Origin of the sequence: Streptomyces sp. NPDC101234, from assembly GCF_044767525.1 — a bacterium.
In the GTDB taxonomy this organism is placed as follows: Bacteria; Actinomycetota; Actinomycetes; order Streptomycetales; family Streptomycetaceae; genus Streptomyces; species Streptomyces sasae.
The window spans coordinates 113922-227653 of the sequence record NZ_JBIWOA010000004.1 but is presented as its reverse complement, the minus strand read 5'-3'; the positions used below and the strand labels follow the sequence as shown (position 1 = coordinate 227653).

Annotated in this window: 100 protein-coding genes, 4 pseudogenes and 2 riboswitches (1 of these 106 only partly in view); of the genes and pseudogenes, 35 read left to right on the top strand and 69 right to left on the bottom strand. The window is 70.9% G+C overall.

Features of this window, described 5'->3' with window-relative positions:
• Positions 1-368, top strand: the 3' end of a protein-coding gene (gene ileS, locus ACIRR9_RS09585) for an isoleucine--tRNA ligase (protein ID WP_403749335.1). The gene continues 2770 nt to the left of window position 1, outside the view; only the last 368 of its 3138 coding nucleotides appear in the window; its start codon lies beyond the left edge, outside the window; the stop codon is at positions 366-368.
• Here the strand turns inward: ileS and ACIRR9_RS09580 are convergent.
• The 17 genes from ACIRR9_RS09580 to rsmH all read right to left on the bottom strand — a co-directional run bounded on the left by ACIRR9_RS09580 (position 308) and on the right by rsmH (position 19068).
• On the bottom strand, positions 308-760 hold the full coding sequence (locus tag ACIRR9_RS09580; RefSeq protein ID WP_403749333.1) for a hypothetical protein: 453 nt from the start codon (positions 758-760) through the stop codon (positions 308-310). The two genes, ileS and ACIRR9_RS09580, sit on opposite strands and share 61 nt — an antisense overlap.
• 297 nt (positions 761-1057) lie before the next feature.
• Complete coding sequence (locus ACIRR9_RS09575; protein ID WP_403749330.1) at positions 1058-2380, bottom strand: DivIVA domain-containing protein; 1323 nt, start codon at positions 2378-2380, stop codon at positions 1058-1060.
• Positions 2381-2436: 56 nt separating this feature from the next.
• On the bottom strand, positions 2437-2721 hold the full coding sequence (locus ACIRR9_RS09570) for a YggT family protein (RefSeq protein WP_046729537.1): 285 nt from the start codon (positions 2719-2721) through the stop codon (positions 2437-2439).
• Between the two features lie 50 nt (positions 2722-2771).
• Positions 2772-3413 (bottom strand): cell division protein SepF, encoded by a 642-nt coding sequence (locus ACIRR9_RS09565; protein WP_123977897.1) that lies wholly within the window; start codon positions 3411-3413, stop codon positions 2772-2774.
• A gap of 126 nt (positions 3414-3539) precedes the next feature.
• Positions 3540-4259, bottom strand: a complete 720-nt coding sequence (locus ACIRR9_RS09560; RefSeq protein WP_403749326.1) for a YggS family pyridoxal phosphate-dependent enzyme — start codon at positions 4257-4259, stop codon at positions 3540-3542.
• 6 nt (positions 4260-4265) lie between these two features.
• Positions 4266-4994 (bottom strand): peptidoglycan editing factor PgeF, encoded by a 729-nt coding sequence (gene pgeF / locus ACIRR9_RS09555; protein ID WP_403749324.1) that lies wholly within the window; start codon positions 4992-4994, stop codon positions 4266-4268.
• Between the two features lie 10 nt (positions 4995-5004).
• Complete coding sequence (gene ftsZ / locus ACIRR9_RS09550) at positions 5005-6201, bottom strand: cell division protein FtsZ (RefSeq protein WP_365336005.1); 1197 nt, start codon at positions 6199-6201, stop codon at positions 5005-5007.
• A gap of 279 nt (positions 6202-6480) precedes the next feature.
• The gene (locus tag ACIRR9_RS09545) at positions 6481-7275 is read right to left on the bottom strand and encodes a cell division protein FtsQ/DivIB (RefSeq protein ID WP_403749707.1); all 795 of its coding nucleotides are present in this window, start codon (positions 7273-7275) and stop codon (positions 6481-6483) included.
• A 29-nt stretch (positions 7276-7304) separates the two neighbouring features.
• The gene (murG, locus tag ACIRR9_RS09540; protein WP_123977893.1) at positions 7305-8393 is read right to left on the bottom strand and encodes an undecaprenyldiphospho-muramoylpentapeptide beta-N-acetylglucosaminyltransferase; all 1089 of its coding nucleotides are present in this window, start codon (positions 8391-8393) and stop codon (positions 7305-7307) included.
• A gap of 6 nt (positions 8394-8399) precedes the next feature.
• Positions 8400-9755, bottom strand: coding sequence for a putative lipid II flippase FtsW (gene ftsW, locus ACIRR9_RS09535; RefSeq protein ID WP_384574342.1), 1356 nt, complete (start codon positions 9753-9755; stop codon positions 8400-8402).
• Positions 9756-9821: 66 nt separating this feature from the next.
• The gene (gene murD, locus ACIRR9_RS09530) at positions 9822-11240 is read right to left on the bottom strand and encodes a UDP-N-acetylmuramoyl-L-alanine--D-glutamate ligase (protein WP_365336007.1); all 1419 of its coding nucleotides are present in this window, start codon (positions 11238-11240) and stop codon (positions 9822-9824) included.
• Positions 11222-12292: a phospho-N-acetylmuramoyl-pentapeptide-transferase gene (gene mraY / locus ACIRR9_RS09525; protein WP_365336111.1), complete on the bottom strand. Its 1071-nt coding sequence runs from the start codon at positions 12290-12292 to the stop codon at positions 11222-11224. The genes murD and mraY overlap by 19 nt, the downstream gene beginning before the upstream one ends.
• Positions 12292-13719: a UDP-N-acetylmuramoyl-tripeptide--D-alanyl-D-alanine ligase gene (murF, locus tag ACIRR9_RS09520; protein ID WP_403749320.1), complete on the bottom strand. Its 1428-nt coding sequence runs from the start codon at positions 13717-13719 to the stop codon at positions 12292-12294. Before murF ends, mraY begins: the two co-directional genes overlap by 1 nt.
• A 4-nt stretch (positions 13720-13723) precedes the next feature.
• Positions 13724-15253 carry a UDP-N-acetylmuramoyl-L-alanyl-D-glutamate--2,6-diaminopimelate ligase gene (locus ACIRR9_RS09515; RefSeq protein ID WP_403749318.1) on the bottom strand — a complete coding sequence of 510 codons (1530 nt, stop codon included), beginning with the start codon at positions 15251-15253 and terminating at the stop codon, positions 13724-13726.
• Positions 15254-15484: 231 nt separating this feature from the next.
• The gene (locus tag ACIRR9_RS09510) at positions 15485-17329 is read right to left on the bottom strand and encodes a peptidoglycan D,D-transpeptidase FtsI family protein (protein WP_403749316.1); all 1845 of its coding nucleotides are present in this window, start codon (positions 17327-17329) and stop codon (positions 15485-15487) included.
• A 146-nt stretch (positions 17330-17475) separates the two neighbouring features.
• Positions 17476-18069, bottom strand: a complete 594-nt coding sequence (locus tag ACIRR9_RS09505) for a septum formation initiator family protein (RefSeq protein WP_403749314.1) — start codon at positions 18067-18069, stop codon at positions 17476-17478.
• Between the two features lie 42 nt (positions 18070-18111).
• Positions 18112-19068, bottom strand: coding sequence for a 16S rRNA (cytosine(1402)-N(4))-methyltransferase RsmH (gene rsmH, locus ACIRR9_RS09500; protein ID WP_384574326.1), 957 nt, complete (start codon positions 19066-19068; stop codon positions 18112-18114).
• Between the two features lie 354 nt (positions 19069-19422).
• On the opposite strand from rsmH, the gene ACIRR9_RS09495 reads away from it, so the two are divergent.
• From ACIRR9_RS09495 to ACIRR9_RS09480, 4 genes are all read left to right on the top strand, one after another.
• Positions 19423-19971, top strand: a complete 549-nt coding sequence (locus ACIRR9_RS09495; protein ID WP_403749311.1) for a beta-class carbonic anhydrase — start codon at positions 19423-19425, stop codon at positions 19969-19971.
• A 262-nt stretch (positions 19972-20233) separates the two neighbouring features.
• Complete coding sequence (locus ACIRR9_RS09490; RefSeq protein WP_123977884.1) at positions 20234-21274, top strand: MoxR family ATPase; 1041 nt, start codon at positions 20234-20236, stop codon at positions 21272-21274.
• Positions 21274-22620 (top strand): DUF58 domain-containing protein, encoded by a 1347-nt coding sequence (locus ACIRR9_RS09485; protein ID WP_384574321.1) that lies wholly within the window; start codon positions 21274-21276, stop codon positions 22618-22620. Before ACIRR9_RS09490 ends, ACIRR9_RS09485 begins: the two co-directional genes overlap by 1 nt.
• Positions 22620-25004 (top strand): DUF3488 and DUF4129 domain-containing transglutaminase family protein, encoded by a 2385-nt coding sequence (locus ACIRR9_RS09480; protein WP_403749309.1) that lies wholly within the window; start codon positions 22620-22622, stop codon positions 25002-25004. Before ACIRR9_RS09485 ends, ACIRR9_RS09480 begins: the two co-directional genes overlap by 1 nt.
• Positions 25005-25172: 168 nt before the next feature.
• Here ACIRR9_RS09480 and ACIRR9_RS09475 read toward each other — a convergent pair whose 3' ends face one another.
• The 3 genes from ACIRR9_RS09475 to ACIRR9_RS09465 form a co-directional block, all read right to left on the bottom strand.
• Positions 25173-25562, bottom strand: coding sequence for a DUF3040 domain-containing protein (locus ACIRR9_RS09475; RefSeq protein ID WP_123977881.1), 390 nt, complete (start codon positions 25560-25562; stop codon positions 25173-25175).
• Between the two features lie 277 nt (positions 25563-25839).
• Positions 25840-26610 carry a methyltransferase gene (locus ACIRR9_RS09470; protein ID WP_123977880.1) on the bottom strand — a complete coding sequence of 257 codons (771 nt, stop codon included), beginning with the start codon at positions 26608-26610 and terminating at the stop codon, positions 25840-25842.
• A gap of 131 nt (positions 26611-26741) precedes the next feature.
• Positions 26742-27314, bottom strand: coding sequence for an SAV_6107 family HEPN domain-containing protein (locus ACIRR9_RS09465; RefSeq protein WP_384576145.1), 573 nt, complete (start codon positions 27312-27314; stop codon positions 26742-26744).
• 183 nt (positions 27315-27497) lie between these two features.
• Here ACIRR9_RS09465 and ACIRR9_RS09460 point away from each other — a divergent pair, with 183 nt between their 5' ends.
• The 5 genes from ACIRR9_RS09460 to ACIRR9_RS09440 all read left to right on the top strand — a co-directional run bounded on the left by ACIRR9_RS09460 (position 27498) and on the right by ACIRR9_RS09440 (position 33632).
• A complete protein-coding gene (locus tag ACIRR9_RS09460; RefSeq protein ID WP_403749307.1) occupies positions 27498-28325 on the top strand; it encodes an ATP-binding cassette domain-containing protein in 828 nt (275 codons plus the stop codon).
• A complete protein-coding gene (locus ACIRR9_RS09455) occupies positions 28297-30381 on the top strand; it encodes a YhgE/Pip family protein (RefSeq protein ID WP_403749305.1) in 2085 nt (694 codons plus the stop codon). The genes ACIRR9_RS09460 and ACIRR9_RS09455 overlap by 29 nt, the downstream gene beginning before the upstream one ends.
• 62 nt (positions 30382-30443) lie before the next feature.
• Positions 30444-31070, top strand: a complete 627-nt coding sequence (locus tag ACIRR9_RS09450) for a TetR/AcrR family transcriptional regulator (RefSeq protein WP_123977876.1) — start codon at positions 30444-30446, stop codon at positions 31068-31070.
• Between the two features lie 385 nt (positions 31071-31455).
• Positions 31456-32070: a DUF4126 domain-containing protein gene (locus ACIRR9_RS09445; protein WP_123977875.1), complete on the top strand. Its 615-nt coding sequence runs from the start codon at positions 31456-31458 to the stop codon at positions 32068-32070.
• 47 nt (positions 32071-32117) lie between these two features.
• A complete protein-coding gene (locus tag ACIRR9_RS09440) occupies positions 32118-33632 on the top strand; it encodes a phytoene desaturase family protein (RefSeq protein WP_403749303.1) in 1515 nt (504 codons plus the stop codon).
• A 14-nt stretch (positions 33633-33646) separates the two neighbouring features.
• Here ACIRR9_RS09440 and ACIRR9_RS09435 read toward each other — a convergent pair whose 3' ends face one another.
• The 5 genes from ACIRR9_RS09435 to ACIRR9_RS09415 all read right to left on the bottom strand — a co-directional run bounded on the left by ACIRR9_RS09435 (position 33647) and on the right by ACIRR9_RS09415 (position 37876).
• Positions 33647-34639 carry a hypothetical protein gene (locus tag ACIRR9_RS09435; RefSeq protein WP_403749301.1) on the bottom strand — a complete coding sequence of 331 codons (993 nt, stop codon included), beginning with the start codon at positions 34637-34639 and terminating at the stop codon, positions 33647-33649.
• 57 nt (positions 34640-34696) lie between these two features.
• On the bottom strand, positions 34697-35620 hold the full coding sequence (gene metF, locus ACIRR9_RS09430; RefSeq protein WP_403749300.1) for a methylenetetrahydrofolate reductase [NAD(P)H]: 924 nt from the start codon (positions 35618-35620) through the stop codon (positions 34697-34699).
• A 131-nt stretch (positions 35621-35751) separates the two neighbouring features.
• Entirely contained in the window at positions 35752-36399 is a 648-nt protein-coding gene (gene thiE / locus ACIRR9_RS09425) for a thiamine phosphate synthase (protein WP_403749298.1), read from the bottom strand.
• 35 nt (positions 36400-36434) lie between these two features.
• Complete coding sequence (locus ACIRR9_RS09420; RefSeq protein ID WP_123977871.1) at positions 36435-36800, bottom strand: Rv2175c family DNA-binding protein; 366 nt, start codon at positions 36798-36800, stop codon at positions 36435-36437.
• 86 nt (positions 36801-36886) lie between these two features.
• Complete coding sequence (locus ACIRR9_RS09415) at positions 36887-37876, bottom strand: YafY family protein (RefSeq protein WP_365336024.1); 990 nt, start codon at positions 37874-37876, stop codon at positions 36887-36889.
• Positions 37877-37969: 93 nt separating this feature from the next.
• Here ACIRR9_RS09415 and ACIRR9_RS09410 point away from each other — a divergent pair, with 93 nt between their 5' ends.
• Positions 37970-38368: a VOC family protein gene (locus tag ACIRR9_RS09410; protein WP_365336025.1), complete on the top strand. Its 399-nt coding sequence runs from the start codon at positions 37970-37972 to the stop codon at positions 38366-38368.
• Positions 38369-38493: 125 nt separating this feature from the next.
• Here ACIRR9_RS09410 and ACIRR9_RS09405 read toward each other — a convergent pair whose 3' ends face one another.
• Positions 38494-39729, bottom strand: a complete 1236-nt coding sequence (locus ACIRR9_RS09405; RefSeq protein WP_403749296.1) for an NAD(P)/FAD-dependent oxidoreductase — start codon at positions 39727-39729, stop codon at positions 38494-38496.
• Between the two features lie 129 nt (positions 39730-39858).
• Positions 39859-39970, top strand: a riboswitch (TPP riboswitch).
• Here ACIRR9_RS09405 and thiO point away from each other — a divergent pair.
• The 3 genes from thiO (at position 39968) to ACIRR9_RS09390 (ending at position 42141) form a co-directional block, all read left to right on the top strand.
• Positions 39968-41128 carry a glycine oxidase ThiO gene (thiO, locus tag ACIRR9_RS09400; protein ID WP_403749293.1) on the top strand — a complete coding sequence of 387 codons (1161 nt, stop codon included), beginning with the start codon at positions 39968-39970 and terminating at the stop codon, positions 41126-41128. (Overlaps the previous riboswitch by 3 nt.)
• Positions 41125-41343: a sulfur carrier protein ThiS gene (gene thiS, locus ACIRR9_RS09395; RefSeq protein ID WP_123977866.1), complete on the top strand. Its 219-nt coding sequence runs from the start codon at positions 41125-41127 to the stop codon at positions 41341-41343. Before thiO ends, thiS begins: the two co-directional genes overlap by 4 nt.
• Positions 41344-41346: 3 nt before the next feature.
• Positions 41347-42141, top strand: coding sequence for a thiazole synthase (locus ACIRR9_RS09390; protein WP_403749290.1), 795 nt, complete (start codon positions 41347-41349; stop codon positions 42139-42141).
• Positions 42142-42421: 280 nt separating this feature from the next.
• On the opposite strand, the gene ACIRR9_RS09385 is transcribed toward ACIRR9_RS09390, so the two are convergent.
• Both ACIRR9_RS09385 and ACIRR9_RS09380 read right to left on the bottom strand, forming a co-directional pair.
• Positions 42422-42865: a MarR family transcriptional regulator gene (locus ACIRR9_RS09385; protein WP_403749288.1), complete on the bottom strand. Its 444-nt coding sequence runs from the start codon at positions 42863-42865 to the stop codon at positions 42422-42424.
• Positions 42862-43350: a MarR family winged helix-turn-helix transcriptional regulator gene (locus ACIRR9_RS09380; RefSeq protein WP_403749285.1), complete on the bottom strand. Its 489-nt coding sequence runs from the start codon at positions 43348-43350 to the stop codon at positions 42862-42864. Before ACIRR9_RS09380 ends, ACIRR9_RS09385 begins: the two co-directional genes overlap by 4 nt.
• 134 nt (positions 43351-43484) lie before the next feature.
• On the opposite strand from ACIRR9_RS09380, the gene pknB reads away from it, so the two are divergent.
• Entirely contained in the window at positions 43485-45404 is a 1920-nt protein-coding gene (pknB, locus tag ACIRR9_RS09375) for a Stk1 family PASTA domain-containing Ser/Thr kinase (RefSeq protein WP_403749705.1), read from the top strand.
• Between the two features lie 34 nt (positions 45405-45438).
• Complete coding sequence (locus ACIRR9_RS09370; RefSeq protein WP_403749282.1) at positions 45439-46317, top strand: deoxyribonuclease IV; 879 nt, start codon at positions 45439-45441, stop codon at positions 46315-46317.
• A gap of 18 nt (positions 46318-46335) precedes the next feature.
• Here the strand turns inward: ACIRR9_RS09370 and ACIRR9_RS09365 are convergent, their stop codons facing one another.
• The 5 genes from ACIRR9_RS09365 to ACIRR9_RS09345 all read right to left on the bottom strand — a co-directional run bounded on the left by ACIRR9_RS09365 (position 46336) and on the right by ACIRR9_RS09345 (position 51946).
• Positions 46336-46767: a Pycsar system effector family protein gene (locus ACIRR9_RS09365; RefSeq protein ID WP_403254014.1), complete on the bottom strand. Its 432-nt coding sequence runs from the start codon at positions 46765-46767 to the stop codon at positions 46336-46338.
• 170 nt (positions 46768-46937) lie between these two features.
• Positions 46938-48023, bottom strand: a complete 1086-nt coding sequence (locus tag ACIRR9_RS09360; RefSeq protein WP_365336034.1) for a hypothetical protein — start codon at positions 48021-48023, stop codon at positions 46938-46940.
• The gene (locus ACIRR9_RS09355) at positions 48020-50227 is read right to left on the bottom strand and encodes a hypothetical protein (protein ID WP_403749279.1); all 2208 of its coding nucleotides are present in this window, start codon (positions 50225-50227) and stop codon (positions 48020-48022) included. The genes ACIRR9_RS09360 and ACIRR9_RS09355 overlap by 4 nt, the downstream gene beginning before the upstream one ends.
• Positions 50224-51171 (bottom strand): hypothetical protein, encoded by a 948-nt coding sequence (locus ACIRR9_RS09350; RefSeq protein ID WP_403749276.1) that lies wholly within the window; start codon positions 51169-51171, stop codon positions 50224-50226. The genes ACIRR9_RS09355 and ACIRR9_RS09350 overlap by 4 nt, the downstream gene beginning before the upstream one ends.
• A gap of 112 nt (positions 51172-51283) precedes the next feature.
• Positions 51284-51946, bottom strand: a complete 663-nt coding sequence (locus ACIRR9_RS09345) for a Crp/Fnr family transcriptional regulator (RefSeq protein WP_403749274.1) — start codon at positions 51944-51946, stop codon at positions 51284-51286.
• A gap of 265 nt (positions 51947-52211) precedes the next feature.
• Here ACIRR9_RS09345 and ACIRR9_RS09340 point away from each other — a divergent pair, with 265 nt between their 5' ends.
• Positions 52212-52766 (top strand): DUF4396 domain-containing protein, encoded by a 555-nt coding sequence (locus ACIRR9_RS09340; protein WP_403749272.1) that lies wholly within the window; start codon positions 52212-52214, stop codon positions 52764-52766.
• Between the two features lie 18 nt (positions 52767-52784).
• On the opposite strand, the gene ACIRR9_RS09335 is transcribed toward ACIRR9_RS09340, so the two are convergent.
• Positions 52785-53417 (bottom strand): sulfite oxidase-like oxidoreductase, encoded by a 633-nt coding sequence (locus ACIRR9_RS09335; protein ID WP_403749269.1) that lies wholly within the window; start codon positions 53415-53417, stop codon positions 52785-52787.
• 182 nt (positions 53418-53599) lie between these two features.
• On the opposite strand from ACIRR9_RS09335, the gene bfr reads away from it, so the two are divergent.
• Positions 53600-54082, top strand: coding sequence for a bacterioferritin (bfr, locus tag ACIRR9_RS09330; RefSeq protein WP_123977855.1), 483 nt, complete (start codon positions 53600-53602; stop codon positions 54080-54082).
• Positions 54083-54204: 122 nt separating this feature from the next.
• On the opposite strand, the pseudogene ACIRR9_RS09325 reads toward bfr, so the two are convergent.
• Positions 54205-54417: pseudogene (locus tag ACIRR9_RS09325) on the bottom strand (bacterioferritin-associated ferredoxin); the annotation flags it as partial.
• A 147-nt stretch (positions 54418-54564) separates the two neighbouring features.
• Positions 54565-55917 carry a class II 3-deoxy-7-phosphoheptulonate synthase gene (locus ACIRR9_RS09320; protein ID WP_403749267.1) on the bottom strand — a complete coding sequence of 451 codons (1353 nt, stop codon included), beginning with the start codon at positions 55915-55917 and terminating at the stop codon, positions 54565-54567.
• Positions 55918-56023: 106 nt separating this feature from the next.
• Between ACIRR9_RS09320 and ACIRR9_RS09315 the strand changes: the two genes are divergently transcribed.
• Positions 56024-56092 (top strand): trp operon leader peptide, encoded by a 69-nt coding sequence (locus ACIRR9_RS09315; RefSeq protein WP_384576151.1) that lies wholly within the window; start codon positions 56024-56026, stop codon positions 56090-56092.
• A 99-nt stretch (positions 56093-56191) separates the two neighbouring features.
• Positions 56192-58057, top strand: coding sequence for an anthranilate synthase family protein (locus tag ACIRR9_RS09310; protein ID WP_403749265.1), 1866 nt, complete (start codon positions 56192-56194; stop codon positions 58055-58057).
• A gap of 197 nt (positions 58058-58254) precedes the next feature.
• On the opposite strand, the gene ACIRR9_RS09305 is transcribed toward ACIRR9_RS09310, so the two are convergent.
• The 4 genes from ACIRR9_RS09305 to ACIRR9_RS09290 all read right to left on the bottom strand — a co-directional run bounded on the left by ACIRR9_RS09305 (position 58255) and on the right by ACIRR9_RS09290 (position 62053).
• Positions 58255-59283 carry a 6-phosphofructokinase gene (locus ACIRR9_RS09305; protein WP_365336042.1) on the bottom strand — a complete coding sequence of 343 codons (1029 nt, stop codon included), beginning with the start codon at positions 59281-59283 and terminating at the stop codon, positions 58255-58257.
• 148 nt (positions 59284-59431) lie between these two features.
• Positions 59432-60094, bottom strand: coding sequence for a response regulator transcription factor (locus tag ACIRR9_RS09300; protein WP_123977849.1), 663 nt, complete (start codon positions 60092-60094; stop codon positions 59432-59434).
• Positions 60091-61308: a MacS family sensor histidine kinase gene (gene macS, locus ACIRR9_RS09295; protein ID WP_403749262.1), complete on the bottom strand. Its 1218-nt coding sequence runs from the start codon at positions 61306-61308 to the stop codon at positions 60091-60093. Before macS ends, ACIRR9_RS09300 begins: the two co-directional genes overlap by 4 nt.
• A 34-nt stretch (positions 61309-61342) precedes the next feature.
• Entirely contained in the window at positions 61343-62053 is a 711-nt protein-coding gene (locus ACIRR9_RS09290; protein WP_365336044.1) for a lysophospholipid acyltransferase family protein, read from the bottom strand.
• A 178-nt stretch (positions 62054-62231) separates the two neighbouring features.
• Between ACIRR9_RS09290 and ACIRR9_RS09285 the strand changes: the two genes are divergently transcribed.
• From ACIRR9_RS09285 to ACIRR9_RS09270, 4 genes and pseudogenes are all read left to right on the top strand, one after another.
• A complete protein-coding gene (locus ACIRR9_RS09285) occupies positions 62232-63011 on the top strand; it encodes an alpha/beta fold hydrolase (RefSeq protein WP_365336045.1) in 780 nt (259 codons plus the stop codon).
• Positions 63004-63576 carry a hypothetical protein gene (locus ACIRR9_RS09280; RefSeq protein ID WP_403749260.1) on the top strand — a complete coding sequence of 191 codons (573 nt, stop codon included), beginning with the start codon at positions 63004-63006 and terminating at the stop codon, positions 63574-63576. Before ACIRR9_RS09285 ends, ACIRR9_RS09280 begins: the two co-directional genes overlap by 8 nt.
• A 169-nt stretch (positions 63577-63745) precedes the next feature.
• Complete coding sequence (locus ACIRR9_RS09275; protein WP_403749258.1) at positions 63746-64366, top strand: RNA polymerase sigma factor; 621 nt, start codon at positions 63746-63748, stop codon at positions 64364-64366.
• 107 nt (positions 64367-64473) lie between these two features.
• Positions 64474-65361 (top strand): annotated as a pseudogene (locus tag ACIRR9_RS09270) (CU044_5270 family protein); the annotation flags it as partial.
• Positions 65362-65365: 4 nt separating this feature from the next.
• Here the strand turns inward: ACIRR9_RS09270 and ACIRR9_RS09265 are convergent.
• The 6 genes from ACIRR9_RS09265 to ACIRR9_RS09240 form a co-directional block, all read right to left on the bottom strand.
• On the bottom strand, positions 65366-66115 hold the full coding sequence (locus ACIRR9_RS09265) for an endonuclease/exonuclease/phosphatase family protein (protein ID WP_403749256.1): 750 nt from the start codon (positions 66113-66115) through the stop codon (positions 65366-65368).
• 170 nt (positions 66116-66285) lie between these two features.
• Entirely contained in the window at positions 66286-67239 is a 954-nt protein-coding gene (locus tag ACIRR9_RS09260) for an ROK family glucokinase (RefSeq protein ID WP_365336050.1), read from the bottom strand.
• A 326-nt stretch (positions 67240-67565) separates the two neighbouring features.
• A complete protein-coding gene (locus tag ACIRR9_RS09255; protein ID WP_384560377.1) occupies positions 67566-68027 on the bottom strand; it encodes a DUF5304 domain-containing protein in 462 nt (153 codons plus the stop codon).
• Between the two features lie 63 nt (positions 68028-68090).
• Complete coding sequence (locus ACIRR9_RS09250; protein ID WP_403749253.1) at positions 68091-69245, bottom strand: ArsA family ATPase; 1155 nt, start codon at positions 69243-69245, stop codon at positions 68091-68093.
• 267 nt (positions 69246-69512) lie between these two features.
• Positions 69513-69953, bottom strand: coding sequence for an SRPBCC family protein (locus ACIRR9_RS09245; protein WP_123977838.1), 441 nt, complete (start codon positions 69951-69953; stop codon positions 69513-69515).
• Positions 69954-70081: 128 nt separating this feature from the next.
• Complete coding sequence (locus tag ACIRR9_RS09240) at positions 70082-70879, bottom strand: metallophosphoesterase (RefSeq protein ID WP_403749251.1); 798 nt, start codon at positions 70877-70879, stop codon at positions 70082-70084.
• 317 nt (positions 70880-71196) lie between these two features.
• On the opposite strand from ACIRR9_RS09240, the gene ACIRR9_RS09235 reads away from it, so the two are divergent.
• Complete coding sequence (locus tag ACIRR9_RS09235; RefSeq protein WP_403749248.1) at positions 71197-72993, top strand: AMP-dependent synthetase/ligase; 1797 nt, start codon at positions 71197-71199, stop codon at positions 72991-72993.
• 13 nt (positions 72994-73006) lie between these two features.
• Here the strand turns inward: ACIRR9_RS09235 and ACIRR9_RS09230 are convergent, their stop codons facing one another.
• Positions 73007-74590: a GMC oxidoreductase gene (locus ACIRR9_RS09230; RefSeq protein WP_403749703.1), complete on the bottom strand. Its 1584-nt coding sequence runs from the start codon at positions 74588-74590 to the stop codon at positions 73007-73009.
• Positions 74591-74773: 183 nt separating this feature from the next.
• Positions 74774-75916 (bottom strand): glycosyltransferase family 4 protein, encoded by a 1143-nt coding sequence (locus ACIRR9_RS09225; RefSeq protein ID WP_403749247.1) that lies wholly within the window; start codon positions 75914-75916, stop codon positions 74774-74776.
• Between the two features lie 128 nt (positions 75917-76044).
• On the opposite strand from ACIRR9_RS09225, the gene ACIRR9_RS09220 reads away from it, so the two are divergent.
• Positions 76045-77265, top strand: a complete 1221-nt coding sequence (locus ACIRR9_RS09220; protein WP_403749245.1) for a glycosyltransferase 87 family protein — start codon at positions 76045-76047, stop codon at positions 77263-77265.
• On the opposite strand, the pseudogene ACIRR9_RS09215 reads toward ACIRR9_RS09220, so the two are convergent.
• Positions 77226-78414, bottom strand: a pseudogene (locus ACIRR9_RS09215) (MATE family efflux transporter); the annotation flags it as partial. The gene ACIRR9_RS09220 and the pseudogene ACIRR9_RS09215 overlap by 40 nt on opposite strands.
• Between ACIRR9_RS09215 and ACIRR9_RS09210 the strand changes: the two are divergent.
• Positions 78409-78839: pseudogene (locus ACIRR9_RS09210) on the top strand (PadR family transcriptional regulator); the annotation flags it as partial. The pseudogenes ACIRR9_RS09215 and ACIRR9_RS09210 sit on opposite strands and share 6 nt — an antisense overlap.
• On the opposite strand, the gene ACIRR9_RS09205 reads toward ACIRR9_RS09210, so the two are convergent.
• The 5 genes from ACIRR9_RS09205 to ACIRR9_RS09185 form a co-directional block, all read right to left on the bottom strand.
• Positions 78824-80020, bottom strand: a complete 1197-nt coding sequence (locus ACIRR9_RS09205; protein ID WP_403749242.1) for a hypothetical protein — start codon at positions 80018-80020, stop codon at positions 78824-78826. The pseudogene ACIRR9_RS09210 and the gene ACIRR9_RS09205 sit on opposite strands and share 16 nt — an antisense overlap.
• Before the next feature lie 30 nt (positions 80021-80050).
• A complete protein-coding gene (locus ACIRR9_RS09200; RefSeq protein WP_403749240.1) occupies positions 80051-81067 on the bottom strand; it encodes an NlpC/P60 family protein in 1017 nt (338 codons plus the stop codon).
• 424 nt (positions 81068-81491) lie between these two features.
• A complete protein-coding gene (locus tag ACIRR9_RS09195; RefSeq protein ID WP_403749238.1) occupies positions 81492-82526 on the bottom strand; it encodes an NlpC/P60 family protein in 1035 nt (344 codons plus the stop codon).
• Between the two features lie 211 nt (positions 82527-82737).
• On the bottom strand, positions 82738-84081 hold the full coding sequence (locus tag ACIRR9_RS09190) for an NYN domain-containing protein (protein WP_365336062.1): 1344 nt from the start codon (positions 84079-84081) through the stop codon (positions 82738-82740).
• Positions 84082-84121: 40 nt separating this feature from the next.
• Positions 84122-84361 (bottom strand): hypothetical protein, encoded by a 240-nt coding sequence (locus ACIRR9_RS09185; RefSeq protein WP_123977830.1) that lies wholly within the window; start codon positions 84359-84361, stop codon positions 84122-84124.
• Positions 84362-84513: 152 nt separating this feature from the next.
• Between ACIRR9_RS09185 and ACIRR9_RS09180 the strand changes: the two genes are divergently transcribed.
• Positions 84514-85257, top strand: coding sequence for a rhomboid family intramembrane serine protease (locus tag ACIRR9_RS09180; RefSeq protein ID WP_403749237.1), 744 nt, complete (start codon positions 84514-84516; stop codon positions 85255-85257).
• Positions 85254-85535, top strand: a complete 282-nt coding sequence (locus tag ACIRR9_RS09175; RefSeq protein WP_123977828.1) for an Lrp/AsnC family transcriptional regulator — start codon at positions 85254-85256, stop codon at positions 85533-85535. Before ACIRR9_RS09180 ends, ACIRR9_RS09175 begins: the two co-directional genes overlap by 4 nt.
• A gap of 22 nt (positions 85536-85557) precedes the next feature.
• Here ACIRR9_RS09175 and ACIRR9_RS09170 read toward each other — a convergent pair whose 3' ends face one another.
• The 7 genes from ACIRR9_RS09170 to ACIRR9_RS09140 all read right to left on the bottom strand — a co-directional run bounded on the left by ACIRR9_RS09170 (position 85558) and on the right by ACIRR9_RS09140 (position 94982).
• Complete coding sequence (locus ACIRR9_RS09170; RefSeq protein WP_403749235.1) at positions 85558-87714, bottom strand: PQQ-binding-like beta-propeller repeat protein; 2157 nt, start codon at positions 87712-87714, stop codon at positions 85558-85560.
• Positions 87715-87782: 68 nt separating this feature from the next.
• Positions 87783-89144 carry an aminotransferase class V-fold PLP-dependent enzyme gene (locus tag ACIRR9_RS09165; protein WP_403749233.1) on the bottom strand — a complete coding sequence of 454 codons (1362 nt, stop codon included), beginning with the start codon at positions 89142-89144 and terminating at the stop codon, positions 87783-87785.
• Positions 89145-89310: 166 nt separating this feature from the next.
• Positions 89311-89427, bottom strand: a riboswitch (SAM riboswitch).
• 153 nt (positions 89428-89580) lie between these two features.
• Entirely contained in the window at positions 89581-90645 is a 1065-nt protein-coding gene (gene trpD / locus ACIRR9_RS09160; RefSeq protein ID WP_403749231.1) for an anthranilate phosphoribosyltransferase, read from the bottom strand.
• A 132-nt stretch (positions 90646-90777) separates the two neighbouring features.
• The gene (locus tag ACIRR9_RS09155) at positions 90778-92418 is read right to left on the bottom strand and encodes a cytochrome bc complex cytochrome b subunit (protein ID WP_403749228.1); all 1641 of its coding nucleotides are present in this window, start codon (positions 92416-92418) and stop codon (positions 90778-90780) included.
• Positions 92415-93476: a Rieske 2Fe-2S domain-containing protein gene (locus ACIRR9_RS09150; RefSeq protein WP_403749226.1), complete on the bottom strand. Its 1062-nt coding sequence runs from the start codon at positions 93474-93476 to the stop codon at positions 92415-92417. The genes ACIRR9_RS09155 and ACIRR9_RS09150 overlap by 4 nt, the downstream gene beginning before the upstream one ends.
• Positions 93473-94285: a c-type cytochrome gene (locus ACIRR9_RS09145; protein WP_403749223.1), complete on the bottom strand. Its 813-nt coding sequence runs from the start codon at positions 94283-94285 to the stop codon at positions 93473-93475. Before ACIRR9_RS09145 ends, ACIRR9_RS09150 begins: the two co-directional genes overlap by 4 nt.
• A gap of 76 nt (positions 94286-94361) precedes the next feature.
• Positions 94362-94982, bottom strand: coding sequence for a heme-copper oxidase subunit III (locus ACIRR9_RS09140; protein ID WP_123977821.1), 621 nt, complete (start codon positions 94980-94982; stop codon positions 94362-94364).
• 178 nt (positions 94983-95160) lie between these two features.
• Here ACIRR9_RS09140 and ACIRR9_RS09135 point away from each other — a divergent pair, with 178 nt between their 5' ends.
• Positions 95161-95562, top strand: coding sequence for a hypothetical protein (locus ACIRR9_RS09135; RefSeq protein WP_403749221.1), 402 nt, complete (start codon positions 95161-95163; stop codon positions 95560-95562).
• 104 nt (positions 95563-95666) lie between these two features.
• Here ACIRR9_RS09135 and ACIRR9_RS09130 read toward each other — a convergent pair whose 3' ends face one another.
• From ACIRR9_RS09130 to coxB, 4 genes are all read right to left on the bottom strand, one after another.
• On the bottom strand, positions 95667-96929 hold the full coding sequence (locus tag ACIRR9_RS09130; protein WP_403749219.1) for an Ig-like domain-containing protein: 1263 nt from the start codon (positions 96927-96929) through the stop codon (positions 95667-95669).
• A gap of 151 nt (positions 96930-97080) precedes the next feature.
• On the bottom strand, positions 97081-97479 hold the full coding sequence (locus tag ACIRR9_RS09125) for a cytochrome c oxidase subunit 4 (RefSeq protein ID WP_123977818.1): 399 nt from the start codon (positions 97477-97479) through the stop codon (positions 97081-97083).
• Complete coding sequence (gene ctaD / locus ACIRR9_RS09120) at positions 97476-99209, bottom strand: cytochrome c oxidase subunit I (RefSeq protein ID WP_316782447.1); 1734 nt, start codon at positions 99207-99209, stop codon at positions 97476-97478. The genes ACIRR9_RS09125 and ctaD overlap by 4 nt, the downstream gene beginning before the upstream one ends.
• Positions 99206-100168, bottom strand: a complete 963-nt coding sequence (coxB, locus tag ACIRR9_RS09115) for a cytochrome c oxidase subunit II (protein ID WP_403749216.1) — start codon at positions 100166-100168, stop codon at positions 99206-99208. Before coxB ends, ctaD begins: the two co-directional genes overlap by 4 nt.
• A 300-nt stretch (positions 100169-100468) precedes the next feature.
• Between coxB and ACIRR9_RS09110 the strand changes: the two genes are divergently transcribed.
• Positions 100469-101848, top strand: coding sequence for a cysteine desulfurase/sulfurtransferase TusA family protein (locus ACIRR9_RS09110; RefSeq protein WP_403749214.1), 1380 nt, complete (start codon positions 100469-100471; stop codon positions 101846-101848).
• An 86-nt stretch (positions 101849-101934) separates the two neighbouring features.
• On the opposite strand, the gene ACIRR9_RS09105 is transcribed toward ACIRR9_RS09110, so the two are convergent.
• A complete protein-coding gene (locus ACIRR9_RS09105) occupies positions 101935-102909 on the bottom strand; it encodes a carbohydrate kinase family protein (RefSeq protein WP_362314009.1) in 975 nt (324 codons plus the stop codon).
• A 132-nt stretch (positions 102910-103041) separates the two neighbouring features.
• On the opposite strand from ACIRR9_RS09105, the gene ACIRR9_RS09100 reads away from it, so the two are divergent.
• Together ACIRR9_RS09100 and ACIRR9_RS09095 are read left to right on the top strand one after the other, a co-directional pair.
• Positions 103042-103251 carry a hypothetical protein gene (locus ACIRR9_RS09100; RefSeq protein ID WP_365336071.1) on the top strand — a complete coding sequence of 70 codons (210 nt, stop codon included), beginning with the start codon at positions 103042-103044 and terminating at the stop codon, positions 103249-103251.
• 105 nt (positions 103252-103356) lie between these two features.
• Positions 103357-105480 (top strand): hypothetical protein, encoded by a 2124-nt coding sequence (locus tag ACIRR9_RS09095; protein WP_403749211.1) that lies wholly within the window; start codon positions 103357-103359, stop codon positions 105478-105480.
• Positions 105481-105551: 71 nt separating this feature from the next.
• Here the strand turns inward: ACIRR9_RS09095 and ACIRR9_RS09090 are convergent, their stop codons facing one another.
• The gene (locus ACIRR9_RS09090) at positions 105552-105908 is read right to left on the bottom strand and encodes an iron-sulfur cluster assembly accessory protein (RefSeq protein ID WP_030951236.1); all 357 of its coding nucleotides are present in this window, start codon (positions 105906-105908) and stop codon (positions 105552-105554) included.
• Positions 105909-106214: 306 nt separating this feature from the next.
• Here ACIRR9_RS09090 and nadA point away from each other — a divergent pair, with 306 nt between their 5' ends.
• Both nadA and ACIRR9_RS09080 read left to right on the top strand, forming a co-directional pair.
• The gene (gene nadA / locus ACIRR9_RS09085) at positions 106215-107399 is read left to right on the top strand and encodes a quinolinate synthase NadA (RefSeq protein ID WP_403749210.1); all 1185 of its coding nucleotides are present in this window, start codon (positions 106215-106217) and stop codon (positions 107397-107399) included.
• 162 nt (positions 107400-107561) lie between these two features.
• On the top strand, positions 107562-108140 hold the full coding sequence (locus tag ACIRR9_RS09080) for a Uma2 family endonuclease (RefSeq protein WP_403749208.1): 579 nt from the start codon (positions 107562-107564) through the stop codon (positions 108138-108140).
• Positions 108141-108168: 28 nt separating this feature from the next.
• Here ACIRR9_RS09080 and ACIRR9_RS09075 read toward each other — a convergent pair whose 3' ends face one another.
• Positions 108169-110430: a PQQ-binding-like beta-propeller repeat protein gene (locus ACIRR9_RS09075; RefSeq protein WP_403749206.1), complete on the bottom strand. Its 2262-nt coding sequence runs from the start codon at positions 110428-110430 to the stop codon at positions 108169-108171.
• A gap of 115 nt (positions 110431-110545) precedes the next feature.
• Entirely contained in the window at positions 110546-113659 is a 3114-nt protein-coding gene (locus ACIRR9_RS09070) for an efflux RND transporter permease subunit (protein WP_403749204.1), read from the bottom strand.
• Between the last annotated feature and the right edge of the window lie 73 nt (positions 113660-113732).

The following is a 113732-nucleotide window of genomic DNA, read 5'->3' as shown; positions in this document are numbered from 1 at the left end:
TCGCGCCGGACGAGGTGATCATCACGGAGACGCCTCGCGAGGGCTGGTCGGTGGCGTCGGACTCCGGTGCGACCGTCGCGCTCGACCTGGAGATCACCGAGGAGCTGCGGCAGGCGGGCCTCGCCCGGGACGCGATCCGGCTGATCCAGGAGGCGCGCAAGAACAGCGGGCTGGACGTGGCCGATCGGATCGCGCTGCGGTGGGTGTCGACGGACCCGGCGGTGATCGCGGCGCTCGCGGAGCACACGGAGCTGATCGCCGACGAGGTGCTGGCGACCGACTTCGCACAGGGTGAAGGCGACGGCGCCTACGGCGAGCCGTTCACCGACGAGGGCCTGTCCCTCACCTTCCGTCTCCGCAAGGCGTAGGCGCGGCGTCCGAGGGCCCGGTCTCCCCATTCCCGGGGGGCCGGGCCCTCGTTGTCGCCCCAGTCGGTCGGCGGCAGTGTCCGGGCCGCCCGCGCGGTGTCCAGGCCCAGCGCCTCCAGCAGTGGTCTGCGTGGGCCCTTGACGATGAACAGCGGCCGGAGCACGTCCTTCCTGGGGCGGTCCGCGAAGGTGAACCCGCCGGCCGTGAGGATCGCCGTGATCGCCTGCCGCATCGCCTCATGGACGGCGATCATGTGATGCAGGATCCGGGTGTTCTGCTCGGCGTCGACGTCGCCCCGGTGGAATCCGATCCGGATCACCGGCCCGGGATTCCACCCCACGTGGACACCGCCCTCCGGGTCGTCCCCGTAGTCGACGTCGACTACGGACACCCGTGCCGACCTCGACGGGCAGGTACTCGGCCTGCACCGGCAGTCCGGCCGCCGTCAGCCGGGTACGGATCCCGACGGCCGGCTCGTCACGGAACAGCTGTGTCTCCAGGTCGACCACCCGGCGCCCCGCGTCCCCCTGCTCGCCCATGCCGCGCGCGCTACAGCGGCCCGCGCCGGCACTGTCAAGACCGCCAAAGCCGTCAACACGCATAAACAGGGCGGGGCCCCGGATCGAAATCCGGGGCCCCGCCCTGTTGAACGCTGCCGACGACTACGGCGTACTACTCTGCGCGGCCGTCAGTTGTCGTCCTCGTCGATGAGGAAGCCGCGCATCGGGGACGGCGCCTGGCCCATCGGAGAGGGGCCCTGCGGGCGTACCGGTGCCATCGGCTGGGTCATCGCCGGCGTCATCTGCTGCTGGCCGCCGTAGGACGGGGCAGCGGGGGACGGGCCGCCCATGGACGGACCGCCCATCGACGGGTTGCCTCCGTAGGACGGGGCGCTCGCGCCGGCCGGTGCCATGGAGGGCGCCGGGGACGGCGGGAGGGACGCGGCGACCGGGGTGCGCGGCGGCGCCAGGGAGTCGTCGGCCTGGGTCTCCAGCTGACGCAGCTGGGACTCGAGGTACGACTTCAGACGCGTGCGGTACTCGCGCTCGAAGCCGCGCAGGTCCTCGACCTTGCGCTCCAGCGTGGCGCGCGCGGACTCCAGGGAGCCCATGGCGACGCGGTGCTTCTCCTGCGCGTCCCGCTCCAGCGCGTCGGCCTTGGCACGGGCGTCACGCTCCAGACCCTCGGCGCGGCTGCGGGCCTCGCCGACGATCTTGTTGGCCTCGGAGCGGGCCTCGGCGATCGCCTGGTCGGCGGTCTGCTGGGCCAGCGAGAGGACACGCGCGGCGCTGTCGCCACCGGGACCCTGACCGGGGCCGCCCATGGGACCGCCCATCGGACCACCCATGGGGCCGCCCATCGGGCCACCCATCTGCTGCTGCATGGGGGGCTGACCGCCCATGGTGCCCGGACCCATGCCCTGACCCATCGGACCGGGACCCTGGCCCATGCCCTGCATCGGACCCTGGCCCATCGGACCCTGGCCCATCGGACCGGGACCCATCGGACCCTGGCCCATCGGACCCTGGCCCATCGGGCCGGGACCCTGCGGACCGCCCTGGCCACTGGGACCGGCCGGCAGCTGCGGGGCGCCGCTCGGCAGCTGCGGGGGACCACCCATGGGGCCACCCATCTGCTGCTGCGGCGGGCCCGATATGCCGGCGGGCACCGGAGCGCCGGGACCTCGCATGCCCTGCTGAGGCATACCGCCTTGCTGCGGCATACCACCCTGCTGCGGCATTCCCCCTTGCTGCGGCATGCCGCCCTGCTGAGGCATGCCGCCCTGCTGGTCCTGCGGCTCCGGAGGCTTGCGCATGTTCTGCTGGTTCTGGGCAGCAGCACGCGTGGCCGCGGCCAGCTTGGCGCGCAGGTCCTCGTTCTCGCGGAGCAGGCGGGTCAGCTCGGCTTCGACCTCATCGAGGAAGGCATCGACCTCGTCCTCGTCATAGCCTTCTCGGAGGCGGACGGTCGTGAACTGCTTGTTCCGCACGTCCTCGGGGGTCAACGGCATCTCTTCACCTCAACGTAGTCGTCGGCGTTCGGCAAGACGGTAGGTCACATCGCTCATCACAGCCGACCAACGATCGCGATCAGGATGTAGACGATGATCATCAGTACGAAGAAGGACAGGTCGAGCGCCACGCCCCCGAGACGCAGCGGCGGAATGAACCGCCGCAGAAGCTTGAGCGGTGGATCGGTGACAGTGTAGGTGGCCTCAAGTACGACCACCATCGCCTTGCCGGGTTGCCATGAGCGGGCGAACTGGAACACGTAGTCCATGACCAACCGGAAGATGAGCACGATGAGGAAGCACATCAGCGCGATGTAGATCACATCCAGGAACACGCTCATGATCCGTGCTTCCCTCTCCCCTGTTCCGTGCCTGGTACCGGTGTTGCGTCTCAGCTCTGGTTGAAGAACCCGCCCTCTGCGATGCGGGCCTTGTCCTCCGCCGTGACATCGACGTTAGCAGGCGACAACAGGAACACCTTCTGCGTCACCCGCTCGATGCTGCCGTGAAGACCAAACACCAAACCGGCCGCAAAGTCGACAAGTCGCTTCGCGTCTGTGTCATCCATCTCAGTCAGATTCATGATCACCGGGGTGCCCTCACGGAAGTGTTCCCCGATGGTACGGGCCTCGTTGTAGGTCCGGGGGTGAAGCGTGGTGATCCGGTAAGGCTCTCGTTCCGACACGACCTTGGGCATGATCACCGGTGCGTTCTTCTCCAGGCTTGCGCGTTCTTGTGTGATGGACGCCACGGGAGCGATGCGCGCCGGGCGTCCCGATTCCGCCGGTAGCGCCGCGGAATGCGACACCGGTTCGCGAGGTGTAGACGGCTGCACCACTCGTACCGAATCGTCCCTTTGGGACTGGTGTGCACCGTGGGACTGGTGGGACGGCTCGTGCCGTCGGTGGTCCCGTTCGGGCTCCGGGTCCAGTTCGGGCTCGAAGTCGTCGTCGGGATCGAATCCGCGGCCGTCGTACCCATCGTCCTCCACGAGGCCGAGGTAGACCGCCATCTTGCGCATCGCGCCGGCCATGCTCTGAGTCCTCCGCTCTGTGGTGGATCCGTGACGACTGCCAAGTCCCGCGATCCACGTGGCCGTTGCGCCCACCCTGGGCCGCATTGACCATATTTTCTGCTGTGGTCCGACTTCCTGGCGACGTTACCCGAGCCTGGGGCGGACTCCGAGTACCGCGGTGCCGACGCGTACATGTGTCGCCCCGGCCGCCACTGCCTCCTCGAGGTCCGCACTCATCCCTGCGGAGACCATGTTCGCAGCCGGATGAGCTCGGCGCAGGCCGGTCGACAAATCCATCAACCGCCCGAACGCCGCACGTTGGCGCCCTGCGTACTCCCCGGTGAGCGGAGCGACGGTCATCAGTCCGTCGAGCCGGAGCCCCGGCGATCCGGCGACGAGGTCGGCCAACTCTTCGATTCCGCCCGGTGCCACACCGCCGCGCTCCCCTCTTCCGCTCGCACCCGCGTCGAGCGCCACCTGAAGGAGGCACCCCACCTCACGCCCGGCCCGCACCGCCTCCTTCGACAGCGCCTCGACGAGCTTGGAACGGTCGACGGACTGCACGAGATCCGCATAACCCACCACGGATCGGACTTTGTTGGTCTGCAATTGACCGACAAAATGCCAACTGAGGGGCAGATCCACACATTCGGCAGCCTTGGGGGCCGCGTCCTGGTCCCGGTTCTCGGCGACATGGCGCACACCGAGCCCCGAAAGGATCCGCACATCGCTCGCCGGGTAGGTCTTGGTGACCACGATCAGGGTCACCTCCTCCCGCTTGCGCCCGGCCGCCGCACACGCGGCGGCGATGCGCTCCTCCACTTTCGCCAGGTTTGCGGCGAGTTCGGTCCTACGGTCCGTCATGCCCTATCAGTCCAGCCACACATAGCCCGCGAGCCGCCCGGTGGTGCGGTCGCGACGGTACGAGAAGTGATCATTCGACTCCAGCGTGCACACCGGCGACTGCGCCCGGTCATGCACCCCGGCGCGCGCCAGCTGTGCGTGCACTCCGGCGCCGACGTCGACCGCCGGAGTGCCCCAGCTGGTCTCGGCGTGCGCCGCCGGCTCGACGGCGGCCACCTCGGTGCGCATCGCCTCCGGCACCTCGTAGCACCGCCCGCAGACGGCCGGTCCGGTACGGGCGACGATCCTGGCCGGGTCGGCGCCGAGTTCCGTCATGGCGCGTACGGCGGCGGGAACGACCCCGGCGATCATGCCGGGCCGGCCCGCGTGGGCGGCGGCCACGACCCCGGCGACCGGGTCGGCGAGCAGGACCGGCGTGCAGTCGGCGGTGAGGACGGCGAGGGCGAGCCCCTGACGCGCGGTGACGACCGCGTCGACCTCGGGAACCGGCCGGTCCCCCCACGGCTCGTCCACGACGACCACGTCGGCGGAGTGGACCTGGTTCATCCAGACCACCCTGCCGGGGTCCAGGCCGAGCGACTCGGCGGCGATCTCCCGGTTGGTCCGTACCACGCCGGGGTCGTCGCCGACCGCCCCGCCCAGGTTGAGCTCCTCGTACGGAGCGGCGCTCACCCCGCCCCACCTGTCGGTGAAGGCGAAGTGCGCGCCGCTCACGGTTTCGCGCTGTCCTATCACGTCTGAAGGATCACTTGAGGAAGTCCGGTACGTCCAGTTCCTCGGCCGCGCTGTCCGTGTAGGTGCGCGACGGCGGGACCGGCGGGGCGACCGGGATGTCGGCGACCGGCTCGGGGGCCGGCTCCGGGTCCTCCTTGGGGGTCACGCTGCCGAGCGAGCCGAAGGAGGGGCGCTCGGGCTGCTGCCGCACCGGAGCGGGCTCGTCCCGACGGGAAGGGGACGAGGACGCGCCGAGGACGTTGTCCCGGCGGGCCGGGGGCTGGCCCCCGTCGAAGCCGGCCGCGATGACCGTGACGCGGACCTCGTCGCCGAGGGCGTCGTCGATGACCGCGCCGAAGATGATGTTGGCCTCGGGGTGGGCGGCCTCGCTGACCAGCTGGGCGGCCTCGTTGATCTCGAACAGGCCGAGGTCGGAGCCGCCGGAGATGGAGAGCAGCACGCCCCGGGCGCCGTCGATGGAGGCCTCCAGGAGCGGCGAGGAGATCGCCATCTCGGCGGCGGCCACCGCGCGGTCGTCGCCGCGGGCCGAGCCGATGCCCATGAGGGCCGAACCGGCCTCGGACATGACCGACTTGACGTCGGCGAAGTCGAGGTTGATGAGGCCGGGCGTGGTGATGAGGTCGGTGATGCCCTGGACACCGGAGAGCAGGACCTGGTCGGCCGACTTGAAGGCGTCGAGCACCGAGACCTGGCGGTCCGAGATGGACAGCAGCCGGTCGTTCGGGATGACGATGAGGGTGTCGACCTCTTCGCGGAGTTCGGCGATGCCGTCCTCGGCCTGGTTGGCGCGGCGCCGGCCCTCGAAGGTGAAGGGGCGGGTGACCACGCCGATGGTGAGGGCGCCGAGGGAGCGCGCGATGTTGGCCACGACGGGCGCGCCGCCGGTGCCGGTGCCGCCACCCTCGCCGGCCGTCACGAAGACCATGTCGGCCCCCTTGAGGACCTCCTCGATCTCCTCGCGGTGGTCCTCGGCGGCCTTGCGGCCGACGGCCGGGTTGGCGCCGGCGCCGAGTCCGCGGGTGAGTTCACGGCCGACGTCGAGCTTGACGTCGGCGTCGCTCATCAACAGCGCCTGCGCGTCGGTGTTGATGGCGATGAACTCGACGCCCTTGAGGCCGACCTCGATCATCCGGTTGATGGCATTGACACCACCGCCGCCGACACCGATGACCTTGATGACTGCGAGGTAGTTCTGCGGTGCTGCCACGTCGAAGGCCTCTCGCCTCGAATTACGTTGCCGTCCACGTGCGGTGCCCCGCGCGGGGACGGCGGATGCCGAATGGGACGGTCCGTAGCGCCGACCCGAACCCTAACCCTGAAGTTTAGGGTTACCAGTGTGTCTGTTCCCTGGAGTCTTCTGAACAGGACACTAAGTCGACAAGTGGCGCCCGTTCAACGAACACGCCGAACCTCCCGTTTTTCTTTTCACCCTATGTGATCAGCCGTAGCAGTGCCCAACCAGGGTGCTGGCCTGCGCTGATGTGCGTCAACTCGCCGATGACGCAGGGGCGGTGGGAACACTCACGTCGAAGTGCCGGGCGCCGGAAGCGGCTTTCAGGAGAGCGCTGAGCGTACGGGCCTTGGCCGCACCGTTCTCGGAACTGCCCCACTCGACGGTACGGCCGCCGCTCAGCACCAGCGAGATGTCGTCGTAGGAACGGACCTTGAGACTCCGGGTCTCCCGGCGGACGGCGGCCGGAATGTCACCTGCGATGTCGACCGCTTCCCGCACCAGCCGGTCGGTGTCGAAACGGCGCAGGCTCGCCGTCGCCGAACCGGACCGCGCGAGCGACAGTTCCAGCAGCGGAGCACCTTTCGGCGCCTGCGAAACCGTGGCGAACCGGACGCCTTTCTTGTCCACTTCGGTGAAGTTTCCACCCTTTGCGATGAGCAGAACCGGAGTGCGCTCGACCACTTTCAGCCTGATTCCGTGAGGCCAGGAACGAGCGACGTCAACCACGTCAATTCGGGGCAATTTCCGGCGCAGCCGGGCCTCGATGCCGCCGGTGTCGACGGAGACCATCGGTGCGCCGACCGGGACGTCGGCGGCCTCAAGGACCTGCTCGGGCGTCAGAACGGCCGTACCGGAGACGGAGACCTGCCGCACGCGCAGCCATGAGGAGCCGTACAGCAGCCACACGGAACCGGAGCCCAGGAGGACAACCCCCAGACCCAGAACGACGAACCTGCGAAAGCGGCGGTTCCTCCACCGCCGGAGGAGCGGCGGGCCGGACGACTCCTGCTGGCGTTCACCGCGCTCGGCGGTGGTCGATCCGGCCACGCTGCTCACTTGCCTTTCGTCATACGGTCCTAACGGCTCGAGGCGATCGCCTCGTACACCATGCCGACGAGCAGGTCGTCGGCGTCCCGACGGCCGAACTCGCTCGCCGCGCGGGACATCTCGTACAGCCGGTGAGGGTCGGCGAGCACGGGCAGGACGTTCTGCTGCAGCCACTCCGGGGTGAGTTCCGCGTCGTCGACCAGGAGGCCGCCCCCGGCCTTGACCACCGGCTGGGCGTTCAGCCGCTGTTCGCCGTTGCCGATGGGCAGCGGGACATAGGCGGCCGGGAGTCCGACGGCGGAGAGTTCGGCGACGGTCATCGCACCCGCGCGGCAGAGCATCATGTCGGCCGCGGCGTACGCGAGGTCCATCCGATCCAGGTAACTTACCGGGATATAGGGGGGCATTCCCGGCATCTGGTGCACCTGCGGCAGTTCGTTCTTCGGGCCGACCGCGTGCAGGATCTGGATCCCGGCCTGCTGCATCCAGGGGGCGACCTGCTGGATGACCTCGTTGAGGCGGCGGGCGCCCTGGGAGCCGCCGGAGACGAGCAGCGTGGGCAGGTTGGGGTCGAGGCCGAAGCGGTGGCGGGCCTCGGGGCGGGCCGCGGCGCGGTCCAGGGTGGCGATGGAGCGGCGCAGCGGGATGCCGATGTAGCGGGCGTCGCGGAGCTTGCTGTCGGGCGTGGAGACCGCGACCCTGGCCGCGTACCGGGAGCCGATCTTGTTGGCGAGGCCGGGGCGGGCGTTGGCCTCGTGGATCACGATCGGCACACCGAGGCGCTTGGCGGCGAGGTACGCGGGCAGGGCGACATAGCCGCCGAAGCCGGCGACGCAGTCCGCCTTGGTGCGCTCCAGGATCTGCTCGGCGGCCTTGATGGTGCCGCGCAGCCGGCCGGGGACGGTGATCAGCTCGGGGGTGGGCCTGCGGGGCAGCGGCACCGCCGGGATCAGCGCCAGCTCATAGCCCCGCTGCGGGACGAGCGTGGTCTCCAGGCCGCGTTCCGTGCCCAGGGCCGTGATCCCCACGGTGGGGTCCTGCCTGCGCAGGGCGTCCGCGAGGGCGAGCGCGGGCTCGATGTGGCCGGCGGTCCCCCCACCAGCGAGTACGACATGCACCGAAATTCACCGCTCTCCGGACGGGCGCGCCACCGGGGCGCGCCGTCGCATCGTGTTCCATCTCCGAGGTCCCCGAGGACCCCCGGCTCCCCGCTTTCTACCAAAGCGAGGTTGCCGCATCGCAAGCGCCGCCCGTGCGGCGGGATCGTCGCGTGCGAAGGCGATCAGCAGCCCGATCGCGAACATGGTCGGCAGCAGGGCGGAGCCCCCGTAGGAGAACAGCGGGAGGGGGACACCGGCGATCGGCAGCAGGCCGAGCACCGCACCGATGTTGATCACCGCCTGGGCGATGATCCAGGTGATCACACCTCCCGCGGCGTACCTCACGAAGGGGTCCTCCGTGCGTCCGGCCACGCGGATACCCGCATAGCCTAGAGCCGCGAAGAGGGCCAGTACCGACAGCGTGCCCGCCAGGCCCAGTTCCTCACCGGTGACGGCGAAGATGAAGTCGGTGTGGGCTTCTGGCAGTTGGCCCCATTTTTCCACACTCGCACCGAGTCCTGAACCGAAGAGTCCGCCGCTGGCCAGCGCGTAGATGCCGTGGACCGCCTGCCAGCAGTCGGCGACGCCGGTCTTGGGCTCCGTGGCGCCGATGCAGGCGAGCCGGGCCATCCGGTTGGGGCTGGTCTTGATGAGGATCACACCGAGCACACCGGCGATCGACAGCACGCCGGCGAACAGCCGGGTGGGCGCCCCGGCCAGCCAGAGCAGGCCGAAGAGGATCGCGGTCAGGATGATGGCGGTGCCCATGTCGCCGCCGAGCATGATCAGGCCGAGCAGCAGGAAGGTGACCGGGACGAGCGGCACCAGCATGTGCTTCCACTGGGTCAGCAGCCGCTTCTCCTGTTTGCGGGCCAGCAGGTCGGCGCTCCACAGCACCAGGGCGAGCTTGCCGAACTCGCTGGGCTGGATCTGGAACGAGCCGCCGAGGGAGATCCAGTTCTGGTTGCCGTTGACCGACATGCCTATCCCCGGCACCTGCACCAACGCCATCATGAAGACGGCGCCGGCCAGGATCGGATAGGCGAGCGCCCGGTGCAGTTTCACCGGCATACGGGACGCGACGAGCATCAGCACGCCGCCGATGGAGGCGGCGAGGAACTGTTTGCGGAAGAAGAACGAGCCGGGCAGCGACATCTGCAGCGCGGTGACCTGGGAGGCCGAGTAGACCATCACCAGACCCAGCACGATGATCAGCAGGCTGCCGCCGAGGATCAGGTAGTACGCGGTCAGCGGCCGGTCCCAGGCCCGGTGGGCACGGGCGTGCAGCCGCCGCAGCGGATTCTCGGGTGGCGTGCGGGAAGCGGCGGGCCTGCGGACCGCCCGCTGTACGGGCGGCCGGCCGGTACGGCTACCGGGCATCAACGCCTCCGCTGAACGTCGACCGTCCCACGCGTCCCTCCCATGGTCGCCCGGCAGGCGGCCGGGTCAGGCTCCGAGTTCGCGAACAGCCTGGGCGAACGCGTCACCGCGCTTGTTGTAGTTGGCGAACATGTCCATGGAGGCACAGGCGGGTGCCAACAGCACAGTGTCTCCGGCGACGGCGAGCCGTCGCGCCTCCTGGACCGCCGCGAGCATCGCCCCAGTGTCGGTCCGGTCGAGGTCGACGACGGGTACCTCCGGCGCGTGTCGCGCGAGGGCGTCCCGGATGAGAGCGCGATCGGCACCGATCAGCACCACCCCGCGAAGTCGCTTTGCCGACCTGGCGACCAGCTCGTCGAAGGTCGCCCCCTTCGCCAGACCGCCCGCAATCCATACAATCGACTCATATGACGCCAACGAGGCTTCCGCCGCATGGGTGTTGGTGGCCTTGGAGTCGTCGATGTAGGCAACGCCGTCCACGTCGGCGACATGCGCGATGCGGTGGGCGTCCGGGCGGAAGTTCCGCAGCCCGTCCCGTACGGCCGTGGGCGGCACCCCGAAGGCGCGCGCGAGGGCCGCCGCGGCGAGGGCGTTGGCGATGTTGTGCGGGGCCGGCGGGTTGACGTCGGAGACCTCGGCCAGCTCCTGGGCGTTCTTCTGCCGGTTCTCGACGAAGGCGCGGTCGACCAGGATGCCGTCCACGACACCGAGTTGGGACGGGCCCGGGGTGCCGAGGGTGAAGCCGATCGCCCGGCAACCCTCCTCGACGTCGGCCTCGCGGACCAGGTCCTCGGTGAGCTTGTCGGCGACGTTGTAGACGCAGGCGACCCGGTTGCCCTCGTAGATACGGCCCTTGTCCTTGGCGTACGCCTCCATGGAGCCGTGCCAGTCGAGATGGTCCGGGGCGAGGTTCAGCACGGCCGCCGAGTGGGCGCGCAGCGAGGGCGCCCAGTGCAGCTGGTAGCTGGACAGCTCCACGGCCAGGACGTCGTACTCCTCGTCCCCGAGGACCGCGTCGAGCAGGGAGACACCGATGTTGCCGACGGCGGCCGTGCGCAGGCCCGCCGCCTTCAGGATCGACGCCAGCATCTGGACGGTGGTGGTCTTGCCGTTGGTGCCGGTGACGGCCAGCCACGGAGCCGCGTCGGGCCCCCGCAGCCGCCAGGCCAGCTCGACGTCGCCCCAGATCTCGATGCCGGCCGCGCGGGCCGCCGTGAACAGCGGCTTGTCCGGCTTCCAGCCGGGCGCGGTGACGATCAGCTCGGTGCCCTCCGGCAGGGTCGCACCGTCACCGAGCCGTACCGTGACGCCCAGCGCCTCCAGCTCGGCGGCCTGCTCACGCGCGCGTGCGTCGTCGCCGTCGTTGACGACCGTGACGACCGCGCCCCGCGCGTGCAGCACCCTGGCCGCCGGGACACCGGAGACGCCGAGCCCGGCGACGGTGACGTGTTTGCCCTGCCAGTCGGTCACTTGGCCGCTGCCCATCCTGCATAGAAGAGCCCAAGTCCGACAATCACACAGATGCCCTGGATGATCCAGAAACGGACCACCACAAGTACCTCGGACCAGCCCTTGAGTTCGAAGTGGTGCTGGAGCGGTGCCATCCGGAAGACGCGCTTGCCGGTGAGCCGGAAGGAGCCGACCTGGATGACGACCGACATGGTGATGAGGACGAACAGACCGCCCATGATGGCGACGAGGAGCTCGGTGCGGGACAGGATCGCCAGGCCCGTGAGGACGCCGCCGAGTGCGAGCGAGCCGGTGTCGCCCATGAAGATCTTGGCCGGCGAGGTGTTCCACCACAGGAAGCCGAGGCAGGAACCCATCAGCGCGGAGGCGATGACCGCGAGGTCCAGCGGATCGCGGACCGTGTAGCAGGCGTTGGGGTTGGTCAGGGTGACCGCGTTGGCGCAGGACTCCTGGAACTGCCAGACGCCGATGAACGTGTAGGCGCCGAAGACGAGCACGGAGGCGCCGGTGGCCAGGCCGTCCAGACCGTCCGTCAGGTTCACGCCGTTGGACATCGCGAGGATCATGAAAAGCGCCCAGACCACGAACAGCACCGGGCCGATGGTCCAGCCGAAGTCCGTGATGAAGGACAGCTTGGTGGACGCCGGCGTGTTGCCGATGGCATCCGGGAACTGCAGCGAGAGCACCGCGAAGGAGATGCCGACGATCAGTTGGCCGGCCATCTTCGCCTTGGCCCGCAGGCCCAGCGAACGACGCTTGACGATCTTGATGTAGTCGTCCAGGAAGCCGACCAGGCCCATCCCGCACATCAGGCCGAGCACCAGCAGGCCCGAGTAGGTCGGGGCGTAACCGGTGATCACCTTGGACAGGAAGTAGGCGGCGACCGTCGACAGGATGAAGGCGATACCGCCCATCGTCGGCGTACCGCGCTTGCTGGCGTGCTCGCGCGGGCCGTCGTCACGGATGTACTGGCCGTAGCCCTTGCGGGCGAGGAGCTTGATCAGCAGCGGGGTGCCGATCAGCGTCAGGAAGAGACCGATGACACCCGAGAAGAGGATCTGCTTCATCATCGGGCATCAACACCCTCGGCACCGGACTCCAGGAGCGCCTGCGCAACGCTCTCCAGCCCCACCGAACGTGACGCCTTCACGAGGACGACATCCCCCGGGCGCAACTCGCTGCGCAACAGGTCGACCGCCGCCTGTGCGTCGGACACGTGCACCGACTCCTCACCCCACGAACCCTCGTTATATGCGCCCAGTTGCAGCCAGGAGGCTTCCACTCCCCCGACGGCGACGAGCTTGCCGACATTGAGCCGGACGGCGAGCCGTCCGACCGCGTCGTGCTCGGCGAGCGCCTCGTCCCCGAGCTCGGCCATCTTGCCGAGCACCGCCCACGTGCGTCCCCCCTTTGCCTGTGCGGCTGTGCCCATGGCCGCGAGCGCGCGCAGTGCGGCCCGCATGGACTCGGGGTTGGCGTTGTAGGCGTCGTTGACGATGGTCACGCCGTCCGGGCGCTCGGTGACCTCCATACGCCAGCGGGAGAGGGAGCCCGCCTCGGAGAGCGCGGTGGCGATCTCTTCCGCGGACATGCCCAGCTCATGGGCGACGGCGGCCGCGGCGAGCGCGTTCGACACGTGGTGCTCACCGTACAGGCGCATGGTCACATCGCTTGCACCGGAGGGTGTGTGAAGGCTGAACGCGGGCTGTCCCGTGTCCGTGAGTCGTACGTTCTCGGCCCGTACGTCCGCTTCGGCCGACTCTCCGAAAAGGATCACCTTCGCCTTGGTACGGGTGGCCATGGCCCGGACCAACGGGTCGTCGGCGTTGAGGATCGCGGTACCGCCGTCCTCGGCGGCGGGCAGCGCCTCCACCAACTCGCCCTTCGCCTGGGCGATCTGCTCACGGCCGCCGAACTCGCCGATGTGGGCGGTGCCGACGTTGAGGACCAGGCCGATCCTCGGGGGCGTCAGATCCGTCAGGTAGCGGATGTGGCCGATGCCGCGCGCGCCCATCTCCAGCACCAGGAACTTCGTCTCCTCGGTGGCGGACAGGGCGGTCAGCGGCAGCCCGATCTCGTTGTTGAGCGAGCCGGGCGTGAACACGGTCGGCGCCTTGGTCCGCAGCACCTGCGCGATGAGGTCCTTGGTGCTGGTCTTGCCGGCCGAGCCGGTGAGGGCCACCAGGGTCGCGCCGAGCCGTCGTACGACATGGCGGGCGAGGGCGCCGAGGGCCCGCTGGACATCGTCCACGACGATCGCGGGCACGCCGACGGGGCGCGACGCCAGTACGGCGACCGCGCCCTGCCCGACGACCTGGGCGGCATAGTCGTGGCCGTCCACGCGTTCGCCCACGAAGGCGGCGAACAGGCTGCCCGGCCCCGCCTCGCGGGAGTCCCGGACGACTTCGCCGGTGACCTGGACGGACGGATCCGGTATGTCGTGCGTCTGCCCGCCGACGACTTCTGCGATCTCGGCGAGAGAGAGGGCGATCACAAGTTCATCCCTGGGTCTTCTGGATAGCTTCGCGAAGCACCTGGCGGTCGTCGAAGGGACGGACCACGCCGGCGATGTCCTGGCCCTGTTCGTGTCCCTTGCCCGCGACCAGCACGGTGTCGCCGGGGTGCGCCCGGGCGACGGCGGCGGCGATCGCGGCGGCCCGGTCCTCGAAGAGGAGCACCTCGCCGCGCTCGTGGGCGGGCACCGAGGCCGCGCCTTCGAGCATGGTCGCGAGGACGGCGAGAGGGTCCTCGGAGCGGGGGTTGTCGGAGGTCAGTACGGCCGTGTCGGCGAGCCGGGCCGCGGCGGCGCCCATCGGGGCCCGCTTGGTGCGGTCACGGTCGCCGCCGCAGCCGAGGACGATGAGCAGCCGGCCCTTGGTGACCTTGCGCAGGGCCTTGAGGACCGACTCGACGGCGTCCGTCTTGTGGGCGTAGTCGACGACCGCGAGGTAGGGCTGCCCGGCGTCCACGCGCTCCAGCCGGCCCGGGACGCCCGGGACGGCGGCGACACCGTCGGCGGCGGTCTGCGGGTCGAGGCCGGCCGCGGCGAGGGCGACGATCGCGGCGAGGGTGTTCGCCACGTTGAAGGGGCCCGGCAGCGGCGACTTGGCGGCGACCCGGACGCCCTCGGGCCCGACGACGGTGAACGTCGAGTCCATGGGGCCGATATGAACGTCCGCGGCGCGCCAGTCGGCGTCCGGGTGGCCCTCGGCGGAGTAGGTGACGACCGGGACGGAGGCCTCCTGGGCGAGCCTGCGGCCGTACTCGTCGTCGACGTTGACCACCCCCCGTCTGCTGCGTTCCGGGGTGAACAGCTGTGCCTTGGCCCGGTAGTAGTCCTCCATGTCGGAGTGGAACTCCATGTGTTCCGGACTGAGGTTGGTGAAGACGGCGATGTCGAAGACACAGCCGTCGACCCGGCCGAGGACCAGGGCGTGGCTGGAGACCTCCATGGCGACCGCCTCGACGCCGCGCTCGCGCATGACGGCGAACAGGGCCTGGAGGTCGGTGGCCTCGGGGGTGGTGCGCTCGGACTTGATGCGCTCGTCGCCGATGCGCATCTCCACGGTGCCGATCAGTCCGGTGTTGCGGGTCGACTTCAGACCGCCCTCGACCAGGTAGGCCGTGGTGGTCTTGCCCGAGGTGCCGGTGATGCCGATCTGCAGCAGGTCGCTGCCCGGGCGGCCGTAGATGGTGGCCGCGAGTTCGCCCATCCGCGCGCGCGGGTCGTCGACGACCAGGACCGGCAGGCCGGTCGCGGCGGCGCGCTCGGCGCCCGTCGGGTCGGTCAGCACGGCGACCGCGCCGAGGCCGGCGGCCTGCGTGACGAAGTCGGCGCCGTGCAGCCGGGCACCCGGCAGAGCGGCGTACAGGTCGCCGGGGCGGACCGCGCGTGAGTCATGGGTGATGCCCGTGACCTCGGCTGCGTTCTGCGCGGTATCCGGCTCGGCGGCACCCAGCTGATCGGCGAGCTCCGCGAGGGGTGTTGCGGAGATCTGAACCGGCCTGGGCGGCCCCGGATATGTCACGGAAGCGCCCTTCTGGGTGGTTTGGGACTGATCAGCGTGTGGCACGGCGGTGAGCGTACCGGGCGCACCCGCTCCGGAGCTAAAAAGGGGCCCGCGCGCAGCGCGGTCCGGCAAGGGTGGTGGTGGGTGACGAGTGGGAGAGGGCTGCCGGGCCCCGTGGTTCCCGGGATCGGGGGTGATCGTTGTCACGAGCTCGTTCCTGGTGGTCTGTGCGAAGCGCTGCGGCGCCGATCAGGGCTTGTAGTCGACGGGCAGGTTCGCCGCCTTGGCGCCGGTCGGGGGGATCTGGAGGGTCTTGAGGGCGAACTCCATCACCTGCTTGTAGATGGGGCCGCAGATCTGGCCGCCGAAGTAGCTGCCGGAGGTGGCGTTCTGGATGGCGCAGTAGACGGTGATGCGGGGGTTGTCCGCGGGCGCGAACCCGGCGAACGACGAGGTGTAGCCGCGGTACCTGCCGGTGGCCGGATCCACTCGGTTGGCGGTACCCGTCTTGCCGGCCACGTTGTAGCCGGGGATGGCCGCCTTGGCGCCGGTGCCCTGCTCGTCGTCCACGACGGACTCCAGCATCTCCGCGAGGGTCTTGGCCGTCTTCTCGCTGACCACACGGGTTTTCCTGGGCTGCGCGGCCGAGGTGAAGCGGCCGTCGGCGTCCTTGGTGCCGCGTACCAGGGTCGGATCGACGCGGACTCCGCCGTTGGCGATCGTCGAGTAGACGGAGGCCGCCTGCATGGCGTTGATGGAGAAGCCCTGGCCGAAAGGGATCGTGTACTGCTGCGACGTCGACCACTTGCCCGGGGCGGCCAGGATGCCCCGGGTCTCGCCGGGGAAGCCGAGCCCGGTGTAGCTGCCGATGCCGAACTTGCGCAGATACGAGTAGAGGATCTGGTTCGTCTGTTCCTGGGTCTTGCCGAGCTGGCCGGCGGCGAGGATGGTGCCGATGTTGCTGGACTTGGCGAGCACGCCGTTGAGCGTGAGGTACCAGGTGTCGTGGTCGACGTCGTCCTTGAAGGACCGGTCGCCGCGGTGCAGCCGGTTGGGCACCACCACGCGCGTGAGCGGGGTGGCGACGTTCTCCTGCAGCACGGCCGCCATCGACATGACCTTGGCGGTGGATCCGGGCTCGTAGGCGTCCTGGAGGGCCGCGTTGCCCATGTCGGCGGAGTCGGCCGTCGACAGGTCGTTCGGGTCGAAGCCCGGCGAGTTGGCCATCGCCAGGATCTGCCCGGTCCGGGTGTCCTGGACGACCACGTAACCGCGGTCGGCCTTGGACTTCTTGACCTGCTCGGTGATGGCGTTCTGCGCGGCCCACTGGATGTCGCGGTCGATGGTGAGCTCGACGTCGGATCCGGGCACGGCCGGGGTCTCGGTGGAGCCCGCGGTGGGCACCTCACGGCCGCCGGACTGGGCGTAGCGGATCTTGCCGTCCTTGCCCGTCAGCTGCTTGTCGAGCATCTGCTCGATCCCGCCGCCGCCCTTGCCCTCGGCGTTCACCCAGCCCAGTATCCCGGCGGCCAGGTCGCCGTTCGGGTACACGCGCTGACTGCTGGGGTCGGCGAAGACACCGGCGAGCACATTGACGGTGGTGCCGTCGGTCGCGGCCTTGTTGATCAGCGCGGCCTTCAGGTCCTTGATCTGCTTCCAGACCTGCGGGGTCTGCCGGGTGGCCAGCCGGACGTAGCGCAGGTCCTTGTTCTTCGGCCGCAGCAGCTTGACGAGGGTGGCCTGGTCCTTGCCGAGGATGGGCGCGAGCAGCGCGGCGGCCTGCTCGGGGCCGTCGCCCACCTTGAGCTGCTTGCTGCTGAACATGGTGGGGTCGGCGGTGATGTCGTACGCGTCCTCGCTGATGGCCAGCGCCACGCCGTTGCGGTCCGTGATCCCGCCGCGCTCGGCGGCCAGGGTGTGCACGACGTACCGATTCAGCTCGGCCTTCGCGGCGTACGCGCTGGCGTCGACGGCCTGGACCTGGAGCAGCCGGCCGACGAAGACGAGCATCACCACGGTCAGGGCGAGACCGACCATACGCAGCCGGGGACGGGGGCTGCCGAGCCGCAGCGCGGCACCGGCCGGGGGGCGCACCGCGCTCGGGCGCCGGACCGGACGCGCACCGGGGCCGGGACCGCGCCGGAGGGCGACCCTGGGGTCCCGGGGGCGGGGCGGCCTGGCGGGACCGGGCACGCGGCGGCGCGGCGGCTGCCTTTGTCCAGAGGCGTCTGGCACTTCCGTCACCTGCCGGGGGTCGTGGTCGGGGTCCTCACGGGCCTGGGAGCCGGCGTCGAGGTCCGGGGCGGAGTCGGGGTGGGTGTTGGTGTCGGGGTCGTCACCGGCGCGGGGGCGGTGGGTACGGGGGTCTGCACCGGCGCAGGGGTGGCTGCTGTCGGGGTCGGCACCGGTACGGCGGCCGAGGACGCGCCGAGGACCTCGGGAGCGAGCGGCGCCGAGGTCAGCCGGAGGGCGGCCGGGCCGGGGACGCCCTTCACCGTGCCGTCGGGGCCGAGGAAGGCCGGGTCGCCGCCGGGGACCATGCCGAGCTCGCGGGCCCGCCGCTGGAGGGCGTCGGGGGCGGAGTAGGCGTCGATGTCCCGCTGCAGCGCCTGCTCCTCGTCGGTGAGGCTCTTGGTCCGCTTCTGCAGGTCGTCGAGTCTGAACGAGCCCTCGCTGAGCGCGGAGTTCAGCACCAGCAGGCCGATCAGACCGCCGCCGAGGAGCAGGACGACGAGCAGGACGAACGGGGTACGGGCGGCCTGGCTGCCACGGCCGGCCGGGATGAGCCGAGCGAGCCGGGCGGCCCGTCCCTTCAGCTCGGGTTTCCTACTCACGTGTCCTCCGGTGGGTCCCCAGCGTCCCCTCGTTCACACGGCTCATTCAATGGACTCCCTGATCCGCTGGGCTCCACGAAGACGCGCGGGCGCCGCCCGGCGGTTCTCGGCGACCTCTTCCTCGGTGGGAAGTTCGGCACCGCGCGTGAGCAGCTTGAGCCGGGGCTGGTACTGCTCGGGCACGACCGGCAGCCCGGGCGGCGCGGTGGTGGCGGCACCGGCCGCGAACACCTGCTTGACCAGACGGTCTTCGAGCGAGTGGTACGACAGTACGGCGATGCGTCCGCCGACGGCGAGGGCCTGCACGGCGGCCGGGATCGCCCTTTCCAGGACGGAGAGTTCGCCGTTGACCTCGATGCGCAGGGCCTGGAAGGTGCGCTTGGCCGGGTTGCCGCCGGTGCGCTTGGCGGCCTGCGGCAGCGAGTCCCGGATCAGCTCGACGAGCCGGGCGCTGTTGCTGAACGGCTCCTTCTCGCGCTCCCGCACGATCGCCGAGACGATCCGCTTGGCCTGCTTCTCCTCGCCGTACGCGTACAGGATGCGGACGAGTTCTCCGGCCGGGTAGGTGTTGAGGACCTCGGCGGCGCTGATGCCGGTCGTCTGGTCCATGCGCATGTCCAGGGGCGCGTCCTGGGCGTAGGCGAAGCCGCGGTCGGCCTCGTCGAGCTGCATGGAGGAGACCCCGAGGTCGAACAACACGCCCTGCACGCGCGCGATGCCGAGGCGTTCGAGCACATCGGGAAGTTCGTCGTAGACGGCGTGCACCAGGGTGGCGCGGTCGCCGAAGCGGGCGAGCCGTTCGCCGGACAGGCGCAGGGCCTCCTTGTCGCGGTCCAGGGCGACCAGGCGGGCCTCGGGGAAGCGGGTCAGCAGCGCCTCGCTGTGGCCGCCGAGACCGAGGGTGCAGTCGACGACCACGCTCCCCGGCGTCTCCAGGGCGGGCGCCAGCAGATCCAGGCACCGCTGGAGCATCACCGGGACGTGTCGACTCTGGCTCAAGGGGGCCTCTCAGTTCCGGCACGGGGACGCACCGCCGGGTCCCCGCCCGCTCGGTACGCGCACCGCGCACGTGGGAAGACGGACCGGGCGCGATGCCGGGGTCTCCAGGGGATTTCACCAGCGGGGAGAGCCTCGCCTCCCGCTTCGCGTCACTTTAGTCCACCGTGTCGCCCGGTCAATCAACCGGCCTGCGCGTCGCGTACGGCATCGCGACGGGGGACGTAATTGGAAAGGAATCACCCGTACAGCCCTGGTTTGCCCTCCGTGTGGGTTAGCTCACAACAAGCCACGATGACGTTCTTTGTCCCCTCTCACAGGAGGCCATGAACACCCGTGACCAGTAACGTCGTGAGTATGACGACTTCCGCAGCAGCTCCCACTGGATCCGAAGGCGCCATAATCACCGGCGACACCGTGACGGACCGCCTGGTCGACGCCAACCGGACCTACGCCGACGCCTTCACCGACCCCGGCATGGACGCCCGGCCCGTGTTGCACGTGGCCGTGGTCGCCTGTATGGACGCCCGCCTCGACCTGCACAAGGCGCTCGGCCTGCAGCTCGGCGACTGCCACACCATCCGCAACGCCGGCGGTGTGGTCACCGACGACGTGATCCGCTCCCTCACCATCAGCCAGCGCAAGCTCGGCACCCGCAGCATCGTCCTGATCCACCACACCGGCTGCGGCCTGGAGGCCCTCACCGAGGACTTCCGCACCGAGCTGGAGATGGAGGTCGGCCAGCGCCCGGCCTGGGCGGTGGAGTCGTTCCGGGACGTCGACCAGGACGTACGGCAGTCGATGCAGCGGGTACGCACCTCACCGTTCCTGCTCCACACCAACGACGTACGGGGCTTCGTCTTCGACGTCCGCAGCGGCCTGCTGCGCGAGGTCGACCCGGCCTGAGCACGCTCCCCGGCGAGCCGCTCACCCCGAAAACCGCCGCCGTGCCCTGTCGGGACGCTGCCGAATAGACGGTCGAAAGCCCGTAAGACCGACATAGTGCGGGCAGTTGTCCACAGGCGAGTGACACGAATCGGTAACGGCAGCAAGAATGCGGTGTGGGACGTCGCGCGGAACTATTCACGCGCGGAGTCCGTGTTTCGGGGTGGGCCGGTTATGCGAGACGAAGCGCCGGCCCGGGCAATAACGGGCCGAGGAGGGCCGGGTGACGACCTATGACGATCGAGCGAGCCTTACTGATCTGACCGCCACTGTGGAGCGCGTCCGCAGTTCGGTGGAGGGTGTGATCGAGGGCAAGCCCGAGGTCGTACGGCTTTCGCTGACCGTACTGCTCGCCGAGGGACATCTTCTGATCGAGGACGTCCCTGGCGTGGGCAAGACGATGCTGGCGAAGGCGCTGGCGAAGTCCATCGACTGCACTGTGCGACGCATCCAGTTCACACCCGACCTGCTGCCGTCGGACATCACGGGTGTGTCCATCTGGGACCAGCAGCGCCGGGACTTCGAGTTCAAACCGGGCGCCATCTTCGCCCAGATCGTGATCGGCGACGAGATCAACCGCGCCTCGCCCAAGACCCAGTCCGCGCTGCTGGAGTCGATGGAGGAGCGGCAGGTCACGATCGACGGGCAGACCTATGAACTGCCCAGCCCGTTCATGGTGGTGGCCACCCAGAACCCGGTCGAGATGGAGGGCACCTACCCGCTGCCCGAGGCCCAGCGCGACCGCTTCATGGCCCGGGTCTCGGTCGGCTACCCCAGTGTGGAGGCCGAGTTGCAGATGCTCGACATCCACGGCGCGGTCAACCCCCTGGACGACCTCCAGCCGGTGGCGCACGCGCACGACATCGTGAAGCTGGTCGAGGCCGTCCGGGGTGTCCATGTCGCCGAACCGGTCCGCCGCTACGCGGTGGACCTGGTCGCCGCCACCCGCACCCACCCCGACCTCAGACTCGGCGCCTCCCCGCGCGCGACGCTGCATCTGCTGCGCGCGGCGAAGGCGTCCGCCGCTCTGAGCGGCCGGGAGTACGCACTGCCGGACGACGTGCAGGCACTCGCCGTCGCGGTCCTGGCCCACCGGCTGCTGCCCACCGCCCAGGCCCAGCTCAACCGGCGTACCTCGGAGCAGGTCGTCCAGGAGATCCTGCAGCGCGTCCCGGTGCCCGCGGCCCCCCAGCAGCAGGCGGGCTACGGCGGTCTGGGCCGGGGTGTGCCGTCCTATCCCCAGCAGCCCCCGCGGGGTCTGTGATGGGCGCCCCGGCGGAGGCCGACCGCGAGGAGTCGGGGGGCGTCCGCACGGCGCTCGCCGGGCTGACCACCCGGGGCCGCTCCTTCCTGGCGGCCGGGATCGCGGCGGTGATCTGCGCGTACATCCTCGGCCAGGCGGATCTGCGCCGGGTCGGGCTGCTGCTCGCCGTGCTGCCGCTGATCTGCGCGACCGTCCTCTACCGCACCCGCTACCGGGTGGCAGGCAGCCGCCGGCTCTCCCCGTCGCGGGTGCCGGCCGGCAGCGAGGCCCGGGTCCATCTGCGGATGGACAACGTCTCGCGGCTGCCCACCGGCCTGCTGATGCTCCAGGACCGGGTGCCGTACGTCCTCGGCCCGCGTCCCCGGTTCGTCCTGGACCGGGTGGAGCCGGGCGGCCGCCGCGAGGTGTCCTACCGGGTCCGCTCGGACCTGCGCGGCCGCTATCCGCTGGGCCCGCTGCAGCTGCGCCTGACCGACCCGTTCGGGATGTGCGAACTGACCCGCTCCTTCTCGACGTTCGACACCCTGACCGTCATCCCGAAGGTGGAGCCGCTGCCGCCGATCCGGCTCAGCGGGGAGGCCAAGGGGTACGGCGACGGGCGGCAGCGCTCACTGGCCCTGGCCGGCGAGGACGACGTGATCCCGCGCGGCTACCGCTACGGCGACGACCTGCGCCGGGTGCACTGGCGCTCCACCGCCCGCTACGGCGAGCTGATGGTGCGCCGTGAGGAACAGCCGCAGCGCGCCCGCTGCACGGTACTGCTGGACACCCGGGGCCTCGCCTACGAGGGCGCGGGCCCCGACTCGGCATTCGAATGGGCGGTCTCCGGCACCGCCTCGGTCCTGGTCCATATGCTCGAACGCGGCTTCTCGGTGCGGCTGTTGACAGACACCGGCAGCTCGGTGCCCGGCGAGGGCTCGGACGGTTTCGCGGGCTCCGGCCAGGAGTCGGCGGACGCGGCCGGGCTGATGATGGACACCCTGGCCGTGATCGACCACTCGGACGGCACCGGCCTGTCCCGGGCGTACGACCTGCTGCGCGGCGGCAACGAGGGGCTGCTGGTGGCCTTCCTGGGCGACCTCGACGAGGAACAGGCGGCGGTGGCCGCGAAGATGCGCCAGCGCAGCGGCGGTGCCGTCGCGTTCGTGCTGGACCCGGACACCTGGGTGCGGGAGCCCACCGACGTGCCCGCGCCCGGCAACGCGCACGAGGAGCGGCTGCGGATGCTGCGCGAGTCCGGCTGGACGGCCGTCGGCGTGCCGCGCGGCGCCTCGCTGACGGAGCTGTGGCGGCAGGCCGACCGGGAGCGCATCTCGGTGGCCGCGGCGGGCGGGGAGGCACGGTGATGAGCGGACGGGCGCGGCTGGCGCTCACCGCGGCCGCGGCGACGCTGATGGCGTCCTGCGCCCTGCTGCCCCTGGTCTCCCCGATGACCTGGCTGTTCCAGGCGGTGTTCCTGGTGGCGATCCAGACGGGTGTGGGGATGGCCACCCGGCGGGTGCCGCTGGCGCGGCCGCTGACCGTGGCCGCGCAGGCCCTGGCCACGCTGCTGATGCTGACCCTGGCCTTCGCCCGGAGCCACGCGATCGCCGGGCTGATCCCCGGCCCGGACACCTTCCGGTACCTCGCCGACCTGCTCCAGCAGGGCTCACAGGACGTCAGCCGGTATGCGATTCCCGCACCACTGACGGACGGCATCCGGCTGATGGTGATCGGCGGGGTGCTGGTCATCGGGCTGATCGTGGACACCCTCGCGGTCACCTTCCGCAGCGCGGCCCCGGCCGGGCTGCCGCTGCTCGCGCTGTACTCGGTGGCGGCGGGCCTGTCCGACGGGGCGGCCGACTGGCTGTGGTTCCTGGTGGCGGCGGCCGGCTATCTGATGCTGCTGCTCGCCGAGGGCCGGGACCGGCTCTCGCAGTGGGGCCGGGTGTTCGGCGGGGTCTCGCGGACCCCGGGCGGCCCGGAGAGCGGTGCGGTGGCCCCGGTGCGCACGGGGCGCCGGATCGGTGCCGCCGTGCTCGGTGTCGCCCTGTTCGTGCCGCTGGCCATGCCGTCGATCCAGGGTGGTCTGCTGGACGCCACCGGGACCGGTGTGGGGGTGGGCGACGGGAGCGGCGGCACGATCTCCGCGGTCAACCCGCTGGTGTCGCTGCGGGACAGCCTCAACCTGGACGAGGACCGCCAGGTGCTGTCGTTGCGGACCAGCACCGACGACGTCTCCGACATGTATCTGCGGATCGTCTCCCTGGACGACTTCGACGGCACCACCTGGAAGCCGGCCCAGCGGCACATCACCAATGTGCCGGGCACGTTCCCGACCCCGGCGGGCCTCGGCGGTGACGTCAAGCGGACGACGATCAGAACGACGGTCTCGGCCGCCGACTGGTACGCCCAGGACTGGCTGCCGATGCCGTATCCGCCGAGCGGGGTGAAGATCGCCGGCACCTGGCGCTACGAGCCGGTCGGGATGACCCTGGTCGGCGACCACGGTCAGAACACCCGCGGTGAGACCTACCAGGTCACCAGCCTGGACGTGCAGCCGACGCCGGAGCAGCTTGCCTCGGCGCCGGAGCCGTCGGCGGCGCTGAAGAAGGAGTACACCAAGGTCCCCTCGTCGCTGCCGTCGGTGGTGGCGAAGACGGCCAGGGCGATCACCGCGGGCTCGGCCAGCCACTACGAGCAGGCGGTCAAGCTCCAGGACTACTTCGCCGTGTCCGGCGGCTTCCAGTACGACACCCAGGTGGAGGTCGGCCGGGGCGAGGGCGCGATCGCGAACTTCCTGAAGCAGAAGCGCGGTTTCTGTGTGCACTTCTCCTTCGCGATGGCGGCGATGGCCCGGACGCTGGGTATCCCGGCCCGGGTCGCGGTGGGCTTCGCCCCCGGCACCCCGCAGGCGGACGGCACGGTGTCGGTGGGTCTGAAGGACGCGCACGCCTGGCCGGAGCTGTACTTCGAAGGCGTGGGCTGGACCCGTTTCGAGCCGACGCCGACCCGGGGCACGACGCCGTCGTACACCGTGTCGGACACCCCGGGCTCCTCCGTGCCGGACGAGGTGCTGCCCTCCAAGGGCGCCTCGGTGGCACCGTCGGCCTCGGCCTCCGAGAGCCAGAGCTGCACGGCCCAGCTGCGCAAGCTGGACGCCTGCGCGAGCCCGTCCGCGGCGAGCACGGTGCAGCAGGGCGACGGCGGGCCGCCGTGGTGGCAGCTGGCCCTGTGGGCGCTCGCCGGACTCGCCGTGCTGGCGGTGCCGCTGTCGCCGATGCTGTACCGGCAGCGGGCGCGGGCCAGACGCCTCGGGGCGTACGACCGCAGCCCCGAGGGCGTGGCGGCGCACACGCTGGCGATCTGGCAGGAACTGATCGACACCGCCTGGGACTTCGGCATCCTGCCGGACGACTCGCAGACCCCGCGCGGCACGGCCGACCGGCTCGTCCGGCTCTGCCGTCTCGACCCGGTCACCGGGGCCTCGGTGCACCGGGTGGCGGACGCGGTCGAACAGGTGCTGTACGCGCCACAACCGCGGCCGACGGCGGGGCTCGCGGACGATGTCCGCCGGGTGACGGCCGCGCTGAAGGGCACGGCCGGCGTCCCCGCACGGCTCAGGGCGCTGTTCGCTCCCCGGTCGAGTGTGCGCGTGGTGTGGGCGGCGTCGGCCCGGTGGGCGCGGCTGCGCGAGCGCGCGGCGGCGGCCCGGCCGACCCTGCGCAAGCCGTCGGGGCAGAGCAGCTGACGGGCAGGGCTGCCGCCGGCCCGGCGGCAGCCGGCCTCGACCGACGTCCCGCAATGGCCGACCGGTCTTCGGTGAAGGCTCCGGCCGGACGTCGACTGCCGGACAACGACTGAGGGGTGACCGCCCGGTGGCGGTCACCCCTCAGTCACGCTGTGTTCGGCGGAGCCGTCAGTGGCCCTGCTCGTCGCGGCGGCGCTGCCAGCGCTCTTCGATGCGGTCCATCATGGAGCGCTTCGGCCGGCTCTGACGGCGGGCCTGTGAGCCCGCGGCGGGCTGCTCGCCGGGCTTGGGAGCCTTGCGCCAGCCGGTGACGGCGAGTACCGCACAGCCCAGCATGACGAGGAAGCCCACCACGCTGACCCAGATCTGCTGCGCGGCCACTCCGGCGATGAGGAGCGCGATACCCACGAGGAAGCCGGCTGCCGCCTGGTAGACCCGTCGCCGGGTGTACGTCCGCAGGCCGTTCCCCTCAAGCGCTGTCGCGAACTTGGGGTCTTCGGCGTACAGCGCTCGCTCCATCTGCTCAAGCATTCGCTGCTCGTGCTCCGAGAGCGGCACGGCGTCCTCCTCATCGTGCAGTCGCCGGGGCGACCCGGGGGGTCCCTTCAGGATAGGCAGGGAATCGCCCCCGTGAAACCCGCCCCTCTAGGCCAATTGGCCAACCGGAACCCGCCATGGCAGTCCCGGCTCGCTGAGGCTTCCATTCCCCAGTGGCCGACCCGTCATGCCGGGTGGTCTCCCTCGATCATACGGCGCAAACCCCTCGATCGGGGGGCCTGTGGCGTACTCCATCCGCTGTCGAGCCGCTGATCAGCGGGCTCGTCTCAGGAGCCTCTCAGACTCCGGCCGCCCCCGGTGTCTCGCCGAGCACATGGAGCTGGGTGGCGAGGGCGCGGAAGGCCGGGAGCTCGGCCGCGGCGGCCTCCAGCTTGAGCAGGGCGTCGAGGGCCCCGGGCTCGGTGTCCACCAGGACGCCGGGGACCAGGTCGGCGAAGACCCGCACACCGTGGACGGCGGCGACGGCGAGGCCAGCGCCCTCGACCAGGCCGGTGAGCTGCTCGGCGGTGAAGCGGCGCGGCACGGGGTCGCCGCTGCCCCAGCGGCCGTCGGGGTCGTCGAGGGCCTGCTTGGCCTCCTTGAAGTGCCCGGCGAGGGCACGGGCGACCACGGCCCCGCCGAGCCCGGCGGCGAGCAGGCTGAGGACGCCTTCGGCGCGCAGTGCGGCCACCGCGTTGGCCACGCCCTCGGCCGGGTCGTCGACGTACTCCAGGACGCCGTGGCACAGCACCACGTCGTGGCCGCCGCGCTCGACCACGTCGAACAGGCCGTGGACGTCGCCCTGGACGCCCTTGACCCGGTCGGCGACACCGGCCTCGGCGGCACGGCGTTCCAGTGCGAACAGCGCGTTGGGGCTGGGGTCGACGACGGTGACACGGTGGCCGAGGCGGGCGAGGGGGACGGCGAAGTTGCCGCTGCCGCCGCCGGTGTCGAGGATGTCGAGGATGTCCCGGCCGGTGGCCTTGACCCGGCGGTCGAGGGCGTCCTGGAGGACCTCCCAGACCACGGCGGTACGGAGAGAAGCGCGGGGTCGAGTGGGGTCCGGCACGGCAGTTGACTCCTCGGCGCGGCACCGCCTGTTGCCCGGCGGCGCGAACTCGGCGCCTCCCCGGCCCGGGGTGCGGACGGCGGGAAGGCTTCAGGCGCTCTCCACCCTATTGCCTCCGCTGCCTTGCCTGGTCATCCCGCGTCGGGCAACTCCCTCCCCGGGCTCCCGGAGTCGTCGTCGGGCCGCTCCCCTTCCTGTCGGCGCGGCTGCGGCAGGACCGGCTGGAGGACGAGCATCCGCTCGACGATGCGGACGAACATGGCCACGTCGCGTATCAGGTCGTCGGCGTCCCGGCGGCTGGCCGCGCCCTGGATGCCCGCCTCGGCGCGGGCCCGGCGGCGGGCGCCGGAGGCGAACAGGGCGCTCCACTCGGTGAGCTCGGGGGCGACCTCGGGCAGCACCTCCCAGGCGCTGCGGATGCGGGCCCGGCGCCGGGGCGAGGTCTCGGGGCGGGCGAGGGCGGCGAGTACGGCGGCCGCGGTGCGCAGGGCGGCCAGGTGGGCCGTGGCATAGCGCTCGTTCGGGGTGTCGAGCAGTTCGGCCTCGTCGAGGGCGGCACGGGCCTGGGTGAGCAGGTCGAGGGCGGCGGGCGGGGCCGTGGCCCGGCGGAGCACGGGGTGCACATCGCTCGCCGGGCCGGTCAGTGAGGGGGCAGGGCCGGTGGCGCGGCGCCGGTGGGCGGCGGCCGCTGAAGAGTTGGCCATGACGAACCTCCTGTCGTCTGGGTGACGGCTCCCTCACACGGGGTGCCGTATGTGCCCATCGTGAGGTATGGCACTGACAATCCGTTCTGACCTGGGCTTTTGCTTCGATCGAAGGTTCGGGTTAGTTTTTGCACTGACCAGTCAGTTCAAAAACGGTGCGGATCCGGAAGAGTGGGGGGACCTGTGCACGGCGTATCTGTCACAGCCGAGCGCCTCGGGCTCAAGGGCCCGCGCGGCTGGGCGTTCCAGGGGATCTCCCTGGACGCCGGGCCGGGCGCGCTGATCGCGGTGGAGGGGCCGTCCGGCTCCGGCCGCACCTGTCTGCTGCTCGCGCTCACCGGCCGGATGAAGGCCACCGAGGGCACCGCGACCGTCGGTGCGGCCCGGCTGCCCAAGCAGCTGGCGGCCGTGCGCCGGATCAGCGCGGTGGCCAACGTCGCCGGGGTCACCGACCTCGAACCGGCCCTGACAGTCGGCGAGCACCTGCGCGAACGGGCCCTGCTGCAGCGCCGGTTCGGCGACTCCCTGCGCAACCTGGTGAGGCCGCGCACCGACCGGAGCGCGCGGGCACGGCAGCTCGCCGACGACGCCCTGGCCGCCGCCGGGCTCGACCTGGAGTCGCTGCCGAAGGGCGCCCGCACCGCCGTACGGGATCTGGAGCGGATCGAGGCGCTGCGGCTGTCCGTGGCGCTGGCCATGGTCGGGCGGCCCCGGCTGCTGGCCGTGGACGACGCGGACCTGAAGCTGTCGGAGGCCGAACGGGCCGAGGTCCGGGCGCTGTTGGCGTCGATCGCGGAGTCGGGGACGACGGTGGTGGCGGTGTGCGGGGAGGCGATGGCGGGGGCCGTCGTCGTACGCACCGGCAGCACCGAGGCGGCCGGGACGTCTTCCGAGCCGTCGCAGACATCGAAGGCGTCGCAGACATCGAAGGCGTCGCAGGCATCCGAGACGTCGGAGGCAGCACAGAGGGAGGAGGCCGGCGATGCGCTCGCCGCGACTGGCCGCGCTTGAGCTCAGGCGCTTCGGACGGGGGAAGCTGCCGCGCGCGGCCCTGGTGGCCCTGCTGGTGCTGCCGCTGCTGTACGGCGCGCTGTACCTGTGGTCGTTCTGGGATCCCTACGGCCGCCTGGACCGCATCCCGGTGGCGCTCGTGAACGACGACAAGGGGGCGACCGCGAGCGGGAAGAGGATCACCGCGGGCGACGACATCGTCACCGGACTGCAGGACAGCAGGACCTTCGACTGGCACGAGGTGAGCGCCGCCGAGGCGCGCCGGGGCGTCGAGGACGGCACCTACTACCTGTCGCTGACCATGCCCGCCGACTTCAGTGCGCGCATCGCCTCCAGCGCGGGCGACTCCCCGGAGACCGGCGCACTCCAGGTGCGTACGAACGACGCCAACAACTACATCGTCGGACAGATCTCCCGCACGGTCTTCAACGAGGTGCGCTCGGCGGCGTCCGCCAAGGCGTCCCGGTCCTTCCTGGACCGGATCTTCATCTCGTTCTCCGGCATCCACGGGCAGACGGTGAAGGCGGCCGAGGGCGCCGACACGCTCACCGGTGGCATCGGAAAGGCCGCGAAGGGTTCGAAGGACCTCGCGGACGGCCTGAAGGACGCCAAGACCGGCAGCGGGAAGCTCGCCAAGGGGATCAAGAAGCTGGACGCGGGCGCCGGGACGCTCGCTGACGGTTCGCGGCAGGTCGCGGACGGCACCCAGGCCCTCGCGGACCGGGTCGACGGGGTCTACGGCAAGGTCGGCCCGTATCTGGCGAAGAACGAGAAGACCATCGGTGACACCGCACAGCTGGTCGCCGACTCGGCCCGGACCGTCCGCGGCAACCTGGGCGTCCTGGTGAAGACGGCCCCGGCGGCGGCAAAAACCGCGCACACGGCCGCCGGCACACTCGACGAGGTCTACGCGGCGCGCTGCTCGGCGCAGCTGCTGACCGACCCGGTCTGCCCCGATCTGAAGAAGGCCAGGGAGGCGGCCGACGACGTGGCAGCCGTCGCCGACGACCTGAACACCCTGATCGCGGACCAGAACGGCGACCTGAAGACGCTCGACGCGAACCTCGGCACACTCCAGACGCAGGCGCAGGCCCTCGCCGACCGCGCCCCGCACCTCTCCGAGGACGTAGCCGACGCCGTCAAGAAGATCGACAAGCTGAACGCCGGTGCCTCCCGGGTCGCCGCCGGTGCCGCGAAGCTGCACACCGGTCTCGGCACGGCGACCACCGGTGCGACCGGTCTCGACGCGGGGATCGGCAGGCTCAAGACCGGCGCCTACGGCCTCGACGGCGGGATGTACAAGCTGGTCGACGGCTCCGGCAGGCTGGCGGGCGGCCTGCACGACGGCGCGGACAAGATCCCGGACTACGACAAGAAGGACCGCGACCAGCGCACCGGCGTCATGGCCGACCCCGTCCAGCTCGCCTCGCAGGACCTGCACAAGGCACCCAACTACGGCACCGGGTTCGCCCCCTACTTCATCCCGCTGTCCCTGTGGGTCGGCGCGATGGTCGCCTACATGCTGATCCAGCCGCTCAACCGGCGGGCCCTGGCGGCCGGCTCGGCGGCCTGGCGGATCGCGCTGGCGGGCTGGCTGCCGGTGGTCGCGGTCGGGGTGCTGCAGACGGCCGCCCTGATGGCCGTACTGCACTGGGCGATCGGGCTGCAGATGGTCCGCGCGGCCGGGACGGTGGGCTTCCTGTTCCTGGTGGCCGCATGCTTCGCGGCGATCGTGCAGTGGCTGAACGCCCGCTTCGGGGCGGCCGGCCGGATCCTGGTGCTCGCCCTGCTGATGCTCCAGCTGACCTCGGCGGGCGGCACGTATCCCGTGCAGACCAGTCCGGGCTTCTTCAACGCCATCCACCCGTTCCTGCCGATGAGCTATGTCGTGGCGGCGCTGCGCAGGCTGATCACGGGCGGCGGACCGGGGCCGGTGTGGCAGGCCTGCGCGGTCCTGGCGGCGTTCACTGCGGGCGCGCTGGCGCTCACCGCGCTGTCGGCCCGGCGCCGCCAGGTGTGGACCCTGGACCGGCTACATCCTGAACTGAGCCTGTGAGGACGTTCATGACCTCCTCTTACGTGCCCGCGGGAGCCTCCGTTCCTGTGAGAATCAGGACCATGGAAAGCAGCAGCACCACGGGCGGCAGCACACGCCGTGAGGCCACCCGGCAAAAGCTCTACGAGGCCGCCGTCACACTCATCGCCGAGCAGGGCTTCTCCGCCACCACCGTGGACGAGATCGCCGAACGGGCCGGGGTCGCGAAGGGGACGGTCTACTACAACTTCGCGAGCAAGTCGGTCCTCTTCGAGGAACTGCTGCGGCACGGCGTGGGCCTCCTCACCGCCTCCCTGAGAGAGGCTGCGGAGCGGACCGCGCGGGAGGGCGGCAGCCGGGTCGACGCCCTGGACGCCATGGTCCGCGCGGGCCTCGTCTTCATCGACCGCTACCCGGCCTTCACCCAGCTCTATGTGGCCGAGCTGTGGCGTACCAACCGAGCCTGGCAGTCGACGCTGATGGTGGTCAGGCAGCAGGCCGTCGCGGTCGTCGAGGGCGTGCTGCGAGAGGGCGTCGAGAACGGCGAGTTCAGCGACGAGATCGACGTCCAGCTGACGGCGGCCGCGCTGGTGGGGATGGTGCTGGTGGCGGCCCTGGACTGGAAGTCCTTCCAGCCCGAGCGCTCCCTCGACGACGTCCACTCGGCGCTGTCCCGGCTGCTGCAGGGACGGGTGAGCGGGAAGGGCTGAACCGGAGGTGCGAAGGCGCCGGCCCGCCGCCGGCCGCGTCCCCCGCGGGCCGCCGTCGGACCGGCGCCTTCCGTGCACACCCCCGTGCTTCCCCGTTCCCCCGTGTTCCCCCGGTTTCCCGTTGTTCCCCCGGGTCCCCTCTCCCCCGTGTCTCGCTTCCGCCGACGTGAATCGGCGGAAGGAGCGGTCAAGGGCGCCTGCGCCGTTCCGCCGCCCCGTGTCGGCGGTGCCGGGCCTCGCGCCCCCCTTCCGTGTCTCCACTCTCCCGTTCACGCAGGTCGCGGCCCATCCGCGCGCGTACTCAACTCGTTCTCTAGGTACGTGTACTCAGCCCTGCGCACGCGGGCCCAGGACGCCCGGCCGCCGACTGGCTACGATCGCGTCCGTGTCGGTACTCCCCTTGGTCTTCACCAGCGGCTGGGCCAGCGGAATCAACGCCTATGCGGTGGTTCTGCTGCTCGGCCTGTTCGGCGCGACGGGCCTGAGCGACGACGTCCCCGAGACGCTGCAGCGCCCCGAGGTGCTGATCGTCGCGGGCGTGCTGTTCCTGTGCGAGGCGGTCGCCGACAAGATCCCGTACGTCGACTCGGTGTGGGACTCCGTGCACACGGTGATCCGGCCGGTCGCGGGCGCCTGGGTCGGGGCGCTCCTCGCCGGGCACAGCGGCTCCCTGTCGGACGTGGCGGCCGGACTGGTCGGCGGTTCGACGGCGCTGGCCAGCCACGCCGTCAAGGCCGGGACCCGGATGGCGGTCAACACCTCCCCGGAGCCGTTCAGCAACATCGCGCTGAGCCTGGCCGAGGATCTCGGGGTCGCCGGGATCGTGACGTTCGCGGTGTTCCATCCGCTGCCGGCAGCGATCATCGCGGCGGTGCTGCTGGCCACCGGTCTGGTCGTGCTGGTGTTCCTGATCTCGCGGATCCGGCGGTTCTGGCGCCGCCGGGCCCAGCGCCGGGAGGAACGGCGGCTTGCCACGCAGGTGGGCGGGCCGCCGGGCTGACCGCCCGCCGCACCGCGTTGTCGGTGGCGGTCGATAAAGTCGCGGGCATGGGACGGATTGCGGTGATCGGCGCCGGGATGGGCGCCATGGCGGCGGCCGCCCGGCTGGCCGTGGCGGGCCACCGGGTGACGGTGTACGAGCGTACGGAGACGTACGGCGGCGAGGTGCGCCGCTTCGAGCGCGACGGGTTCGCCTTCGACACCGGGCCGGGGCTGCTGCCGTTGCCGGCCGTGTACCGCGATCTGTTCGTCAAGACCGGCAAGGAGCCGCTGGAGGACTGCGTCGAGCTGGTCCAGGTCGACCCCTCGGCCCGGCATGTCTTCGCGGACGGCACCGAGGTGTCGTTGCCGAACGCGTCCCGCGCGGGTGTCGTCACCGCCCTGGACGAGGCCCTCGGGGCCGGCGCCGGGCAACGCTGGGGCGACTTCCTGGTGCGGGCCCGGGAGGCCTGGGACCGCACCAGGCGCCCGCTCCTGGAGGAGCCGCTGTGGCCCAACTGGCAGGTGCTGGCCGAGCGCGAGCCGTATCCGTCGGTGCCGCACAAGAAGCTGCTGCGCACCCGCCGGGCGAGCACGCTCGCCGAGATCGGCGACTGGGAGCTGCGCGACGAACGGCTCGCGGCCCTGTTGAACAGCCACGCCCTCGCGTACGGCCTCGACCCCCGGGACGCCCCGGCGAGCGCGGCGGTGCTGCCGTATCTGGAGCACGCCTTCGGTATCTGGTATGTGCGCGGTGGCATACGGGAGTTGGCGCGCGCGGTGTACGAGCGGTGCGTGAAGCGGCGGGTGGAGTTCGTGTTCGGGGCGGAGGTCACCGGGATCCTGGCGAAGGACGGCCGGGCGGCGGGGGTGGAGCTCGCCGACGGCAAGGTTGTCGACGCGGACCATGTGGTGGCCGGCGTGGATCCGGCGCGACTCGACACCCTGACACAGCGGACGGGTTGGCAGCTGGACGCGGACGGTGACGTACGGGCCGACGCGGCAGTGGCGCGCCCGGGCCGGTTCAGCGTGCTGCTCGCGCTCCGGGGCGGCCGGGAGGCCGGTGCGGTGCACCGCACGGTCGTGCACGCGCCGGACGACCAGACCGAACTGGACCTGCTGGTCGCGCCCGGCGGCGACCGGCCGGTGCGTCCCACGGTGACCGTGCTGCGCCCCGACGACCCGGCGCTCGGACCGGACGAGAACCACGAGTCCGTGGTGCTGTCGGCGGTGCTGTCGACCGAGGCCGACTGGGAGCAGGAGAGTACGGCCCTCGCCTACACGGACTTCCTGCTCGAAGCCGCCGAGGCCGCCGTGCCGGGGCTGCGGGAGCGCCTGCTCTGGCACGAGACCCGGACACCCGAGCAGGTCACGGACAGCACCGGGTTCGGGGAGATCTCCGCTCCCGCCCTGGCCGCCGGTCAGGGCCGTTTCCTGCACCCGGCCAACACCACCCGGCTGCCGGGCCTGTACCGGGTCGGGAGCTGGTCACACCCGGGCGGCGGCCTGCCGCACGCCGGGATGTCGGGCGCGCTGGTGGCCGGACTGATCGTGGAGGGACCGGAGTTCCGCGGCTCCCAGTGAGCGGTGGGACCGGTTCAGAAACGGTACTGCTGCTCGTCGTAACCGTTGCCCTGGTGACCCTGGTGCTGCTGCTGGCCGTCACCCTGGTAGTACTGCTGCTCCTGCGGGAGTTCGCCGCCGTACGTCTCGTCCGCGCGCTGCTGCGGGACCCAGACACCGCCGGCCGGGGTCTCGCCGTAACCGCCGGTGCCGTACTGCTGCTGGGCGTAGCCCTGCTGGTCGTACTGCTGGGTGCCGTACGACTGGTCGTACCCGGCGCCGCCGTAGGTCTGGTTGCCGATGTACGGGTCGGAGTAATTGGCGTACTGCTGCTGGCCGCTCGCGTCATAGCCGTACTGCTGCTGGCCGTAGCCGGAGTAGTCGTAGGCGTAGTTCTGGTCGGTGCCCTGGGCGGCGTACGACTGGTCCTGGCCCGCGGTCGCGTAGGCGGCCTGCTGCTGGTCACCGGCGGCGGCGTAGCCGGAGTCGCGGTAGACGCCGTAGGAGCCGGTGTCGTCGGGCATCGGCTCCGGCTCGTACACCGTGGTGGACTCGGCCGCGGTCGGCTCCATGGTGCGGGCCGCCGGGGTGAAGACATCGTCGCGGTCGAAGTCGTCGCCGCCGTAGACGGGGGTGCTGCCCGTGGAGTAGGCGGCCTGCTGGCCGGCATAGGCGGCGTCCGCCGCGTCCGGGTCGGTGGCCTCCAGGCCCGGGTCCTCGTCCGGCTCACCACGGCGGCGCTTGATCAGGCTGCCGCCCTCGTCGTCCGCACCGGGGCGCTTGACCGCCCAGCCGGCCTCGAAGCCGCGGCGGAACGACAGCGTGACGTACGTCTGGCCGACCGCGAACGCGATCGCGCCCACGCCGATGACGATCACGGACGGGATCAGAACACCGAAGACGACCCCGAGGAAGCCGACGAAGGCGAGCAGGCGCCAGCGCAGCCGCGCCTTGTACTGCAGCAGTACCTCGCCGAGCAGCCACAGCGCGACGATGCCGAACGCTACGTAGAGGACCGTCCAGCCCATGTACGCCCCTCTCCCATGTGCCCGCTACGCAGTGTGTCGTACTCCGGTGCGGCCGGTCTAGGCCCGCGGGGGATGGTGCAGGCCCAGGTTCTCGTAGATTTCCAGCGTGGCCGTGGAGTTGTTGAGCGTGATGAAGTGCAGTCCGGGCACTCCCTCGGCCAGCAGCCGAGCGCAGAACTCCGTGGCGAACTCGATACCGATGGAGCGTACCGCCGTCGGATCGTCTTTCGCTGTGAGGATCCGCTCTTTCAGGGCGTCCGGGAAGGCAGCGTTGCTGAGTTTGGGCAGCCGTTCCAGCATCTTCACACTGGTGACCGGAAGAATTTCCGGGATGACCGGAGTCTCGCAGCCGGCCGTGGCGACCGAGTCGCGAAGGCGAAGGTAGGACTCGGGCTGGAAGAACATCTGGGTGATGGCGTAGTCGGCGCCCGCGCGGCACTTGTCGACGAAGTGCCGGACGTCGGTGTCCCAGTCGCCGGAGCGCGGGTGCATCTCCGGGAACGCGGCGACGCCCACGCAGAAGTCCCCCGACTCCTTGATGAGCCGGACGAGTTCGGCCGCGTAGGTCAGGCCCTCCGGGTGCGCCACCCAGTCGCCCATCGGGTCGCCGGGCGGGTCGCCGCGCACCGCGAGCATGTTGCGGATCCCGGCGTCCGCGTACTGGCCGATGATGTTGCGCAGCTCGGCCAGGGAGTGGTCGACCGCGGTGAGGTGGGCGACCGGGGTGAGCGTGGTGTCGGCGACGATCTGCTCGGTCTCCTTGACCGTGCCCGCGCGGGTGGAGCCGCCGGCGCCGTAGGTCACGGAGACGAAGTCGGGAGCGACCGCCTCGACCCGCCGGAGCGCGCTCCACAGGTTCCGCTCACCCTTGGGGGTCTTCGGCGCCGAGAACTCGAACGAGTACGTGGTCTTGCCGGTGGCGAGCATGTCACGCACGGTGCGCGCGCGATCAGTCCTGGTGGATGCGGTTCCTAGGGCCATACCCGCAGGTTAGTCAGGGGTGGACGGTCACCCAACCACACTCGGGAAAATTGCCCGAATTGTCGACCTCGTGTCCGGATACTGGACAAGTTTCCGGACAGTCGGGGCGAACAGCCGGGGTGAACAGAGCGTCACGCCGACCGCAGTCGCTTCGCGAACTCGGCCGCTGCGGCGCCCGGATCGTCGGCCGCGGTGAGCGCACGGACGACGACCGCCCGGCGGGCGCCCGCGTCCAGCACCTGGTCGAGGTTGCCGAGGTCGATGCCGCCGATGGCGAACCAGGGGCGGTCGGTGCCGAGGGCGGCGGTGTACCGCACCAGGTCCAGGCCGGGGGCGGGGCGGCCGGGCTTGGTGGGGGTGGGCCAGCAGGGGCCGGTGCAGAAGTAGTCCACGCCGTCCTGGACGGCGGCCGCCGCGGCCTCGGACTCGGCGTGCGTGGAGCGGCCGATCAGGACGTCGGGGCCGAGGATCGCGCGGGCGGCCGGTACCGGGAGGTCGCCCTGGCCGAGGTGGAGCACGTCGGCGGCGGCCGCGTGGGCCACGTCCGCGCGGTCGTTGACCGCGAGCAGCTTGCCGTGCCGGGCGCAGGCGTCGGCGAACACCGCGAGGTGCTCCAGCTCCTCGGCGGCCTCCATGCCCTTGTCGCGCAGCTGCACGATGTCGACACCGCCCGCCAGGACCGCGTCCAGGAACTCGGCGAGGTCGCCCTGCTCCTTGCGGGCGTCCGTGCAGAGGTAGAGACGGGCGTCGGCGAGCTGGGCGCGGGCGGTGTCGGACATCGGTGTGTTCCCCCGTTGTGTCGGTGCGGGTTTCCTCAGACGGCGAGCGCCTGGGCGCGGCGCTTCACCTCCGTGCCGCGATTCTCGCTGAGCGCCTGGGCGGGGGTGCCGGGCAGGGTCTCGTCGGGAGTGAAGAGCCACTCCAGCATCTCTTCGTCCGTGAAGCCGTCGTCCCGCAGGAGCGTCAGGGTGCCGGCCAGGCCCTTGACGACCTTGTCCCCGTCGATGAAGGCGGCGGGTACGTGCAGCGCGCGGTTCTCGCCACGGCGTACGGCGATGAGCTGGCCCTCCTTGACCAGCTGCCGCACGCGGGTCACCTCGACGTCGAGCATCTCTGCGATGTCGGGGAGGTTGAGCCAGGCGGGGACGAGAGCATCGATGTTTGCGTCAATCTCGGTCACGGGATCCAGGGTAGGCGCTCTGCCGGTTCGACCGCGATGGGTGGTCGTCCTGGTGCGGCGTCCCATGGCATCGGCGCCGCGCGCTGTCAGGCCTGGCGGGCGTGGGACGCGAGGCGGTCGGCGAGCGCGACGACGAGGTCGCGCAGTTCCTCGGGCCGTTCGATGACGAACGGCCGGTCGAGTGAGGCGAGCACCCCGGGCAGCCAGTCGAGCCGCTCCGCCCTCAGCTCGACGCGCAGCCAGCGCTCGGTCGCCCCGTCCTGGTCCGCCGCCGGCGTGAGCTCCTCCAGGATCGCGACGCCGGCGGGAAGGCGGGCGCGGATCTGCCCGGCCGTCCCGTGGATCCGCAAGGTCACCTCGTGCCGGTACTCGGCCGTGGCGAACCCCGACAGCACCCGCTGTGCCGGATCGGTGTCCTCGGGCGCTTCGAACGAGCCGGACAGGGTCCTCGCGTCCGCGATGCGATCGAGCCGGAAGGTCCGGTCCTCACCGATCCCGGCGTCCTTGCCCGTGACGTACCACCGGCCCGCGTGGGCGACGATCCCGTACGCGTGCAGCGTGCGTTCGGTGCGCCGTCCGTCGCGGTCGGTGTAGCGGATCGAGACCGGCCGGCGGTGGCGCACCGCGTCGGCGACGGTGAGCAGGACCTCGGCGTCCGGGGTGTCGGACTCACCGGGCCGATCCGTGAAGGCGAGAGTGTCCAGGAGTGTGTCGAGCCGACGGGCGATGTGCCTGGGCAGCACCCGCCGGATCTTCGCCGACGCCGTCTCGCTCGCCGTGCGCTGCGTCGTCGTCAGCCCTGCCCGGCGGCCGGCGACCAGGCCGAGCAGCACGGCCAGCGCCTCGTCGTCGCTGAACATGAGCGGCGGCAGGCGGTACCCGGGGGCGAGCCGGTACCCGCCGTAGCGGCCGCGCACCGATTCCACGGGCACGTCGAGGTCGATCAGCTGGTCCACATACCGCCGCACGGTGCGCCCCTGGACGCCGAGCCGGTCGGCGAGTTCGGCCACCGTCCGGGTGCCGCCCGACTGCAGCAGTTCCAGGAGTGTCAGCACGCGGCCGGTGGGTCGAGGCATGTGCGCAGCCTAATGCGAATACCGGACCGATTCTGTCCACTATTTTCCCTAGCCTGCGGCGTGCACGCCTTCAGCACAGCCAAGGAGATTCCCATGGACTTCGTCTCGATCCGCATCATCACCGGCGACGTGGCACGTCTCGTCGAGTTCTACGAGCGAGCCACGGGGGCAGCGGCGACGTGGGCCACCGAGGACTTCGCCGAACTCAGGACCGCGGGCGCCACCCTCGCGATCGCCGGCACCCGCACCGTCCCGCTGTTCGCCCCGGACTCCGCCCGCCCGGCGGCCAACCACAGCGTGATCACCGAGTTCCTCGTCGACGACGTGGACCGCGTCCACCGGAACCTGACCGGCTTCGTCACCGACTTCGTCACCGAGCCCACCACGATGCCCTGGGGCAACCGGTCACTGCTGTTCCGCGACCCCGACGGCAACCTCGTCAACTTCTTCACCCCCGTCACCCCGGCGGCCATCGAGAAGTTCGCACGCTGACGCCACGCACAGCCGCTCACACGGCGGCTCACGCAGCTCACGCAGCTCATGCGGCTCACGCGCCTCACGTGGTGAAAGCATCGCGGCGGCGGCCGACCGCCCGTCGGCCGGACCGCCGGGAGCGGCTACGGCTCCGCGGTGGCGCCTTTCAGGGGGCGGGCGGGATCGGCCAGTGCCTCCGGGTCCATGTGGCGCCCCGCCTCGATCAGCCGGCGGCCTTGCGCCAGGTCGCGCGGGCGGCCCACCGCCAGCAGGGCGACCAGGCGGCCCTCGCGAAGCCAGCACACCGTCCACGCGGGGCCGGCGGGGTCGCCGCGCCAGACCGTGCGGTCGGCCACGGCATGGTGGCCGGCGTACTGGACGAAGCGACCGAACTGCTCCGACCAGAAGTACGGCACCGGGTCGTAGACCGCGTCCGACTCGCCGAGGATGTTGGCGGCCACCGTGCGCGGGCCCTGGAGGGCGTTGTCCCAGTGGTGGACCAGCAGGCGCTCCCCGTAGCGGCCTGACGGGAAGGAGGCGCAGTCGCCGACCGCGTAGACGTCCGGGACGCCGGTGCGCAGGCGGTCGTCGGCGACCACCTCGCCGTGAGCGCCCAGTTCGATGCCGGAGCCGGTCAGCCAGGCGGTGGCGGGGCGGGCGCCGATGCCGACCACGACGGCGCCCGCGGGCACCCGTGAGCCGTCGTCGAGGACCACCGCGCCGGGCTCGACACGCGTCACGCGCGCGTGCGTGCGCAGTTCGGCGCCGCTGTCGGCGTACCAGGCGGTCATCGGTGCGGCGACCTCGGCCGGGAGCACTCCCGCGAGCGGGCGGTCGGCGGCCTCCACGACGGTCACCGCGCAGCCGGCCTCGCGGGCGGCGGTGGTGAACTCGGCGCCGATCCAGCCCGCGCCGACCACCACGATGTCGTGCTGCCGGGCGAGTACCGGCCGCAGCCGGTCGGCGTCGTCGAGGGTGCGCAGCAGATGGACGCCGGGCACGCCCTCGGTGCCGGGCAGCGTGATCGGCTCGGCACCGGTGGCGAGGACCAGGACGTCGTACGGCACCGGTCCGGCCTCGGTGTCGAGTTCGTGGTCGGCGGGGCGCACGGCCAGCGCCTCACGGCCGAGCGCCAGCTCGATGCCGAGCGCGTCGAAGTCGACCTCGAATGCGGAGCCCTCCGCCTTGCCGAGCAGCACGGCCTTGGAGAGCGGTGGCCGGTCGTACGGCTGGTGGGGTTCGGCGCCGATCAGGGTGACGGTGCCGGTGAACCCCTGCTCGCGCAGGGCGACGGCGGTCTGCACCCCGGCCATGCCCGCACCCACGACGACCACGCGCCGCGCCTGTGACGTGCCCCGTTGCTGCGTCTGCTCGTTCACTCGATCACCATGGACAAGAACGATAGACAACTGACGAAGAGTCAGTCAGGGGGCGTGCCGGGTGACCTGTTGCACAGCGCCCGCAGAGGCCGTCTTACAAGGGCGGAGCGGTGCGGGCTAGGGTGGCGTACAAGCACACGCGGGAGCCCGGACGCACCGGGCTGAGAGGGAGGCTGGCGGCCTCCGACCGTACGAACCTGATCCGGGTCATGCCGGCGAAGGGAGGGGCTGGACGCCCATGTCCTCACGTACGTCCGACGTCCTCGTCATCGGGGGCGGCATCATCGGCCTGGTCACGGCCTGGCGAGCGGCTCAGCGCGGGCTCTCGACCACCGTGGTCGACCCCGGGCCCGGCGGCGGAGCCGCACAGGTCGCGGCCGGGATGCTGGCCGCGGTCACCGAACTGCACTACGGCGAGCAGACCCTGCTGGGGCTCAACCTGGCCTCCGCCCGCCGCTATCCCGAGTTCGCCGCCGAGCTCACCGAGCTCACCGGCCACGACCTCGGCTACCGGCGCTGCGGCACCCTCGCGGTCGCCCTCGACGCCGACGACCGCTCCCATCTGCGCGAGCTGCACGCCCTGCAGCAGCAGTCGGGGCTGGAGTCCGAGTGGCTGTCCGGGCGGGAGTGCCGGCGCCTGGAGCCGATGCTCGCGCCGGGTGTGCGCGGCGGGCTGCGGGTGGACGGCGACCACCAGATCGACCCGCGTCGGCTGGCGGCGGCGCTGGTCGCCGCGTGCGAGCGGGCCGGGGTGGTGTTCCACCGCGACTGGGCGGAGCGGCTGACGGTGGTGCGGGAGCGGGCCGCCGGTGTCGTCACCCGCGCGGGCGATGCGCTGGACGCGGACCAGGTGGTGCTGGCCGCCGGGAGCCGGAGCGGGCAGCTCGCGGGCGTGCCCGCCGACGTGCTGCCGCCGGTGCGGCCCGTGAAGGGGCAGGTGCTGCGGCTGACCGTGCCCGCGCGGTACGCGCCGTTCCTGAGCCGGACCGTGCGGGCCGTGGTGCGCGGCGGCAACGTCTACCTGGTGCCCCGGGAGAACGGCGAGCTGGTCGTGGGCGCGACCAGCGAGGAGCTCGGCTGGGACACGACGGTCACGGCGGGCGGCGTCTACGAGCTGCTCCGCGACGCGCACGAACTGGTTCCCGGGATCACCGAGCTCCCGCTGACCGAGACCCGGGCCGGGCTGCGCCCCGGCTCCCCCGACAACGCGCCGCTGCTCGGGCCGACCCGCCTCGACGGGCTGCTGCTGGCCACCGGGCACTACCGCAACGGGGTGCTGCTCACGCCGGTCACGGGGGACGTGATGGCGGAGCTGCTGGCCGGTGGCGAGCTGCCGGCTCTGGCCCGTCCGTTCACGCCGAGGCGATTCGGCGCCGTACTCGTGGAGCAGACCGCATGAACATCTCCGTCACCGTCACCATCTCCGTCAACGGGGAGCGCCGGGAGATCGCCCCGGGCACCGCTCTCGACACGCTCGTACGGTCCCTCACGGCAGCGCCCTCCGGGGTGGCCGCGGCGGTCAACGAGACCGTCGTACCGCGCGGGGAGTGGCCCGGCACGGCGCTCGCCGAGGGTGACCGCGTGGAAGTTCTCACCGCCGTGCAGGGGGGCTGAGCCATGGCCGACGATCCGTTCGTCCTCGGGGGTACGACTTTCTCCTCCCGGTTGATCATGGGGACCGGGGGTGCGCCGAGCCTGGAGGTGCTGGAGCGGGCGCTCGTCGCGTCCGGGACCGAGCTGACGACGGTCGCGATGCGGCGGGTGGACCCGGGGGTACGGGGTTCCGTGCTGTCGGTCCTGGAGCGGCTGGGTATCCGGGTGCTGCCGAACACGGCGGGGTGCTTCACCGCGGGGGAAGCGGTACTGACGGCCCGGCTGGCGCGGGAGGCGCTGGGGACTTCGCTGGTCAAGCTGGAGGTCATCGCCGACGAGCGGACGCTGCTGCCGGACCCGGTCGAGCTGCTGGACGCGGCGGAGACGCTGGTCGACGACGGGTTCACGGTGCTGCCGTACACGAACGACGACCCCGTGCTGGCGCGGAAGCTGGAGGACGTCGGCTGTGCGGCGGTGATGCCGCTGGGGTCGCCGATCGGGTCGGGGCTCGGGATCCGCAACCCGCACAACTTCCAGCTGATCGTGGAGCACGCGCGCGTGCCGGTGATTCTGGACGCGGGGGCCGGTACGGCGTCGGATGCGGCGCTGGCGATGGAGCTGGGGTGCGCGGGGGTGATGCTGGCGTCGGCGGTGACGCGGGCGCAGGATCCCGAGCGGATGGCTCACGCCATGCGGGCCGGGGTGGAGGCGGGGCGGTTGGCCCGGCTGGCCGGGCGCATTCCCCGCCGGCACTTCGCGGAGGCGTCGTCTCCTGCGGAGGGCCTGGCCGTGCTGGACCCGGAGCGCCCCGCGTTCTGACCCCCGGCCCGGTCCCGCCCCGCCCTCCCACCCACGCACCACCCGAAACCGTCCACCGAGAAGCGAAGCTCTCCCGTGGGGGCCGAGCACCATCGGCGGCCTCGGGCCTGCCCGTCGGTCCGGTCTCGCCCTGTTCTCCCACCCACGCACCGCCCGAAACTGTTTGCCGAGAAGCAGAACTCTCCGGTAGGGGCCGAGCACCATCGGCGGCCTCGGGCCGTGCGGGGACAGGACGGAGGCGTCGGGCCGCCGGTCCGGTGCCGCCCCGTTCTCCCACGGGTCAGGTGTTGGTGAGTTCGGCGTTTGCGCGGGTTGTGATCAGGGTCAGGACGCGGCCGGCGATCGCGAGGTCCTCCTCCGGGATGCCCGCGTACAGGCGGGCCGCGATCTCGGCGCTCTCGGCGGAGACGGTCTCGTACAGTTCCCGTCCGGCGTCCGTGACCCGCAGCCGGGACGTGTCCGCCGGGTCCGCCTCCACCAGCTTCGCGGCCGTCAGCTCCTCGATCGCGCCGCGCCCGACCGACTCGCCGGTCTTCAGCGCGCCGGTGATCTCGCCGACGAGATCGTCGCGGCCGATGGACTCACCGGCGACCGCGACGAGCCGGAGCGTCAGATTCTGGTGGAACGTGGTGCCGTGGCGGGCCAGCACGCCCTCCAGAAGGGCACGCGGGGCGTGGTGCGCCAAGCCGATGACGCGGGCGTTGACCAGAGGCGTGGTGGTCATGACTGCTCCTTCTCGGTCTCGTTCTCGGTGTGCGGATCAAGAGGTGCGGCGAGCAGGGTCCCCAGCTCGCGGGTGAACTGCCGTGCGCGCGGGTCGTCCCGTCCTCCGAGCGGCGCGAGCAACTGGTCCAGCAGTCCCTGGACCACCTTGATCGCCCGGCCGGTGACATCGCGGCCCTGTTCGGTGAGCGACAGCTGCATGGCGCGCGGGTCGTACGGGTCCCGGGTGCGGGCGACGAGGCCTGCGGTCTCCAGGGCGCGGGCCAGCTTGGAGACGTACAGCGGTTCGAGCCCGGTGTGGTCGGCGAGCGCGCGCTGACTGGGCCGTACCCCGGAGCGCGCGATGCCGTACAGCGACGCCATCAACGCGTACTGGGCGTGGGTCAGACCCAGCGGCCCGACCGCCCGGTCGACGGCCACCCGCCACTTCATCGACAGACGCCAGACCAGAAACCCCGCCGTGGCGCCCTCAGCTGCAGTGCTCATGGACACATACGGTACATGGACACTATGTACATGGCTACTATTTTGCAGCGTCACAGGTCCGCTGCAGTCCCGGGGAGAAAACAGTCTCGCCCGGGAGGCCGTCGGTACGGGCTCGTACACTCGCCTGCGTGGATATGACCCTTCAGGACCCTCTCGTCGGGCAGGTGCTCGACGGCCGTTATCGCGTCGACGCGCGGATCGCCGTCGGCGGGATGGCCACGGTCTACCGGGCCCTGGACGTCCGGCTGGACCGGGTGCTCGCGCTGAAAGTGATGCATCCGGCGCTCGCCGCCGACGGCGCGTTCGTCGAGAGGTTCATCCGGGAGGCCAAGTCGGTCGCCCGGCTGGCCCACCCGAACGTCGTCCAGGTCTTCGACCAGGGCACCGACGGGACGTATGTCTATCTCGCCATGGAGTACATCGCGGGGTGCACCCTGCGCGACGTGCTGCGGGAGCGCGGCGCACTGCAGCCGCGGGCCGCGCTGGACATCCTGGAGCCGGTGCTGGCCGCGCTGGGCGCCGCGCACCGCGCCGGGTTCGTGCACCGGGACATGAAGCCCGAGAACGTGCTGATAGGGGACGACGGGCGGGTCAAGGTCGCCGACTTCGGGCTCGTACGGTCCGTGGACTCGGTCACCAACACGACGGGGGCCGTGCTCGGCACCGTGGCCTATCTCGCGCCCGAGCAGGTCGAGAGCGGGGCCGCCGATCCGCGCGTCGACGTCTACGCGTGCGGTGTCGTGCTCTACGAGATGCTCACCGGGGAGAAACCGCACGACGGGGACTCGCCCGCGGTGATCCTCTACAAGCACCTCCACGAGAACGTGCCGGCGCCGTCCGTCACCGTGCCGGGGCTGGCGTACGAACTCGACGAGCTGGTCGCCCTCGGCACCGCCCGCAACCCCGAGGTCCGGCCGTACGACGCCGTCGCGCTGCTCGCCGCCGCGCGGGAGGCGCGGGGCAGGCTGAGCGACGCGCAGCTGGACGCCGTACCGCCGCAGGCGCTGTCGGAGGCGCATGACATCGCCGAGGACCGGACCAGCGTGATCCCGCGGTCGCTGACGGTGCCCCGGCCGCTGCCCGTCAACGAGGAGGACGAGGGCGTCCTGCGGACCAGCCGGTTCGAGGCACCCCCGCCGGCTCCGGACCGGCGGCGCGGGGGCCGCCGGTCCCGGCGCGGGCTGGTGACGCTCATCGTCGCCGTGCTGGTCCTCCTCGGCGCCGGGGCCGGCGTCTGGTACATCAACTCCGGGCAGTTCACCAAGGTCCCGCCGCTGCTGGCCAAGACCCAGGCGGAGGCCACCGCGCGGCTGAAGGAGGCCGGGCTCGACGTCAGGTCGGTCGAGCACGCCTACAGCGACACGGTGAAGCGGGGCACCGTGATCAGCACCGACCCGGCGGCCGGCGCGCGGATCCGCAGCAACGACTCGGTGGCCCTGACCGTCTCCGACGGCCCGGAGACCGTCAACGTGCCGGACGTGCAGGGACGGACCCTGGCGAGGGCCAAGGCGCTGCTCAGGGCCGACGGCCTCGAACCGGGCATGGTGACAAGGGAGTTCAGCGAAGACGTGCCCAAGGGGTCGGTGATCAGCACCGATCCGGGGGCCGGGGCGAAGCGGCACGCCGGAGCGGCCGTCGCCTTCGTCGTCAGCAAGGGCTCGCCGGTCGACGTTCCGGACGTCACCGGTGACAGCCTGGACGACGCCCGGCAGGAGCTGCAGCAGGCCGGGCTGAAGGTGACGGTGTCCGCCACCGAGGTCAGCTCCCAGTACGACCAGGGGCAGGTCGCCCAGCAGACCCCGGCCGGCGACGCACAGGCCGCGGCCGGCGACACGGTGACGCTGACGCTCTCCAAGGGCCCGGAGATGGTCGAGGTGCCGAACGTGGTCGGGGCCAGTGTGGACGCCGCGACCAAGCTGCTGGAGCAGTCCGGTTTCCAGGTCAAGGAGGACCGCGGGCTGCTCGGGCTGTTCGGGAACACCGTGAAGAAGCAGTCCGTGAACGCCGGGGAGCAGGCGCCCAAGGGGTCGACGATCACGATCACCATCCGCTGACGGGGACCCGGCCGTGTCATGACACCCTTGACGGGTGAAGAGTCAGCGGTCCGGTCCCTCCCGCAACCCCGTCGGCGGTCATGTCCCCGTGGCCGGAGGCCTGCACTCCGTGGGGCTGGCGTACGCCCGTGAACTGAAGGCCGAGACCGTGCAGGTCTTCGTCGCCAACCCGCGCGGCTGGGCCACCCCGGCCGGCAACCCCAGGCAGGACGAGGCGTTCCGCACAGCCTGCGCGGAGGGGTCGGTCCCGGCGTATGTGCACGCCCCCTACCTGATCAACTTCGGCTCGCACACCGAGGCGACCGTGGAGAAGTCGGTGGAGTCACTGCGGCACTCGCTGCGCCGCGGGCGGGAGATCGGCGCACTGGGTGTGGTCGTGCACACCGGGAGCGCGACCGGCGGGCGGGCCCGGGAGGTCGCGCTGAAGCAGGTACGGGCTCAGCTGCTGCCGCTGCTGGACGAGCTCACCCACGACGACGACCCGTTCCTGCTCCTGGAGTCCACCGCCGGCCAGGGCGCGTCCCTCTGCTCGCGGACCTGGGACTTCGGGCCGTACTTCGAAGCGCTGGACGCACATCCGAAGCTGGGTGTCTGCCTGGACACCTGCCACATCTTCGCCGCCGGACACGACCTGACCGGGCCGAGCGGGATGCACCGGACACTGGACCTGCTGGTGGACACCGTCGGCGAGGGGCGGCTGAAGCTGATCCACGCCAACGACTCCAAGGACGTCGTCGGCGCGCACAAGGACCGGCACGAGAACATCGGGTCCGGGCACATCGGCGAGGATCCGTTCCGTGCGCTGATGACCCACCCGGCGACCGCGGGCGTACCGCTGATCATCGAGACGCCCGGCGGCAGGGAGGGGCACGCGGCCGACGTCGAGCGCCTCAAGCGGCTCCGCGACGACTGACACCCCTCGGACCCGGGCTCACCCCACCGCCAGCGGCACCACCGCCAGCAGCAGACCCGCTCCGAGCAGCGCCATCGAGCGGCGCAGCCAGCGGTACTTCGCCGACAGGATGACGCTGACGTCCTGGAACTGGGTGAGCAGCCAGCCCACCCGGTCCGCCCCGGCCTCGGCGGCGGCGCGGCGCAGCGCCTCCCGGTCCACGCCGCCCAGCGCGTCGGCGTAGAAGGTCGGGCCGGGTGCCGAGCGGACCGTGCGGGTGCGGGGCACGATCACCGCGAGCAGCAGCAGCGTGCCGGCCGCCCACAGCGCCCCGCCCGCCGCGAGGAAGGCCAGGGCGGTGCCGGAGGTGCCGGACGGCGCCCCTCTGCCGAGCGCCAGCGCGGGCACCGCGACGGCGCCCGAGAGCAGGACGGACGCCTTCACGTCCGCCCTGCCCAGGTCCTCACGCACGGTCAGCAGCAGCCGTTCGGCGACGTAGTACGCGGCGGCGTCGGGACCGAGATCAGGACCAAGACCGGGACCGAGATCGGGACCGGGATCGGGGCCTGGACCGGGGCCTGGACCGGGACCGGGATCGGGGCCTGGTCCGAGACCGGGATCGGGGTCTGGGTCGTCTGGGTTCATCGGCGGGCCTCGGGGCTGGAGTCGTCCTCCACCCCCGTCCCCTCACCGGGGATGACGTCCGCCGGGAAGACGGGCGGGGCCGGCGGGAGCGGGGGCGGCGCGTCGGCCGGGAGCAGCGGGGGCGCGGGCGGCATCGGCGGTACCGGCAGCGAGGTCGGGGCCTGCGGCAGGCCGCCCGGGAAGACACCGGTGGAGACCGAGCGGCTGTAGTCGATCAGGGCCTGGACCTGGTCGTCGATCTGGTGGCGCTGGACCACGCCCTGGTTGATCAGGTTGGTCAGGTAGTCCAGGGCGCCCTGGCGCTGTTCACGGGCCTGCTGCTGGAGCACGCCGAGGATCTCGTGCGCCCGGCTCGGGTCGGCGGCCAGCATATGGGCGTACTGGGCCGTCTCGCCCGCCCCGATCAGCTTCTGCGCGTCGTCGAGGTTGGCGGCGATCCGCGCCTTGTTGGCGGTGTCGATGGCCTCCTGGACCACACTGTCCTTCTCCACCGCGACCATCTGGGCCTGGTGGTCGGCGGCGGCCCGGCCGAGGTCGATACGGACGAACACCTGGGTGGCGAGACCGAGTTCGGCACCGAAGTCGGCCCACCGGCCGCTGACCAGCTCGTCCTGGATCGCCTCGTCGACCTGCTGGGCCGAGTCCAGGCTGTAGCGGCGGCTGAGCCCGCGCAGCCTGGCCTCCAGCGACGGGCGGAGCATCCGCTCGACGTCGACCACACGCTTCTCGGCGGCCAGATAGAAGTCGCGGACCTCCCAGTTGACGTCGGCGCCCGCCCTGAACTGGGAGCGGTCCCCGTAGGTGGGCAGGTCCATCTGGAAGGAGACCTGGTGCTGGCCGCGGGCGATCCAGCACACCGAGGTGGGCTTGCCCATCAGCGGCTTGTTGAAGTGCTCGGCACCGCGGACGGTGATGATGCTGTGCCCGCCGTTCTTGTAGTAGAGCACCGACGCCACCTGGCTGTTGCGGTGCCGGTAGGCGGCCTGCGGGGCGAACTCGCGGACGAAGGGGCCTCTGAGGTCGAGCGGCAGGACGAACTCCTCGTCCTGCGGCTGCCACGGCTGCCACTGGTTGTGCGTCATGGTGTACTCGCTCCCTGGACCGCCCCCCACAGGCGGCGGACCTGCTGTTCGTTCAGTGGTTGGTCGGGGTCTTCGGCGATTTCCTTGATGAGGGACAGCAGCCGGTTGCGGTCGTCGTGGCTGTGCACGAGCAGCGGCAGGAACCGCTCCAGCTGTCCGGCCCAGGGCTGGTCGGCGCAGCCGCGCAGCCAGTCGGACACGGTCTCGACGGCGGCCTCGTAGGACCGCGGGGTCTGCAGGGCCGTCCACAGCAACCCGGCGAGTTCCGTGGCGAGCGCGGGCCGCACGGCGGCGAGGGCCAGCATCAGCGGCCAGTCGCCGTGGTCCTCCAGGTCCTCGTGCCGGTTCCAGAGGTCGCTGGCGGGGAGTCCGGCCAGGTAGACCGTGGACTGCAGGCCGAGGTCCTGCTGAGGCCGGCGTTCGTCGGAGAGCCAGGCCCGGATCCGGTGCAGGGTCCGGGCCTCGGGGTGGGCGCCGGCGAAGTGGGCGACCTGCACGGCCGCACCGGCCCGCAGCTTGCCCTCTTCCCAGACGCCGATGCCGCCGAGCAGGTCGAGGGACTCCCGGACGGTGTCGGTGGCCCGGCCCCGGCCGAGTACCGCCCCTGCGGTCCAGCGCAGTTCCTGGTCGCCGTACCGGGCCCAGGAGCCGACCAGGGCGCGGATGGCGGTGCCGACCTCCGGGGAGCTCAGGGCCACGTCGAGGACGGAGGCGGCGAACAGCCTCCGGCGGGCCCGTTCGGACTGGGCCATGGGCTGGACCAGTTCGTGCACGGTGTGGGAGAGGTCCAGGCGGCACAGCCGGCCGGCCGCCACGGCGGCCCGGACCCAGACCTGGGGCCGGGTGTCCTCGCAGAGCCCGGCCAGCCAGCGCAGTACGGGTCCGCGCGCGTTGTGCCGGTGCTGCCACAGGTGGCCGAGGACGGCGGGGGCGAGTGCGTCACCGCCGAACCGCACGGTGCGTACCGGCACTTCCTCGGTGCCGACCAGTTCGGTGCCCAGTTCGGCGACCGCACGGGCGGAGACCAGCCGGGCGTCGACACCGTCGCTGAACAGCAGGCGCCCGGGGGTGGCCTCGGGGTCGACGGTGACGGCCAGTTCCCAGGCGAGTATCTCGGCGGCCTCGGCGACGGCGCTGAGCGAGGCCCCGTCCAGGACGGCGACGGCGATCCGGTAGGCCGCGTCCCGCAGCCGCTCCGGGGTCTCGGAGCGGCCCCCGCCCGCGAACCATTCGGCGGCCTGGTTCTCGGCGAACTTCCGGCATTCGTCGATGAGTTCGTCGTGGGTGAGCTTGCCCTGGGTGTGCCGGGCCAGGAGGGTGGCGAAGTGGGCCGCCTCCGCCGGCCGTAGGTCTTCCAGTCCCCGCGCCGCCAGCACATCGGGGTCGATGGCGGTCGCCCGGGCCCGTTCGTAGTCGGGTCCCACGCCGCCGAGTTCGAGGGCGAGGTGGCCTTCGAGTACGGCGGTCTGGGCGGCCGGGGTGTGGGCGCGGTGGTAGCGGGCGCTGCGGGAGAGCACGTCACCGGGTTCGGGGGTGGCGAGCAGGACCGCGTAGGCGTTCTTCCTGCCGAGCAGTTGGCAGAGCCGGTCCAGGCCGGTCTCGTCGGGCAGCGCGGCGCCGGGTTCCAGCGCGTAGCCGTGGCCCTCGCTGATCTGGTCGTCGTCGAGCTTGTCCAGGTCGGTGCGCGGGTCGAGCCGGGAGACATGGCCGTCGGTCAGTCTGTCCAGCAGGGACAGGGCGGTGTAGGCGCGGCCGGTGCCGGGCTGGCCGAACAGCACCAGGAGCCGTCCGGCGGTCAGCCGGCCGAGGTGGTCGTCGTAGTCCGCGGGCTGTGTGAAGACCTGGCGGAGTCTGCGCAGTTGGTCGGGCGGGAGCGGGCCGGCGAGCACGCGTTCCGTGGTCTGCCGGCCGTAGAAGTTCATGGTGCCGACGGATCCGGAGCTGACGAGGGTGCCGGATCCGTGCTGGCTCACGGTCGAGCGGTAGACGCGGGAGGCGGCGGCCGCGGCGCCGGGCAGCGCCGCCTCGCCGAGCGGATCTGCGGCGGAGCCGCCGATGACATCGGCCTTCTCCGGCTCGGGTGCGCCGACGGACTCGGCGCCCTGCGGCTTGTCGGGTTCGGCCTTCTGCTGCGGCTGCGGCTGCGGTTGCTGCGGCGGCGGTTTCGGGGAGCCCTGGGGCGGCTGGGGGCCCGGTGCGTTCATCGGCCACCGCCGTCGGAGAGGTCGATGTTGTCGACGGTGCCGGCGACCACGATCCGGCCGGTCCCGTGCTGGTGGACGGTCTGGACGACGCGGTCACCGGTGGCCGCGTCGTCTCCGGCGGCTGCGGTGCCTGCGGTGGGCACGTCGTCTGCGGCGGCTGCGGTGGCCGCGTCATCTGGCGTGCCTGCGGTGGGCGCGTCATCTGGCGTGCCTGCGGTGGGCGCGTCATCTGCGGTACCTGCGGTGGGCGCGTCGCCCGCGGCGGCCGGCGGCTGCGGCGGGTGGTCCGTCCGCGGTCCGGGCTGTTCCGGCGGACCGCCCGGTCCGTCCGCCGTCGGCTCCGGGTGCTGTTCCGCGTACGGCTCCGGCGGTTCGCACCGGCCGGGGACCATGAACCAGGCGGTGGTGCGGCCCTCCTTGAGGTCCACGTCGTACCGTCGGTAGTACTTGGGGTCCACCCAGCGTCCGCCGGGCAGGACGAAGTCCTCGTGCACCCGGTCGGAGGCGGCCACCACCAGGGGTGCGTCGGCCGCGGCCCTGAGGATCGCCTTCGCGGTGCCGCAGTCGCACAGCCGGCAGGCCAGGTCGACGGCGCGCCCGGAGCGGCCGAAGGCGTCTGCCGTGACTCGGCCGATGTGCAGGCCCACGCGCAGCCGCAGCGGCTTTCTGAGGTCCCGGTTGGTCTCCCGCAGGTTCTGGTGGAGATGCTCCACCCACTCCCCCACGACCCGGACGGGCGGCACATCGGGTGCCAGCACACCGAGGATGCCGTCGCCGCGGTCCTCCTGGTAGAGCCGCGGCGGGCGGATGCCGGCCTGTTCGAAGGCGGTGCCCGTGACGTCGTAGAGTCTGCGCCGCATCTCGGGTTTCTCGGTGTCGGACAGCAGGCCCGAGCCCTGTGCGTCCACGTTGACGATGAAGCCGTACGCGGCTTCCCCCTCCATCGCTTTCTCCTCCCTGCCGTCCCGCCGGACCACCGGCCGCCTGGCTGCGATGGTCGCGGAGCCGGCCGGTTGTCGCTGTAGCCGTTTACACAGCCCACGGGACTCGGTGTTTCTAGGTCTCGTGCGGTTGTCCGGCGGCGAGCAGGCGGAGCGGGTCCAGATCGGCCACGGCCAACGTGCCGGGACCGGTGCGGACCAGGCCCTGTTCGCGTAACAGGCGCAGTGCCTTGGCGACGGCCTCGCGGGTGGAGCCCACGGACGCGGCCAGTTCGTGCTGCGCGAGGGGCAGCCGTATGGTCACGGCCTCGTTCTCCGGGCGGCCGGTGCGGTCGGCGAGTTCGACGAGGCGCTCGGCGAGCCGCTGCAGCACGGTCATGGAGGCCAGCGCCCGGCGCTCGTGGTCCGCGCTGCGCAGCCGCTCGGCGAGCTGGTTCATCATCAGCGCGTTGGCGTGCGGCCGCGAGGCCAGGAACCGCCGGAACCGCTCACCCGGTACGACCAGACCCGTCACCTGTCCGAGCGTGCTCACCGAGGCGCTGCGCGGGCGGCCGTCGAGCGCCGCCATGTCGCCGATGACCTCGCCGGCCCGGCGCAGGGCCAGGATCAGCCGGCCGCCGCGCTCGGTCGGTGTCCACACCGTGCACCAGCCGCTGAGCAGGACCACCGCGAACGTGGTGCGGTCGCCTTCCGCGATCACCGTGTCGTACGGCGGGTACTCGTGCCGGGCACCTAATCCCGCCAGTGCTTCCCGGTCCCCCGGACCGAGTCCCCCCATGAAGGTATGCCGCTCTCCGAACAGCCCCACCGTCGTCCCCCGACCGCTCGCCCCCGAACCGGATCACAAGCGGAACCCCACGGGCCCCCCGGATCCGTCTCCGCCCGGCGCGTCTCCCGCCAGGCAAGGATCTCAGCGTAGCGCTCTGGGCACGGAATGTGCCCGCCGTTACCGGAACGAGCCCCGAACCCTTCCACGGAATACCCCAGGGGGGTATACATGTTGGCGTCACAGAAGGATCCGCACCTGACACCGGGGGTCAGCCATGGACCACGAACACGCCATTCACGAGCACGCCGTCCACGAGCACACCGAACACGGCGACACCGAACACACCCACACCGCGCACACCCACACGGCACACGGAGCACATGGCAGCACCGGCACCTCCTGGGCCATGGCGGCACAGGCGACCCTGCACTGCCTCACCGGCTGTGCCGTCGGAGAGGTGCTCGGGATGGTCGTCGGTACGGCGTTCGGCTGGGGGAACCTGCCGACCACGCTGCTGGCGATCGTGCTGGCGTTCTTCTTCGGCTACGCGCTCACGATGCGCGGGGTCCTGAGGGCGGGCGTCGACTTCCGTACCGCGCTGCGGGTGGCGCTGGCCGCGGACACCGTCTCCATCGCCGTGATGGAGCTGATCGACAACGGCACGATCCTGGTCTGGCCGGCCGCGATGGACGCCCAGTTGGACGACGCGCTGTTCTGGATCTCGCTGACCGTGTCGCTCGTGCTCGCGTTCATCGTGACCACACCGGTCAACAAGTGGACGATCGGGCGGGGCAAGGGGCACGCGGTGGTGCACCGGTACCACCACTAGAGCACCGGCACCGGCGGCTCAGAGTTCCGGACCGTCCCCCGGACCCTCCTGGTAGGAGTAGCGCTGCTCCTTCCAGGGGTCGCCGATGTTGTGGTAGCCGCGCTCCTCCCAGAAGCCGCGGCGGTCGGCGGTCATGTACTCGATGCCGCGGACCCACTTGGGGCCCTTCCAGGCGTACAGATGGGGCACGACCAGGCGCACCGGGAAGCCGTGCTCGGCGGTGAGGAGTTCGCCGTCCTTGTGGGTGGCGAAGACGGTGCGCTCGGCGGCGAAGTCCGCGAGGCGCAGATTGGAGCTGAAGCCGTACTCCGCCCAGACCATCACATGGGTGACGCCGGGGGCGGGCGGAGCGAGCTCCAGGACGGTCCGGGCCGGGATCCCGCCCCACTCCGCGCCGAGCATGCTGAACTTCGTCACACAGTGCAGATCCGCGACCACGGTGGCGTACGGCAGGGCGCTGAACTGCTCGTGGTTCCAGCTGTGCGCGCCCGCGTCGGCGGTGGCGCCGAAGACCCTGAACTCCCAGCGCTCGGGCCGGAACTTGGGCACCGGGCCGTAGTGGGTGACCGGCCAGCCGCGCTGCAGTCGCTGTCCCGGCGGAAGCTCGGACCCTGCAGCTTCTCGCGACGCGCGCTCCACCGGATGACCCATGCCTTCCATCCTGACAGACCGCAAGCGGTGCACCCGACCAGGCATACCCCTCGGAAGTCGTCAAAACGGCCAACTGGCATCAAGCATGCACGTACTTACTAAGTACGCACTTACTGGACGATCTTCTGTGCCGGTGCAATCATGCGCCGCAAACACCCCAGTCCGTGGAAGGAGCCTCTGCGATGCAGGGCGACCCCGAGGTCATCGAATTCCTCAACGAGCAGCTCACCGGTGAGCTCACCGCGATCAACCAGTACTTCCTGCACGCGAAGATGCAGGAGAACTTCGGCTGGTACAAGCTCGCGAAGTACACCCGGCACGAGTCGTTCGACGAGATGAAGCACGCCGAGGTGCTCACCGACCGGATCCTGTTCCTGGAGGGGCTGCCCAACTACCAGCGGCTGTTCCACGTGCGCGTGGGGCAGACCGTGAAGGAGATGTTCGAGGCCGACCGGCAGATCGAGGTGGAGGCGATCGACCGGCTCAAGCGCGGGATCAAGGTGATGCGCGAGAAGGGCGACATCACGTCCGCGAACATCTTCGAGGACATCCTGGCCGACGAGGAGAACCACATCGACTACCTCGACACCCAGCTGGAGCTGGTGGAGAAGCTCGGTGAGGCGCTCTACATCTCGCAGATCATCGAGCAGCCCGAGAGCAGCTAGGCGCTCCGCGGGAGGGGCCGAGACAGGTCGTCGGTCGCCTGCGGGTCCGTCGCGGCTGATCGCGCCCGCGCGGCGGTAGCCGCATATCCAATACCGCCCCGCGCCCCTTCGGGGCGCTCACCCTGCAACGCCGTCAGGACAGGCCTGCCCTGGTCGGCCAGCTCGCGGCGGGGACAGGCGCCCCGGCCGAGGATCGCCTGGATCCGGCGGACGCACGATCCGCAGTCCGTGCCCGCCTTGCAGGCGGACGCTATCTGGCGAGGGGTGCAGGCGCCGTCCTCCGCATGCTGCTTGACCTGCGCCTCGGTCACTCCGAAGCAGCTGCAGACGTACACGCGGATTCACCTCCCGCCGGGATCGATCAGTGGTGCCGTACCGATGGACGGTGAGGCAAACCTAACCTTACCCATCACTCGCGGGCCGCAAAAGTGGAAGGGGCGCGGATCATTTGTGATCCGCGCCCCACTGCACTACAAGACCTGCTACTGGTCCCGGTACATCTCCGCCACGAGGAACGCCAGGTCAAGGGACTGGCTGCGGTTCAGGCGGGGGTCGCAGGCCGTCTCGTAGCGCTGGTGCAGATCGTCGACGAAGATCTCGTCGCCGCCGCCCACGCACTCGGTGACATCGTCACCGGTGAGCTCGACATGGATGCCGCCCGGGTGGGTGCCGAGGGTCTTGTGGACCTCGAAGAAGCCCTTGACCTCGTCGAGCACGTCGTCGAAGCGGCGGGTCTTGTGACCCGAGGCCGCCTCGAAGGTGTTGCCGTGCATCGGGTCGGTCACCCAGGCCACCGTGGCGCCCGAGGCGGTGACCTTCTCGACGAGCTCGGGGAGCTTGTCGCGGACCTTGTCGGCGCCCATCCGGACGATGAAGGTCAGCCGGCCCGGCTCGCGGTCCGGGTCGAGGCGGTCGATGTACCGCAGCGCCTCCTCGGCCGTGGTCGTCGGGCCGAGCTTGATGCCGATCGGGTTGCGGATCTTCGAGGCGAACTCGATGTGCGCGCCGTCCAGCTGCCGGGTGCGCTCACCGATCCACACCATGTGCCCGGAGACGTCGTACAGCTCGCCGGTGCGGGAGTCGACCCTGGTCAGGGCGGACTCGTAGTCCAGCAGCAGCGCCTCGTGCGAGGAGAAGAACTCGACGGTCTTGAACTCCTCCGGGTCGGTGCCGCAGGCCCGCATGAAGTTCAGCGCGTTGTCGATCTCGCGGGCGAGCTGCTCGTAGCGCTGGCCGGACGGGGACGACTTCACGAAGTCCTGGTTCCAGGCGTGCACCTGGCGCAGGTCCGCGTAACCGCCGGTGGTGAAGGCACGCACCAGGTTCAGCGTCGAGGCGGACGCGTTGTACATCCGCTTCAGCCGCTCGGGGTCCGGGATCCGGGCCTTCTCGTCGAAGTCGAAGCCGTTGACCGAGTCACCGCGGTACGTCGGCAGCGTCACGCCGTCGCGGGTCTCGGTCCCCTTGGAGCGCGGCTTGCTGTACTGGCCGGCGATCCGGCCCACCTTCACCACGGGCACCGACGCCGCGTACGTCAGCACGGCACCCATCTGGAGGAGGGTCTTGAGCTTGCTGCGGATGTGGTCGGCGGACACCGCGTCGAAGGCCTCGGCGCAGTCGCCGCCCTGGAGGAGGAACGCCTCTCCCTTGGCGACGGCCGCCATCCGGGCGCGCAGCTGGTCGCACTCGCCCGCGAAGACGAGCGGCGGATACGACTCCAGCTCCGCAACGACTGCGCGCAGAGCCTCGGGGTCGGGGTACTCGGGCTGCTGCGCCGCGGGCAGGTCTCGCCAGGTGTTGCCAGCGCTCGGGCTGGTCTTAGCGTTCACGGTCACCTCGTAAACATTACGGGGTCGTGTCCACGGATATTTCCGTGGCTCGACTGATGAGACGGAAAGATTGTCCCGTGGACAGAGGGTGGGGTGCGGTACTGTTTCCCGCATGTTCGCGTATTCGACCTGCAACCAGATCCAGAACTGGTGGTGGACCGCTTCTCCGGCGGCCCACTGATTACGCGTACGCAAGACTTCGCGAAGGCCGCCCGAGGGGCGGCCTTCGGCGTTTCCGGGGTCGTTCCTCCCTTACCAGCCCTATGAGGCAGAGGAACCCATGGACCTGACCCGGTTGCTCCACGACGACCGCCCCTTCGCCCTGCTCCGCCGCCGCACGCCCGGCCACGACGAGAACACGGTGGAGGTCCTGGTCGGTCCGGTCACCGCCCACGACCGGCTCGCCGACCTGCCCGACGAGGGACTGGCCCTCGTGCCGTTCCGGCAGATCCGGGAGCGGGGGTTCGATGTGCGGGACGACGGGACGCCGCTGCTGGTGCTGACACCGACGGTGGTAGGTCACATTCCACTGGACGAGGCCCTGGCGACCCTGCCGTCCCACGACGTCCGCGTCCGGGCCGGCGGCTTCGACGTCGACGACGACGAGTACGCGGAGATCGTCGGCCGGGTGCTGCGCGAGGAGATCGGGCGGGGCGAGGGCGCGAACTTCGTGATCCGGCGGACGTACGAGGGCGAGATCCCCGGTTTCGGACGCGCCGACGCCCTCGCTCTCTTCCGGCGGCTGTTGGAGGGCGAGCGGGGCGCGTACTGGACGTTCGTCGTCCACACCGGGGACCGGACGCTGGTCGGGGCCAGCCCCGAGGTGCACGTCCGGATGTCCGGCGGCACGGTCGTCATGAACCCGATCAGCGGCACCTACCGCTACCCCGCCGAGGGCCCCACCCCCGAGCACCTCCTCGGCTTCCTCGCCGACGGCAAGGAGATCGAGGAGCTGTCGATGGTCGTCGACGAGGAGCTCAAGATGATGTGCACGGTCGGGGACATGGGGGGTGTGGTCGTCGGGCCCCGGCTGAAGGAGATGGCCCACCTCGCGCACACCGAGTACGAGCTGCGCGGGAAGTCCTCGCTGGACGTGCGGGAGGTCCTGAAGGAGACGATGTTCGCGGCGACCGTCACGGGCTCGCCGGTGCAGAACGCCTGCCGGGTGATCGAGCGGCACGAGGTGGGCGGGCGCGGCTACTACGCGGGCGCGCTGGCGCTGCTGGGACGTGATTCCGGCGAGGCCCAGACGCTCGACTCCCCCATCCTGATCCGCACCGCCGACATCGACGCTCGGGGGCGGCTGCGGGTCCCCGTCGGCGCCACGCTGGTGCGCGGCTCGGACCCGGTGAGCGAGGTCGCGGAGACGCACGCGAAGGCGGCGGGGGTGCTGGCGGCCCTGGGCGTGCGACCGGCACGGCCGCGGGCGGAGGGGGCACGGCCCCGGCTGGCCGACGACCCCCGGGTGCGGGCCGCGCTGGACGGGCGCCGGGCCGCGCTGGCGCCGTTCTGGCTGCGGATGCGGGAGCGGACCGGGGAGCTGGCCGGGCACGCGCTGGTGGTGGACGCCGAGGACACGTTCACGGCGATGCTCGCGCATGTGCTGCGCGCGGGCGGGCTGGACGTCACCGTCCGGCGGTACGACGAGCCGGGGCTGCGGGCGGCGGTGCTCGCGCACGAGGGGCCGGTCGTGCTCGGCCCGGGGCCCGGCGACCCGGGTGACCTGGACGATCCGAAGATGCGGTTCCTGCGGGAGCTGACGGCGACGGTGATCCGGGAACACCGGTACGGGGTGCTGGGGGTCTGCCTCGGGCACGAGCTGGTCGCGGCGGAGCTGGGGCTGGAGATCGTCCGCAAGGAGGTCCCCTACCAGGGGGCGCAGACGACGGTGGACCTGTTCGGGCGTCCGGAGACCGTCGGCTTCTACAACAGCTTCGTGGCGCGCTGCGACGACGACGCGGCGCGGGAGCTGGCGGCGCACGGGGTGGAGGTGAGCCGGGCGGCGAACGGCGAGGTGCACGCGCTCCGGGGTCCCGGGTTCGCCGGGGTGCAGTTCCATCCCGAGTCGGTGCTCACGCTGAACGGGGCGGTGATCGTGCGGGAGTTGGTAGGGCAGTTGCGCGGTACCGGAACAGTTCGGGCTTGAGTTTCGGGCGCGGGTGCGTGGGGGCTTGTCGCGCCCACGCGGCGGAGCCGCATATGGATGCAGCCCCGCGCCCCTCAGGTGTCTCGCCGTAGCCGTTGGGTCAAAGTTCGGCCTCGCCGGACGCCTCCGTGCGCCGTCACGGTCACCGTGACGGGGCACGGAGGTCCGTACAACCGCGCGTGCGGGCGGCGGAGCCGTCAGCCGAAGAACACCCCGACCTCTTCGTACAGCTTCGGGTCCACGGTCTTCAGCTTGGCCGTGGCCTCCGCGATCGGGACCCGGACGATGTCGGTGCCGCGCAGGGCGACCATCTTGCCGAAGTCGCCGTCCCGGACGGCGTCGATGGCGTGCAGGCCGAAGCGGGTGGCCAGCCAGCGGTCGAAGGCGCTCGGGGTGCCGCCGCGCTGGATGTGCCCGAGGACGGTGGTGCGGGCCTCCTTGCCGGTGCGCTTCTCGATCTCCTTGGCGAGCCACTCGCCGACCCCGGAGAGCCGGACGTGCCCGAAGGAGTCCAGCGACTCGTCCTTGAGGACCACGTCGCCGTCCTTGGGCATGGCGCCCTCGGCGATGACCACGATCGGGGCGTACGACGCCTTGAAGCGGGAGGTGATCCAGGCGCAGACCTGGTCCACGTCGAAGCGCTGCTCGGGGATGAGGATGACGTTGGCGCCGCCGGCGAGGCCGGAGTGGATGGCGATCCAGCCGGCGTGCCGGCCCATCACCTCGCAGACCAGGACCCGCATATGGGACTCGGCGGTGGTGTGCAGCCGGTCGATGGCCTCCGTCGCGATGCCGACGGCGGTGTCGAAGCCGAAGGTGTAGTCGGTGGCGGACAGGTCGTTGTCGATGGTCTTCGGGACGCCGACGACGGGCACGCCGTACTCGTCGGTGAGGCGTGCGGCGACTCCGAGGGTGTCCTCGCCGCCGATCGCGATGAGCGCCTCGACCTCCAGTTTGGCGAGGTTGTCCTTGATCCGGCGGATGCCGTTCTCCTGCTTGAGCGGATTGGTGCGCGAGGAGCCGAGGATGGTGCCGCCGCGGGGCAGGATGCCGCGCACCGCGGGGATGTCGAGGCGGACGGTGTCGCCTTCGAGGGGTCCGCGCCAGCCGTCCCGGAAGCCGACGAAGTCGTAGCCGTACTCCTGCACGCCCTTGCGGACGATGCCCCGGATGACGGCGTTGAGCCCGGGGCAGTCGCCGCCTCCGGTCAGTACTCCGACCCGCATGGAAATGTCCCTTCGCCGCGGTTGCCTGGTGAGGCTCACGCTAGTGGTGATCCAGGTCACACAGGGATGGGCGGGACAGGCAATTCCGGTGAATTGGTGGGCGGTTGGTTTACTTGCCGTCAAGCGCGAAGATCACATCACCTGTGGATCATTCATCGTCGAGGCCGCGCTCTATGGCATAACGGACCAGTTCCACCCTGTTGTGCAGCTGGAGTTTGCCGAGGGTGTTCTGGACGTGGTTCTGGACCGTGCGGTGGGAGATGACCAGGCGTTCGGCGATCTGCTTGTAGCTCAGCCCCTTGGCCACCAGGCGCAGCACCTCGGTCTCGCGGTCGGTGAGCCGGGGCGCGTCCGGCCCCTCGGCGTCCGCGGCCGGGGCCGGTTCGGAGGCCAGCCGGCGGTACTCGCCGAGGACCAGTCCGGCGAGGCCGGGCGTGAACACCGGGTCGCCTACGGCGGTACGGCGGACCGCGTCCAGCAACTCCTCCGTCGAGGCCGACTTCAGCAGATAGCCGGTGGCGCCGGACTTCACCGCCTCCAGTACGTCGGCGTGCTCCCCGCTCGCGGAGAGGACCAGGACCCGCAACGCCGGGTTGTGGCCGACGAGTTCCTTGCAGACCTGGACGCCGGGCTTGGCGGGCAGGTTGAGGTCCAGGACGAGGACGTCGGGCGCGGCGGCCTTGGCGCGGCGCACCGCCTGGTCGCCGTCCCCCGCGGTGGCGACCACCTCGAAACCGGACTCGGCCAGGTCCCGGGCGACCGCGTCGCGCCACATGGGGTGGTCGTCGACCACCATGACCTTGATGCTCATCGCCGCTCCGCCTTCCCCGGGGAGACCTTCGGTACCGTCAACTCCACTTCCGTGCCCTGCCCGGGGACCGAGACCAGCTCGGCGCTGCCGCCGAGGTCGCGCAGCCGCCCCCGGATCGACTGGGCCACCCCGAGCCGCCCCTCCCCCTCGGCCTGGGCGAGCCGCCCCTCCGGGATGCCGGGGCCGTCGTCCCGTACGGTCACCACGATCTCGCCGGGCTCGTCCTCGACCAGGATCCAGGCGCGCGCCTCGTCCCCCGCGTGCCTGCGCACATTGTCCAGGGCGGCGCCGACGGCGGCGGCCAGCTCACGCGCGGCACCCGGCGGCAGCTCCACCGGGGCGCCCGGCTCGGCCAGACTGACCCGGGACCCGGCGTAGGGCGCGAGCAGGGCGCGCAGATCGACGGGGCCGGAGTCGTCCGGCTCGTCCTCGACCAGGCGTACGAGCGCCCCCTGGGCCGCGTCCTCCGAGGCCCGCGAGGGCGGCACCAGGCCCCCGGAGACCAGGGTGCGCAGGGCCACCTCCTGGTCCCCCGCCATCCGCCCCAGCTCGGCCGCCTCGCCACCGAGGAGCACACTGCGCCGCTGCACCATGGCCAGCACCTGGAGCACGCCGTCGTGGATGTCCCGGGCGAGCCGCTCCCGTTCCCGGGTCGCCGCCTCGATCTCCAGGGCGCGGGCGAGGGTGCGCTCGGAGGCCCGGGCGACCTCGACGACATACCCGATGGCGATGGAGGCGACCCAGACCAGGATCACGTTGTGCACGGTGTCGCGGGCCGGGTGGCCGCGCTCGACCAGGTTGGCGACGGCGACCGGCGTGGAGGCGAACGCGGCCCAGCGCCAGCCGCCCTTGATGGCGTAGGCGAGGACCGAACCGGCGGTCCATATCGACGGCAGGGTCGGTCCGCCGCGGTCGATGTGGCCCTGGGTGACCACCCAGGGCGTCAGGACGATGCCGGTGATCGCGATCGCGAGGTCGACGGTGAGGAAGCGCTTGGTGCAGGCAGCCGCGCTCTGCACCCGGGGCAGGGTCGCCAGCGTCCAGACCGTCAGGACGGCGAAGTAGGCGATGGCGACGCCGGGGCGGTCGTAGTCGTCGTAGGCGGAGGCGAACAGGCCGATCGCGTACAGCAGGGTCAGTACGCGGTAGCCGGTGAGCGCACGCCACAGGGGCTGCTCGACCGACATGCGGATGACGCGTTCCCGCTTGGCCATGACCCCTGTCCCCCCTGTCCCCCCTGCCGCGGGCCTACGACCCGGCGGCCTTCTTCTCGGCCTTCTCGACCTTGGCGGCCTCCGCGATCTGCCGCTTGGCCGCGGTCGCGTAGATGTCGACGTACTCCTGGCCGGAGAGCTTCATGATCTCGTACATGACCTCGTCGGTCACCGCGCGCAGCACGAACCGGTCGTGCTCCATGCCCTGGTAGCGGCTGAAGTCCAGGGCCTTGCCGATCCGGATGCCCGGCCGCATCAGCTTGGGCATCACCTGCCCCGGCGGCTGGATCTTCTCCGTGTCGATCATGGCCACCGGGATCACCGGGGCGCCGGTCGCGAGCGCCACGCGCGCGAGGCCGCCGGGCTTGCCCCGGTAGAGACGGCCGTCGGGCGAGCGGGTGCCCTCCGGATAGATGCCGAACAGCTCACCGCGCTCCAGTACGTCTATGCCGCTCTTGACCGCCGCCTCACCGGCGCCGCGCGCACCGGAGCGGTCCACCGGGAGCTGGCCGACGCCCTTGAAGAAGGCGGCCGTCAGCCGGCCCTTCACACCGGGCGTGGTGAAGTACTCGGCCTTCGCGATGAAGGTGACCTTGCGGTCCAGCACCGCGGGCAGGAAGAACGAGTCCGAGAAGGACAGGTGGTTACTCGCCAGGATCGCCGGACCCTCGGCCGGGACGTTCTCCAGGCCCTCCACCCAGGGCCTGAAGGTGACCTTGAGCGGTCCCCCGATAGCGACCTTCATCGCGCCGTACAACAACCGAGTGCCTCCTGTTTCCGTCGATCAGACCTTAACCCGGACCGCCGGGAATGAGCCCGACGACCCTGGTCGGTGTCAGTGCCGTCGCGTACGGTGAAGCACAACTGGAGTCGTCGTTCGTGCCCCTTCCAGTTCCCGCCCTCTCATGAATTGGAGACCGAAGGTGCCGGTTCTCCCCGGAGCCGAGCCGTACCGCCATGACGGCGGGGAGGTCGGTGTCCTCCTCTGTCACGGCTTCACCGGTTCACCTCAGTCGCTGCGCCCCTGGGCGGAGCACCTTGCGGCACACGGCCTGTCCGTGTCCCTGCCCCTGCTGCCCGGGCATGGCACCCGCTGGGAGGACATGGCGGTCACCGGCTGGCAGGACTGGTACGCGGAGGTGGACCGCGAGCTGCGGCTGCTGCGGGAGCGCTGCTCCCGGGTGTTCGTGGCGGGCCTGTCCATGGGCGGCACGCTGGCGCTACGGCTGGCCGCGAAGAACGGTGCGGGTGTGGACGGTGTGGTGGTCGTCAACCCGGCGAACAAGGTGCACGGCCTGTCGGCGTACGCCCTTCCGGTGGCCCGGCATCTGGTGCGCACGGCCCCCGGTATCGCCAGCGACATCGCCAAGCCGGGCGCCGCGGAGGTGGGGTACGACCGGGTGCCGCTGCACTGCGCGCACTCCCTGCGGAACTTCTTCCGCAAGGTGGACGGCGAGCTTCCGCAGGTGACCCAGCCGCTGCTGCTCCTGCGCAGCACCCAGGACCATGTGGTTCCGGCGGTCGATTCCGCCCGGATCCTGAGCCGGGTGTCCTCCACGGACGTAACGGAGGTCGTGCTGGAACAGAGTTACCACGTGGCGACGTTGGACCATGACGCGGACCGGATCCTCGAGGAGAGCCTCGCCTTCATCGGCCGGCTCGCACCCAGTGTCGGCAAGGAAGGGACGGCCGCAGTTGGCTGAGCACGACTCCGACCGCGAGGACCGCGAGCCGGACGAGAAGGGAGTGCCCTTCGACGAGGCGGCCGCCTGGGCGGCGATCGTCGCGGGGTACGGCGAGGAGCCGGCGGACCCGCCGGGCTCGAAGCCGTACAAGCCGGTGGAGGATCTGGCGCTGCCGGCGACCGAAGAGGACGAGACCGACACCGACAAGGGGGCGGCCGAGGAGCAGCGGCCCGCGAAGCCGCTGGGCAGCTCCATCTCCTTCGCGCCCGGGGTGGGCGGCCCGCGTGACTACACGGCGCCGGAGCCGTCCGAGGACGACTTCGACGATGACGACGAGGGGCACTTCGTGCCGCCCGAGCCGCCGCCGCTGCCGACCGCCGACGCCACGGCCAAGTTCGCCTGGCTGGGCGTGGCGGGCGGACCGGTCCTGCTGCTGCTCGCGGTGCTGCTCGGCTGGGACATGACCTGGTGGCTGGCGACGCTGGGAATCGGCGGGTTCCTCGGCGGGTTCGTCACGCTGGTGACCCGTATGAAGACGGATGACGACGAGGACGGCGACCCCGGGCGGGGTGCCGTCGTCTGACCGATCAGCTCCCGCCCGAGAGCCCGTCCGGAGTCGCTCCGGACGGGCTCTCGCGTTTCCGGGCACGGCCCCTGTCCCGAAAGGGAACCCGATTCCGCCGAGCGGCGAAGGAGAGGTGAACCAACGAGCCCAAGCCTTCGAGGCGTTCGGACGAACGAGAGGAGCCCCGATGACCGTCGAACCGGGCGTCGGTACCCGCGCGGAGGATCGCGGGGAGAGTGACGCCTGCGTGATCGAGCGGTCCCGGGACGAGCCCGAAGCATTCGCCGCGCTCTACGACCTCCATGCCGACGCCGTGCACCGTTACGCGGCGAGACGGCTCGGTCCGGAGGCGGCGGAGGACCTGATGGCGGAGACCTTCGTCACCGCCTTCCAGAAACGCAAGCCCTACGACCTCACGCGTGCCGACGCCCGTCCGTGGCTGTTCGGCATCGCGACCAACCTCGTGGGCCGGCACCGCCGGGCCGAGGCACGCCGCTTCAAGGCGCTCGCCAAGGTCCCGACTCCGGTCGAGCACGAGGAACCGGTCGCGGACCGCGCGGTCGCCAGGGCCGGTGCCACGGGGGTGCGTCGGGACCTGGCGGCCGCGCTGGCCGGGCTGTCCGCCCGGCATCGCGATGTGGTGCTCCTGGTGGCCTGGGGCGACCTCGACTACGAGGAGGCGGCCCTGGCGCTGGGAGTGCCGGTCGGCACGGTCAGATCGCGGCTGCACCGGGCCCGCAGCAGATTGCGCGAAGCACTGGGCGGCACCGATCCGACGGCTTTCCGAGAGGCAGACGCCCATGCGTGACATCGACGAACTGCGCGAACTGAGGGACTTCGACACGGGGGCTCCCCGCTCGACGACGAGACCAGACGGCGGGTGCGGGCCCGCCTGCGCGCGGCCATCGACGGGCCGCCCGCGCCCGTACGGCACCGCGCCCCGTCCTGCGCATCGCCCTGACGGCCGGGCTGGCCGCCGCGGTCGCGGCCGGTGTGCTGGTCGCCGTACGGGACGACGACGGCACCCGCACGCACCCCACGGCGAAGCCGTCGGCCACCAGCGCGCCCGCCATGCGGAACGTGAGCGCGCAGACGGTGCTCAAGGGGGCCGCCGCGTACGCGCGCGAGCATGAGCGGACGGTCAGTCCGCGTGACGACCAGTTCATCTACACCAAGGAGATCATCAAGGAGACCGAGCAGAAGACGGGTGTCACGAAGAGCTACGTCGACGAGAACTGGCGCTCGGTGGACGGCTCCAAGCGGTCCTGGGTCATGGAGATCGGCAAGGGCTGGTGGTCGCCGCCGTTGAAGGCCGACGAGCGTATCTGGCCGCCACGGGACTGGGGCACGCTGCGGAAGCTGCCGACCGACCCGAAGCGGCTGATCCTGTCGATCGCGAACGACTTCGGCGGCAGGGGCACTTCCCTCGACGACCTGAGCGACGAGGACTGGTCCCAGGTCCACTTCAGTCTCGCCGGACTGCTGAAGCTGGTCCCGGTGATGCCGGACGGCCTGCGTCCGGCGGCGTACGAGGCGCTCGGCATGGTGCCGGGTGTGAAGGTGCTGCCGGGTCAGAAGGACGCCAAGGGGCGTACCGGCGTGGCCATCACGTACGACGACCCGACGCTCCCGAAGGGCGTCACGGACTTCACCGGCTATTTCATCTTCGACCCGGTGACCTACCGGTTCCTGGGCTTCCGTGACACCCGTACCTCGGGGGACGGCGCGGCCATGAAGAAGTACACCCAGCTCTCGTATCTCGACAGCTGGGCCATCGTGGACAGGGTGAAGCAGCGGCCGTAGAGCGCTAGGAGGCGGCGGGGACCCTGAGGGCGGCCAGGACCGGGAGATGGTCGGTGGCCGCCCTCAGGTCCGCGTCGGTGATGCCGGGGAGGTCTGCCGGTACGCCGCAGCCGAGCACCTCGATGCCCTTCGTCGCGAAGATCGCGTCGATGCGCTGGTGGGGAGCGGTGGACCAGGAGGTGAACTCGCCGCCCCAGGGCGCGGTGGTACGGCAGTCCTGGAGGGTGTCGGCCAGACGGCGGAAGGTGCGGCCGTCGGGGCGGTCGTTGAGGTCGCCGCCCGCGATGGCGTGCTCCACGCCCAGGCCGGCGAGCCGGTCGAGGAGCATGCCGCCCTGCTCGTAGCGCTCGTCCTGCTGCAGGCTGAGGTGGAAGCTGGTGACGCCGAGACGGGCGCCGCCGAAGCGGACGGTCGCTGTGGCGAAGCCGCGGCGGTGCAGGCCGGAGGTGAGCGGGAGCAGGACGTCCTCGGTGCGCTCGACGGTGGCGCGGAGGTCGCAGAGGATCGCCGGGCCCGCCGCGGTGGCGCCTCCGGTGAGGATCACCAGGTCCGCGGCCGAGGCCAGGCGGGCGAGCTTCTTGCGCCAGCGGAAGAAGCGGGGGGCTTCCTGGACGAGGACCAGGTCGGGGGCGCAGGCCTTGATGACCCGGGCGAGAGCGTCGGTGTCGTCCCGCATGGAGCGGATGTTGTAGCTGAGGACGCGGATGACGGCGGAACCGTCGGGCTCTGTGTGGGAGTTGGGGAGCGGCGCCATGTGGATCAACTGTACGCGGCAGCGGAAACGGCCGCGCCCCCAATGGCTCGGGGCGCGAGGTCCGTGCGCGACCGCCGGTGCGTGGTGGCTGGTCGCGCCCACGCGGCGGCGGCCGCACATCAAACACAGCCCCGCGCCCCTTGAAAGCAACTGGGACCAGTGGGCGGCGTCTACATGATCGGGTCGGGTTCCCGTGCCAGGTCGGCCGCGCCCACCAGGCCCGCCTCGTTGCCCAGCTGGGCGGCGATGACCTCGGCGACCGGGCGCCAGTTGCCGCCGACGAGCCAGCGCTTGTAGGACTTGCGGATCGGGTCCAGGACCAGTTCGCCCTCGTCGGAGAGGCCGCCGCCGACGATGAAGGCGGAGGGGTCGAAGAGGGAGGCCAGGTCGGCGAGGCCGGCGCCGGCCCAGCGGGCGAGCTCGCGGTAGGAGTCGACGGCGACCGGGTCGCCCTGACGGGCGGCCATGGAGATGTGCTTGCCCTCGATGCCGTCGGGGCTGCCGTCGCCGAGGCCGAGCAGGATCTCGGCGGCCTCGGGGGTGGCGTTGGCGCGCTGCTTGGCGTAGCGGACGAGGGCGCGGCCGGAGGCGTACTGCTCCCAGCAGCCCTGCGAGCCGCAGCCGCACAGCAGCCCGTCCGGGACCATCCGGATGTGACCGAACTCGGCGGCGACGCCGAAGTGCCCGCGGCGCAGCTTGTTGCCGATGATGATGCCGCCGCCGAGGCCGGTGCCGAGGGTGATGCAGATGACGTTGCGGTGGCCCTTGCCGGCGCCGAACTTGTACTCGCCCCAGGCGGCGGCGTTGGCGTCGTTCTCCACGACCACGGGGAGGCCGACGCGGGCCTCGACCTGCTCCTTCAACGGCTCCTGGCGCCAGTCGATGTTGGGCGCGAAGTAGACCGTGGAGCGCTGCCGGTTCACGTAACCGGCCGCGCCGATGCCCACGCCGACGATCTCGTGCCCGGCGCGGGCGCCCTCTACGGCGGAGGCAATGGCGTCCACGATGCCCTCGGGCGTGCCCGGGGTCGGCACCTTGTGGGTCGAGAGGATGTTGCCTTCCTCATCGACCACGCCGGCCGCGATCTTCGTGCCGCCGATGTCGACGCCGATGGTGAGTCCCATGAATCCCTCAGTTCCGGTCGAACCCCGCTACGGCCAACCGTACCCGAGGCCCTGCCGTCGGGTTCCCGTCGTCCGCCCGGAGGGCTGGCCGGACGGCGTGTGGTGCGTGCAGCCGCGAGGCGGAGGAGGGAGTCGACGCGGAGCGACGGGGGTCCCCCGCGCGAGCGAAGCCGAGCGTGGGGGAGACCGACGACAACGCCGCTGTGGGCACCCCTCTGGGGGAGTGCCTGCCACACGCCGCCCGGCTTGGGGACACCTCCCACGCCCTTCAGCCAGTGGGGGCCAGTGGGGGGAGGGAACCCGACGGCAGGGTCTTCAAGGGGCTGTCAGTCGAGGTCGATGCGTTCGCCGGGGCCGGGGTCCTCGCCCTTGTCGTGGTCGCCGGAGGTCCAGCGGGTCTCCTGGTGCTGGACCGCGGAGCGGTAGGCCGCGAGGAGTTCGCTGCCGGCGGCGGCCAGGTGGTCGAAGACGTCCGGGTTGCGCTCTATGACGGGGTCGACGGCGTTCTTCGCCTGCTGTACGACCTGCCGGACCACCTGCTGGGCGGCGGGGCCCGCGACCGCCCCGAGGAGGGGGGTCTGGAGGCCGGAGAGCTTGTCGGCGACGGCGTCGACGAGCTTGCGCAGTTCCTCGGCGGCCGACCCGGGGGTCGGCCCGTACTCGGAGCGGCGGCGGGCCTTCTCCCGCGCCAGGTCCTCGGCACAGGCCGTGGCCCAGGCGTCGTCGTCGGTCGCCCGTACCTGGTCCGCTTCCTCGGAGGCGTCGGCTGTGGGGCGCTCTTCGCTCATGACGGACTCCTGACTACGGTTCGTCTCTACGACGTTACCCGAACGGGCGTACCGGTTTCACCGTCAGCGCGGCCACAGATCGGGGTCGGGCGCGAAGCGGAGCCGCAGCTCGCCGTCGCTCAGGGCGGCCCCGGCGACGGTGCAGCGGCGCAGGGCCGACGGCAGGGCGACGATGCGGCGGAAGCCGCCCACGGTGATCACGACCTCGTCGCCGCGCCGGACGAGGTCGAGGCCGTCCCGTATCGCGCCGGGCAGCGGGATGTGCCAGACCAGGACGCCGTCCGCCTCGATACGGTCGGCGACGGGCCACTCGACCGGGGCGGGCACGGTGTTGACGCCGGACACGGCGAGCGCGGCGAGGTCGTCGGTGCCGCGCGGGTCGTGGCCGAGGTGGGGAACAGGGGTGACGTCGAACGCCTCTCCCCACTCCGCGAGGGTCTTGCGCTGCTGGGCGACGAGGTTGTGCAGGGGTATGGCCTCGGGCAGCACCCGGTTGGCGACCAGGGTGTCGGCGCGCAGGCCGCGCAGGGCGAGGCCGAGGCGGGCGGTGCGGACGGCGTCGGCACCGGCCGGGCCGGGTTCGGCGACCAGGCGTACGGCGGTGCGGCGGTCGGCGAGCACGGCCTCCACGGCGGCCAGCTCGACGTCCCAGCGGGCTGCCGTCTCGTACAGCCAGTCGGCGGGCATGGGGACGCCGGCGAGGCGGCCGAGGACGGGGCGCAGGGCGCGGGCCGCCTGCCGCTCGGGCGGGAGCAGCCGGCGCAGATAGCGGCGCAGCTCCTCGGGGAGGGCGAGCAGGGCGAGGGCCGGGGAGACCGGCGGGAGGTCCACGACGAGCAGCTCGTAGCGCTCGGAGAGGGCGGCGTCGCGCAGGGCGCGGAGGAAGGAGAGTTCCTCGGCGCCGGGGAGCGGGGTGAGCTCCTCGGCGTCAAGACGGGAGGCGCCGAGGAGGTCGAGGACGTTCGCGGCGCGGGTCTGGAAGGCGGTGAGGTCCTCACGGAAGCGGGCGGCCGCGTCGGGGCGCCAGGCGGTGAGGGTGTCCGTGACGGGGGTCGGCTCCGGTCCTGTCGCCGTGCCCAGGGCGGCACCGAGGGTGTCCGTGCGGTCGGCGCTGAGTACGAGGGTGGGGGTGCCCTCGCCTGCGGCGCGCAGGGCGGTGGCCGCGGCGACGGTCGTACGGCCGCTGCCGCCTGGGCCGGTGATCAGGATGGTGCGCATGAGGGTGAACCGTAACTGACGCGCCCTCTCTCGGAAGGCACCGGAGTTGCAGCTGGCGCGGGGGTGGGTTCGCTTACCGGCGCTTGCAGGGTGCCGTCGCGCCCACCCGTGCCGCCCTGGGGGTCCCCCCTCTGGGGGAGGCACGCATGCCCGCGACTGAAGAGAGACGGCTGGTGCAGCGCCCCGTCAGGGGCGCTGGGGGTACCCCCGGCCGAAGGCTGGGCGAGGAACTGCGCGACCAGCCCCCACCCACCCGCAGCCGAACGACTACTCGCCCGACTCCACCCGCTTCTTCAGACCCGCCAGTGCCCGGTCGATGATGACCTTCTCGGCCTTGCGCTTGATCATCCCCAGCATCGGGATCTTCACGTCCACCGTCAGCGAGTACGTGACCTCGGTCGCCCCCGCCCCCGCCGGCTTCAGCAGGTACGACCCGTCCAGCGACCGCAGCATCTGCGACTTCACCAGCGTCCAGGAGACCTCGTTGTCACCGGTCCACGTGTAGCCCAGCGTCTGGTCGTCCTTGATCGCACCGGCGTCCATGACCAGACGGACCTGTTCGGCCCGGCCCTTGGCGTCGGTCTTCAGCACCTCCGCCTCCTTCACCTCACCGGTCCAGTCCGGGTACCGGGCGAAGTCGGCGATCACCGCCATGACGTCGGCCGGGGCCGCCTCGATCGTGATGCTCGAGCTGGTGTGTTCCGCCATCGCCGTGGCTCCTCCAGATGCGGGCCGGTAAGAACAGACGCTCACCGTGCGCGGGCGTGCGCACGCGTGTGCAGCGTGAAGGCTACCGCGCGTCCGACCAGCCGACTTCACCCCCTCGTCCGGGGCTGTCACCATTCCAGTACCCAGGGCCGCCCGGTACCGGCGAAGTGCCCGACGTTCACGCACTCGGTGGCCCCGATCCGCATCCGCTTCACCAGCGGCTGGTGGACATGTCCGAAGAGCGAATAACGCGGCCTGGTACGCCGGATGGCGTCCAGCAGCGCCCGGCTGCCCCGCTCGAAACGGCGCGCCACCGTGTCGTACACCAACTCCGGCACCTCCGGCGGGATGTGCGTGCACAGCACGTCGACCTCGCCGAGCGCCTCGATCTTCGCCGCGTACTCCTCGTCGGAGATCTCGTACGGGGTCCGCATCGGCGTCCGCAGCCCGCCGCCGACGAACCCGAACACCCGTCCCCCGATCTCCACCCGCTCGCCGTCCAGGACCCGCGTGCCGGGTCCCGCGTACTCCGGCCACAGCGGCGGCATGTCGACATTGCCGTAGGTGGCGTACGTCGGCGTCGGGAACGCCGCGAACATCTCGGCGTACTGCTTGCGCACCGCCTTCTCTATCGCGGTCGCCCGGTCGACCCCGATCCCGCCCCACAGCCGGGCGCCCAGCTCCCGCGCCTCCGCGAAACGGCGGGCGGTGCGGAGTTCGACGAGCCGGTCGGCGTTCTCGACGCCGAACAGGTCGGGGAAGATGCCGCGGGAGTGGTCGGCGTAGTCGAGGAAGAGGACGAGGTCGCCGAGACAGATCAGGGCGTCGGCGCCGTCGCCGGCTCTGGCCAGGTCACGGGTGTTGCCGTGCACGTCGCTGACCACGTGGACGCGGGTCCTTCGGGGGCCGGTGGGTGTGGCTGCCATGGTGATCAAGCGTAGGTCGAGCAATGCACTTGTGAACAGGCGATGGGCGGACCTGCGGTTACTGGTCAGTCACTAAAGCGGTGGACTACCGTACGCGAAGGAACACCAACCTGTGTGACGCACCGAACATCTCGCCGGGACCCCCTGTCGAAGAAGCCATACCGGCGGGTAACGTCCGGGCAGTCCAGTCGTGCTCAGGATTTCAACCAACGGATCATGTGGCCCGCGGGTGAGCCCTGAGCACCTGCCCGAGCCTTGGACCGCACCGTCGCATCGCACAACGTCGTGGCGTCGGCGCCCTATGAGGAGCAGCAGTCTTGCGCGAGTTCAGCCTTCCGGCTTTGTACGAGGTCCCCGCGGACGGCAATCTGACCGACATCGTCCGCAGAAACGCCGCGCAGCATCCCGACGTAGCCGTCATGGCCCGCAAGGTCGGGGGTGTGTGGCAGGACGTGACCGCCACCACCTTCCTGGCCGAGGTGCACGCGGCCGCCAAGGGCCTCATCGCCTCCGGCATCCAGCCGGGCGACCGGGTCGGCCTGATGTCCCGCACCCGCTACGAGTGGACGCTCCTCGACTTCGCGATCTGGAGCGCGGGCGCGGTCACCGTACCGGTGTACGAGACCAGCTCGCCGGAGCAGGTGCAGTGGATCCTCGGCGACTCCGGCGCGACCGCCTGCATCGTCGAACTCGACAACCACACGGCCACCGTCGAGTCCTTGCGCGAGACGCTGCCCGCCCTCAAGCACGTCTGGCAGATCGAGGCCGGCGGCCTGGAGGAGCTGGGCCGGCTCGGCCAGGGCGTCACCGACGCCACGGTGGACGAGCGCAGCTCGCAGGCGAGAGCCGACGATCCGGCGACCATCGTCTACACCTCGGGTACGACGGGCCGCCCCAAGGGCTGTGTCCTCACCCACCGCAGCTTCTTCGCCGAGTGCGGCAACATCGTCGAGCGCCTGCGCCCGTTGTTCCGCACCGGTGAGTGTTCGGTCCTGCTCTTCCTCCCGCTCGCGCATGTCTTCGGCCGGCTGGTCCAGATCGCCCCGATGATGGCGCCGATCAAGCTGGGCTGCGTCCCGGACATCAAGAACCTCACCGACGAGCTGGCCGCCTTCCGGCCGACGCTGATCCTCGGCGTCCCGCGCGTGTTCGAGAAGGTCTACAACTCGGCGCGCGCCAAGGCACAGGCGGACGGCAAGGGCAAGATCTTCGACAAGGCCGCGGACACCGCGATCACGTACAGCAAGGCGCTGGACACCCCGGCGGGCCCGTCCCTCGGCCTGAAGATCAAGTACCGGACCTTCGACAAGCTCGTCTACAGCAAGCTGCGCGCGGTGCTCGGCGGCAAGGGCGAATATGCGATTTCCGGCGGCGCCCCCCTTGGCGAGCGCCTCGGCCACTTCTTCCGCGGCATCGGCTTCACGGTCCTGGAGGGCTACGGCCTGACCGAGTCCTGTGCGGCGACCGCGTTCAACCCCTGGGACCGGCAGAAGATCGGCACGGTCGGGCAGCCGCTGCCGGGCTCGGTCATCCGGATCGCGGACGACGGCGAGGTGCTGCTGCACGGCGAGCACCTGTTCAAGGGCTACTGGAACAACGAGGCCGCGACCGCCGAGGCGCTGGCCGACGGCTGGTTCCACACGGGTGACATCGGCACCCTCGACGAGGACGGCTACCTCAGGATCACCGGCCGCAAGAAGGAGATCATCGTCACCGCGGGCGGCAAGAACGTCGCCCCGGCCGTGATCGAGGACCGGATCCGCGCGCACGCGCTGGTCGCGGAGTGCATGGTGGTGGGCGACGGGCGGCCGTTCGTGGGCGCGCTGGTCACCATCGACGAGGAGTTCCTGGGCCGTTGGGCGGCCGACCACGGAAAGCCGGCGGGTGCCACCGCGGCGTCGCTGCGTGACGACCCGGATCTGATCGCGGCGATCCAGGACGCTGTCGACGACGGCAACGCCGCGGTGTCGAAGGCGGAATCGGTGCGGAAGTTCCGCATTCTGTCCTCCCAGTTCTCGGAGGATTCGGGCCACCTGACGCCGTCCCTGAAGCTCAAGCGCAACGTGGTGGCGAAGGACTACGCGGACGAGATCGAGGCCATCTACGCGAAGTAGTACGGCCCTTGGCTCACATGTCCTCGGCGAGAACCCGTTCCATCGTCCGCTCGGCGAGCGCGGTGATGGTCACGAACGGGTTCACGCCGATGTTCCCGGGGACCAGTGAGCCGTCGGTGACGTACAGCTTCGAATACCCCTTCACCCGGCCGTAGTCGTCGGTCGCCTGGCCCAGCACGCAGCCGCCGAGCGGGTGGTAGCAGAAGTCGTCGGCGAACACCTTGCTGGACGAGCCGAACAGGTCGTACCGGTAGATCGTCGCGTTGGCCGCGTTGATCCGGTCGAAGAGCTTCTTGGCCATGGCGACCGAGACCGCGCTCTGGGCGGCGGTCCAGCCCAGCTTCACCCCGTCGCTCGCGGAGTCGTAGGTGAACGAGGCCCGTTGGGGGTTCTTGGTGATCGCCAGATACAGGCTCACCCAGGTCTCGAACCCGATGGGCAGCGGGGCGATCTCCGCGAAGACCGGGTTGTCGGTGTTGGCCCAGTCGTCGATGCCCATGACCGGCATGGTCGCCTGGTTGGCCCCGGTGGTGTCCCAGATGTGGTTGGCGCGCCCGAGCATGGTGTTGCCGTTGGTGCTCCACCCGGCGCCCACACTGGAGTTGAGGGCGGGCAGCGCACCGGTGTCCCGGGCCCGGACGAGCAGTTCGGTGGTCCCGAGACTGCCGCCTCCCAGGAACAGGTAGGTACAGCTGTACTGCTTGCTCTCCACGACGGCCCCGGTCGTGTCGATCCGGTCCACGCTCAGCAGGTACGACCCGTCGCTCGCCCGCGTGACCGCCTTGACCTTCTCCATGGTGTGGATGGTGACGTTGCCGGTACCGAGGGCGGCGGCCAGATAGGTCTTGTCGAGGCTCTTCTTGCCGTAGTTGTTGCCGTAGATGACCTCCTGGGCGAGCGCGGACTTGGTGGCGGTGCCGGCGGCCTCCTGCTGCATGTACCCGAAGTCGTAGACGTTGGGCACGAAGGTGGTCGTGAGCCCGGTGTTGGCGGCGGCCTTCCGCGAGGTCCGGGTGAACTGGTACCACTCGGTCGACTCGAACCAGGTGGCGTCGATGGTGTTGACGCCGAGCATGGTGCGGGCGCGCGGGAAGTACGTGTTGTACATCGCGCTCGCGTCCACGGTCGGGAACTGCTCGGTGAAGTACGACTGGCGCGGGGTGACCGCCATCCCCCCGTTGACCAGCGACCCGCCGCCCACACCGCGCCCCACGTACACGGACATGTTGTCGTAGTGCACCCGGTCGAGCACTCCCGGATAGGCGGTGATGTCCTTGTTGACGACGTCCAGCCAGAGGAAGGTGGCGAGCGGCGCCTCGGTCCGGGTCTTGAACCACATGGACCGCTTGTCCGGGGCGGCGGTGGAACAGAAGATCTTGCCGTCGGAGCCGGCCGTGTTCCACAGCTGGCCCATCTCGATCATGAGGGTCCGCACGCCCGCCTGGCCGAGCCGGAGCGCGGCCACGGCCCCGCCGTAGCCCGAACCGACCACGATCGCGGGCGCGTTGTCGACGGCGGCGGCCTCCTCGGCGGCCTGCGCCGACTGGAGTCCGATACGGGTGAGACCGGCCGCGGCGGCGGTCTGGAGGGCGATCATGCCCAGGATATGACGTCTCGTCAGCTGACGCTGCATCAGTTTTGCTGTCATGCGCGCAGCATGTGCGGATTTTCCGGTTCCGCCTAGCCCTACGACAGAGTTAGTGACAACGCGCCCCGAAGGGGTGCGGGGAACTGCGCGACCAGCCACAACGCACCCGCAGCCGAAACACGACCCACGGCTCTAGAGCAACTCCTTCAGCCTCTCCGCAAGGAGATCCCACCGCCACCGCTCCTCGACCCACTGCCGCCCGCGCGCGCCCATCCGCTCACGCAACTCGGCGTCTCCCAGAAGCACCACGATCCGCTCGGCGGCCTCCTCCGCGGACCCGCCCCGCACGACCCACCCGGTCTCCCCGTCCAGCACCGCGTCCGGCGCGCCCCCGGAGTCCCCCGCCACCACCGGCAACCCGGTCGCCGAGGCCTCCAGATACACGATCCCGAGCCCCTCCACGTCCAGCCCGCCCCGCCGGGTCCGGCAGGGCATCGCGAACACGTCCCCCGCACCGAAGTGCGCGGGCAGCTCGGCCCAGGGCACGGCCCCCGTGAACCGCACGGACGCCTCCACCCCGGTCTCCCGCGCGAGCCGCCTCAGATCACCCTCGTACGGCCCGCCGCCCACGATCAGCAGCACCGCGTCCGGCTCGGCGGCCAGGATCAGCGGCATCGCGAGGATCAGCGTGTCCTGCCCCTTGCGCGGCACCAGCCGCGACACGCACACGACCACCGGCCGGTCGGTGAGTCCGAGGCGCGCCCGCACCCCGTCGCCCCCCGACCCGGGATGGAAGGTCTTCTCGTCCACCCCCGGCGGCAGCTGCACCATCCGCGCCGCCGCCTCCGCACCGAGCGCGCCGGCGATCCGGGACCGCGTGTACTCGCCGAGATAGGTGATCGTGTCGGTCGCGTCCCCGATCCGCCGGAGCAGCTGCCGCGCGGCGGGCAGCTGGGCCCAGCCGGCCTCGTGCCCGTGGGTGGTGGCGACCAGCCGCTCGGCGCCCGCCTTCCGCAGCGCCGGCGCCATCAGCCCCAGCGGAGCCGCGGCCCCGAACCACACGGACGTGCACCCGTGCTCCCGCAGCAGCCCGACCGCCGTCCGGGTCGCCGCGGGCGTCGGCAGCAGCATCGTCGTACGATCGCGTACGACGGTGAAGGGCTGCTCCGTGTCGAACTCGGCGGTCGCCTCGACGCCCTCCCGGCTCCGCTTCCACGTGGACGCGTAGACGACCAGCCGCTCGGGGTCCAGGCGCAGCGCCATATTGTGGAGGAAGGCCTGGATGCCGCCCGGCCTGGGCGGGAAGTCGTTCGTCACGATGAGGGTCTTGTGCATCGCCGCAGACCTTACCTGCACAGTGTGTTCGGCCGTGCTTCATGGCCGCCGCACAGGGCGACGGGGGATCATGTGGCCCACTCGACACGGCACGCCGAAGGACAGGGGCTCAGGTGGACAGGACGGGCGTGAAGCGTGCCCTCGCGTTGCTGCTGGTCGTCTGGGGAGCCGGCCGGCTGGTGCTGCTGCTGTTCGTCCTGAAGGTGTTCGTGTTCCCGGGCGCGGACGTCACCACCGACGTGTCGGTGATCTACCAGGGCTGGTACGAGGTGCTGCGCCACGGCACGTTCCCCCTGGACGACGTCACCTGGCAGTACCCGCCCGCGGCGGCCCTGGCGATCCTCTCCCCCGGGCTGCTGCCCTTCCTGGACTATCCGACCGCCTTCTTCGTCCTGGCCTTCCTCGCCGACCTGGCGGTCCTGGTCCTCCTCCTCTACACGGGCCTGCGCCCCGGCCGCACCCTGCGCGGCGCCTGGGTCTGGGTGCTCGGCGTACCGCTCCTCGGCCCGACCGTCTACGCCCGCTACGACCTGATGGTCACCGCGGTCGCGGTCGCCGCGCTGCTCGCCGGGGCCAGGCATCCGAAGATCATGGGCGCCCTTGTGGGCTTCGGCGCGATGGTCAAGGTATGGCCGGCCCTGCTCCTCGTGGGTGCCGTACGACGACGGGCCTGGGTGTCGGCGGCGGTCACCGCGGGTGCGGTCGGCGGGCTGTTCGCGGTGGCCATGCCCGGCGCGTTCTCCTTCCTGACGTTCCAGCGGGACCGGGGCACCGAGGTGGAGTCGCTCGGCGCGCTGGTCTTCCACATCGCCCGGCACTACGGCTGGCACGGCCAGGTACTGCTCAACTACGGCTCGATCGAATTCCTGGGCCCGCAGGTGAAGGCGGTGAGCACGGCGGCCCTGCTGCTGACCGTGCTCGCCTTCGGCTGGCTGCTGCTGTGGCGGCTGTCGGCGGTCCGCTTCCGGAACCACACGCTCGCGGACGCCGCCTTCACCGCCGTCCTGATGTTCACGGTCACCAGCCGGGTGATCAGCCCGCAGTACATGGTGTGGCTGGTGGGCCTGGCCGCCGTCTGCCTCTGCTTCCGGGCCGGCCGGATGACCGTGCCGGCGGTGCTGGTCGTGCTGGCCTCCTTCGTGACGGTCCTGGAGTTCCCGGCCGGCTTCGCGCACGTGGTCGTGAGCGACTGGTACGGCGTCACACTGCTGCTCCTGCGCAACGGCCTGCTGGTCGCGGCGACGGTCACTGCGGCCCGGGCGCTGTGGCGCTCCACCGCGGCCGACGATCCCGTCGCCCCGTTTCCGTCTCAGGCCGCCCGAACCAAGGAGAACTCGGTCTCCTCCTGAGCCCGGGTCAGCAGCACCGCGACAGCCGCGCACTGCACGCCCATCGCCAGGGCCAGGGCCGGACAGATCCCGGGCAGCCCCAGCCCGGACAGGGTGTGGGCGAGCAGGAGTTGCACGGCCGTGCCCAGCAGGGTGACCCGCAGCAGCGCCGGCGCTCCCCCGCTGCCCTCGAAGACCCCGCCGAGCGCGATGAAGCCGGCCATCAGGAGCAGATACGGCCCGACGCGGCGCAGGAACAGCACCCCCTGGTGGGCGACGGCGGGCCCGGCGCCGAAGGCGGCCATGATCCAGGGTGCGGTCAGGGCAAGCAGCAGCGCGGCCGTCAGCCCGAGCGCCCCCGACACCAGCACGGCCTGCCGGCCGATCTCCCTGCGGGCGTCGCCGCCCCGGCCCCGCGTGTGCGCGGTGTGGATGGAGGCCGCCTGGCGCACGGCGTAGAAGGCCGTCGTCGCGACGTACATGACCTTGTACGCGATCGCGTACGCGGCCACCGCCGTCACCCCGAGCCGGGCCACGATCGCCACCAGCACCAGCGCGCCGCCCTGCCGGACGGTGAAGTCGGCGGACATGGGCAGCCCGGATGCGCAGCGTCCGGCGCAGCGCGGCCGCCACGGGTTCGGCGGGGGGCGCCTGCAAGGCCCCGCGCAGCACGGCGTTGCGGCGCAGGGCCCACAGCCCCACGCCCAGGGCCGCGCAGCGGCACAGCACGGTGGAGACGGCGGCGCCCCGGACGCCGTAGCGGTGGATGAGGAGCGGGTCGCAGACCAGGATCAGGCCGTTGGCCAGGAGGGCCAGGCGCATCGGGGTGCGGGTGTCGCCGGCGCCCTTGAGGATGCCGTCGACCAGTTGCTGGGCGAAGAAGACGGTCATGCCCGGCAGGGAGATCGTGAAGTAGGCGGTGGCGAGGGGCAGGGCCGGGCCCGGGCCGCCGAGGACCAACCGGGCCAGGGGCTCGCGCAGCAGCAGCCCGCCGGCCACGACGGCCGGCGTGACCAGGCCGCACAGCGCCCAGCCCCCGCGTACGGCGGCCCGTGTCGCGCCGGGATCCCGGGCGCCTCTGGCGTGTGCGACAAGCACCGTCGTGCCGGAGGCGAAGACCGGGGCGATGCCGAGCAGCACGTTCTCGGCGTTGGTCGCGACGGCGACGGCGCCCTCTATCCGGCGATCACACGGCTGGTCGCGGCCGGCAAGCTCGACCAGCGCACCGAGGACGGGGCGGGCGCGGCCCCGCGCCGGGTGCTGTCGCTGACCGAGAAGGGGCGGTCGGAGCTGCTCGACCGGCTGCGCACGCCCAAGCAGGCCGAGATCACCGACCACGTCCGCTTCAACACGGTCCTGGCCTTCCTGCGCCACCTGCCCGACCCCGCGGCGCAGGCGGCCGTACTGCGGCGCCGGCTCGACTTCCTGGAGGCACCGTCGAGCTTCTTCTACCGGGGGACGGCGAGCCGGTGCGGGCGGAGGAGAGCGGGGATCTCTTCCGGGAGGGGATGCTGCGGGTCGCGCGGGCGACCGGCACCGCCGAGCGGGCCTGGCTGAAGGAGGCGATCGAGCGGCTGGCTCAGCCGCCGAGCTGATCCGTCAGATACTCCCGCCAGCGCTCGGTGAAGTCCGTCAGGGTGGTGCCGAGTTCCTTCCGGAGCGCGTCCTCCACCGCGCCGGCCCGCTCCTTGTGCGCGCCGACGGCCCGGTAGAAGGCGCCGAGCCGTTCCTCGCCCCAGTGGGCGGCGATCATCCGGCAGGCCAGCCAGCCGCCCTCGTAGGCCTGGGCCAGCTTGGTGGGGTCGTCGGTGAAGCCGAAGTCCTTGTCCGCCGGGAGGCCGGCCGGGGCCTCCCCGCCCTGGACGGCGCGGGCGAGTTCGGGGGCCGCCTCGGTCGGGGTGCGGCCGGTGTGGAGATAGCCGATCCAGTCGGCGTAGCCCTCGGAGAGCCACAGGGGGGTGGCGGGCGTGGTGTGGGCGCGGGTCGCCACATGGGTCGTCTCGTGCGTCAGCACCACCTGTCTGCCCACCTGGCCCAGGACCGCGTACGCCTCCGGGTTGAGGATGACCCGGTCCGCCGGGGTCGTGCCGGAGCCGCCCGCCTCTCCCGTGGTGACGGCCGCGATGCCCTGGTAGTCGGAGGCGGGGGCGCCGAGCAGGCCCGCCATGCCGTTCAGCGACTTCGGCACGAGCAGTACGACCCGGCGGGTCCAGTCCGTGCCCCAGACCGCGGAGACCGCGGGGACGGCGGTGTCGGCGAGCCGGGCGTAGCCGCGCAGCGCCTTCTCGGACTGGCCGACCCCGAGGACGAGACTGTGGGCGCTCCTGACGGCCGTCACCTCGCCCTGGTCCCAGAGCTGCTGTCCGGCCTTCTTGGCGGGCTTGTCGTAGGTGACGTACCACTGGCCGTCGGCGGTGCGGTCCAGGTCGAGCGTACGGTCCGTAGTGACCGGCGCCTTGTCATAGCCCCGGATCCGGTAGCGGAGCTGGGCGTCGACGGTGGCCCCGGCGCCGTCCCGGTGCACGGCGGTGACCCGGTAGCGCCACTCGGCGAGCGGTACGGCCCGCAGGTCGGCGTACGAGCTCCGGGTGCCCGTCCGGCCGTACGCCGTCTCGTCATGGCCGAGGACCGCGGCCGAGCGCCGGTCCAGGACCTGCTGCACCTCGTTCACCGCCGTCGCGGTCGGCGACTGTCCGCCGCCGCATCCGGTCAGCGGCAGGAGCAGCAGACACAGCCCCACCGCTCCTGAGCGCCACACCCGCCTACGACCGGCCACTTTCCGATCGTACGGGTCGGGGCCCGAAAGTCAGGGCCGGGTGACCGAGGAGACGGGCATCATCCCGACCGGGTCGTAGCGGACCGGGGCGCCCGGGTAGGGGGCGTGGATGACCTGGCCGTGGCCGACGTACATGGCGACATGGCTGGCGTCGGAGCGGTAGACGACCAGGTCACCGGGTTGCGCCTGGGAGAGCGGGACCTGGTGGCCGGCGTAGCGCTGCTCCTGCGAGGTGCGCGGGAGGTGGATCCCGGCGTGTGCGTACGCCCACTGCATCAGGCCCGAGCAGTCGAAGCCGGAGGGGCCGCTCGCCCCCCAGACATAGGGCTTGCCGAGGGCGGCGCGGGCGGCGGCGATCGCGGCGGCGGCTCGGCCGTTCGGGGGAACGAGACCGGAGAGGTCGGGCAGGTCGTCGCGGCCGTCACCCCGGGAGGCGTGCTCGAAGGCGGCGCGGTCGGCGGCGGACATCGTGTCGAGCAGGTGCTGGGCCGCGGCGAGCTTCCGCTCCACGGTGACCTTGTGGGTGGCGACCGCCTCGCGGCTGCGCTCCAGTTCGGCGAGCTCGCCGGCGGCCTCGGAGCGCTCCTGGGCGAGTTCGCGCAGCGCCGCCCGCAGCTCCCTCAGCTGCCCGGCCCGGCGGACGTCGATGCGGTCGAGGAGGGACGCCTTGGCGAGGTAGTCCTCGGGGTCGTCGGAGAACAGCAGGGCCACGGTGGGGTCGAGGCCGCCGGAGCGGTACTGGGCGCCGGCCAGCGAACCGAGCGCCTCCCGCATGGTGTTGATGCGCTGCTGCTGACGGGCGATCAGGTCCTGGGCGTCGCTCACCTCGCGGCGCAGCGCGACGGCCCGCTCGTCGGCCTTGTCGTAGGCCTGGGTGGCCTCCTCGGCCTGCTGGTACAGCCGGTCGACCTCGGCGCGGCCGTCCCCGTGCGGGGCGGCGTTCGCCGGTACGGCGCCGAGCGCGGCGGCCGCGGCCGACAGCACGCAGAGGGCGGCACCGGCGCCCCGGTCGAACCCGGACGGCACAGGCCGTCGATGGGACCTCACAGGAAGCCGCACTCCTTCGATCGTCGGACGCCGACGGTCTCCCCCGGCACCGGGGGAAACGCGCCGGACATTGACGTCCTCCCCTGCCCAGGGCAGCGGATTCCGGTCCGCACCGCTCAGCGGCGCCACCGCGGGTTCCTGTTTCACAGGCCGCTGCCGACCCGTGTGGGTCGGTCTCACACAGCCTCCGCAGGCGTGACTTCCCGCCCGTCCGGCGGTAGGTCCGACGACTTCCGTCGCTGGACGCGGCGATGCTAGCCGCGCGGCCGCGCAACGGCCAAAGGCTCGCCCTGGGCGCACAACACGATGCCCCGCCTCCGACGCAGGTCAGGGGCGGGGCGGGGGTCACATCAGGCCGACGCGGTTCGCCCGTTCGGACGACCCCATGTCGTGATCTTGAGCGGCCTCGGAGTCTCGGCGGAGGTCAGATCCGGACGCCGAACTCGAAGGTCATGTCGCTCATCGCCTCGTAGCGGACCACGGCGCCGGTGTGCGGGGCGTGCAGCACCTGGCCGTTGCCGGCGTAGAGGCCGACGTGGTGGTAGTCGCCGAAGAAGATGACCAGGTCGCCGACCTTGAGGTCGCTCGCGCTGTAGATGCGGGTGCCGGCGTTGGCCTGCGCCTCGGAGGTGCGCGGGATGGTGACGCCGGCCTGGGCGTAGGCCCAGGAGGTCAGGCCCGAGCAGTCGAACGAGGAGGGGCCGGAGGCGCCGTAGACGTACGGCGAGCCGATCACACCCTGGGCGGCGGTGAAGGCCGCGGCGGCCCGGCTGGAGGCGGAGCCCGTGTTGCCGAGGTCCACGCGGGCGGTGGAGCGGCTGGCGGCCTGGGCCTGCTCGGCGTCCAGGGCGGCCTTCTCCTTGGCCGTCAGGGTGTTGAGCAGCTTCTGCGCGTCGGCGAGCTTGCCCTGGACGGCGGTCTTCTGCTTGGCCAGCTCGGTGCGGGTGGCGGAGAGGTCCTTGAGCTTGTCGGAGGCCTCTGCCCGCTCCTGGGCGAGTTCGCGCTGTTTGTCCTGGATCTTCTTCAGGGCCTCGACCTGCTGGCTGCTCAACTGGTCGAGCGTGGAGGCCTTGTCGAGGTAGTCGTCCGGGTTGGACGAGAGGAAGAGCTGGACGGACGGGTCTATGCCGCCGGAGCGGTACTGCGCGGTGGCCAGCGAACCGAGGCTGTCGCGCAGCTTGTTGAGGTCTTCCTGTCCACGGGCCACGTTGTCCTGGATCGTGGATATCTCCTTCTGCAGCTTCTGCTGCTTGTCCTTGGCGCCATCGAGCTTCTCGGTGGCCTGCTCGGCCTCCTCGTAGAGCTTGTCGACCTTGGCCTTGACCTCGTCCTTGCTCAGCTTCTCACTGGGCGCCGCGTTGGCGGCGTTGGCACTGAGGACGACGGCAGCGGCGGCTGCGGTGGTCAGCACGGTCACGCGCGCGCGACTCGGCTGCTTGGGTCGACGATGGGACGCCACGGAGACGGGCTCCTTCGTTTGAGTGATCACCCGTGTGGAGGTTCGAGGCCAGACCCTAGTGACCTTCTTGTGATCAGTTCAAATCCCAACAGCCAAAAATCTGGTCACGCAACACACTCTTTGCACATAACTAACGTGCCGTGACGTTTGATTGACCCAACGTTGCTCGACGCATCGGTCAATTCGGGCATTGCGTATGCGAATTGAACGTTCAGGACAGTCGCTTCAGAAGCATCGCAGAAGCCACCGGTCGGGCACCCGCCTTGGCGACCCCGTCGGCGACCTCGCGGTCGGTCGAGGCGACGATCACCGGACGGCCCGGCGGCTCGGCCCGCACCAGCTGACGGATCAGCTCGTCCGCCGTGACACCCGGCTTCGAGAACAGCACCCGGACGCCGCGCGGCGGGGCGAGCAGCACCGGCGCGACCAGTTCGGCACCGTCGAAGACACACGTGACCTCCGCGCCGGTCTGCGCGGCGAGCTGGGAGAGCTGACCGAGCAACCGTAGCCGCTGCTTCTCCAGCGGCATCTGCGGATAACCGGTCTTGGTCACGTTGTAGCCGTCGACGACCAGATGCGCCTGCGGCAGGGCGAGCAGCTGGTCGAGGATGGCGGGATCATGCTCGGACAGCGCACGGGCGGCGATGTCCTTCGGGGTCATCCGTCCCGGTTCGACCGCGTCCACGGTGTCGGCCGGCCGCAGCGACACCGGCGGCAACGCCAGCTCGCGGCGCAGCCCCTGGGCCGAGTCGAGAACGGTGTCGAGCAGCAGCCGCAGCCGCATGTCCTCGAGGCTGCGTCCCTCGCGGGCGGCCCGGCGGCTGGCCTCCAGGGCGGCCTCGACCTCGCCGAGCCGGGCCTTGAGCCGCCGGCTCTCGCTCTCGGCGGCGGACACCTGGGCCTGCCCCTCGGCCCGCCCCGCCTCCATCTCGCCCTGCAGCTTGCGCAGGGCGGCCTCGCCGCGCTTGACGTCACTGAGGGCGGCACGGAGCTTGCGGTGCAGCGAGTCCGCTTCCTTCTTCGCCGCGTCCAGCTCGACGCGCAGCCGCTCCGTCTCGAAACGGGTCTGCTCCCGGGCCCGGTCGAGCTCCTCGTGCAGCCGCTCCAGCTCGGCGCGGCTCTCCTCGTCGGCGCGCTCGGCGTCGGCCCGCTGGGCCTCCTCGCCGGCCGCCGCGACGAGCTTCACCCAGCCCGTGGGGCGCAGTACATAGGCCGCGGCCGCCACATCGAGCGGGTCCGCGGCCGGGGGCGGGGAGCCGGAGTCGAGGGCGCCTGCGAGTTCCGGCTGGGCCTCTCTCAGCTTCTCCCCGATCCGCTGCCGGAAGAGGGTGTCCGTCTCCAGCGCGGCCGCCATCGCGTTCCCGGCGAACTTGGCCCGACGGTTCGGGGCGAAGCGCGCGTACTGCCGCAGCTGTGCGGGGAGTTCGGCGATCGTCAGCCCGCCGAAGCCCTCCGACACGATCTGTACGACCCGCCGTCGCACGCCGTCGGGCAACGGACGGTCAAGCACCTCGGCGGTGCCGTCGCCCGGCCCCCCGCCTGTGGTCTCCACCATCCGTCACACCCCATCACCTGTGCGGGGCCGCCTCCCGGTCTCAGGAGTCGGCGCCCGGCCTGTCCACGAGTTCCACCTGGTCCACCGCGTTGCACCAGCGGCAGCGCACCGACTCGATGGTCTCACTGACCACCTCGCGCTCCTCGACCTTGGCCTCCCCGGCCAGGTCGAGGTGGACGTACTCGACGACCTTCGACGAGCGGGTCACGTCGAAGCGCGTGAGGTTGCCGCAGAGTGTGCAGCGCCACCGCGTCGTGGCGGTCGGCAGGGGAACCGTCATCGTGACTGTTCGCTTCCTTCTAGTGTCCGTGACGCGCCGTCCCGACGCGTGTGGCTCGTAACCCTACGGCCTGGCGGGTACTCGACGCCCGCCTGTCCACGGCGGCGAGGCGATCTGCGCCGGTGCGTCCCGTTACGCCATGCTCTATGTCCATGATCGGCAACTGGAACACGACGGCCGGCCGGGCCCTGCGGAGCCTGAGGAACACGTCGGCGCCCATGACGTACACCCTCATCGCCGTGTGCTGCCTGATCTTCGTACTCGGCCCTGCTTCCGGCCTGACGCCGTCCTACGGCACCGGGGAGACCCTGGCCGCCGCCCAGCGGGCGTATTTCCGCCACTGGGGGGTGGTCCCCGCCGAGCTGTTCGACGGACCGGCGCGGGAGGCGCTCACCCCGGCCACGGCGCTGTTCATCCACGGCAGCTGGGTGCACCTGCTCGGCAACATGCTCTTCCTCTTCGTCTTCGGGGCGATGACGGAGGAGCGGATGGGCCGCGTGGCGTTCACCTTCTTCTACGTCGGCTGCGGCTATCTCGCGCTGCTCGGCTACGCGGCCGCCAATGCCGCCTCCCAGCAGTCGCTGGTGGGGGCCTCCGGGGCGATCTCGGCGGTCCTCGGAGCGTTCCTGTACCTGTTCCCCAGCGCTCGCGTGACCAGTCTTCTCCCCTTCCTCCTCTTCCTGCCCCTGCGTTTCCCGGCCTGGGTGGTGCTCCCGTTCTGGGCGGCGCTGCAGTGGCTGGCCCTGGGGCAGGCCGCCGCCGGACCGGGTGTGGCCTACCTCGCCCACCTGGTCGGTTTCGGGCTCGGCTTCGGCTACGCGTGGGTCCGCTACGGCCGTAGGACTAAAGTGAGGACCGCCCGAGCCCCGGCACCCGAGGGAGAGAACCAGCCGTGATCACCGCGATCGTCCTCATCAAGACCAGCGTGGACCGGATCCCCGAGATCGCGGAACAGATCGCCGGGCTGGAGAGTGTCAGCGAGGTCTTCTCCGTCACCGGTACGTACGACCTGATCGCCATGGTCCGGGTCCAGCAGCACGAGGACCTGGCGGAGGTCATCCCCGGGCGGATCAGCAAGATCCAGGGCGTGGAGGCGACGGACACGCACGTCGCGTTCCGCACGTACTCCCAGCACGACCTGGAGGCCGCGTTCGCCATCGGGCTGGACAGCTAGGACCTGTCCGGCCGGACAGGTCCTAGTCCCCGAGGGCGAGGACGGTGATGCCGTCGGCGGTCGCGACGTAGATCCGGCCGTCGCGGACGACCGGGCTCTGGGTGCCGACGGACGCCCCGCCCTCGACGCGCTTCCGCCAGGTGCGCCTGCCCTTGCGGTTCACGCCGTAGAGCGTCGAGCCCTGGCGTACATAGAGGGTGTCGCCCGCGACCGTGGGGTCGCTGTACTGGGTGCCCTCGTCGGTGAGCGCGAAGGTCCACGCCTTCGATCCGTCGGCCGGGTCCAGGGCGAACAGCTCGAAGGCGCTCGCGGTGACGGCCAGGCCGCCGAAGGCCACGCTCGTGAAATAGCGGCTCGCACTCGGCAGTTCGTTGCCGGCCCGGTTCCAGAGCGCCTTGCCCGCCCGGCTGATGCCGTGCAGCATCTGCTCGCCGCCCGACCCGACCACCAGGACGTCCCCGACCGGCGTGGGCCGGCCGGTGTCGCTGCCGGCGGCCGTCGCCCAGAGCCGTTTCCCGGTCTTCGCGTCCAGAGCCTGCAGCCGGTCCCCGAACGTACCGACGTACACCACCCCGCCCGCCACCATGGGCTCGCCGGTGGGCGCGGGCCCGGTCGGCGCGGACCAGGCCACGCCGCCGTCGGGGGCGTAGGCGCGCACCCCGCCCGCGTCCGTCGAGCCGTAGGACACCAGGACCAGCTCGCCCGCGGCCACCGGGAACTGGCTGCTCCCGGCGAGCGGCCTGGTCCAGCGCACCCTGCCGTCCCGGCCGAGCGCACAGAGCCTGGTGGAGCCCTCCCGGTCGTCGAAAAGCAGGCAGTACGCGCCGTCGGCGGTGGCGAGCGGGGGCATCACCGGGCCGCCCAGCGGGGTGCTCCAGAGGGGACGGCCGTTCAGCTCCAGCCCGTGCAGCGAGCCGTCCGCCCCGCCGACGTACACCAGGCGCCCGTCCGGCGACACCGCCGCGCACGGGCCGCGGCGGCCGCCGAGCCCCTGGACCCGGCACTGCCAGCCCACCTCGGCCGCCGCCGACGAGACCGTGCCCTTGCCTCCGCTCCCTCCCCGGACCACCAGGCCCGTGCTCCTGGAGGAGTCCCGCAGCCACAGCCACCCGCCGACACTCCCGGCCGCCACGAGTGCCGTACCGCCCGCCAGGGCCGCCAGCAGGCGTCGCCGGGAAGGCGGGGCGGGGTCCTCCGAGGTGACCGTGGGGGTGTCCGTGACCGTCACCGGCGCCATGTACTCGACCCGGCTGTCCCGCTCCCCCGAGCCGTCCTCCGGCATCCAGCGCGCGCCGCTGTCCGGGATTCCCCGCTCTGTCGGCGGGCCGCCCGTGTACCAGCCCGCCCGCAGCCCCTTTCGCAGACTGTCCGCCGTGTGCCCCACCGCCGCGACCACGTCGGCGGGTGCCGGCCGCGCCCCGGGATCGTCGCGCAGACACGACTCCACGAGCGCCAGACGGTCCTTCGGTACGGCGGACAGGTCGACGTCCCCGGTCAGGATCCGCAGCAGTACGACCGAGTCCTGGCCCTCGCCGAAGGGCTCCCGCCCGCCGGCGGCGTACGCGAGGACCGCGCCCAGCGAGAAGACGTCACTGGCGGGTCCCACCCGGGCGCCGTTGCGGATCTGCTCGGGCGAGACATAGCCGACCGACCCGACGATCACCCCGGTCCGGGTCAGCGCCGTCCCCTCCAGGGCCCGGACGATCCCGAAGTCGATGACCCGGGGGCCGTCCGCCGCCAGCAGGATGTTGGAGGGTTTGAGGTCCCGGTGCACCAGGCCCCTGGCGTGGATCGCGGCCAGCGCCTCGGCGAGCGCGGCCGCGAGCAGCCGTACCGCGTCGCCGGGCAGGGGGCCGCCGTCGAGGATCGCGTCCCGCAGGTTCGGCCCGTCCACGTACTCGGTGGCCATCCACGGGCGGGATGCCTCGGTGTCCGCGTCCACGACCCGCGCGGTGTAGGTCCCCGCCCCGCCGACGGTCTGCGCGGCCCGCACCTCGTGCCGGAACCGGGCCCGGAAGGTGCGGTCCTCCGCGTACTCGGCCCGCACCACCTTCACCGCGAGCCGCAGGCCACCGCGTGCCTCGGCGAGGTACACCTCGCCCATGCCGCCGGATCCGAGTCTGCCCCGGACCTCGTAGGGACCGACGGTCCGAGGATCCGTGTCCCGCAGCTCCCGCACCCCGTGCTCCCCCTGCCCTCCGTAGTGCCGCCGAGAGGAGCGTATACGCGCGGCCGGGCTTCAGTACGTCAGACGGCCGGTACGCAACGGCCGTCCTCCGTACGGTAGTTCCACTTCGCGCCGTTGCGGACGAGTTCCTTCACCGCGTTGACGAAGCGCTCGACGTGCTCATCCGGCGTGCCCGCGCCGAAGCTCACCCGGATCGCGTTCAGGGACTTCTCGCCCGGTGCCGCCTCCGGTGCCCCGCACTCGCCCTGGGTCTGGGGGTCGGAGCCGAGCAGGGTGCGGACCAGCGGGTGGGCGCAGAAGAGGCCGTCGCGGACGCCGATGCCGTACTCGGCGGAGAGGGCGGCGGCGAAGTGGGAGCTGTTCCAGCCCTCGACGACGAAGGAGATGACACCGACGCGCGGGGCGTCGTCGCCGAAGAGGGAGAGGATCCGGACCTCCGGGACCTCGGCCAGACCGGACCGCACCTTCTCGATCAGGTACCGCTCGCGGGCGACCAGGGTGTCGAAGCCGGCTTCGGTCAGCGCCTTGCAGGCGGAGGCGATGGAGTAGGCACCGATGACGTTGGGCGAGCCCGCCTCGTGCCGGGCGGCGCTCTCATGCCACTCCACGGCCACTCCCCCGTCCTCGCGCCGGGTGACCCTGCGGCTGGCGCCGCCGCCCGCGAGGTACGGCTCGGCCGCCTGCAGCCAGTCGGCGCGGCCGGCCAGGACGCCGGAGCCGAAGGGGGCGTACAGCTTGTGGCCGGAGAACGCGATCCAGTCGACGTCCAGGTCCTGCACGGACACCGGGTGGTGGGGGGCCAGCTGGGCGGCGTCCAGGACGATCCGGGCGCCGTGCGCGTGGGCGGCGGCCGCGAGTTCCCGTACGGGCCACAGCTCGCCGGTGACGTTGGAGGCGCCGGTGACACAGACCAGGGCCGGACCGTACGGGTCGCGGTCGGCCAGCGCGCGCTCCAGGGTCTCCACCGCCTGCCGCGGGGTGCGCGGGGCGTCGAGGTAGCTGACCCGGGCGTCCTGCCAGGGCAGCAGGGAGGCGTGGTGCTCGGTCTCGAAGACGAAGACCTGGCAGTCGGCGGGGAGGGCGCGGGCCAGGAGGTTCAGGGAGTCCGTCGTCGAGCGGGTGAAGACCAGCTGGTCGTCGGGGCGGCAGTCGAGGAACCCGGCGACGGTCCGGCGGGCGTTCTCGAAGAGGTCCGTGGACAGCTGGGAGAGATAGCCGGCGCCGCGGTGGACGCTGCCGTAGTAGGGGGCGTACGCCGCCACGTCGTCCCAGACCCGCTGGAGGGCGGGGGCGCTCGCCGCGTAGTCGAGGGCGGCGTAGGTGACCTCGCCGCCGGTGACGAGCGGGACGGTGACATCTCGTCCCAGAACGGGCAGCGGGGCACAAATGGTCTGGCCGGAGGCAGCGGTGGAGACGGACATGGCGGAACTCCTGTGAGGGTGCGCGGGACCGCCGTGCCGGACGGTGTGTCGACGGCACGGGGAAGGGCGAAAAAAGAGGTACGCGGAGGCGGGGCTCGACGCCCTATCGCATTCGCTTGCTCACAGAAGGCTCCCTCGTACGACCAGGACCCCTGGTGTGTCGAGGGGTCCGCGCTTGCCGTAGACCTCGCTGCCTACGACCTGGTCTTCACCCGGGGCACCCCGCCACGGACGGAGGGTTGCCGGACAGTCGGCCGGGGCCTCATGACTGTCACTCATGACCTGGATGGAAACGTACGGGAAGTGATCGCCGCCGCGCAACTCCTGTCCGGATGACGGGACGGGGAGTTTCTCTTTTCTCCGCCGAGACGGCGATCAGCCGCGACGGCGCGGTCCGGCGGTGCCGGACCGCGCCTCAGCCCGGCGGCCGCGGCCCCTACTTGTGCGTCGCCGCTGCCCAGCGCTCCAGTGCCCGCTTGGCCGCGCCCGAGTCGATGGACTCCGCCGCCCGGTCCATACCGGCGCGGAGCTGTTCGGCCAGGGTCCCGGCGCCCGGGTCCAGGGCGACCAGGGCCGCCGCCGAGTTCAGCAGTACCGCGTCCCGTACCGGGCCGGTCTCGCCGTCCAGGAGTCTGCGGGCGACCTCCGCGTTGTACGACGGGTCGCCACCCCTGAGCGCCTCCACCGGGACCAGGTCGATGCCGACGTCCCTCGGGTCGAAGGTCTCCTCCGTGACCTTGCCGTCGCGGACGATCCAGACCCGGGACGTGGCGGTCGTCGTCAGTTCGTCGAGACCGTCGTCGCCGCGGAAGACCAGGGAGGAGTTGCCGCGTTCCGCGAAGACGCCCGCGACGACAGGGGCCATGCGCGGGTCCGCGACGCCGACCGCCTGGGCCCGCACCCGGGCGGGGTTGGTCAGCGGGCCGAGGATGTTGAACACCGTGCGGATGCCCAACTGGCCGCGCGCGGCGCCCGCGTAGCGCAGCGCCGGGTGGAACTTGATGGCGAAGCAGAAGGTGATGCCGGCCTCCTCGGCGACCTCGGCGACCCGCTGCGGGGTCAGGTCGAGGTTGACGCCCAGCTTCTCCAGGACGTCGGAGGCCCCGGACGCGGAGGAGGCCGCGCGGTTGCCGTGCTTGACGACCTTCGCCCCCGTGCCGGCCACCACCAGCGCCGACATCGTCGAGATGTTCACCGTCTTCGCGCCGTCACCGCCGGTACCGACGATGTCGACGGTGCGGCCCGGCACCTCGATGACGTTGGCGTGCTCGTACATCGTGCGGACGAGGCCGTTGATCTCCTCGACCGTCTCGCCCTTCGCCCGCAGGGCGACGACGAAGCCCGCGATCTGCGCGTCGGTCGCCTGGCCGCGCATGATCTGGTCCATCGCCCAGGCCGTGGCGTCGGCGCTCTGGTCCTTGCCGTACAGCAGCGCGTTCAGTACCTCGGGCCAGGAACGGCCCGCCGCGGTGTCGCCTCCAGCGGGGGTCACAGCGCTCATAAGGCCGCTCCTGATCGTCGTACCAACGAATAGTGGTTGTGAACCCCACCCTATCCAGCTCCGAGCACGGCGAAGGGCCCCCGTCCGTACACCGGACGGGGGCCCTTCGACCGAGGCGTGGCGACGCGTCGATCAGTGGTGGCCGTGGCCGCTCGTGATCTCCTTGTACTCCTCGACGGACGGCTTCGGGATCTGGTTGTCCTCGCCGTAGTAGGCGTTGCTCAGCTTGGCGCGGAGCTTCTCGGACCCCTTGATCTTGCGCTCGACACCGTTCTCGTCGACCGCCGGACCGACCTGGGCCGGCTCGTACTGGTGGTGGGCCGTGAGGGTGTGCAGCTGCTCCTGCGAGAGCGGCTCGTGGACCTCGATGAACTCACCGTGCGGCAGCCGCTTGATGATGCCGGTCTCGCGACCGTGCAGCACCTTCTCCTTGTCCCGGCGCTGCAGGCCGAGGCAGATGCGCTTGGTGACGATGAACGCGATCACCGGTCCGGCGAAGAAGAAGATCCGGACGAACCAGGTCACGTCGTTGATCGACAGGTGGAAGTGGGTGGCGATGAGGTCGTTGCCACCACCGATCAGACCCACCATGTACACGGTCACCCAGGCGACGCCGAACCCGGTGCGGGTCGGGGCGTTGCGCGGGCGGTCCAGGATGTGGTGCTCGCTCTTGTCGCCGGTGACCCAGGACTCGATGAACGGGTAGAGCGCGATGGCCGCGAGGACCAGACCGAACAGGACCAGCGGGATGAAGACGCCCAGGACCAGGGTGTGGCCCCAGATGTTGATCTCCCAGCCCGGCATGTACCGGATCAGACCCTCGGCGAAGCCCATGTACCAGTCGGGCTGGGCGCCGGTGGACACCTGGTCCGGACGGTAGGGGCCCATGGCCCAGATCGGGTTGATCTGGGTGGTCGCCGCGATGGCCGCGATGACACCGAAGACCAGGAAGAAGAAGCCTCCGGCCTTGGCCATGTAGACCGGCAGCAGCGGCATGCCGACGACGTTCTTCTCGCTCTTTCCGGGGCCCGCGAACTGCGTGTGCTTGTGGTAGAAGACCAGGATCAGGTGGCCCACCATCAGGCCGAGCATGATGCCCGGCAGCAGCAGGATGTGGATCGAGTAGAACCGGGCCACGAAGTCGTGGCCGGGGAACTGCCCGCCGAAGAGGAAGAACGAGATGTAGGTGCCGACGATCGGCATCGACAGGATCGCGCCCTCGGTGAAGCGGACACCGGTGCCGGAGAGCAGGTCGTCCGGGAGCGAGTAACCGGTGAAGCCGGTGAACATGCCCAGGACGAACAGCAGGAAGCCGAACAGCCAGTTGATCTCACGCGGCTTGCGGAACGCGCCCGTGAAGAACACGCGCATCATGTGCACGAACATGCCGGCGAGGAAGATCAGCGCGGCCCAGTGGTGGATCTGCCGGATGAGCAGACCACCGCGCACGTCGAAGGAGATGTGCAGGGTCGAGTTGAACGCCTCGGACATCAGCTGTCCCTGGAGCGGGACGTAGCTGCCGTGGTACGCCACCTCGTTCATCGAAGGGTGGAAGAACAGCGTCAGATACACACCCGTCAGGATGATGATGATGAAGCTGTACAAGCACACTTCGCCCAACATGAACGACCAGTGGTCGGGGAAGATCTTGCGCATGTTGGACTTGGCCAGGGAGTAGATCCCGAGCCGTCCGTCGGCCCAGTCGGCGACACGCTCGCCGGCCGGTGCCTTCCCGCGCTCGTCGCGGGACTCGGAGTTCTCGTTAGTGCTCATCCGCGCTCCCAGAAGGCAGGACCGACGGGCTCCTCGAAGTCGCCCAGCGCCTGGAGGTAGCCCTCCTCGCTCACACCGATGCGCAGCTGCGGCAGGGCGTGACCGGCCGGGCCGAAGATCACTCGGGCACCGTCGGAGAGGTCGAAGGTGGACTGGTGGCACGGGCAGAGCACGTGGTGGGTCTGCTGCTCGTACAGCGAGATCGGGCAGCCCACGTGGGTGCAGATCTTCGAGTAGGCGACGATGCCCTCGTGCGACCACTCGAGCTCGCGCTTGTCCTTGATGTTGTCCGGCTGCAGCCGGATGATCATCAGGGCCGCCTTCGCCATCACGTTCTGGAAGTCCTCCTGGGACTCCTCGACGCCCTCGGGCTTGGCGAACGTCAGCGAGCCGACGGCGACGTCGGAGGGACGCAGCGGCTCGTTGGTGTTCATGTTGACGAGCAGCTTGCCCTTCGACCACGCCGTGTGGCGCAGCGAGGTGCCGGGCAGCGGGCCGAGGTCGCGCAGCAGCACGACACCGGAGAGCGGGACCAGGGTCAGCGCGCCGAACATCGTGTTGCGGATCAGCTTGCGCCGGCCGATCGCCGACTCCTTCGCGCCCTGCTTGAAGTCGGCCAGGACCTTGGCCTTGACCTCCGGCTCGGCCGAGATGGCGTGCCGCTCGTCGGCGACCTCCACATCGGACATCAGGGTGCGGGCCCAGTGGACCGCGCCCGCGCCGATGCAGAACAGCGCCGCACCGAGGGTCAGGCCCAGGGCGAAGTTCAGCGCGCTGATGTGACCGATCGGGAAGACGAAGATCGCCTTGTCCTTCGGGATCGTCACATAGGAGGCGATGAAGCCGACCGTGGCCAGCATCGACACCGTGAACAGCATGGCCACGACGCGCTCGGACCGCTTGGCGGCCCGCTCGTCGATGTCCTGGATCCGGTGCTCGTGGGGCGGCAGACCCGGGTCCGCGAACGGGTTCTTCTCGTCCGCGACGCTCACGGCGCCGTGCGCGTGGTGGTCCTGCTCAGCAGGCAGGTTCTCTTCTGGAATGTCTTGGCTACTCATGACTTCTTGGCCTTTGCGGTCCGAGCGGCGACCCAGACGGCGACCGCGATCAGCGCACCGAGACCGAAGATCCACGCGAACAGACCCTCGCTGACCGGCCCGAGGCCGCCCAGGTCGAGACCGCCGGGGTTCACCGTCTTGCTGCTGTTGACCGAGTCGAGGTACGCGATGATGTCCTTCTTGTTCTTCTCGGACAGCGTCGTGTCGGGGAAGGACGGCATGTTCTGCGGGCCCGTCTGCATGGCCTCGTAGATGTGCTTCGGGTCGACGCCCTGCAGGTCCGGCGCGAACTTGCCCTTGGTCAGCGCGCCACCCGAGCCGACGAAGTTGTGGCACTGCGCGCAGTTGGTGCGGAAGAGCTCGCCACCCGCGGCGATGTCGGCACCGTCAGGGCCGTACTGGTCCGTGGTCGGAACCGCGGGACCGGCACCCAGCGAGGCGATGAACGCCGCGAGCTGGTCGATCTGGGCCTGGGTGTAGATGTTCTTCTTCTTGACGACCTGCGGGCCCTGCGACGTGGCGGCCGGCATCCGGCCGGTGCCGACCTGGAAGTCGACGGCCGCGGCGCCCACGCCCACCAGGCTGGGGCCGTCGGACGAACCCTGACCGCCGGTGCCGTGGCAGCTGGCGCAGCCGACCGAGTAGAGCTTCTTGCCCTCCTCGATGGTCAGGGACTGGGACGTTTCATCGGCCTGCGCCTTGCTCGCGGGTGCGAACGCGGCGTACAGCCCTCCTGTGCATGCCAGCGCGAGGAGTAGGACGACGACCGCCGCCAGCGGATGGCGTCGTCGTGCGGAGAGCTTTTTCACGGATTACCCCGGTGTCAGGATCTTCTGCGTCGATGCGTTTGGTTGTGCGCTTCTACGGCGCGTGGGGCCGGCCCGGCTACTTGATCAGGTAGATCGTGGCGAAGAGGCCGATCCAGACGACATCGACGAAGTGCCAGTAGTAGGACACGACGATGGCCGCGGTCGCCTGCTCGTGCGTGAACCTCTTCGCCGCGTAGGTGCGCCCCAGGACGAACAGGAAGGCGATGAGGCCGCCCGTCACGTGCATGCCGTGGAAGCCGGTGGTCAGGTAGAACACCGAACCGTACGGGTCGGAGGAGAGCGAGATGCCGTCCTCCTTCACCAGGCTCGTGTACTCGTAGATCTGACCGCCGATGAAGATCGCGCCCATGATGAAGGTGACGATGAACCAGCCCCGGAGCTTCTTCACGTCCCCGCGCTCGGCGGCGAACACGCCGAGCTGGCAGGTGAGGGAGGAGAGCACCAGGATCGTGGTGTTGGTCGCCGAGAAGGGGATGTTGAGATGACTCGCCATCTCCTTCCAGTGAGCCTCGCCGGTCACCGATCGCAGGGTGAAGTACATCGCGAAGAGGGCCGCGAAGAACATCAGCTCGGAACTCAGCCAAATGATGGTTCCGACGCTGGTGAGGTTCGGCCTGTTGACCGACGGGTGCGCGTGCCCGGTTTCTACTGTCGTTGCTGTCGCCACGACCGACATTATGTCGGTCGCTTATCTCGCGCTCACTCCGGGGGGTGCCGTTCGGAGTGTCCGCCCCGTGTGTAGTGCCCGGATGGCCCATCGAAGCGGTGTTCCAACAGGTGTTGACGAGGTGTTCATGGGAGTAGCATCCGGCGCATCGGTCCTGTCCGTACGACGCTGACGTCTCGGAGGAACAATGCAGCCGACCGCCACGGTGCTGGTCTACAGCGACGACTCCAACACCCGCGAGCAGGTACGGCTGGCCTCCGGCCGGCGGCCGGCTCCCGATGTGCCCTTCGTCGAGTTCCTGGAGTGCGCGACGCCCCAGGCCGTCATCGCCGAACTGGACAAGGGCGGGATCGATGTGTGCGTCCTGGACGGCGAGGCCGTGCCCATGGGGGGCATGGGGGTGTGCCGTCAGATCAAGGACGAGATCTTCAACTGTCCGCCGGCGCTGGTGCTGATCGGGCGGCCGCAGGACGCGTGGCTGGCTACGTGGAGCCGTGCGGACGCGGCTGTGACGCTGCCGGTGGATCCGGTGGAGTTCGCGGCCGCGCTGGCGTCTTTGCTGCGGCAGAAGAGGCTGCAGAGCGCCTAGGACGCAGCGGGGCGCGGTGGATGCGCGAGTGCCGGTCGTTCGTGGCTGGTCGTGCCCGCGGGGCGGTAGCCGCATATCGGCTACCGCCCCGTGCCTCTGGTTTCTCACACCGACGTCGGCTGCAAGCGCTCCGCGTCCTGCGGAGTCGGGGCGTCCGGGGTGCCGTTGACGAGGGCGCTGCCGTTGCGCCAGTCCTTCCAGGCGATGTTCCAGTCGCCGAAGCCGTTGCCGAAGTGCTCCATCTCCTCGCCGTTGGAGTTGACGACCTTCACCAGGTCGCCGGGGCGGAAGGTGTCGAAGAACCACTCGGCGTTCGAGGTGTTCATGCCGGTGCAGCCGTGACTGACGTTGGCATAGCCCTGGGAGCCCACCGACCAGGGGGCCGCGTGGACGTACTCCCCTGACCAGGTGACCCGGGTGGCGTAGTAGACCGGGAGGTCGTACGAGTCCGAGGTGCCCTCGGCGATGCCGACCGTGGTGCCCTTCATGCGTACGAAGTACTGCTTCTCCAGTACGACCTTGACACCGTTGCGGGTCTCGTAGCCGGGCTTGCCCGTGGTGATCGGGATGGTGTTGATCACTTTGTCGTTCTTGTAGACCGTCATCTGGTGGGCGCCGGCGTCCGTGAGGGCGAGGAGCTTGTCGCCGGTGGTGAGTGTGACGGGCGTGGCCGCGCCGCCCCAGAGGCGGTCGCTGATCCTGACGCCGTCCAGGTTGCTGTGCACCCGGATGGTGGCGTGGGCGGGCCAGTAGTCCATGGGGCGGTAGTGGAGTTCCTTGTCGCTCACCCAGTACCAGGAGCCCTGCACGGCGGGGACGGAGTCGACCCTGAGGGCGCGCTCGACGATGGCACGCTGGGCCTTGTCCTTGACCGGCTGGTCGAGTTGGGCGGTGACGGGCTGCCCCACGCCGTACTCGTCCGACTTGGGGCCGAAGGTGACCTTCAGCCGCTGCCTGGTGGTGGGCACGCTGGTGTCGAAGGTGAGGACCTTGCGGCCGGGTGCGCCGTCCGCGTCCTCCGTGCTGATCTGGACCGTGTAGTGGGCATTGGCGGCCAGCGGGGAGGTGCTGTGCCAGCGGCGGCCGTCGGCGTCGAGTTCGCCCGCCACATGGCGCCCGGTGGCGTCCTCGGCCGTGACGTCCGTGATGCGGTCGTCGTCGTTCTTGGCGACGACCTCCAGGGGCTTGTCCGGGTCGGCCCGCTTCCCCTCACCGGTGGGGGCGCTGAAGGAGATCTGGTCCGCCGCGTCATACGGCTTGTCCGCCAGCGGATTGCCGCCCGAATGGCAGGCGGTGACGCCTACTCCGAGGGCGATCACCAGCAGGGTGCAGCTGACGACGGTACGGGCGCACGGAGAGTGACTCATATTGTCAAGCTATGAGATGTTTTCGGTACCGGCACGGTGGGTCACCCGTACGAGGGACCGACACTGCACCGAAAGTGACCTGAGGCGCGAATGCCGGGAGCCCGGACCCTCCTGATGGAGGATCCGGGCTCCCGGTGCGCTCGGCGCATGCCTACTGGGTGCGGTTCTCACCGCGGTAGTACTCGAACACCCAGCCGAAGAGACCGAACAGGATGATGGGCGCCGAGAAGTACAGCAGCCACCAGCCGACGGCTACACCGAGGAAGGCCAGCGCGCCACCGACACCGAGGGCGAGCGGCTGCCAGCTGTGCGGGCTGAAGAAGCCCACCTCGCCGGCCTCGTCCGCGACGTCGGCCTCCTTGTTGTCCTGGGCACCGGCGTCCACCCGCGAGGCCGTGAAGCCCAGGTAGAAGCCGATCATGATGCACAGGCCGAAGGCCATGAAGAGCGCCGTGGTACCGGCGGCCTCCTTCGACCACACGCCATAGACGATCGCCATGGCGAGGACGAAGACGCTCAGCCACACGAACATGCGGCCCTGGATCTTCACTTGCCGGCCTCCTTGCTGCCCGTGACAGCGGCGGCGGCGTGACCGTGCTCCAGCTGCTCCAGGGCGGCGATCTCAGGGTGGTGCAGGTCGAACGCCGGGGATTCGCTGCGGATCCGCGGCAGGGTGAGGAAGTTGTGCCGCGGCGGCGGGCAGGAGGTCGCCCACTCCAGCGAACGGCCGTAACCCCACGGGTCGTCGACCTCGACCTTCTTGCCGTACTTGGCCGTCTTCCACACGTTGTAGAGGAACGGCAGGATCGACAGGCCGAGCAGGAAGGAGCTGATCGACGAGATCGTGTTCAGCGTGGTGAAGCCGTCGGCCGCCAGGTAGTCGGCGTAACGACGCGGCATGCCCTCGGCACCCAGCCAGTGCTGCACCAGGAAGGTGCCGTGGAAGCCGATGAACAGCGTCCAGAAGGTGATCTTGCCGAGCCGCTCGTCGAGCATCTTGCCCGTCATCTTCGGCCACCAGAAGTGGAAGCCGGAGAACATCGCGAAGACGACCGTACCGAAGACCACGTAGTGGAAGTGGGCCACCACGAAGTACGAGTCGGAGACGTGGAAGTCCATCGGGGGCGAGGCCAGGATGACACCGGTCAGACCACCGAAGGTGAAGGTGATCAGGAAGCCGGTGGCCCAGAGCATCGGTGTCTCGAAGGACAGCGATCCCTTCCACATGGTGCCGATCCAGTTGAAGAACTTCACACCGGTCGGTACCGCGATCAGGAAGGTCATGAAGGAGAAGAACGGCAGCAGCACACCGCCGGTGACGTACATGTGGTGGGCCCACACCGTCACGGACAGACCGGCGATCGCGATGGTGGCCGCGATCAGACCCATGTAGCCGAACATCGGCTTACGGGAGAAGACCGGAATGACCTCGGAGATGATGCCGAAGAACGGCAGCGCGATGATGTACACCTCTGGATGGCCGAAGAACCAGAAGAGGTGTTGCCAGAGCAGTGCTCCGCCGTTTGCGGCGTCGAAGACATGTGCCCCGAATTTCCGATCCGCCTCCAGCGCGAACAGCGCGGCGGCGAGGACGGGGAAGGCCAGCAGGACCAGCACGGCGGTCAGCAGCACGTTCCACACGAAGATCGGCATGCGGAACATGGTCATGCCCGGCGCACGCATGCAGATGATCGTGGTGATGAAGTTGACCGCACCGAGGATGGTGCCGAAGCCGGAGAAGGCCAGACCCATGATCCACATGTCGGCGCCGATACCCGGCGAACGGACCGCGTCCGACAGCGGGGAGTAGGCGAACCAGCCGAAGTCGGCCGCACCCTGCGGGGTGAGGAAGCCGCCGACGGCGATGGTCGAGCCGAACAGGTAGAGCCAGTAGGCGAACATGTTCAGCCGCGGGAAGGCGACGTCCGGCGCGCCGATCTGGAGCGGCATGATCCAGTTCGTGAAGCCGGCGAACAGCGGCGTCGCGAACATCAGCAGCATGATCGTGCCGTGCATCGTGAACGCCTGGTTGAACTGCTCGTTCGACATGATCTGCAGACCGGGGCGAGCGAGCTCGGCGCGCATGAGCAGCGCCATCACTCCACCGATCAGGAAGAACGCGAACGACGTGACCAGATACAGCGTTCCGATGGTCTTGTGGTCGGTGGTGGTGAGCCACTTGATGACCACGTTGCCGGGCTGCTTGCGCCTGACCGGCAGCTCATCTGCGTAAGAGCCTTCAGCTGCCGCGGCACCCTGGGGTTCGTTGAGGATGCTCACAGGTTGTTCGTCTCCCGGTTCTTCTCGTGGCTCGTCTGCGCGATGCCGGCGGGAATGTAACCGGTCTGCCCCTTCTTGACGAGGTCCTTGAGGTGCTGCTGGTAACGCTCGGGGGAGACGACCTTCACGTTGAACAGCATCCGGGAGTGGTCGACGCCGCAGAGCTCGGCGCACTTGCCGAGGAAGGTGCCCTCCTGGTTCGGAGTCACCTGGAACGCGTTGGTGTGACCCGGGATGACGTCCATCTTCATCAGGAACGGCACCACCCAGAAGGAGTGGATGACGTCACGCGAGGTGAGGACGAAGCGGACGGTCTCGCCCTTGGGGAGCCAGAGCGTCGGACCGGGGTTGCCGGTCTGCGGGTTCTTCGTGCCCGGCGTACCGACGTCGTAGACACCGCCGGCGGCGGCCGGGAACGCGTTCTTGAACCGGTCCGGAATGGCGCTCAGGTTCGGGTCGGTCTTCGCGTCGCCGGTGACACCGTCGACGGGCGTGATGTAGTTGAAGCCCCAGCTCCACTGGAAGCCGACCACGTTGACCGTGACGTCGGGCTTCTTGTCGGTGAGGCTGAGGAGCTTCGTCTCGTCCCGCGCGGTGAAGTAGAACAGCACCGAGACGATGATGAGCGGGACCACCGTGTACAGGGCCTCGATCGGCATGTTGTACCGGGTCTGTGCCGGGACCTCGATCTTGGTGCGGCTGCGCCGGTGGAAGATGGCGCTCCAGATGATCAGACCCCACACCAGCACGCCGACGGCGAGCGCGGCGGCCCAGGAGCCCTGCCACAGGGAGAGGATCCGCGGAGCCTCTTCCGTGGTCGGGGTGGGCATACCAAGGCGGGGGAAGTCCTTGTATGTGCAACCGGTAGCGGTCGCAAGGACCAGGCCCGCGGTCATTGCCTGCAGCAGCTTCCGCCGCATCGGGCGCCGCGGCGAGCGGTCGGAGCCGTTGGGACTCACGTAGCGCCTTCCCGAGAGTCTCGCCCGGCGGTTCGGCTGCGGCCTTCTCGCTGGTCGGTCGCCGCCCTGCGTCGGGCAGGGGTTTGGATGTTTATGCGGACCAAACCCTAGCCGACGCGATTCGGGGGGTCGCGGGGAGGGGGGCATACGCGCCGCGGGTCACTCCTTAAGGGTGGGATTGGGCGCCTGTTAGCTCGGGTTGTCGCGGTTTGCGTTGCGGGTGAGGGTGCGTGGGGGCTGCTCGCGCAGTTCCCCGCGCCCCTGGGTCGGCTGTCCTTGGGAACGCTTTAACGTTGCTGCGTGTCCTACTTTGACGCTGCGTCCGCTGCCCCTCTTCACCCCGTCGCCCGTCAGGCGTTGTCGGCCGCCCTCGACGACGGTTGGGCCGACCCCTCTCGTCTCTACCGTGAGGGGCGGAAGGCTCGGATGCTGCTGGATGCCGCGCGGGAGGCGGCCGCCGAGGCCGTCGGCTGTCGGGCGGACGAGCTGACTTTCACCTCTTCCGGTACGCGGGCCGTCCATACGGGCATCGCCGGGGCGTTGGCCGGTCGTCGCCGGACGGGACGTCACCTGATCGTGTCAGCCGTCGAACACTCCTCGGTACTCCATTCGGCGGAGGTGTTGGAGGCGGACGGCGGGACAGTGACCGAGGTGCCGGTGCGGCGGACGGGAGCCGTCGACGTCGGGTCCTACGAGGCTGCCCTGCGGCCCGACACCGCGCTCGCCTGCCTCCAGTCGGCCAACCATGAAGTGGGCACCGAGCAGCCGGTGGCGGAGGTCGCCGAGGTGTGCCGGGCGGCCGGGGTGCCCTTGCTGGTGGACGCGGCGCAGTCGCTGGGCTGGGGACGGGTCGAGGGCGACTGGTCGTTGCTGACGGCGAGTGCGCACAAATGGGGTGGGCCGTCCGGGGTGGGACTGCTCGTCGTGCGCAAGGGGGTGCGGTTCGCGGTCCAAGGCGCTTCGGACGAGCGGGAGTCGGGGCGGGCGCCGGGCTTCGAGAACCTGCCGGCGATCGTCGCGGCCGCGGCCTCGCTGCGGGCCGTCCGGGCGGAGGCCGGGCAGGAGGCCGTACGACTGCGGGAGCTGACGGCGCGGATCCGGGCCCGGGTACCGGAGTTGGTGCCGGACGTGGAGGTGGTGGGAGACGCGGAGCGGCGGCTGCCGGGGACGGTCACCTTCTCCTGTCTCTATGTCGACGGAGAGACACTGCTCCATGAGTTGGACCGGGAGGGTTTCTCGGTCTCGTCCGGATCGTCCTGCACGAGCAGCACACTGACGCCGAGCCATGTGCTCAAGGCGATGGGGGTGCTGAGCGAGGGAAATGTGCGGGTCTCGCTGCCGGCGGGGGCGGCAGAGGCGGACGTGGAGCGGTTCCTGGCGGTGCTGCCGGGGGTGGTGGCGGGGGTGCGGGAGAAACTGGGCGCCCCGGTACCGACGACGGCCGTGCCGCAGACCGCTGACGTACTGGTCGACTCACTGGGCAAGCGGTGCCCGATCCCGGTCATCGAACTGGCGAAGGTCATCGGGACCGTGCCGGTGGGCGGCACGGTCCGAGTCCTGTCGGATGACGAGGCGGCCCGGCTGGACATCCCGGCCTGGTGCGAGATGCGGGGCCAGGAGTACGTGGGTGAGGAGCCGGCGGAAAGAGGAACGGCGTACTTGGTCCGCCGGATCAGCTGAGCGCCCCCTCAGGGGCGCGGGGCTGTGTCGATGTGCGGCTGCCGCCGCGTGGGCGCGACCAGCCCCCACGCGCCCGCACCCGAAACTCAGACGAGGTAGCCCCGGACCTCTTCGGCGGCCTCGTCCCCGTACGCCTTCGTGAACCGCTCCATGAAGTGCCCCCGACGCAGCTGGTACTCCTGCGTACCCACCGTCTCGATGACGAGGGTCGCCAGCATGCAGCCCACCTGGGCCGCCCGCTCCAGCGAGACCCCCCACGCGAGCCCGGACAGGAACCCGGCGCGGAACGCGTCACCGACGCCCGTCGGGTCGGCCTTGCGCTCCTCGTCGGGGCAGCCGACCTCGATGGCCTCCTCGCCGACCCGCTCGATCCGCACACCGCGCGCGCCGAGCGTGGTGACCCGGTGGCCGACCTTCGCGAGGATCTCCTCGTCGGTCCAGCCGGTCTTGGTCTCGATCAGGCCCTTCTCGTACTCGTTGGAGAAGAGGTACGTCGCGCCCTCCAGCAGTATCCGGATCTCGTCGCCGTTCATCCGGGCGATCTGCTGGGAGAAGTCGGCGGCGAAGGGGATGGACCGGGTCCGGCACTCCTCCGTGTGGCGGAGCATGCCCTCCGGGTCGTCCGCGCCGATCAGGACCAGGTCGAGTCCGCCGACCCGGTCGGCCACCGTCTTGAGCTCGATCAGCCGGGCCTCGCTCATCGCGCCCGTGTAGAAGGAGCCGATCTGGTTGTGGTCGGCGTCGGTGGTGCACACGAAGCGCGCGGTGTGCAGGGTCTCCGAGATGCGGACGGAGTCCGTGTCGACGCCGTGCCGGTCGAGCCAGGCCCGGTAGTCGTCGAAGTCGAAGCCCGCCGCGCCGACCAGGATCGGCCGGGTGCCGAGCTGTCCCATACCGAACGCGATGTTCGCGCCGACGCCGCCCCGGCGTACGTCCAGATTGTCGACCAGGAAGGACAGCGAGACCGTGTGCAACTGGTCCGCGACGAACTGGTCGGCGAAGCGGCCGGGGAAGGTCATGAGGTGATCGGTGGCAATGGAGCCGGTGACTGCGATGCGCACGGCTGGGACTCTCCTGAGGGGAGGCGTAATTGACAGTTAACGCTACCGGGTCGGCGTGGGCACCCTGAAGGTGCCAAAACTACCCGATAGTAGATCTTTCTTCGCGACCCCTGACGTGCTTACGGTTCCATCATGACGAACCTCAAGGCCCACGCGTCCGCTCCGGCCGACCTCGACGGCGATCTGGCGTCGCTGCGCGGTGACTGCGCGCGGATGGCCCCGCACTGGGCGGTTCCCGATCACAGCGATGCCCGTCCGGTGCCGCCGTCACTCATCCACGGGGTGACCGTGCCGAAGAAGTCCGCCAGACTGCTGGACGCGATGTCCGACTACGGCGACTGAGTTCCGCCCGGCGCGTTTCCAGGGAACCGCGCGCTCCCCTCCCGCGTCCCATGGCCGTCCCCCGTGAAGGGGAGGCGGGATACGACGCTGGCAAGGAGCGATGCGGTGAAGAGCGAGCGACCCGAGAACGACGACGCGTCCGCGGGCACCGCCGGGGAGCCCCCCGAGGCCCAGGAGAGCACGGAGACTGCCGGACCCGGCACCCGGGCCGACGCGGAGTCCACCGAGGACGCCGTGAACGAGGCCGCCCCGGAGCCGAAGGCCACCGCGCCGAAGAAGCCCTCCGAGCCGGAGAAGACCACCGAGCCGTCGCGAGCCCGCGAGCCGGAAGCGTCCCCGGAGCCGGTGAAGGACGCTGCGGCGGAGGAGACCCCCGCGCCGGAGAAGGCGCCCGCCGCGGAGGCGCCCCCGGAGCCGACAGCGGCTCCCGCCGCAGAAGCCGCCCCCGCATCCGCACCGGCCCCCGAGCCGGAAAAGACCCCCACTGCAGAGGGGTCCCCCAAGCCGCTGAAGACCCTCGCCGCGGAGGAGCCTCCGGCCGCAGCCTCCACCTCCGGGCCGGCAGCAGCCCCCGCACCGGAGAAGGCCCCCGGCTCGGATGCGGCCCCCGAGCGGGAGGAAGCCGTCGGCGCGCAAGCCGGTGCCGAGTCGGTGGGAGCCGTTGCACCGGAAGCTGCCCAGGAGCAGCCGGCCGCAGTCGCCGCCGTGGAGTCGGTCGATGAGCTCGGCGCGGAAGCCGTTCCCCCGGCCTCGGCGGTGGCCGAGCCGGAAGTCCTCGCCTCTGCGGCCGGTGGGCCCGAGACCGAGCCCGTCGGCCATCCCGTCCGCCGCCGCTCCTCCGGCCTTGTCATCGCCTCGGTGGCCGCCGCCGTACTCCTGGTCGGCGGTGGCGGCGCCCTCCTGGCCGGGCGTGACGGTTCCGTTGGCGGTACGGGGGCCGGGGCGTCCGGCGGGTCCACTCCCCCGCCGCTCGCCCTGGACGGGTACTCCTCCGGAACCGGCAACAGCAGCGGCGGCAATGGCATCGCTCCCGGCGAGCCCAACCCCTACGGCGTGACCTACAAGGCGAGCGGGACGCTGCCCGACGGGCCCGGTTCGGCCGCGGTGTACCAGCCGTCCGGCGCGGTTTCCGAGGACCGGGTGGCCGAGCTGGCGAAGGCGCTCGGCATCGAGGGGACACCGGTCGCCGAGGGCCAGGTCTGGAAGGTCGGCACCGACAACGACGGCTCCGGCGGGAGCCTCCAGGTGAACAGGACCGGGACGGGCATCTGGACGTACAGCCGCTACGCGCCCGGCACCGACAACTGCAAGAGCGGGCTGGTGTGCGCGCAGGACCCGATCGCACCGGCGGGTGACCCGGTGAGTGTCTCCGCGGCGGAGAAGGCCGCGGCGCCGGTCCTGAAGGCGCTCGGCCAGGACGACGCGAAGCTCGACACGAGCCAGGTGATGGGCGCGCAGCGGGTGGTGAACGCCGCTCCGGTGGTCGGCGGGCTGCCGACGTACGGCTGGTCGACCGGGCTGACCGTGAACAAGCAGGGCGAGGTGGTCGGCGGCAACGGAATGCTCGCGGCGCCGGCGAAGGGCGACACGTATCCGGTGCTGAGCGCCGCGAAGACGCTGGCCCTGCTGAACGCGGCGCCCGGCATCGGCCACCGGATGGGCATCGGCGGCTGTGCGAGTTCCGTACCGCTGAAGGACCGGCTGGAGCAGCCGTGCGCCGCGTCGACACCGTCCGCGTCCTCGGCCGTGATCGAGAAGGCCGTGTTCGGGCTGGCCGCGCAGTCGGTCGCCGGCCGGCAGGCGCTCGTGCCGTCCTGGCTGTTCCAGGTGCGCGGCGCGGCAAACGCGTACACCGTCACCTATCCGGCCGTGGACCCGAAGTACCTGGCCTCCGCCTCCTCGTCGACGCCGTCGGCGAGCGCCAGTGCCGCTCCGAAGGACGTGAAGGTGGACGGCTACACGGTCGACGGCCGTGATCTGACCGTCGCCTTCACGGGCGGGGTGTGCGCCGACTACAAGGTCACGGCCGACGAGAGCTCCGAGCAGGTGGTGGTCAAGGTGACCGCGACGCCCTGGCCGGACAAGATCTGCGTCATGATCGCCAAGCAGTACCACCAGACGATCCACCTGGACGCGCCGCTGGACGGCCGGAAGGTGGTCGGCACGGACGGCAAGGCGGTCCCGAAGGAGAAGGCGACGACCCTCGACCCGCAGGCGAAGGTGGGCTGAACACACGCGAACACGAAGGCGGCGGCCCCCGTGAGGGGACCGCCGCCTTCGTGTTCTACCGGCCGCTCGGCTCAGCTGAAGGAGTCGCCGCAGGCGCAGGAGCCGGTCGCGTTCGGGTTGTCGATCGTGAAGCCCTGCTTCTCGATGGTGTCCACGAAGTCGATCGACGCGCCGCCCAGGTACGGGGCGCTCATACGGTCGGTGACGACCTTGACACCGCCGAAGTCCTTGACGACGTCACCGTCGAGGGAACGCTCGTCGAAGAAGAGCTGGTAACGCAGGCCGGAGCAGCCACCGGGCTGGACGGCGACACGCAGGGCGAGGTCGTCACGGCCTTCCTGGTCGAGCAGGGCCTTGACCTTGGCCGCGGCGGCGTCACTCAGGATGATGCCGTCGGTGGCGGTGCTGGTCTCGTCCGATACGGACATCTACATCTCTCCCGGGTTGTACGGAGACTGCTTGCCGACGAGTGCAACCGGCGGGTCCGCTGTTTCATTCCGGGCCGGCATTCGCTTTCTCGCGTTTTCTCTACGTCTTCATGCTCGCACACGCCCGAAGTCACGCCCAGCGGCTGTGGATGTCCCCACAGTGGCCCCGCGGCGGCCATCTCCCGGTAACCCTCCTGTGCGGCACCGGGATTGATGTCACATCGACGCTATGGCCATCGTCAAAGTGACGTGAAGCAGTTATGATAGATAACGTCAGAACGACGAAAAGTAGAAAGGGTGCGTGTCGTGACCACCGCCCAGACCCCGGAGCTCGACGTACAGCCGACTCCGCTCGCCCTGCTGCTGCTCGGCCGTGAAGCCGACCCGAGGAGTGAGCGGGGCGTCGAGTGTCCCGGCGACCTGCCCTCGCCGTCCGACCCGGACCTGGTCGCCCGCGCCCGCGCGGCCAAGGAGAAGCTCGGCGACAAGGTGTTCGTGCTCGGCCACCACTACCAGCGCGACGAGGTCATCCAGTTCGCCGACGTCACGGGCGACTCCTTCAAGCTGGCCCGGGACGCGGCCGCGCGCCCGGAGGCGGAGTACATCGTGTTCTGCGGTGTGCACTTCATGGCCGAGTCGGCCGACATCCTGACCTCGGACGACCAGAAGGTGGTCCTTCCGGACCTGGCCGCGGGCTGCTCGATGGCGGACATGGCCACCGCCGAGCAGGTCGCCGAGTGCTGGGACGTGCTGACCGAGGCCGGCATAGCCGAGCAGGTCGTGCCGGTGTCGTACATGAACTCGTCCGCGGACATCAAGGCGTTCACGGGCAAGCACGGCGGCACGATCTGCACCTCGTCGAACGCGCAGCGGGCCCTGGAGTGGGCCTTCGAGCAGGGTGAGAAGGTGCTCTTCCTGCCGGACCAGCACCTGGGCCGCAACACCGCCGTCCGCGACATGGGCATGTCCCTGGAGGACTGCGTCCTCTACAACCCGCACAAGCCGAACGGCGGGCTGACCGCCGACGAGCTGCGGGCCGCGAAGATGATCCTGTGGCGCGGCCACTGCTCGGTGCACGGCCGTTTCTCGCTGGACTCGGTCAACGACGTGCGCGAGCGCATCCCGGGTGTCAACGTCCTCGTCCACCCCGAGTGCAAGCACGAGGTCGTGGCCGCGGCCGACCACGTCGGCTCGACGGAGTACATCATCAAGGCCCTGGAGGCCGCGCCCGCCGGCTCCAAGTGGGCGATCGGCACCGAGCTGAACCTGGTCCGCCGCCTCGCGAACCGTTTCGCCCCCGAGGGCAAGGAGATCGTCTTCCTCGACAAGACGGTCTGCTTCTGCTCGACCATGAACCGCATCGACCTCCCCCACCTGGTCTGGACCCTGGAGTCGCTGGCCGAGGGCAACCTGGTCAACCGGATCGAGGTCGACAAGGAGACGGAGGCGTTCGCCAAGCTGGCGCTGGAGCGGATGCTCGCGCTGCCGTAAAGGCCGCAGGGGCCGAGCTCCTTGAAGGCGTGACAGACGACGGCCGGGTCCACGGGACCCGGCCGTCGTCTTGTGCCACGATCGAGGGAACTGCTCCCCATCTCGTGAACAGGTGATCTTCCGATGGCCCAGTCTGGCGAGCGACCGAAGGAGGGGCGTGACATGACTGCCTTGGCCCATGAGCCGCTCACGCAGGAAGAGGTCCTGCTGGAGGGCTTTCTCGCCCTGGACACCCCGGAGGGATTCCGGGCCGAGCTGATCGAGGGGGAGATCGTTGTGACGCCGCCGCCGGACGGGGACCACGAAGATTACATCGGGCTGATCGTGAACCAGGTGATCAGGCGGTCCCGGACCGAAATGCAGTTCTCCGGGAACAAGGGACTGACGTTGCAGAGCGGGGGTGGCTGCCCGAAGGACCGCGTTATCCCGGACGGCACATTCGCTCCCATGAAACTGCGGCTCTACCGAGGCGCCGAATCCTGGATGCCCTGCGAGGGTGTCGCCATGGTCCTGGAGGTGACCTCCACCAGGCCCAAGGCCGACCGCGAGGCCAAGCGCCGCTGCTACGCCCGCGCGGCCGTCCCGCTGTATCTGCTCGTCGACCGCGACGCCTCCTCGATCACGCTGTTCAGCGACCCGGAGAAGGACGACTACCGGGAGCAGTGCACCCGCCCGCTCGGCAAGCCGCTCGCCCTCCCTGAACCGTTCGGCTTCGAGCTGGACACCGCGGACTTCCTCTGACCCGGGCCGACCCGGACCCGCACCGCACTCACCCCGACGCCTTGGTCCGGTTCGGGTGGGCGGGGTCGATGCTGAAGAGGGTGCCGTCGGGGGTCATGACGATCAGCGCGCCTGAGTAGAGAAGTGCCTTGGGGTCGGCCGCGTTGCCCGTCGAGGCGCCTTGGACCCGGGGGTCGGTCTCCCAGAGCAGCGCGCCCTTGCGGGTGTCCACGGCCGCCGCGCGGCCGCTGGGACTGGCCAGGTAGAGGGTGTGGGTGCGGGCGTCGTACGTCGGGGAGCCGGAGTTCTCCACGCTGGTACGGGTGTGCCAGAGCTCCTTGCCGGTCAGCGGGGACACCGCCGTCACCTGGCCGTTCGAGCCCGTGATCCACAGGGTGCCGGAGGCCAGTGTCACCGAGCCCTCGTACGTCTTCGCCAGCTTCGTCGTGCTCTGGCCCCCGGTCGTCGGGTCGGTCAGCAGGATCTTGCTGAACGTGGAGTCCTCCAGGGACACCGAGCCGCCGCTGGAGGTGTCGGCGAGGACCATGGCCGGGTGGCCGTCCACGACGCCGAGGAAGCCGCTCTCGAAGGGGATCTGCCGGTTCGCGACGACCGATCCGTCGGCGCGGTTCACCTCCAGGAGCGAGGAGTACTTGGCGTCCTGCTTCGTGGGGAAGCACTGGGCGTACAGGTCCGCGCCGGACGGCAGGAACGTGCAGTAGGTGGTGGCGGGCAGTTGCAGCGCCCAGCGGGCCTCGCCCGTGCGCGGGGAGCGGGCCACCACCGTGCGGCCGGCGGTGTCCGTGGTCAGGACGACGTCGCCGGCCATGATCAGGTCGGCGTTGGCGTCGTTGATCCTGCGGGTCCACAGTTCGTTGCCGCTCTGTGCGTCGAGGGCGACGATGTAGGCGGGGTTGTTCGCGGCGCCTTCCTTGGTGATGGTCTCGTGTACGACGACCGTGCCGTCGTAGACGCCGAGGACCGTCGAGTTGTACTGGGTGGGGTCGTCGCCGGGCCCCCCGAGGGAGGCGCGCCAGAGCGTCTTTCCGGTCCGGGCGTCCAGCCGCACCGGCAGGACGCCGTCGCCGCCGCAGTAGGCGCCGTCGCCCTGGGTCAGGCAGCCGGACTGGGTGCCCGTCGGCGGGCCCTTGGTCGCGCCCAGCGCGTTGACCTCGCCCCGTTCCGCCGGCTCGTACACCGTCGTCTTCCAGGGGCGCCAGCCGGTGGGCACCGCGGTCCAGCGCGAGGTCGCCTCCGGACTCGGCGTGCTGTGCCGGCTCTGCGGGAAGCCGGGGCCGTACGTGAGGTAGGCCAGCAGGCCGAGGCCCAGCGCCCCGGCCGTGCCGGCCGCCACCCAGAGAGGGCGGCGACGGCGGCCGGAGCGCCGGCCGGTCACCGGGCCGGTCGCCGCGTCGGCCGGCCCGGCCTCCCCGCGCAGGCCCAGGGTGACCTGGTCGCCGCCGGCCGGGTGGTCCGGCGCGGCGGCCTCGTCGTCCGTCGGCTCGGGCAGGACGGCCGCCAACTCCCCCGCGAGCTCGTCCAGTCCTGGCCGCCGGGCGGCCTCCTTGTTCAGGCAGCGCTCCAGGACCGTGCGCAGCGGCTCGCCCACGCCGTCGAGCACGGGCTCGTGGTGGACGACCCGGTAGGCGGTCAGATAGGGGCTGTCGGCGTCGAAGGGGCCGCGCCCGGTGACGCAGTACACCAGGAGCGCGCCGAGCGAGAAGACGTCCGAGGCGGGGCCGACCGTACGGGCGTCGGTGAACTGCTCCGGGGACATGAAGGGCGGGGTGCCGATCATCTGGCCGGTCTCGGTGAGGGTGTGGTGGTTCTCGGCCGCGCGGGAGATGCCGAAGTCGATGACGCGCGGGCCGTCCTCCGCCAGCAGCACGTTGGCCGGCTTGAGGTCGCGGTGCACCACCCCGGCCCGGTGGATGTCCCGCAGCGCCTCCACCAACCCGAGGGCCAGCCGCCGCAGTTCGGCGCCGCGCAGGGAGCCGCGGTCGCGCAGCCGGTCGGCGAGCGAGCGGCCGGCCACGTACTGGGTCGCCATCCAGGGCCGGGCGGCCTCCGGGTCGGCGTCCACGACCGGTGCGGTGAAGGCGCCGCTCACCCGGCGGGCGGCCTCGACCTCCTGCCGGAAGCGGGAGCGGAAGACGGGGTCCCCGGCGTACTGGGCGTGCACCACCTTGACGGCGACCTCACGCCCGGAGCGCGCCCGGCCCCGGTAGACGGCCCCCATGCCGCCGGCCCCGAGCCGGTCGATCAGCTTGTAGCCGCCGACGGACCTCGGGTCCTCCTTGCGCAGCGGCACGCTGTAACTCCTCTTCGCCGCATGGCTGTTCGATGCGTCAGCATACGGAACGGGAAACGCGCCGACGGCCGGTTCCCGGTGGGTTTCCGGGAACCGGCCGTCGCTCACAGGTGCGTCACACGGACGCGGGTTCCGGCTCCTCGGACACCGGGGCGGACTCCACGGCCGTCCGGCCCTGCTTCGCGGCCCGCTTCCCGGCCCGGCGCTCCTTGCGGAGTTCGAGCATCGCGTACAGCGTCGGGACGAGCAGGAGGGTCAGCAGGGTCGAGGTGATCAGACCGCCGATCACCACCACCGCCAGCGGCTGGGCGATGAAGCCGCCCTCGCCGGTGACGCCGAGCGCCATCGGGAGCAGGGCGAAGATGGTCGCCAGGGCCGTCATGAGGATGGGCCGGAGACGGTGCCGGCCGCCCTCGATCACGGCCTCGACGACACCGTGACCCTGGCTCCGGTACTGGTTGATGAGGTCGATCAGCACGATCGCGTTGGTCACCACGATGCCGATCAGCATCAGCATGCCGATCATCGCGGGGACGCCCATCGGGGTGCCGGTGACGACCAGCAGACCGAGCGCGCCGGTGGCCGCGAACGGGATGGAGACCAGCAGGATCAGCGGCTGGACGAGGGAGCGGAAGGTCGCGACCAGCAGCATGAAGACGATCGCGATCGCCGCGAGCATCGCCAGGCCCAGGTTCTTGAACGCGCTGTTCTGGTCCGAGGTGACCCCGCCGATCGAGGCCGTCGCGCCCGCCGGGAGCTTCAACGCCTTGATCTTGGACTGGAGTTGGGTGCTGACCGCGCCGGTGTTGTCACCGGTGGGCTTCGCCGTGATGGTCGCGGCGCGCTGGCCGTCGATCCGGGTCAGCGACACCGGCCCGGCCACCACCTTCACCGTGGCGATGTCGCCCAGCTTCACCCCGCCGATGCGCAGGGCGCGCAGCTGGGCCAGGGTCTCGGCGGGCTTGGCCGACTTGACGACGACGTCCCGCTCGGTGTCGTCGAGGGTGGCCTTCGCGGCCGTGGTGCCCTTCACCGCCTGGGTGACGGCGGCACCCAGCGTCTGGTCGTCGAAACCGGCCGCCGCGGCCTTGGAGTTGGCCTTCACGGAGATGCGCGGCACGCTCGTCGCCAGGTTGCTGGTGACGTCGGTGACGTCGTCGAGCTTGGCGACCGTGGCCCGGACCTGCTCGGACGCCCTGCGCAGCACAGCACCGTCGGACGCCTTCACGACGACGCTCAGGTCCTGGCTGCCGAAGCCGTCACCGGCCGACACCGTGGTCGTCCCGATGCCGGACAGCTTGTGCAGGCCGTCCTCGATGGCGTTCTGCACCTTGTCGTACGACTTCGCGTCGTCCAGCATCACCGAGTACGACGCCTGGTTGGTGTCGGTGCCGCCGCCGAAGGCCGCCATGAAGCCGGAGGAGCCGACGGTGACCTGGTAGTCCTTGACGCCGTCGATGGAGGCGAGGAGCTTCTCGACCTTCTTCGCCTGGGCGTCGGTCGCGGCCAGGCTGGTGCCGGGCTTCAGCTCCTGCTTGACGGTCAGGACCTCCTGGTCGCCCTGGTCGAAGAAGTTGGTCTTCAGCAGCCCGGACATGCCGAACGTGACGACCAGGACGACGATCGCGATCAGCACGCTGGTGAGGCGGCGCCGGGTCGCGAAACGCAGGACGGGCACATAGGCGCGCTGCAGGCGGCTGTTGGCCTCCTTCTCCTCGGCCTTGCGGCGGGCCTCGGCGGTGTCCTCGGAGGTGCCCTTGGGGGCCCGCAGGAACCAGTACGCCAGGACCGGTACGACCGTCAGCGAGACCAGCAGGGAGGCCAGCAGGGCCGCGGTGACGGTGAGGCTGAAGGGGCCGAACAGCTGGCCCACCATGCCGCCGACCAGGCCGATCGGCAGGAAGACGGCGACCGTGGTGAGAGTGGAGGAGGTGACCGCGCCGGCCACTTCACGGACCGCCGTGAGGATGGCGGACTGGCGCTCCTCGCCGTAGCCGAGGTGGCGCTTGATGTTCTCCAGGACCACGATCGAGTCGTCGACGACCCGGCCGATGGCGATGGTGAGCGCGCCGAGGGTGAGCATGTTGAGGGACAGGCCCCGGGTCCACAGCACGATCAGCGCGAGGACGACGGACAGCGGGATGGACACCGCCGTCACCAGGGTCGAGCGGACCGAGGCCAGGAAGACCAGGATGACCAGGACCGCGAAGACCAGGCCGAGGGCGCCCTCGGTGGTCAGGCCCTTGATGGACTTGGAGACCGCCGGGCCCTGGTCGCTGACGACCGTGAGGGTGGCGCCGGAGCCGAGGTCCTGGCGCAGCTTGGGCAGCTTGTCCTTGACCGCGTTCGAGATGGAGACCGCGCTGCCGTCGTGGTCCATGGTGACGTTCACGGCGAGGCTGGGGCGGCCGTCGGTACGGGTGATGGAGTCGGCCGGGGCCGCCTGCTCCTCGACCGCGGCCACGTCACCGAGGCGCACGGGCTTCTTCACGCCCTGCCCGGTGACCATCAGGTCCTCGATCTGCTGCAGCGAGGTGAGTCCGCCGCCGACCTGGACGGTGCGGCCCGCGCCGTCCTCGTCGAAGGAGCCCGCCGGGACGGTCGCGCCGGCCGCCTGGAGCGACTGGGCGAGCGCGGCGGAGGTCAGACCGGCCTTCGCCAGCTTCGCGTCGTCCGGGGTGACGGTGACCTGGAGGTCCCGGACACCGGTGACCTGGACGCGGCCGACGCCGTCGATGTTCTTGAGGTCCGGGACGACCGTTCTGTCCAGCTGGTCGGCGAGGGCCTGCTGGTCCTTGCCGGAGCTGACGGCGAGGACCACGGTCGGCATGTCGTCCGTGGAGCCGGAGATGACCTGCGGGTCGACGGAGTCCGGGAGCTGGGCGCGGTTGACGGCCAGCTGGACGTCGGCCACCAGCTGCTTGGTGTCGTTGCCGTAGTCGAAGGACGCCATGATCACGGCGTTGCCCTCGCTCGCGGTGGAGGTGACGCCGGTGATGCCGTCGACGCCTTCGAGGTTGTTCTCGATGGGCTCGACGATCTGCTTCTCGACGACGTCCGGCGAGGCGCCCTGGTAGGGGGCGAGGACGGAGACGACCGGGAGTTCGATGGTGGGCAGCAGCTGCTGCTTGATCTGGGGGATGGCGATCGCCCCGAAGACGAGCGCGATCAGTGACATGAGGCCTATCAGGGCCCGCTGCGCGAGGCTGAATCTGGACAGCCAGGACATGGGTCAGGGTCTCTTTTCGGTGAGCTGCCGTGAACTGCTGCGAACTGCTGTGAGAAGCAGATGGGGCACCTGT

What these genes read in the sequence shown, in the direction of transcription:
- ACIRR9_RS09575 (WP_403749330.1), bottom strand. Translation starts at nt 2,380, where the DNA reads ATGCCGTTGACCCCCGAGGACGTGCGGAACAAGCAGTTCACGACCGTC.
- ACIRR9_RS09570 (WP_046729537.1), bottom strand. Translation starts at nt 2,721, where the DNA reads ATGAGCGTGTTCCTGGATGTGATCTACATCGCGCTGATGTGCTTCCTC.
- ACIRR9_RS09565 (WP_123977897.1), bottom strand. Translation starts at nt 3,413, where the DNA reads ATGGCCGGCGCGATGCGCAAGATGGCGGTCTACCTCGGCCTCGTGGAG.
- ACIRR9_RS09560 (WP_403749326.1), bottom strand. Translation starts at nt 4,259, where the DNA reads ATGACGGACCGTAGGACCGAACTCGCCGCAAACCTGGCGAAAGTGGAG.
- ftsW (WP_384574342.1), bottom strand. Translation starts at nt 9,755, where the DNA reads ATGCCCGGTAGCCGTACCGGCCGGCCGCCCGTACAGCGGGCGGTCCGC.
- murD (WP_365336007.1), bottom strand. Translation starts at nt 11,240, where the DNA reads ATGGGCAGCGGCCAAGTGACCGACTGGCAGGGCAAACACGTCACCGTC.
- mraY (WP_365336111.1), bottom strand. Translation starts at nt 12,292, where the DNA reads ATGAAGCAGATCCTCTTCTCGGGTGTCATCGGTCTCTTCCTGACGCTG.
- ACIRR9_RS09495 (WP_403749311.1), top strand. Translation starts at nt 19,423, where the DNA reads ATGACGACTTCCGCAGCAGCTCCCACTGGATCCGAAGGCGCCATAATC.
- ACIRR9_RS09485 (WP_384574321.1), top strand. Translation starts at nt 21,274, where the DNA reads ATGGGCGCCCCGGCGGAGGCCGACCGCGAGGAGTCGGGGGGCGTCCGC.
- ACIRR9_RS09480 (WP_403749309.1), top strand. Translation starts at nt 22,620, where the DNA reads ATGAGCGGACGGGCGCGGCTGGCGCTCACCGCGGCCGCGGCGACGCTG.
- ACIRR9_RS09465 (WP_384576145.1), bottom strand. Translation starts at nt 27,314, where the DNA reads ATGGCCAACTCTTCAGCGGCCGCCGCCCACCGGCGCCGCGCCACCGGC.
- ACIRR9_RS09455 (WP_403749305.1), top strand. Translation starts at nt 28,297, where the DNA reads ATGCGCTCGCCGCGACTGGCCGCGCTTGAGCTCAGGCGCTTCGGACGG.
- ACIRR9_RS09450 (WP_123977876.1), top strand. Translation starts at nt 30,444, where the DNA reads ATGGAAAGCAGCAGCACCACGGGCGGCAGCACACGCCGTGAGGCCACC.
- ACIRR9_RS09440 (WP_403749303.1), top strand. Translation starts at nt 32,118, where the DNA reads ATGGGACGGATTGCGGTGATCGGCGCCGGGATGGGCGCCATGGCGGCG.
- ACIRR9_RS09435 (WP_403749301.1), bottom strand. Translation starts at nt 34,639, where the DNA reads ATGGGCTGGACGGTCCTCTACGTAGCGTTCGGCATCGTCGCGCTGTGG.
- metF (WP_403749300.1), bottom strand. Translation starts at nt 35,620, where the DNA reads ATGGCCCTAGGAACCGCATCCACCAGGACTGATCGCGCGCGCACCGTG.
- thiE (WP_403749298.1), bottom strand. Translation starts at nt 36,399, where the DNA reads ATGTCCGACACCGCCCGCGCCCAGCTCGCCGACGCCCGTCTCTACCTC.
- ACIRR9_RS09415 (WP_365336024.1), bottom strand. Translation starts at nt 37,876, where the DNA reads ATGCCTCGACCCACCGGCCGCGTGCTGACACTCCTGGAACTGCTGCAG.
- ACIRR9_RS09410 (WP_365336025.1), top strand. Translation starts at nt 37,970, where the DNA reads ATGGACTTCGTCTCGATCCGCATCATCACCGGCGACGTGGCACGTCTC.
- thiO (WP_403749293.1), top strand. Translation starts at nt 39,968, where the DNA reads ATGTCCTCACGTACGTCCGACGTCCTCGTCATCGGGGGCGGCATCATC.
- thiS (WP_123977866.1), top strand. Translation starts at nt 41,125, where the DNA reads ATGAACATCTCCGTCACCGTCACCATCTCCGTCAACGGGGAGCGCCGG.
- ACIRR9_RS09390 (WP_403749290.1), top strand. Translation starts at nt 41,347, where the DNA reads ATGGCCGACGATCCGTTCGTCCTCGGGGGTACGACTTTCTCCTCCCGG.
- ACIRR9_RS09385 (WP_403749288.1), bottom strand. Translation starts at nt 42,865, where the DNA reads ATGACCACCACGCCTCTGGTCAACGCCCGCGTCATCGGCTTGGCGCAC.
- ACIRR9_RS09380 (WP_403749285.1), bottom strand. Translation starts at nt 43,350, where the DNA reads ATGAGCACTGCAGCTGAGGGCGCCACGGCGGGGTTTCTGGTCTGGCGT.
- pknB (WP_403749705.1), top strand. Translation starts at nt 43,485, where the DNA reads ATGACCCTTCAGGACCCTCTCGTCGGGCAGGTGCTCGACGGCCGTTAT.
- ACIRR9_RS09360 (WP_365336034.1), bottom strand. Translation starts at nt 48,023, where the DNA reads ATGACGCACAACCAGTGGCAGCCGTGGCAGCCGCAGGACGAGGAGTTC.
- ACIRR9_RS09355 (WP_403749279.1), bottom strand. Translation starts at nt 50,227, where the DNA reads ATGAACGCACCGGGCCCCCAGCCGCCCCAGGGCTCCCCGAAACCGCCG.
- ACIRR9_RS09350 (WP_403749276.1), bottom strand. Translation starts at nt 51,171, where the DNA reads ATGGAGGGGGAAGCCGCGTACGGCTTCATCGTCAACGTGGACGCACAG.
- ACIRR9_RS09345 (WP_403749274.1), bottom strand. Translation starts at nt 51,946, where the DNA reads ATGGGGGGACTCGGTCCGGGGGACCGGGAAGCACTGGCGGGATTAGGT.
- ACIRR9_RS09340 (WP_403749272.1), top strand. Translation starts at nt 52,212, where the DNA reads ATGGACCACGAACACGCCATTCACGAGCACGCCGTCCACGAGCACACC.
- ACIRR9_RS09335 (WP_403749269.1), bottom strand. Translation starts at nt 53,417, where the DNA reads ATGGGTCATCCGGTGGAGCGCGCGTCGCGAGAAGCTGCAGGGTCCGAG.
- bfr (WP_123977855.1), top strand. Translation starts at nt 53,600, where the DNA reads ATGCAGGGCGACCCCGAGGTCATCGAATTCCTCAACGAGCAGCTCACC.
- ACIRR9_RS09310 (WP_403749265.1), top strand. Translation starts at nt 56,192, where the DNA reads ATGGACCTGACCCGGTTGCTCCACGACGACCGCCCCTTCGCCCTGCTC.
- ACIRR9_RS09305 (WP_365336042.1), bottom strand. Translation starts at nt 59,283, where the DNA reads ATGCGGGTCGGAGTACTGACCGGAGGCGGCGACTGCCCCGGGCTCAAC.
- ACIRR9_RS09300 (WP_123977849.1), bottom strand. Translation starts at nt 60,094, where the DNA reads ATGAGCATCAAGGTCATGGTGGTCGACGACCACCCCATGTGGCGCGAC.
- macS (WP_403749262.1), bottom strand. Translation starts at nt 61,308, where the DNA reads ATGGCCAAGCGGGAACGCGTCATCCGCATGTCGGTCGAGCAGCCCCTG.
- ACIRR9_RS09290 (WP_365336044.1), bottom strand. Translation starts at nt 62,053, where the DNA reads ATGAAGGTCGCTATCGGGGGACCGCTCAAGGTCACCTTCAGGCCCTGG.
- ACIRR9_RS09275 (WP_403749258.1), top strand. Translation starts at nt 63,746, where the DNA reads ATGACCGTCGAACCGGGCGTCGGTACCCGCGCGGAGGATCGCGGGGAG.
- ACIRR9_RS09265 (WP_403749256.1), bottom strand. Translation starts at nt 66,115, where the DNA reads ATGGCGCCGCTCCCCAACTCCCACACAGAGCCCGACGGTTCCGCCGTC.
- ACIRR9_RS09260 (WP_365336050.1), bottom strand. Translation starts at nt 67,239, where the DNA reads ATGGGACTCACCATCGGCGTCGACATCGGCGGCACGAAGATCGCGGCC.
- ACIRR9_RS09255 (WP_384560377.1), bottom strand. Translation starts at nt 68,027, where the DNA reads ATGAGCGAAGAGCGCCCCACAGCCGACGCCTCCGAGGAAGCGGACCAG.
- ACIRR9_RS09250 (WP_403749253.1), bottom strand. Translation starts at nt 69,245, where the DNA reads ATGCGCACCATCCTGATCACCGGCCCAGGCGGCAGCGGCCGTACGACC.
- ACIRR9_RS09245 (WP_123977838.1), bottom strand. Translation starts at nt 69,953, where the DNA reads ATGGCGGAACACACCAGCTCGAGCATCACGATCGAGGCGGCCCCGGCC.
- ACIRR9_RS09240 (WP_403749251.1), bottom strand. Translation starts at nt 70,879, where the DNA reads ATGGCAGCCACACCCACCGGCCCCCGAAGGACCCGCGTCCACGTGGTC.
- ACIRR9_RS09230 (WP_403749703.1), bottom strand. Translation starts at nt 74,590, where the DNA reads ATGATCGCCCTCCAGACCGCCGCCGCGGCCGGTCTCACCCGTATCGGA.
- ACIRR9_RS09225 (WP_403749247.1), bottom strand. Translation starts at nt 75,916, where the DNA reads ATGCACAAGACCCTCATCGTGACGAACGACTTCCCGCCCAGGCCGGGC.
- ACIRR9_RS09190 (WP_365336062.1), bottom strand. Translation starts at nt 84,081, where the DNA reads ATGGTGGAGACCACAGGCGGGGGGCCGGGCGACGGCACCGCCGAGGTG.
- ACIRR9_RS09185 (WP_123977830.1), bottom strand. Translation starts at nt 84,361, where the DNA reads ATGACGGTTCCCCTGCCGACCGCCACGACGCGGTGGCGCTGCACACTC.
- ACIRR9_RS09180 (WP_403749237.1), top strand. Translation starts at nt 84,514, where the DNA reads ATGATCGGCAACTGGAACACGACGGCCGGCCGGGCCCTGCGGAGCCTG.
- ACIRR9_RS09165 (WP_403749233.1), bottom strand. Translation starts at nt 89,144, where the DNA reads ATGTCCGTCTCCACCGCTGCCTCCGGCCAGACCATTTGTGCCCCGCTG.
- trpD (WP_403749231.1), bottom strand. Translation starts at nt 90,645, where the DNA reads ATGAGCGCTGTGACCCCCGCTGGAGGCGACACCGCGGCGGGCCGTTCC.
- ACIRR9_RS09155 (WP_403749228.1), bottom strand. Translation starts at nt 92,418, where the DNA reads ATGAGCACTAACGAGAACTCCGAGTCCCGCGACGAGCGCGGGAAGGCA.
- ACIRR9_RS09150 (WP_403749226.1), bottom strand. Translation starts at nt 93,476, where the DNA reads ATGAGTAGCCAAGACATTCCAGAAGAGAACCTGCCTGCTGAGCAGGAC.
- ACIRR9_RS09140 (WP_123977821.1), bottom strand. Translation starts at nt 94,982, where the DNA reads ATGTCGGTCGTGGCGACAGCAACGACAGTAGAAACCGGGCACGCGCAC.
- ACIRR9_RS09135 (WP_403749221.1), top strand. Translation starts at nt 95,161, where the DNA reads ATGCAGCCGACCGCCACGGTGCTGGTCTACAGCGACGACTCCAACACC.
- ACIRR9_RS09130 (WP_403749219.1), bottom strand. Translation starts at nt 96,929, where the DNA reads ATGAGTCACTCTCCGTGCGCCCGTACCGTCGTCAGCTGCACCCTGCTG.
- ACIRR9_RS09100 (WP_365336071.1), top strand. Translation starts at nt 103,042, where the DNA reads ATGACGAACCTCAAGGCCCACGCGTCCGCTCCGGCCGACCTCGACGGC.
- ACIRR9_RS09090 (WP_030951236.1), bottom strand. Translation starts at nt 105,908, where the DNA reads ATGTCCGTATCGGACGAGACCAGCACCGCCACCGACGGCATCATCCTG.
- ACIRR9_RS09080 (WP_403749208.1), top strand. Translation starts at nt 107,562, where the DNA reads ATGACTGCCTTGGCCCATGAGCCGCTCACGCAGGAAGAGGTCCTGCTG.
- ACIRR9_RS09070 (WP_403749204.1), bottom strand. Translation starts at nt 113,659, where the DNA reads ATGTCCTGGCTGTCCAGATTCAGCCTCGCGCAGCGGGCCCTGATAGGC.